At 54.8% G+C, this 113,656-nt stretch carries 106 protein-coding genes and 2 tRNA genes (2 of these 108 running past the window's edge); 69 read left to right on the top strand and 39 right to left on the bottom strand.

Annotation, left to right across the window (positions count from 1 at the left end):
• The 4 genes from PUV47_RS11210 to PUV47_RS11225 all read left to right on the top strand — a co-directional run.
• Window positions 1-2,999: the 3' portion of an indolepyruvate ferredoxin oxidoreductase family protein gene (locus PUV47_RS11210; RefSeq protein WP_274218651.1), read on the top strand. It extends 487 nt beyond the left edge of the window; the window shows 2,999 of its 3,486 coding nt (coding positions 488-3,486); the start codon falls outside the window, past its left edge; its stop codon occupies window positions 2,997-2,999.
• 252 nt (window positions 3,000-3,251) lie between these two features.
• Window positions 3,252-3,791: a TetR/AcrR family transcriptional regulator gene (locus tag PUV47_RS11215; protein WP_274218652.1), complete on the top strand. Its 540-nt coding sequence runs from the start codon at window positions 3,252-3,254 to the stop codon at window positions 3,789-3,791.
• Window positions 3,792-3,826: 35 nt separating this feature from the next.
• Window positions 3,827-4,921, top strand: a complete 1,095-nt coding sequence (locus PUV47_RS11220; RefSeq protein WP_274218653.1) for an efflux RND transporter periplasmic adaptor subunit — start codon at window positions 3,827-3,829, stop codon at window positions 4,919-4,921.
• A 15-nt stretch (window positions 4,922-4,936) separates the two neighbouring features.
• A complete protein-coding gene (locus PUV47_RS11225; RefSeq protein WP_274218654.1) occupies window positions 4,937-8,086 on the top strand; it encodes an efflux RND transporter permease subunit in 3,150 nt (1,049 codons plus the stop codon).
• A 143-nt stretch (window positions 8,087-8,229) separates the two neighbouring features.
• Here PUV47_RS11225 and PUV47_RS11230 read toward each other — a convergent pair whose 3' ends face one another.
• Window positions 8,230-9,264 (bottom strand): P1 family peptidase, encoded by a 1,035-nt coding sequence (locus tag PUV47_RS11230; RefSeq protein ID WP_274218655.1) that lies wholly within the window; start codon window positions 9,262-9,264, stop codon window positions 8,230-8,232.
• A gap of 61 nt (window positions 9,265-9,325) precedes the next feature.
• Complete coding sequence (locus PUV47_RS11235; protein WP_274218656.1) at window positions 9,326-9,823, bottom strand: flavin reductase; 498 nt, start codon at window positions 9,821-9,823, stop codon at window positions 9,326-9,328.
• Between the two features lie 537 nt (window positions 9,824-10,360).
• Here PUV47_RS11235 and PUV47_RS11240 point away from each other — a divergent pair.
• From PUV47_RS11240 to PUV47_RS11275, 8 genes are all read left to right on the top strand, one after another.
• On the top strand, window positions 10,361-11,296 hold the full coding sequence (locus PUV47_RS11240; protein WP_274218657.1) for an ABC transporter permease subunit: 936 nt from the start codon (window positions 10,361-10,363) through the stop codon (window positions 11,294-11,296).
• Between the two features lie 2 nt (window positions 11,297-11,298).
• Entirely contained in the window at window positions 11,299-12,633 is a 1,335-nt protein-coding gene (gene livM / locus PUV47_RS11245; RefSeq protein WP_274218658.1) for a high-affinity branched-chain amino acid ABC transporter permease LivM, read from the top strand.
• On the top strand, window positions 12,630-13,475 hold the full coding sequence (locus tag PUV47_RS11250; RefSeq protein ID WP_274218659.1) for an ABC transporter ATP-binding protein: 846 nt from the start codon (window positions 12,630-12,632) through the stop codon (window positions 13,473-13,475). The genes livM and PUV47_RS11250 overlap by 4 nt, the downstream gene beginning before the upstream one ends.
• Complete coding sequence (locus PUV47_RS11255) at window positions 13,472-14,203, top strand: ABC transporter ATP-binding protein (protein WP_274218660.1); 732 nt, start codon at window positions 13,472-13,474, stop codon at window positions 14,201-14,203. Before PUV47_RS11250 ends, PUV47_RS11255 begins: the two co-directional genes overlap by 4 nt.
• Before the next feature lie 14 nt (window positions 14,204-14,217).
• Window positions 14,218-14,577: a DUF6867 family protein gene (locus PUV47_RS11260; RefSeq protein ID WP_274218661.1), complete on the top strand. Its 360-nt coding sequence runs from the start codon at window positions 14,218-14,220 to the stop codon at window positions 14,575-14,577.
• 201 nt (window positions 14,578-14,778) lie between these two features.
• On the top strand, window positions 14,779-15,879 hold the full coding sequence (locus PUV47_RS11265; protein ID WP_274218662.1) for a branched-chain amino acid ABC transporter substrate-binding protein: 1,101 nt from the start codon (window positions 14,779-14,781) through the stop codon (window positions 15,877-15,879).
• Between the two features lie 209 nt (window positions 15,880-16,088).
• A complete protein-coding gene (locus tag PUV47_RS11270) occupies window positions 16,089-16,547 on the top strand; it encodes a lysozyme inhibitor LprI family protein (RefSeq protein ID WP_274218663.1) in 459 nt (152 codons plus the stop codon).
• Complete coding sequence (locus PUV47_RS11275) at window positions 16,544-17,023, top strand: hypothetical protein (RefSeq protein WP_274218664.1); 480 nt, start codon at window positions 16,544-16,546, stop codon at window positions 17,021-17,023. Before PUV47_RS11270 ends, PUV47_RS11275 begins: the two co-directional genes overlap by 4 nt.
• Here PUV47_RS11275 and PUV47_RS11280 read toward each other — a convergent pair.
• On the bottom strand, window positions 17,020-18,255 hold the full coding sequence (locus PUV47_RS11280; RefSeq protein WP_274218665.1) for a vWA domain-containing protein: 1,236 nt from the start codon (window positions 18,253-18,255) through the stop codon (window positions 17,020-17,022). The two genes, PUV47_RS11275 and PUV47_RS11280, sit on opposite strands and share 4 nt — an antisense overlap.
• Entirely contained in the window at window positions 18,252-19,193 is a 942-nt protein-coding gene (locus PUV47_RS11285) for an AAA family ATPase (RefSeq protein ID WP_274218666.1), read from the bottom strand. The genes PUV47_RS11280 and PUV47_RS11285 overlap by 4 nt, the downstream gene beginning before the upstream one ends.
• Window positions 19,194-19,404: 211 nt before the next feature.
• Here PUV47_RS11285 and PUV47_RS11290 point away from each other — a divergent pair, with 211 nt between their 5' ends.
• Window positions 19,405-20,604 carry a DUF898 family protein gene (locus PUV47_RS11290; protein ID WP_274218667.1) on the top strand — a complete coding sequence of 400 codons (1,200 nt, stop codon included), beginning with the start codon at window positions 19,405-19,407 and terminating at the stop codon, window positions 20,602-20,604.
• Window positions 20,601-21,671 (top strand): M48 family metallopeptidase, encoded by a 1,071-nt coding sequence (locus PUV47_RS11295; protein ID WP_274218668.1) that lies wholly within the window; start codon window positions 20,601-20,603, stop codon window positions 21,669-21,671. Before PUV47_RS11290 ends, PUV47_RS11295 begins: the two co-directional genes overlap by 4 nt.
• Here the strand turns inward: PUV47_RS11295 and PUV47_RS11300 are convergent.
• Both PUV47_RS11300 and PUV47_RS11305 read right to left on the bottom strand, forming a co-directional pair.
• Window positions 21,668-22,495 (bottom strand): tRNA1(Val) (adenine(37)-N6)-methyltransferase, encoded by an 828-nt coding sequence (locus PUV47_RS11300; RefSeq protein WP_274218669.1) that lies wholly within the window; start codon window positions 22,493-22,495, stop codon window positions 21,668-21,670. The two genes, PUV47_RS11295 and PUV47_RS11300, sit on opposite strands and share 4 nt — an antisense overlap.
• Window positions 22,496-22,505: 10 nt before the next feature.
• A complete protein-coding gene (locus PUV47_RS11305; protein WP_274218670.1) occupies window positions 22,506-22,727 on the bottom strand; it encodes a DUF2007 domain-containing protein in 222 nt (73 codons plus the stop codon).
• Between the two features lie 161 nt (window positions 22,728-22,888).
• Between PUV47_RS11305 and PUV47_RS11310 the strand changes: the two genes are divergently transcribed.
• Window positions 22,889-23,902, top strand: coding sequence for a polyprenyl synthetase family protein (locus tag PUV47_RS11310; protein WP_425313757.1), 1,014 nt, complete (start codon window positions 22,889-22,891; stop codon window positions 23,900-23,902).
• Between the two features lie 49 nt (window positions 23,903-23,951).
• On the opposite strand, the gene PUV47_RS11315 is transcribed toward PUV47_RS11310, so the two are convergent.
• Window positions 23,952-24,860 carry a 4-(cytidine 5'-diphospho)-2-C-methyl-D-erythritol kinase gene (locus PUV47_RS11315; protein ID WP_274218671.1) on the bottom strand — a complete coding sequence of 303 codons (909 nt, stop codon included), beginning with the start codon at window positions 24,858-24,860 and terminating at the stop codon, window positions 23,952-23,954.
• Window positions 24,847-26,628 (bottom strand): tetratricopeptide repeat protein, encoded by a 1,782-nt coding sequence (locus PUV47_RS11320; protein WP_274218672.1) that lies wholly within the window; start codon window positions 26,626-26,628, stop codon window positions 24,847-24,849. The genes PUV47_RS11315 and PUV47_RS11320 overlap by 14 nt, the downstream gene beginning before the upstream one ends.
• Window positions 26,629-26,932: 304 nt before the next feature.
• On the opposite strand from PUV47_RS11320, the gene ppdK reads away from it, so the two are divergent.
• Entirely contained in the window at window positions 26,933-29,599 is a 2,667-nt protein-coding gene (ppdK, locus tag PUV47_RS11325; RefSeq protein WP_274218673.1) for a pyruvate, phosphate dikinase, read from the top strand.
• Window positions 29,600-29,679: 80 nt separating this feature from the next.
• Here ppdK and PUV47_RS11330 read toward each other — a convergent pair whose 3' ends face one another.
• From PUV47_RS11330 to map, 3 genes are all read right to left on the bottom strand, one after another.
• The gene (locus PUV47_RS11330; protein ID WP_274218674.1) at window positions 29,680-31,992 is read right to left on the bottom strand and encodes a putative bifunctional diguanylate cyclase/phosphodiesterase; all 2,313 of its coding nucleotides are present in this window, start codon (window positions 31,990-31,992) and stop codon (window positions 29,680-29,682) included.
• A 122-nt stretch (window positions 31,993-32,114) separates the two neighbouring features.
• The gene (gene radC / locus PUV47_RS11335; protein ID WP_274218675.1) at window positions 32,115-32,876 is read right to left on the bottom strand and encodes a RadC family protein; all 762 of its coding nucleotides are present in this window, start codon (window positions 32,874-32,876) and stop codon (window positions 32,115-32,117) included.
• Window positions 32,877-32,907: 31 nt separating this feature from the next.
• The gene (gene map / locus PUV47_RS11340; RefSeq protein ID WP_274218676.1) at window positions 32,908-33,741 is read right to left on the bottom strand and encodes a type I methionyl aminopeptidase; all 834 of its coding nucleotides are present in this window, start codon (window positions 33,739-33,741) and stop codon (window positions 32,908-32,910) included.
• Window positions 33,742-34,144: 403 nt separating this feature from the next.
• On the opposite strand from map, the gene PUV47_RS11345 reads away from it, so the two are divergent.
• From PUV47_RS11345 to PUV47_RS11355, 3 genes are all read left to right on the top strand, one after another.
• Window positions 34,145-34,229 (top strand) — tRNA-Leu (locus PUV47_RS11345).
• A gap of 118 nt (window positions 34,230-34,347) precedes the next feature.
• Window positions 34,348-35,874: a YjjI family glycine radical enzyme gene (locus PUV47_RS11350; RefSeq protein ID WP_274218677.1), complete on the top strand. Its 1,527-nt coding sequence runs from the start codon at window positions 34,348-34,350 to the stop codon at window positions 35,872-35,874.
• Entirely contained in the window at window positions 35,855-36,721 is an 867-nt protein-coding gene (locus PUV47_RS11355; RefSeq protein WP_274218678.1) for a YjjW family glycine radical enzyme activase, read from the top strand. Before PUV47_RS11350 ends, PUV47_RS11355 begins: the two co-directional genes overlap by 20 nt.
• Here PUV47_RS11355 and PUV47_RS11360 read toward each other — a convergent pair.
• Together PUV47_RS11360 and PUV47_RS11365 are read right to left on the bottom strand one after the other, a co-directional pair.
• Window positions 36,712-39,411: a cation-translocating P-type ATPase gene (locus PUV47_RS11360; RefSeq protein WP_274218679.1), complete on the bottom strand. Its 2,700-nt coding sequence runs from the start codon at window positions 39,409-39,411 to the stop codon at window positions 36,712-36,714. The two genes, PUV47_RS11355 and PUV47_RS11360, sit on opposite strands and share 10 nt — an antisense overlap.
• Window positions 39,412-39,571: 160 nt before the next feature.
• Window positions 39,572-41,092, bottom strand: coding sequence for a DUF3360 family protein (locus PUV47_RS11365; RefSeq protein ID WP_274218680.1), 1,521 nt, complete (start codon window positions 41,090-41,092; stop codon window positions 39,572-39,574).
• Between the two features lie 851 nt (window positions 41,093-41,943).
• Here PUV47_RS11365 and PUV47_RS11370 point away from each other — a divergent pair.
• The 4 genes from PUV47_RS11370 to PUV47_RS11385 all read left to right on the top strand — a co-directional run bounded on the left by PUV47_RS11370 (window position 41,944) and on the right by PUV47_RS11385 (window position 46,421).
• Complete coding sequence (locus tag PUV47_RS11370) at window positions 41,944-43,386, top strand: TrkH family potassium uptake protein (protein WP_337994501.1); 1,443 nt, start codon at window positions 41,944-41,946, stop codon at window positions 43,384-43,386.
• A gap of 180 nt (window positions 43,387-43,566) precedes the next feature.
• On the top strand, window positions 43,567-45,012 hold the full coding sequence (locus PUV47_RS11375) for a TrkH family potassium uptake protein (protein WP_274218681.1): 1,446 nt from the start codon (window positions 43,567-43,569) through the stop codon (window positions 45,010-45,012).
• Window positions 45,013-45,037: 25 nt separating this feature from the next.
• Window positions 45,038-45,739: a DNA/RNA nuclease SfsA gene (sfsA, locus tag PUV47_RS11380; protein WP_274218682.1), complete on the top strand. Its 702-nt coding sequence runs from the start codon at window positions 45,038-45,040 to the stop codon at window positions 45,737-45,739.
• Window positions 45,740-45,869: 130 nt separating this feature from the next.
• The gene (locus tag PUV47_RS11385) at window positions 45,870-46,421 is read left to right on the top strand and encodes an RICIN domain-containing protein (protein WP_274218683.1); all 552 of its coding nucleotides are present in this window, start codon (window positions 45,870-45,872) and stop codon (window positions 46,419-46,421) included.
• Between the two features lie 78 nt (window positions 46,422-46,499).
• Here the strand turns inward: PUV47_RS11385 and gpt are convergent, their stop codons facing one another.
• Genes gpt through PUV47_RS11405 form a run of 4 tightly spaced genes read right to left on the bottom strand, consistent with a single transcriptional unit; the run spans window position 46,500 to window position 49,283 of the window.
• A complete protein-coding gene (gene gpt, locus PUV47_RS11390; RefSeq protein ID WP_274218684.1) occupies window positions 46,500-46,997 on the bottom strand; it encodes a xanthine phosphoribosyltransferase in 498 nt (165 codons plus the stop codon).
• A 10-nt stretch (window positions 46,998-47,007) separates the two neighbouring features.
• Window positions 47,008-47,757, bottom strand: a complete 750-nt coding sequence (locus tag PUV47_RS11395; protein WP_274218685.1) for a competence/damage-inducible protein A — start codon at window positions 47,755-47,757, stop codon at window positions 47,008-47,010.
• 47 nt (window positions 47,758-47,804) lie between these two features.
• Window positions 47,805-48,998: an FAD-dependent oxidoreductase gene (locus tag PUV47_RS11400; protein WP_274218686.1), complete on the bottom strand. Its 1,194-nt coding sequence runs from the start codon at window positions 48,996-48,998 to the stop codon at window positions 47,805-47,807.
• A 39-nt stretch (window positions 48,999-49,037) separates the two neighbouring features.
• Window positions 49,038-49,283, bottom strand: a complete 246-nt coding sequence (locus PUV47_RS11405; protein ID WP_274218687.1) for a zinc-finger domain-containing protein — start codon at window positions 49,281-49,283, stop codon at window positions 49,038-49,040.
• 270 nt (window positions 49,284-49,553) lie between these two features.
• On the opposite strand from PUV47_RS11405, the gene PUV47_RS11410 reads away from it, so the two are divergent.
• The 6 genes from PUV47_RS11410 to PUV47_RS11435 all read left to right on the top strand — a co-directional run bounded on the left by PUV47_RS11410 (window position 49,554) and on the right by PUV47_RS11435 (window position 53,593).
• The gene (locus tag PUV47_RS11410) at window positions 49,554-50,306 is read left to right on the top strand and encodes an alpha/beta fold hydrolase (protein ID WP_274218688.1); all 753 of its coding nucleotides are present in this window, start codon (window positions 49,554-49,556) and stop codon (window positions 50,304-50,306) included.
• The gene (locus PUV47_RS11415; RefSeq protein ID WP_274218689.1) at window positions 50,303-51,178 is read left to right on the top strand and encodes an alpha/beta fold hydrolase; all 876 of its coding nucleotides are present in this window, start codon (window positions 50,303-50,305) and stop codon (window positions 51,176-51,178) included. Before PUV47_RS11410 ends, PUV47_RS11415 begins: the two co-directional genes overlap by 4 nt.
• A 146-nt stretch (window positions 51,179-51,324) precedes the next feature.
• Window positions 51,325-52,173 carry a serine O-acetyltransferase gene (gene cysE, locus PUV47_RS11420; protein WP_274218690.1) on the top strand — a complete coding sequence of 283 codons (849 nt, stop codon included), beginning with the start codon at window positions 51,325-51,327 and terminating at the stop codon, window positions 52,171-52,173.
• A gap of 83 nt (window positions 52,174-52,256) precedes the next feature.
• Complete coding sequence (locus tag PUV47_RS11425) at window positions 52,257-52,472, top strand: DUF3126 family protein (protein ID WP_274218691.1); 216 nt, start codon at window positions 52,257-52,259, stop codon at window positions 52,470-52,472.
• 220 nt (window positions 52,473-52,692) lie between these two features.
• Window positions 52,693-53,007 (top strand): DUF6949 family protein, encoded by a 315-nt coding sequence (locus PUV47_RS11430; protein WP_274218692.1) that lies wholly within the window; start codon window positions 52,693-52,695, stop codon window positions 53,005-53,007.
• A 52-nt stretch (window positions 53,008-53,059) separates the two neighbouring features.
• Entirely contained in the window at window positions 53,060-53,593 is a 534-nt protein-coding gene (locus tag PUV47_RS11435) for a gamma carbonic anhydrase family protein (protein WP_274218693.1), read from the top strand.
• Between the two features lie 75 nt (window positions 53,594-53,668).
• Here PUV47_RS11435 and PUV47_RS11440 read toward each other — a convergent pair whose 3' ends face one another.
• From PUV47_RS11440 to PUV47_RS11450, 3 genes are all read right to left on the bottom strand, one after another.
• Window positions 53,669-54,292, bottom strand: coding sequence for a transglutaminase-like cysteine peptidase (locus PUV47_RS11440; RefSeq protein ID WP_274218694.1), 624 nt, complete (start codon window positions 54,290-54,292; stop codon window positions 53,669-53,671).
• 400 nt (window positions 54,293-54,692) lie between these two features.
• Entirely contained in the window at window positions 54,693-55,322 is a 630-nt protein-coding gene (locus PUV47_RS11445; protein WP_274218695.1) for a PilZ domain-containing protein, read from the bottom strand.
• Between the two features lie 93 nt (window positions 55,323-55,415).
• Window positions 55,416-56,111 (bottom strand): PAS domain-containing protein, encoded by a 696-nt coding sequence (locus PUV47_RS11450; protein ID WP_274218696.1) that lies wholly within the window; start codon window positions 56,109-56,111, stop codon window positions 55,416-55,418.
• Between the two features lie 473 nt (window positions 56,112-56,584).
• On the opposite strand from PUV47_RS11450, the gene PUV47_RS11455 reads away from it, so the two are divergent.
• Entirely contained in the window at window positions 56,585-57,352 is a 768-nt protein-coding gene (locus PUV47_RS11455; RefSeq protein WP_274218697.1) for a rhomboid family intramembrane serine protease, read from the top strand.
• Window positions 57,353-57,482: 130 nt separating this feature from the next.
• Window positions 57,483-57,914 (top strand): CBS domain-containing protein, encoded by a 432-nt coding sequence (locus PUV47_RS11460; RefSeq protein WP_274218698.1) that lies wholly within the window; start codon window positions 57,483-57,485, stop codon window positions 57,912-57,914.
• Between the two features lie 56 nt (window positions 57,915-57,970).
• Here PUV47_RS11460 and PUV47_RS11465 read toward each other — a convergent pair whose 3' ends face one another.
• From PUV47_RS11465 to folE, 3 genes are all read right to left on the bottom strand, one after another.
• On the bottom strand, window positions 57,971-59,041 hold the full coding sequence (locus tag PUV47_RS11465) for a patatin-like phospholipase family protein (RefSeq protein WP_274218699.1): 1,071 nt from the start codon (window positions 59,039-59,041) through the stop codon (window positions 57,971-57,973).
• Window positions 59,042-59,124: 83 nt separating this feature from the next.
• Complete coding sequence (gene hisI, locus PUV47_RS11470; protein ID WP_413697822.1) at window positions 59,125-59,598, bottom strand: phosphoribosyl-AMP cyclohydrolase; 474 nt, start codon at window positions 59,596-59,598, stop codon at window positions 59,125-59,127.
• Window positions 59,599-59,638: 40 nt separating this feature from the next.
• Window positions 59,639-60,268, bottom strand: a complete 630-nt coding sequence (gene folE, locus PUV47_RS11475; protein ID WP_274218700.1) for a GTP cyclohydrolase I FolE — start codon at window positions 60,266-60,268, stop codon at window positions 59,639-59,641.
• A gap of 269 nt (window positions 60,269-60,537) precedes the next feature.
• On the opposite strand from folE, the gene PUV47_RS11480 reads away from it, so the two are divergent.
• On the top strand, window positions 60,538-60,981 hold the full coding sequence (locus PUV47_RS11480) for an iron-sulfur cluster assembly scaffold protein (protein ID WP_274218701.1): 444 nt from the start codon (window positions 60,538-60,540) through the stop codon (window positions 60,979-60,981).
• A 66-nt stretch (window positions 60,982-61,047) separates the two neighbouring features.
• Window positions 61,048-61,371: a membrane protein insertion efficiency factor YidD gene (gene yidD, locus PUV47_RS11485; RefSeq protein ID WP_274218702.1), complete on the top strand. Its 324-nt coding sequence runs from the start codon at window positions 61,048-61,050 to the stop codon at window positions 61,369-61,371.
• A gap of 7 nt (window positions 61,372-61,378) precedes the next feature.
• Here yidD and PUV47_RS11490 read toward each other — a convergent pair whose 3' ends face one another.
• Window positions 61,379-61,825, bottom strand: a complete 447-nt coding sequence (locus PUV47_RS11490) for a hypothetical protein (protein WP_274218703.1) — start codon at window positions 61,823-61,825, stop codon at window positions 61,379-61,381.
• A 336-nt stretch (window positions 61,826-62,161) separates the two neighbouring features.
• Here PUV47_RS11490 and PUV47_RS11495 point away from each other — a divergent pair.
• Window positions 62,162-62,246 (top strand) — tRNA-Tyr (locus PUV47_RS11495).
• Window positions 62,247-62,286: 40 nt separating this feature from the next.
• On the top strand, window positions 62,287-62,709 hold the full coding sequence (locus PUV47_RS11500; protein WP_274218704.1) for an ASCH domain-containing protein: 423 nt from the start codon (window positions 62,287-62,289) through the stop codon (window positions 62,707-62,709).
• A 14-nt stretch (window positions 62,710-62,723) separates the two neighbouring features.
• Here the strand turns inward: PUV47_RS11500 and PUV47_RS11505 are convergent, their stop codons facing one another.
• A complete protein-coding gene (locus PUV47_RS11505) occupies window positions 62,724-64,061 on the bottom strand; it encodes a glycosyltransferase family 4 protein (protein WP_274218705.1) in 1,338 nt (445 codons plus the stop codon).
• Window positions 64,062-64,257: 196 nt separating this feature from the next.
• Here PUV47_RS11505 and thrS point away from each other — a divergent pair, with 196 nt between their 5' ends.
• Both thrS and PUV47_RS11515 read left to right on the top strand, forming a co-directional pair.
• Window positions 64,258-66,201 carry a threonine--tRNA ligase gene (gene thrS, locus PUV47_RS11510; RefSeq protein ID WP_274218706.1) on the top strand — a complete coding sequence of 648 codons (1,944 nt, stop codon included), beginning with the start codon at window positions 64,258-64,260 and terminating at the stop codon, window positions 66,199-66,201.
• 156 nt (window positions 66,202-66,357) lie between these two features.
• Window positions 66,358-67,191 carry a lysophospholipid acyltransferase family protein gene (locus tag PUV47_RS11515; RefSeq protein ID WP_274218707.1) on the top strand — a complete coding sequence of 278 codons (834 nt, stop codon included), beginning with the start codon at window positions 66,358-66,360 and terminating at the stop codon, window positions 67,189-67,191.
• Window positions 67,192-67,236: 45 nt separating this feature from the next.
• Here PUV47_RS11515 and PUV47_RS11520 read toward each other — a convergent pair whose 3' ends face one another.
• Window positions 67,237-68,289 carry a hypothetical protein gene (locus PUV47_RS11520; protein WP_274218708.1) on the bottom strand — a complete coding sequence of 351 codons (1,053 nt, stop codon included), beginning with the start codon at window positions 68,287-68,289 and terminating at the stop codon, window positions 67,237-67,239.
• Window positions 68,290-68,608: 319 nt separating this feature from the next.
• Here PUV47_RS11520 and PUV47_RS11525 point away from each other — a divergent pair, with 319 nt between their 5' ends.
• Together PUV47_RS11525 and PUV47_RS11530 are read left to right on the top strand one after the other, a co-directional pair.
• Window positions 68,609-69,199 (top strand): nitroreductase family protein, encoded by a 591-nt coding sequence (locus PUV47_RS11525; protein WP_274218709.1) that lies wholly within the window; start codon window positions 68,609-68,611, stop codon window positions 69,197-69,199.
• An 8-nt stretch (window positions 69,200-69,207) separates the two neighbouring features.
• Window positions 69,208-69,804, top strand: coding sequence for a flavin reductase family protein (locus PUV47_RS11530; RefSeq protein WP_274218710.1), 597 nt, complete (start codon window positions 69,208-69,210; stop codon window positions 69,802-69,804).
• Between the two features lie 545 nt (window positions 69,805-70,349).
• On the opposite strand, the gene PUV47_RS11535 is transcribed toward PUV47_RS11530, so the two are convergent.
• Window positions 70,350-71,027 carry a hypothetical protein gene (locus PUV47_RS11535; protein WP_274218711.1) on the bottom strand — a complete coding sequence of 226 codons (678 nt, stop codon included), beginning with the start codon at window positions 71,025-71,027 and terminating at the stop codon, window positions 70,350-70,352.
• 138 nt (window positions 71,028-71,165) lie between these two features.
• Here PUV47_RS11535 and PUV47_RS11540 point away from each other — a divergent pair, with 138 nt between their 5' ends.
• Entirely contained in the window at window positions 71,166-72,146 is a 981-nt protein-coding gene (locus PUV47_RS11540; RefSeq protein ID WP_274218712.1) for a lytic transglycosylase domain-containing protein, read from the top strand.
• A gap of 172 nt (window positions 72,147-72,318) precedes the next feature.
• Window positions 72,319-73,392, top strand: a complete 1,074-nt coding sequence (locus PUV47_RS11545) for a DUF2336 domain-containing protein (protein WP_274218713.1) — start codon at window positions 72,319-72,321, stop codon at window positions 73,390-73,392.
• A gap of 60 nt (window positions 73,393-73,452) precedes the next feature.
• On the opposite strand, the gene PUV47_RS11550 is transcribed toward PUV47_RS11545, so the two are convergent.
• The 3 genes from PUV47_RS11550 to PUV47_RS11560 all read right to left on the bottom strand — a co-directional run bounded on the left by PUV47_RS11550 (window position 73,453) and on the right by PUV47_RS11560 (window position 77,061).
• Entirely contained in the window at window positions 73,453-73,998 is a 546-nt protein-coding gene (locus PUV47_RS11550; RefSeq protein ID WP_274218714.1) for an Hpt domain-containing protein, read from the bottom strand.
• A gap of 143 nt (window positions 73,999-74,141) precedes the next feature.
• On the bottom strand, window positions 74,142-74,918 hold the full coding sequence (locus PUV47_RS11555; RefSeq protein WP_274218715.1) for an NAD kinase: 777 nt from the start codon (window positions 74,916-74,918) through the stop codon (window positions 74,142-74,144).
• Between the two features lie 1,006 nt (window positions 74,919-75,924).
• Window positions 75,925-77,061, bottom strand: coding sequence for an anhydro-N-acetylmuramic acid kinase (locus PUV47_RS11560; RefSeq protein WP_274218716.1), 1,137 nt, complete (start codon window positions 77,059-77,061; stop codon window positions 75,925-75,927).
• Window positions 77,062-77,283: 222 nt separating this feature from the next.
• Here PUV47_RS11560 and PUV47_RS11565 point away from each other — a divergent pair, with 222 nt between their 5' ends.
• The 8 genes from PUV47_RS11565 (at window position 77,284) to PUV47_RS11600 (ending at window position 84,736) form a co-directional block, all read left to right on the top strand.
• Window positions 77,284-78,534: an MFS transporter gene (locus PUV47_RS11565; protein ID WP_274218717.1), complete on the top strand. Its 1,251-nt coding sequence runs from the start codon at window positions 77,284-77,286 to the stop codon at window positions 78,532-78,534.
• A 148-nt stretch (window positions 78,535-78,682) separates the two neighbouring features.
• A complete protein-coding gene (locus PUV47_RS11570) occupies window positions 78,683-79,189 on the top strand; it encodes a winged helix-turn-helix transcriptional regulator (RefSeq protein ID WP_274218718.1) in 507 nt (168 codons plus the stop codon).
• 31 nt (window positions 79,190-79,220) lie between these two features.
• Window positions 79,221-80,372 (top strand): iron-containing alcohol dehydrogenase, encoded by a 1,152-nt coding sequence (locus tag PUV47_RS11575; RefSeq protein ID WP_274218719.1) that lies wholly within the window; start codon window positions 79,221-79,223, stop codon window positions 80,370-80,372.
• Window positions 80,369-80,824, top strand: a complete 456-nt coding sequence (locus PUV47_RS11580; protein ID WP_274218720.1) for an acyl-CoA thioesterase — start codon at window positions 80,369-80,371, stop codon at window positions 80,822-80,824. Before PUV47_RS11575 ends, PUV47_RS11580 begins: the two co-directional genes overlap by 4 nt.
• 33 nt (window positions 80,825-80,857) lie before the next feature.
• Complete coding sequence (locus PUV47_RS11585) at window positions 80,858-81,739, top strand: haloalkane dehalogenase (RefSeq protein ID WP_274218721.1); 882 nt, start codon at window positions 80,858-80,860, stop codon at window positions 81,737-81,739.
• 13 nt (window positions 81,740-81,752) lie between these two features.
• Window positions 81,753-82,727: an NAD(P)H-dependent flavin oxidoreductase gene (locus PUV47_RS11590; RefSeq protein WP_274218722.1), complete on the top strand. Its 975-nt coding sequence runs from the start codon at window positions 81,753-81,755 to the stop codon at window positions 82,725-82,727.
• A 309-nt stretch (window positions 82,728-83,036) separates the two neighbouring features.
• On the top strand, window positions 83,037-83,567 hold the full coding sequence (locus PUV47_RS11595) for a sodium-dependent transporter (protein ID WP_274218723.1): 531 nt from the start codon (window positions 83,037-83,039) through the stop codon (window positions 83,565-83,567).
• 5 nt (window positions 83,568-83,572) lie between these two features.
• Entirely contained in the window at window positions 83,573-84,736 is a 1,164-nt protein-coding gene (locus tag PUV47_RS11600; protein ID WP_274218724.1) for a sodium-dependent transporter, read from the top strand.
• Window positions 84,737-84,826: 90 nt separating this feature from the next.
• Here the strand turns inward: PUV47_RS11600 and PUV47_RS11605 are convergent, their stop codons facing one another.
• The gene (locus tag PUV47_RS11605; protein WP_274218725.1) at window positions 84,827-85,282 is read right to left on the bottom strand and encodes an RrF2 family transcriptional regulator; all 456 of its coding nucleotides are present in this window, start codon (window positions 85,280-85,282) and stop codon (window positions 84,827-84,829) included.
• A gap of 330 nt (window positions 85,283-85,612) precedes the next feature.
• Between PUV47_RS11605 and PUV47_RS11610 the strand changes: the two genes are divergently transcribed.
• Window positions 85,613-86,968: a globin-coupled sensor protein gene (locus tag PUV47_RS11610; RefSeq protein WP_274218726.1), complete on the top strand. Its 1,356-nt coding sequence runs from the start codon at window positions 85,613-85,615 to the stop codon at window positions 86,966-86,968.
• Between the two features lie 50 nt (window positions 86,969-87,018).
• Here the strand turns inward: PUV47_RS11610 and PUV47_RS11615 are convergent, their stop codons facing one another.
• Complete coding sequence (locus PUV47_RS11615) at window positions 87,019-87,981, bottom strand: sugar-binding transcriptional regulator (protein WP_274218727.1); 963 nt, start codon at window positions 87,979-87,981, stop codon at window positions 87,019-87,021.
• Window positions 87,982-88,133: 152 nt separating this feature from the next.
• Between PUV47_RS11615 and PUV47_RS11620 the strand changes: the two genes are divergently transcribed.
• The 11 genes from PUV47_RS11620 to PUV47_RS11670 all read left to right on the top strand — a co-directional run bounded on the left by PUV47_RS11620 (window position 88,134) and on the right by PUV47_RS11670 (window position 99,394).
• Window positions 88,134-88,568 carry an RbsD/FucU family protein gene (locus tag PUV47_RS11620; RefSeq protein WP_274218728.1) on the top strand — a complete coding sequence of 145 codons (435 nt, stop codon included), beginning with the start codon at window positions 88,134-88,136 and terminating at the stop codon, window positions 88,566-88,568.
• The gene (gene rhaD, locus PUV47_RS11625) at window positions 88,561-89,385 is read left to right on the top strand and encodes a rhamnulose-1-phosphate aldolase (RefSeq protein WP_274218729.1); all 825 of its coding nucleotides are present in this window, start codon (window positions 88,561-88,563) and stop codon (window positions 89,383-89,385) included. The genes PUV47_RS11620 and rhaD overlap by 8 nt, the downstream gene beginning before the upstream one ends.
• Before the next feature lie 211 nt (window positions 89,386-89,596).
• On the top strand, window positions 89,597-91,150 hold the full coding sequence (locus tag PUV47_RS11630) for a sugar ABC transporter ATP-binding protein (RefSeq protein WP_274218730.1): 1,554 nt from the start codon (window positions 89,597-89,599) through the stop codon (window positions 91,148-91,150).
• Between the two features lie 13 nt (window positions 91,151-91,163).
• Entirely contained in the window at window positions 91,164-92,147 is a 984-nt protein-coding gene (locus tag PUV47_RS11635) for an ABC transporter permease (RefSeq protein ID WP_274218731.1), read from the top strand.
• 26 nt (window positions 92,148-92,173) lie between these two features.
• A complete protein-coding gene (locus tag PUV47_RS11640) occupies window positions 92,174-93,208 on the top strand; it encodes a substrate-binding domain-containing protein (protein ID WP_413697821.1) in 1,035 nt (344 codons plus the stop codon).
• An 84-nt stretch (window positions 93,209-93,292) separates the two neighbouring features.
• Window positions 93,293-94,558, top strand: coding sequence for an S-methyl-5-thioribose kinase (gene mtnK / locus PUV47_RS11645; protein WP_274218732.1), 1,266 nt, complete (start codon window positions 93,293-93,295; stop codon window positions 94,556-94,558).
• Between the two features lie 12 nt (window positions 94,559-94,570).
• The gene (gene mtnA / locus PUV47_RS11650; protein ID WP_274218733.1) at window positions 94,571-95,677 is read left to right on the top strand and encodes an S-methyl-5-thioribose-1-phosphate isomerase; all 1,107 of its coding nucleotides are present in this window, start codon (window positions 94,571-94,573) and stop codon (window positions 95,675-95,677) included.
• Window positions 95,678-95,694: 17 nt separating this feature from the next.
• Window positions 95,695-96,615 carry a transketolase gene (locus PUV47_RS11655; protein WP_274218734.1) on the top strand — a complete coding sequence of 307 codons (921 nt, stop codon included), beginning with the start codon at window positions 95,695-95,697 and terminating at the stop codon, window positions 96,613-96,615.
• Between the two features lie 12 nt (window positions 96,616-96,627).
• Complete coding sequence (locus PUV47_RS11660; protein ID WP_274218735.1) at window positions 96,628-97,629, top strand: transketolase family protein; 1,002 nt, start codon at window positions 96,628-96,630, stop codon at window positions 97,627-97,629.
• Window position 97,630: 1 nt separating this feature from the next.
• Window positions 97,631-98,740 (top strand): RuBisCO large subunit C-terminal-like domain-containing protein, encoded by a 1,110-nt coding sequence (locus PUV47_RS11665; RefSeq protein ID WP_274218736.1) that lies wholly within the window; start codon window positions 97,631-97,633, stop codon window positions 98,738-98,740.
• Window positions 98,741-99,094: 354 nt separating this feature from the next.
• Window positions 99,095-99,394: a hypothetical protein gene (locus PUV47_RS11670; RefSeq protein WP_274218737.1), complete on the top strand. Its 300-nt coding sequence runs from the start codon at window positions 99,095-99,097 to the stop codon at window positions 99,392-99,394.
• A gap of 256 nt (window positions 99,395-99,650) precedes the next feature.
• Here PUV47_RS11670 and PUV47_RS11675 read toward each other — a convergent pair whose 3' ends face one another.
• The 5 genes from PUV47_RS11675 to PUV47_RS11695 all read right to left on the bottom strand — a co-directional run bounded on the left by PUV47_RS11675 (window position 99,651) and on the right by PUV47_RS11695 (window position 104,302).
• Complete coding sequence (locus PUV47_RS11675) at window positions 99,651-100,478, bottom strand: hypothetical protein (RefSeq protein WP_274218738.1); 828 nt, start codon at window positions 100,476-100,478, stop codon at window positions 99,651-99,653.
• Window positions 100,479-100,810: 332 nt separating this feature from the next.
• A complete protein-coding gene (locus PUV47_RS11680; RefSeq protein ID WP_274218739.1) occupies window positions 100,811-101,248 on the bottom strand; it encodes a hypothetical protein in 438 nt (145 codons plus the stop codon).
• A gap of 631 nt (window positions 101,249-101,879) precedes the next feature.
• Window positions 101,880-102,425 carry a histidine phosphatase family protein gene (locus tag PUV47_RS11685; RefSeq protein WP_274218740.1) on the bottom strand — a complete coding sequence of 182 codons (546 nt, stop codon included), beginning with the start codon at window positions 102,423-102,425 and terminating at the stop codon, window positions 101,880-101,882.
• Window positions 102,422-103,459 carry an MBL fold metallo-hydrolase gene (locus PUV47_RS11690; RefSeq protein ID WP_274218741.1) on the bottom strand — a complete coding sequence of 346 codons (1,038 nt, stop codon included), beginning with the start codon at window positions 103,457-103,459 and terminating at the stop codon, window positions 102,422-102,424. Before PUV47_RS11690 ends, PUV47_RS11685 begins: the two co-directional genes overlap by 4 nt.
• 3 nt (window positions 103,460-103,462) lie before the next feature.
• A complete protein-coding gene (locus PUV47_RS11695) occupies window positions 103,463-104,302 on the bottom strand; it encodes a MurR/RpiR family transcriptional regulator (RefSeq protein ID WP_274218742.1) in 840 nt (279 codons plus the stop codon).
• Window positions 104,303-104,450: 148 nt separating this feature from the next.
• Between PUV47_RS11695 and PUV47_RS11700 the strand changes: the two genes are divergently transcribed.
• From PUV47_RS11700 to PUV47_RS11735, 8 genes are all read left to right on the top strand, one after another.
• Window positions 104,451-105,434, top strand: coding sequence for an ABC transporter substrate-binding protein (locus tag PUV47_RS11700; protein WP_274218743.1), 984 nt, complete (start codon window positions 104,451-104,453; stop codon window positions 105,432-105,434).
• 2 nt (window positions 105,435-105,436) lie between these two features.
• On the top strand, window positions 105,437-107,158 hold the full coding sequence (locus PUV47_RS11705; RefSeq protein WP_274218744.1) for an ABC transporter permease: 1,722 nt from the start codon (window positions 105,437-105,439) through the stop codon (window positions 107,156-107,158).
• Window positions 107,146-108,237 (top strand): ABC transporter ATP-binding protein, encoded by a 1,092-nt coding sequence (locus PUV47_RS11710; protein WP_274218745.1) that lies wholly within the window; start codon window positions 107,146-107,148, stop codon window positions 108,235-108,237. Before PUV47_RS11705 ends, PUV47_RS11710 begins: the two co-directional genes overlap by 13 nt.
• Window positions 108,238-108,791: 554 nt before the next feature.
• A complete protein-coding gene (locus tag PUV47_RS11715) occupies window positions 108,792-110,000 on the top strand; it encodes a tyrosine-type recombinase/integrase (RefSeq protein ID WP_274218746.1) in 1,209 nt (402 codons plus the stop codon).
• Window positions 110,001-110,010: 10 nt separating this feature from the next.
• On the top strand, window positions 110,011-110,763 hold the full coding sequence (locus tag PUV47_RS11720) for a hypothetical protein (RefSeq protein ID WP_274218747.1): 753 nt from the start codon (window positions 110,011-110,013) through the stop codon (window positions 110,761-110,763).
• Window positions 110,764-110,857: 94 nt separating this feature from the next.
• Entirely contained in the window at window positions 110,858-111,049 is a 192-nt protein-coding gene (locus PUV47_RS11725; RefSeq protein WP_274218748.1) for a helix-turn-helix transcriptional regulator, read from the top strand.
• A gap of 142 nt (window positions 111,050-111,191) precedes the next feature.
• On the top strand, window positions 111,192-111,515 hold the full coding sequence (locus PUV47_RS11730) for a hypothetical protein (protein WP_274218749.1): 324 nt from the start codon (window positions 111,192-111,194) through the stop codon (window positions 111,513-111,515).
• Complete coding sequence (locus PUV47_RS11735; protein ID WP_274218750.1) at window positions 111,508-111,969, top strand: helix-turn-helix domain-containing protein; 462 nt, start codon at window positions 111,508-111,510, stop codon at window positions 111,967-111,969. The genes PUV47_RS11730 and PUV47_RS11735 overlap by 8 nt, the downstream gene beginning before the upstream one ends.
• 524 nt (window positions 111,970-112,493) lie before the next feature.
• Here the strand turns inward: PUV47_RS11735 and PUV47_RS11740 are convergent.
• On the bottom strand, window positions 112,494-112,748 hold the full coding sequence (locus tag PUV47_RS11740; RefSeq protein ID WP_274218751.1) for a hypothetical protein: 255 nt from the start codon (window positions 112,746-112,748) through the stop codon (window positions 112,494-112,496).
• Between the two features lie 716 nt (window positions 112,749-113,464).
• Window positions 113,465-113,656, bottom strand: the 3' portion of a protein-coding gene (locus PUV47_RS11745) for an HNH endonuclease (RefSeq protein ID WP_274218752.1). 579 nt of this gene lie beyond the right edge of the window; 192 of the gene's 771 nt are visible here — the last part of the coding sequence; the start codon falls outside the window, past its right edge; its stop codon occupies window positions 113,465-113,467.

Genomic DNA, 113,656 nt, shown 5'->3' on the forward strand with positions numbered 1-113,656 from the left:
AGTTTTTCTTCCAGCACGCAGAAATGCCGGTACTGAACCCTGCCGATGTGCAGGAGGTTCTGGATTTCGGTCTGCATGGCTTTGAGCTCTCGCGCTTTGCAGGCCTTTGGAGTGCGATGATCTGTCTGGCCGATACGATGGACGGCTCGGCGACCATTTCCGTTGACCCGGAGCGTCTGTCGTTCATCTGGCCTGAAGACAAGGACCCGCACAAGAGCGCTGAATTGAACCGCGTGCTGCTTCTTGGCAACCGCCTTGAAACGGAACGCTTGCTGCGTGATATCCGCTTGCCGGCAGCGCAGGCTTATGCCCGCGCAAATCGTTTGGACTATGTAGGCTATGGTGCGCGCAAGCCACGCCTTGGTCTTGTCGCAACCGGCAAGGCCTACCGGGACCTTTGCCAGGCGCTTCAACTCTGCGGCATTACCGATGAGCGTGCGAAGGAGATCGGCCTTGCAGTTTACAAGGTCGGCATGCCTTACCCGCTGGATCCGGCAGGCTTTGGAGAGTTCGCCCGTGGTGTTGAGCGCATCATGGTGGTGGAACACAAGCGGGCCTTCCTCGAGCCGCAGATCAAAGAGCTGGCCTACGGCTGGTCAGAGCAGCAGCGTCCAGAGGTGTGGGGCAAGAAGACGCCGCAGGGCGATCCTCTGCTCTCCGATGTGCTTGAACTTTCCATGGATGAACTGGTGCGGGCGGTGATGACGTTCCTGCCACGGGATTACGTCACAGACGAAATGAAGTCGGTTGCGGACCGCATGATGCGCCAGCAGATGTGGGCTCAAGGGCACGGCGAAAAGGCTTCCAGAGTTCCGTATTTTTGCTCCGGTTGCCCTCATTCTTCTTCTACCGTTGTCCCGGAAGGGGCCCGCGCCATGCCGGGTATTGGCTGCCACGCCATGACCGAGGTGGCGGGGCGCACCACGGACGGCCAGATCGCCATGGGCGGCGAGGGCGTTTTGTGGGTTGGTCAGGCTCACTTTGCCAAGGACAAACACGTTTTTGCAAACATGGGCGACGGCACCTACTTCCATTCCGGCATCCTGGCGATCCGTCAGGCGGTCGCGGCGAAGGTGCCCATCACCTATAAAATCCTCTTCAACGATGCGGTGGCCATGACAGGTGGCCAAGAGCATGATGGTGAGTTGACGGTTCCTGAGCTTTTGAGCCAGTTGCAGGCTGAAGGTGTTGGCAAAATCGCGCTGCTGTCAGAGCGTCCCGAAATATATGAGGGTCGCCGGGATCTCGCGATTTCCATGCCGGTTCAGCACCGAGATCATCTGATGGAGGTGCAGAAGGAACTGCAACAGTTTGAGGGCGTTTCGGCGATCGTTTACGATCAGACCTGTGCTGCGGAAAAGCGCCGCCGGCGCAAGAAAGGGCTCTATCCCGATCCGGACAAGCGTCTTTTCATCAACGACCGTGTGTGCGAAGGCTGCGGCGATTGTTCCGTCCAGTCCAACTGCCTGTCTGTTGAACCGCTTGAAACGCATTTTGGCGAAAAACGCCGGATCAACCAGTCGTCATGCAACAAGGACTTTACCTGCGTAAAGGGCTTTTGCCCGTCCTTCGTGTTTGTAGAAGGCGCGACGCTGCGCAAGGCCAAGAGCGTTGAGCTTGATTTGGATGGTCTCATTGAGACACTTCCAGAGGTGGTGCCTGCCAACTTGGATGAAACACGGAACATGCTTATTGCCGGTATTGGCGGGATGGGTGTTACCACCATCGCTGCAGTTTTGGCCATGGCGGCGCATGTGGATGGCATTCAAGCCTCAACATTGGACATGACCGGCTTGGCGCAAAAGGGCGGCCCAGTAACTTCGCATATTCGGTTTGCGGCGGCTGACAAGACAATTGAAGGGCCTCGGGTGCCGCCAGCACGGCTTGATATCTTGTTGGCCAGCGATATGCTCGTCGCCACGAAAGCCGAGCAGCTTACGCTTGCCCACCGCACACGAACAAAGACCTTTGCCAATACGCGAGTTGCGCCGACGGCAGAGTTCGCGATGAAGCAGACGCTCTCTTATGCTGACGCCAAGATGGTAAAGACGCTCGAAGAGGCTTCGCTGGAACTTTCTCAGCACAATTTGGCAACGATTGCGGAGAAGCTGTTTGGCGATGCGATCTTTACCAACATGATGCTGGTCGGGCTGGCCTACCAGTCCGGTAGCCTGCCACTGTCTGCGGAGTCTATTGAACAGGCGATTACCCTGAACGGCGCAGCGGTGAAGCCAAACATCAAGGCTTTCCGCGCTGGGCGAGTGCTTTATGCCAATGCAGAGGCGATCTTTAAGGCCATGCCGCGTGAAGATGCGCTGAAAGCGATGAGCCTAGACGAAAAGATTGCGTTTTATGCCAAGGAGCTCACGGCCTACCAGAATACCGGTTACGCAAGCGCATTTACGTCGCAGATTGCGGCGCTGCGCAAACAGGATGAGGTGCATGGACCCGGTACCATGGAGCTGACGTCGACAGCGGCAGACATGCTCTACAAGGTTATGGCCTACAAGGATGAGTATGAGGTGGCGCGTCTTTACTCTGATCCGGAGTTCAAGCAGAAGCTCGCAGCCCAGTTTGAAAACCCTCGAAAGCTGAAGGTCATGTTGGCACCGCCATTGATGTCCCGTGAGCTGGATGCGCGCACGGGCCGTCCGAAGAAAAAGGAGTTCGGTCCTTGGATCTTCAAGGCGTTTGCGGTTCTCTCTCGTCTGAAAGGGCTGCGTGGCACCAAGTTCGACCCCTTCGGATATACCGAGGAGCGCCGAGAAGAACGGGCTCTGATCAAGCAGTATGAAGCGGATATCAATCGCGCCATCGGTTTGCTTGGCACATCCAGTTACGGTCTCCTTCTTGAGTTCATCAAGCTACCAGATCTCATCCGAGGCTATGGACCGGTAAAAAAGGCGTCACTTGAGAAAGCGAAGATTCGCCGTGATGAGCTCATTGCTCACCTTGATGACGATCCAAGCACGGTTCAGTTCAAGGCAGCGGCCGAGTAAATCTCTCAATTATTGTGATCAAAATCACAAGAAGGTTGAAAGTCGGGGGCTTTGCTCCCGGCTTTTTCTTTTCTCGCCTAACAACTGCACTATGATTTGTGGCCGAGAGCAGGGTTTTCGCTTCAATTCTAACCATTCACTTCTTCATTGATCACGCAGTTGACAAAAAAACCGACTAGACGGTATAGAAACCGTCTAGTCGGTACAGAAGGGCGAAGTGCGCCCTTTTATTGGTGGCGTGAGGGAAATCAAGTGGCCAGCGAAACGCGAGAAGTCATCCTGAAGGCAGTGAAAGACATCGTATTGGAAGTCGGCGTGACCGGTCTGACAATCGATGCCGTTGCACAGCGTGCAGGGATGTCCAAGGGCGGAGTGCTTTACAACTACCGTTCCAAGGATGCGCTCATCGCAGGCTTGATTGAGTTGCAGTGCACTTGCTGGCAAGCTGAGATTGAAAGATTGTCTGGGACCTATCGCGAAGAGGGCCTGAGCAATCCAACATTGAGAGCATTGCTCACAGTAGACCAAGGGGTCTCTGAAGATGTTTTGGCAGTGTGTCTGATTTCCCTTAGTGACCGCCGTTCCGAGCTGTTGGAACCATTCCGCGAAATGACGCAGAACTTGACAAACTCCGTCAACAAAGAAGCGAAGAACTTAAGAGCTGCTGCACTTGCCTCCGTATTCGTTGATGGGCTTTACGCCCGTGAGGCGTTTGGACTGGAGGCGAGAAGCCCGGAACTCGTCGAAGGAGCCAAAGAACTGCTTCTTGAGCTCCTAGATCAATCCAGATGATTAAACAAAAACCGAGTACCAGCCTGGGAAGAGCTATGAATACTAAAGGTACTAAGACCAAATTGACTTGGTGGGGTGGTCCACTTGTGCTTGTCGCAATGGGCCTCATGCTCGCTGGCTGTCAGGAAGAAGCTGCAGATGCTTCCGCTCAGGTAGAGGCAAAGCCGCGTCCGGCACCCGTCATGGCCGTATCTGAGGAAGAAGGACTGGTCACCCGGAACTTCACGGGCCGCGTCGAAGCGGTTCAGACGGTCGATCTGGCATTTCGTGTTGGTGGGCAGATTGTAGAACTGCCAATTCGTGAAAGCCAGAGTGTGAAAAAAGGGGACCTGATCGCTGCACTGGATCCTGCCGACTATGAGGCAGCGGTACGCGAAGCAGAGGTCAACATTCAGCAGCGCAAGCTGGACCTTGATCGCTATGAGACCTTGAAGGACAAGGAAGTGATTTCGCAAGGGGCTTATGACAGCGCCAAGACTGCGTTCGACCTTGCCTCCGTTCAGCTGGAAAATGCGCGGCGTAATCTTGGCTATACAAAGATCTATGCGCCCTACGATGCGGTGATTTCCTCTCGTCTGGTCGATAACTTCACGATTATCAGTCCTGGCACCTCTGTTGTGCGTGTTCAGGATGTCCACGAAGTCCAGATCGACATCAATGTTCCTGAGCGGTTGTTTGCGCAGGCGCGGGCACAGAATGTTCTTTCCATGACCGCCGAGTTTCCGGCCCATCCGGGCAAGGAGTACCAGCTGGAGTATCGCGAGCATTCCACCGAGGCAGATCCGATCACACAGACCTATCGCATTACCCTTGCAATGCCACACCCAGAGGACATCAACGTGTTTCCGGGCATGACGGCAAGCGTCAAGATCCGCTCCAAGCAGTATGGCCTTGCGGGGACCCCGGGGTTCCTCGTCCCTGCCTCTGCCGTGACGGGTGATGCACAGCGCGAGCCATTCGTGTGGGTTCTCAACTCAGAGACCAATGCGGTGAACAAGCGCAACGTGAAAATAGGCACTTTGTTCGGTCCGTTCGTGCCGGTGGTGGAAGGGCTTGACGAAGGTGAGTTGATCGTGACTGCAGGCGTTGGCCATCTTCAAGAGGGTCAAGTCGTTCGGCCTGTAAAGTAGGACCAGGAGATCCCAATGGATATTGCACGCTACTCGATTGAGAAGCCGGTCAATGTCTGGATGGTTGTTTTGATCGCCTTGCTTGGCGGTATTTGGGCACTCTCCAGTATTGGTCGCTTAGAAGACCCGGAATTCACGATTAAGACTGCGCAGGTCATTACGGCCTATCCGGGTGCCAGCGCGTCAGAAGTTGAGGAAGAAGTCACTGAAAAGCTGGAGACAGCCATTCAGCAGCTTTCTCAGCTTGACGAGTTGACCTCCAATTCTGAGCCGGGTCTTTCCCGTATTCAGGTCGAAATCAAGGACACCTACGACAAGAACGAGTTGCCGCAGGTTTGGGACGAACTACGCCGCAAGGTGAACGATGTTCGCAATGACCTTCCGGCGGGTGTTCGGGATCCAATCGTCTTTGACAGCTTTGGCGATGTCTACGGTTTGTACTATGCCTTTACCGCGGATGGGTACAGCAATCGCCAGTTCCGGAACATGACGCAGGAACTGCGCCGTGAGCTGCTGACGGTGGAAGGCGTGGCCAAGGTCGATGTGCTTGGCGAACCACAGGACGAGATCCGCATCAACGTATCTCAGGACCGCTTGGCACAGCTTGGCATCACCTTGAGTGATGTTATGGCCGTTCTGGGCGTAGAAAATGCCGTTCAGGAAAATGGCACCACCCTTGCCGGTGATGCACGCCTGCGTATCGTGACGGACTCTGCTTTCCATAGCTATACCAGCATCGCTGATCTGGTTATCGGGCGCCCTGGGTCTACGGCAATGGTTCGCCTTTCCGACGTTGCGACGCTGGATGTGAGCGAGCCGGACAATCCAAGCGAGATTGTTCGTCACAACGGCTCCCGTGCCGTGACGCTTGGCATCTCCGCCATCGGCGGCACGAACATTGTGGATGTCGGGCAGCACGTTGAAGCGCACATCAATGAGCTTCAGGAGACCCTGCCGCTGGGTATGGAGATCACCCCGATTTACGAACAGCATGTGGTTGTTGATACGGCGGTGAGTGACTTCGTTCTCAACCTTGCCATGTCTGTTGCAATCGTGATCATAGTCCTTGGCATCTTCATGGGCTGGCGTGCTGCGCTTGTGGTGGGAACGTCCTTGTTCCTCACCGTGATGGCGACTGTGTTCTGGATGGAGATTCTGGGCCTTCAGCTGGAGCGTATTTCGCTTGGCGCGCTTGTCATTGCCATGGGCATGCTCGTGGACAACGCGATCGTGGTCGCAGAAGGCATGATGATCAACATGCAGCGCGGCATGAAACCACTTCCCGCGTCTTCGCTCGTTGTGCGACAGACCAAATGGCCATTGCTGGGCGCTACCATCATCGGGATCATGGCGTTCTCGGGCATTGGGCTTTCGCCAGATGCAACAGGTGAATTCCTGTTCTCGCTGTTTGCGGTTGTGGCGATTTCACTTCTGATGTCCTGGGTGTTTGCGATCTTGCTGACGCCGCTATTCGGCAAGTACTTCTTCATCACCAGCCTGTCTGGCGAAGATCAGGACCCGTATCGGGGCATGATCTATGTAGCCTACAAAAATCTTCTGGTGCTGGCTCTGCGTCTGCGTCCGGTCACCATCATCTTGTTGGTGGCAACGACAGCCGTGTGCATGTACAGCTTCAAGTATGTGGGCATTGCATTCTTTCCCGACTCTTCGACACCGCTGTTCTATGTGAACTACTGGGCGCCTCAGGGGGCGGATGTGCGCAGCACAGATCGTGATCTGCAGATCCTTGATGAGTACATCCATTCACTCGACAGCGTGACGGATACCTCCTCATTTGCGGGGCGTGGCGCGGCGCGTTTCATGCTGACCTACAGCCCAGAGGATGCAACTCCGAACTATGGTCAGATCATCGTTCGCACGTCCACGACGGAAACGATCGATGCGCTGGCCGTGAAAATTCGCGAGTTCAGTGCGCAGACCTTCCCGAATGCACGCGTGTTTACAGAGCGTCTCGTCTATGGACCGCCGTCAGGCGCCTCGATTCAGGCGCGTTTCTCGGGTCCGGATGCCAATGTGCTGCGCGAACTTGCAGGCAAGGCGGAAGTGATCTTCAAGGATCCTAAGTATCGCTTGTACGATGTTCGAACCGATTGGCGCGAACGTGAGCTGGTGTTGCAGCCGGTGTTTGATGAAGACCGTGCTCGCATCGCTGGCATTACACGTCAGGACCTTGCGAATGCTGTGCTGTTCTCATCGGATGGTATGCGCGCTGGCAGCTATCGTGATGAGGATGAGAACATTCCGATCATGGTACGCCGTGAGCGGGCAGAGGGCACGACGGCCTCCGAGATCCTCATGGATACGTTGGTATGGAGCTCTCAGCAAAGTGCCTACGTGCCGATCGATCAGGTAACCGACGGCGTGAAGACCGTGACCGAGGATACCCTTATCCGGCGTCGCGACCGCGTGAAGACGCTGACTGTGATGGGGGCGAACGCGGATGATGAGCTGGCGTCCGTTGCGCATGCCCGCATTCGCGGTGAGATTGAGGCTATTCCTCTCCCGTACGGCTACTCCTTGGAGTGGGGCGGTGAGTATGAAAGCTCCAATGAGGCGAATGCATCGTTGGGCAACGCATTGCCTCTTGGCTTCCTGGCCATGATCATCATCTCGATCCTTCTGTTTGCGAAGGTGAGGGAGCCGCTGATCATCTGGTTGATGGTTCCCATGTCCATCAACGGTGTGACTATCGCCTTGCTGGGAACGGGCTTGCCGCTCGACTTCATGGCAATCCTGGGCGTGCTGTCGCTCTCCGGTATGTTGATCAAGAACGCGATCGTTCTCATTGATGAGATTACGGTTCAGATCTTTGAAGGCAAGGAGCGCTTCCAGGCGGTGGTTGAGGCCAGCGTGTCTCGTCTGCGACCGGTTTGCATGGCCGCGTTCACGACGATTCTGGGTATGGCCCCGCTGGTCGTGGATCCGATGTTCCGCAGTATGTCAGTGGCAATTATGGGTGGTTTGGCGTTTGCGACCATTTTGACCCTGATTGCTGTGCCTGCGCTTTACTGTGCGTTCTACCGGATCTCATACCACCCGCTGGACAAGTCGGGCTCTGGTCCGCACAAGCCATCCGCTGCTCAGCTTGAAAACGAAGCTGACAAGCAAACGGCAGGTGTATCTAAAGAACTCGCCCCTGCATAAGCAGGGGTGAAACAGAAAGGGCAAGACAGGTGCCCCGACCCGTCTTGCCCTGAAAAGCGTCGCTCATCTTCCCAACACCACGAGCGGCGCTTTTCTTTATGCGCTGTAAGGTGAGAAAGAACAAGCCTGTGGCTTGAAGGGGTTTACCTGCCGCCGTAGAGAGATTTCCAGGTCGGCACCGCATCAGACCGATCCGGTGTGGCCATATAAACGGCGCGTGCGATGGCACGTGCGAGGGTTGAGGCGGCATAGGCGCCAAGCAACTGCATCTCCGCCACCGGATCCGTCATGGCACGTCTGCCGGTGGACATCACGAAAATCAGATCTCCATCTAGTGGTGTGTGCGCGGGCCACAGGGCATGGGCGTAGCCGTCATGCGCCGCAATGGCGATACGCTTTGCCTCAGCCTTGGTCAGGATCAGATCCGTTGCGATGACGCTGATTGTTGTGTTCGCCGTTGGCTGCGCAGCGCTCTCGACATTCGACAGCTTGGACAATATGCCTTCGGCGGGAGGAGGCAGGTCTGCAGGTAGTCCCAGTCCCCCGAACTCCTCACCAATTTCGAAAGATGCGGCTCGAAAGTTCGGCAGACCATCAAACGTGGTTGTGCCAAGAGCGTTGACGGCGGTGAGTGCGCCCACTACGCCACCCGTTGGCAACAGCGTTGAGGCGGAGCCAAGACCGCCCTTCAGGTTAGCTGTCGTTGCCCCATAGCCCGCACCTTCAGTGCCAAGGGCAAACATTTCTCCTGCATTTTGCGCAGCTTGTAATCCAAGGTGACGGTAGGGTGTTTCATCAAGCCCCCATGTCTTGTCTCCTCCGTTGAGAAGATCAAAGAGAATGGCACCAGGTACGATAGGTACGCGAACAGAGCCAATGGCAAACCCCTTGCCCCGCTTTGCCAGCAGTGCTTGCGCCCCAGCCACAGCATCCAGGCCGAACGCAGAGCCACCTGAAAGCACAAGTGCGTCAATCTGCGCCACGGTTTGTTCCGGCTCCAGAAGCGCAACGTCACGGGTGCCGGGCGCACCGCCATGGATGGCAACCGACGCTACAGAAGGGTTTTCGGGTACGACCACAGTCGCGCCACTTTTAAGAGCAGGGTCGTGTGCGTTCCCGACGGCTATGCCGGGAACATCTGAAATGAGATTGAGTGCACCAGTTTTTAGTTTTGCCATTGGACGCTCGTCTGGTTCTTTTTAAAGACCAGTTCAGCATACCTAGGGTTCTGCTTGGTGGCTATAGAGCGTGGTAGTTGCGATCGAGATAAATGAGGGCTTTACTCTTCTCGCCGCAGCTCGCTGCGACAACGCGTCCGAACAGCACGGAGTGCGTTCCGACCTCTGAGATTTCGCTCACTTCGCAATCGAATGCAACGCGGGCACTCTTCAGCACTGGAGAGCCCGTTTGCAGCGTTTGCCAGTCTGCCAACGCGAACCGCTCATCCATTTCCAGATTATCGCGGCCAGCAAAAGCGTCCGAAAGATCCGTGTGATCATGAATCAGCGTGTTCACTGAAAACACGCCGTTGCGCTTTATGATGTCGTTAACGAATGTATTCCGATTCAGGCAAACCAAAACCGTAGGTGGGCTGTCGGTTACGGAACAAACGGCGGAGACGGTAGCGCCGACCCGTCCAGCACCTCCATTGGACGCCAGAATATTCACAGAGGCACCAAGACGGCTCATGGCCTCTCGGAAGTCATCTGCCTCTATCGTTTTCTTTTGGTCAGTCATCGGCGTCTTCGCTGCAGTTGCTGTCATTTGTATCGAGGCCTTGCGTGCGTATCGGGAGGTCTGTCCTGAGCACTAGCTAGGGGCTTACACTTAAATTTTCCAGTTAGTTTTTCGTCGGTGGGGGCATTTGCCCCCGCATTCCTGCCGCAAGCAGAGGGGGTTAGGCCCTTTTGCAGACTGCATTCTTGCCGAAATCACTCTCTGACGATTGCATTGGTACTGATATATTACACGTGCTATTGATTGATTCCGCTGATACGATGAATGCCTGAATGAAAGAGCGGTTCAACGGGAAAATCTTAGCGACATAAACCTAACTCTTGGTCAATACGTGATTGGCAGGGGACGCGGGGTTAGAGAATGAAAAATTCGTTTTTGCCGCATTTTCCGATAGAAAATTATCAATTTAGGTGATTACCTGTATAGGTAATTTACTTGGAGAGGGAGGCTTATTAAAAAGTTAAGCGGGGCCAGACGTGGAGACGTCTGGGTAGAACGGTAAAAAACCGCTGATCCAATCGGGGAACAATATAAAATATGGATTACTTTCTCCAACAGCTAATAAATGGCGTAACGTTGGGATCGATTTACGGTCTCATCGCCATTGGTTATACGATGGTCTATGGCATCATCGGGATGATCAACTTCGCACATGGTGACATTTTCATGATCGGCTCGTTTATTGCGCTTATCATGATAGTGGCACTGGGAATTACAGCAGCGACGCCGCTGCTTCTTCTGATCGCAGCCCTTGTGCTGGTTTTGGTGATCGCAATGGCATTGACCGCCTTTTGGGGATGGACGGTCGAACGCATTGCTTATCGGCCACTTCGCGGATCATTCAGACTGGCGCCGCTGATCACCGCAATTGGTGCCTCAATTGCACTTCAGAACTTTGTCCAGATTTCGCAGGGAGCGCGCAACAAGCCGCTTCAGCCCCTTGTTCAGGGGGGCTTTCAGTTGACCGATGGGGGCGCTGACGGCTCCGGATTTGTTGTTCAGCTGTCTTACATGCAGATCTTGATCATTGTCTCCACCGTCGTGTTGATGCTTGGCTTCACCTTCTTGATCAATCACACCTCTTTAGGTCGGTCTCAGAGAGCTTGTGAGCAGGACCGAAAGATGGCTGCGCTTGTCGGCGTGAATGTGGACCGCACCATTTCCCTGACCTTTGTCATGGGAGCCGCGCTTGCTGCCGTCGCTGGCCTCATGTTCCTCATGTACTACGGCGTGGTGGACTTCTTCATTGGCTTTGTAGCTGGCGTCAAGGCCTTTACCGCAGCAGTGCTTGGCGGCATCGGCTCGTTGCCGGGTGCCATGCTTGGTGGTTTGCTGATTGGCCTGATTGAAACTTTTTGGTCTGGCTATTTCTCGGTCGAATACAAGGATGTTGCCGCCTTCTCAATCCTCGCGATTGTGCTGATCTTCATGCCTGAAGGTCTGCTCGGCAAGCCGGAAGTGGAGAAGGTCTGATCATGCAAGCTGTTAAAAAACCAAGTCTGCTTGAAAGCAGTCTGAAGGATGCAGCCGGGGGGGCGCTCGTCACCCTCGCACTCGCTGCGGTGATGATCGGCATGAAGGTAGACGTGGCCTCTGGCCGCGGAGCCGAACTGTTTATCGAATACCGATGGTTCGCCGTCGCGATGGCTGTGGTCGTGGTGTTTGCGGGCCGCCTTGTTATGAACCTTTTCTTTTGGCGAACCGACAATTCTGTGGCAGCGGCCGTTTCCGGCCTCATGCCGAAGTCAAAAGCTGGTTCCGGCCTGGGCGCGGCCTTGAAACCCTTGCTGCTGATTGTTGCAATTGCGCTGCCGTTTGCACTGATGTTTTGGCTGGGTGCACGGGGCTCGCGCCAATATATCGACCTTGCCATTCTGGTCACCACCTATGTGATGCTCGGCTGGGGCTTGAACATCGTGGTGGGTTTGGCCGGTCTTCTCGACCTTGGCTACGTGGCCTTTTATGCGGTAGGGGCATACTCCTACGCGTTGTTGGCTCAGTACTTTGGCTTCTCGTTTTGGATTTGCTTGCCTTTGGCGGGTATTCTGGCCGCATTCTGGGGCATCATTCTTGGCTTCCCGGTTCTGCGGCTTCGCGGGGACTACTTGGCTATCGTGACGCTGGCATTCGGTGAGATCATCCGAGTTGTCTTGCTGAACTGGTACGAGTTTACCGGTGGTCCCGATGGGATTTCCGGGATCCCGCGTCCAACCTTCTTCGGTTTGGAGTTCACGCGCGGAGAGGGCGGGTTTGCCGACTTCTTCGGGCTCGACTATTCCTCAATTCACCGCATCATCTTCCTGTACTACCTCATCCTGATCATGGCGCTGATGACGAACTTCGTGACAATGCGCTTGCGCCGGATGCCAATTGGTCGGGCCTGGGAGGCGCTGCGTGAAGATGAGATTGCATGCCGGTCGTTGGGCATCAACACAACCAACACCAAGCTCACGGCATTCGCGCTGGGAGCCATGTTCGGTGGGTTTGCTGGCTCCTTTTTCGCAACCCGTCAGGGCTTCATCTCGCCAGAAAGCTTCACGTTCATCGAGTCCGCTGTGATCTTGGCGATCGTGGTGCTCGGCGGGCTTGGCTCTCAGATCGGTGTTGTGATCGCGTCCATCTTCATGATCGGCGGCTTTGAATTCTTCCGTGAATTCGAAGAATACCGTATGCTGGTCTTCGGTCTTTTGATGGTGGTCATCATGGTATGGAAACCGAGAGGTCTAGTTTCAACCCGTGCGCCGTCTGTGTCCTTGTCCAAGAGCGCTAAGGGCATCTCTGCCGATTTGGTACAGGAGGGCCACGGATGACACAGTGGAACGACAACCCGGTATTGACCGTAGAGCATCTGACCATGCGGTTTGGCGGTCTGACGGCGATTGATAACCTTTCGTTCAATGTTGGTCGCGGTGATATCACGGCGCTAATCGGCCCGAACGGTGCTGGTAAAACGACGGTGTTCAACTGCACCACCGGCTTTTACAAGCCAACGGAAGGGCGCCTTGTGATGCGCCGAACCAATGGCGAGAAGTACCTTCTCGAGCGCATGCCCGACTTCAAGATTTCCGCGCATGCAAAGGTCGCTCGTACCTTCCAGAACATCCGCCTGTTTGGTGGCATGACCATTTTGGAAAACCTGATGGTGGCTCAGCATAACCCGCTGATGGTGGCTTCGAACTGGACCATTGGTGGTTTGTTGGGGCTGGGCGGATATCGCCATGCCAATGTGGACGCCATTGAAAAGGCGAAGTACTGGCTGGACAAGACCGGTCTGATTGACCGGGCAGACCTACCAGCTGCTGAACTGCCTTACGGGGACCAGCGTCGCCTCGAGATCGCACGTGCCATGTGCACAGGTCCCGAGCTTCTTTGTCTCGACGAGCCTGCTGCGGGTTTGAACCCAAAGGAGAGCTTGGAACTCAACGAACTGCTCATGTACATCCGCAAGGAGCATGACACCTCCGTTCTCTTGATCGAGCACGACATGTCCGTGGTGATGGAGATTTCCGACCACGTGGTGGTCCTCGACTACGGGGTGAAAATCTCCGATGGAACGCCCGAGGAGGTGAAGAACGATCCGCATGTGATCGCCGCTTACCTGGGTGTGGATGATGATGAAGTGGATCAGATTGAGGAGGAAGTGGGACTATGAGTGCAACTGAGCCACTTCTGAAAGTCCGCGGCGTTGAGACCTATTACGGCAAGATTATTGCCCTGAAGGGCGTCGATCTTGATGTGTTCGAGGGCGAGATTGTTACCCTGATCGGTGCTAACGGTGCGGGTAAGTCCACGTTGATGATGACCGTCTGTGGCACGCCTCAGGCGCGCAACGGCTCCATCGTTTATGCGGGCGAGGATATCACCCTGAAGCCAACCTATGAGATCATGCGAACCGGAATTGCGCAATCGCCTGAAGGGCGTCGCATATTCCCGCGCATGTCGGTTCTTGAGAACCTGATGATGGGCGGCATGGTTGCCGGGAACGATCACTTCGAGGACGATTTGAAGAAGGCGTTCGATCTGTTTCCGCGCCTGCGTGAGCGTAAAAATCAGCGCGGCGGCACACTGTCGGGCGGGGAGCAGCAGATGCTGGCAATTGCTCGGGCGCTGATGAGCCGTCCGCGGCTCTTGCTTCTTGATGAACCGTCTCTTGGTCTTGCACCTATTATTGTGAAGCAGATTTTCGAGGCCATCAACGAGCTGAACAAGAATGACGGTCTTACCGTGTTTTTGGTGGAGCAGAATGCGTATCACGCATTGAAGCTTGCGCACCGCGGTTACGTCATGGTGAACGGTGTCATCACCATGACCGGAACCGGTAAGGAACTCCTGTCTCGAGAGGAGGTCAAGGCGGCCTATCTCGAAGGCGGCAGGCACTGAGCGAGGAGCAGATCATGGGTATTCTCTACGGCAGTTCCTTGCCTGTCTTTATCATCTTCGTTTGCGGCATTGGAGGCCTCGCAGCATATGCGACGGGCCGAGCAATTGCAGTGACATGGCGGCCTTTGTGGCTGCTGTTCTGGTTCCTGTTCTTGTTGACCCTTGCGGTTAGGTTCCTGTCTTTCGCACTGTTTGAAGAGCCGCTGCTTTCACTGCAGTATCTCATCGTTGATTATCTGGTGCTGACAGGTATTGCGCTGCTCGGGTGGCGCAAGACGCGGACCACGCAAATGGTGACCCAGTATCGTTGGCTTTATACTCGTACGAGCCCTTTCAGCTGGACGCTGAAAGAGGGCAAAGACGATGCCTATTGAAATTAGTATTAACTCATAGTTTTGGGTTGCAAAAGTTTCTGGGGGTTGTTCAACTACCCCTAGAAAGATCTTCGGATTCTGCGGTGTGGAGAGACGCTGCTTATTCAAAGATTTGAGGAAGATGGAAACATTCACCTCTTCACATGCCTTTAGGGGCTGACAAAGTGAGATTTAAATCACCTTAAGATCAGGGGAGTAACAATGAAAAACTCTATTTTGGCGAGTGTTGCAGGTATTACGGCAATTGCCCTATCCAGCACAGCAATGGCAGACATCGTCATCGGTACTGCAGGCCCAATGACTGGCCAGTACGCCTCCTTTGGCGCGCAGATGAAGGCAGGTGCTGAACAGGCTGTAGCCGACATCAACGCTGCTGGCGGTGTGAACGGCGAAATGCTAGTTCTGGAAGTTGGCGATGATGCCTGTGACCCGAAGCAGGCCGTTGCCGTTGCCAACCAGATGGTTGGTAAAGGTGCCGTGTTCATGGCTGGTCACTTCTGCTCCGGTTCTTCTATCCCGGCCTCTCAAGTATATGCTGAAGAGGGCATCATCCAGATTACACCAGCTTCCACGAACCCCAAGTTCACGGATGAACGTCCAGGTCCAGGTGTCTACCGCGTATGTGGCCGTGATGACCAACAGGGTCAGGTTGCCGGTAACACACTTGCGACCGAGTTTGGCGACAAGAACATTGCCATCATTCATGACAAGACTGCATATGGTAAGGGTCTTGCTGATGCGACCAAGGCTGTGATGAACGCCGCTGGCAAAGATGAAGCTGTCTACGAAGCTTACACCGCCGGTGAAAAGGACTACACCGCGCTGGTTTCCAAGCTTAAATCGGAAAACATCGACGTGCTTTACGTTGGTGGTTACCACACTGAAGCTGGTCTCATGAAGCGTCAGATGGCTGATCAGGGCATGAACACCATCCTGATCTCCGGTGACGCACTTGTGACCGACGAATACTGGTCCATCACAGGTCCTGCAGGTGAAGGTACGCTGATGACCTTCTCTCCAGACCCACGCAAGAACGCAGAAGCTGCACCTGTCGTTGAGGCGCTCGAAGCTGCTGGCAAGACTGCAGAAGGCTATGCACTTTATACCTACGCAGCAATTCAAGCGTGGGCTGATGCTGTAGAAGCTGCAGGTTCCACCGACTATGACGCTGTTGTAGAAGCACTGGATTCCGGTGAGTTCGAAACAGTGCTTGGCAACCTCTCCTTTGACGAAAAGGGTGATGTAACACTGCCAGGTTACGTATGGTACGAGTGGAAAGACGGTAACTACGACTATCGCTAAGCGTTAGAACTCGGCATTCGTGCCGATTGGTTCAGGTAGAGGCCCTGCGGGAAACTGCGGGGCCTTTTCGTTTGGCTTTGAGAGTTCATAAAGGCTAAGCGCGATTTTCTGGATGGGAGCAAGGGCGTGTCATTTTGGTGTTTACGATTTTTCCGATAAGTTACTGGGAAAATTGGAGGACGACCTTGCGCCAATTCCTAGCGATTTCAATGATCGGATGCATTTTTACCGGTGCCGCTGTGGCCAGCAGCAATTTGAACACTCCCACCCCGGAAGACAGAAACATCATGCAGGCGTGCCTTGCTGAAGCAGGAACTTCCTTTGCGGCGTCCGTCGGCTGTATCGGCCGAGTGTTCACCGTCTGTCAGGAAAGCCCAGAACTGCAAACGTCCCTTGGCATGCGTGTTTGCGCCTCGCGCGAAACAGAGCTTTGGGATGAGAAACTCAATGCGGCCTATCAACAGGTGATGGAGTCCAAGCCCGAACCAGTGCAAGAGCAACTGCGTGCCGCACAACGCCTTTGGATCAAATTTCGCGACGCAGACTGCGAAGTGCCCATGAAGATTTATGAGGGTGGTTCATTGGGGCCGGTCGTGGCAGTACAATGCGGACTGCAAGCCACAGCGCTGCGTGCGCTGCAAATGGAAGACTATGCGAGGTTTCCGTGATCAAACCCATTGGCGCGGCGTTGATGCTGCTGGTTTCCGCTGCCCCCTCCAAGGCGCTGGAGCTGCCGTTTTGTTCCCCTGACGATGATTTGGTACCCATACCACGCTGGGAGGTTGATGTTGACACACAGTTTTTGCTTTCCAAGGTGCCGCCCCTCCAGGAAGGGCTGATTATCCACCTGTTGCTTTCCATGAAGGAACAGGATGAGGCCGCCTGTGAAAAGCTGACTGGTGCCAAGCACTTCGTGTTCGACTATGCAAAGGAGGACCCTCAAGGCGAGGAGCTTGTGATCACGGTATCTGAAGACCCGGCTTTTGATGCCCGTGGATGCATTTGGGACGGGCTTTATGCCTTTGGCGAGATTTCCGAGCCTGAGGAAGATGGATCCTCCATCTACCGTGTTTCGTTACACCGGCAGCCGGACTGGACCATTTTGGATAGCGGTCGCTTTTGCAAAATGGTGCAGGAGGGTTAGGCCGAGCGCTCAAGCCAAAGGCGCGGATCAGACTGCTTGGCAAACCCGGTTGAACCATCAAGTGCTTTGCAAAGATCGGACACAGCGTCCAGCGAATGAACCGCCCTGAAGTCATCTACGTGCGGCAGTAAAGCTCTTATGCCGCGCGCTTTGGCTTCAAATCCCTCAAAGCGAAGCAAAGGATTAAGCCAGACAACACGGCGGCATGAACGGTGCAGCCGATCCATTTCCGTTGAGAGTTGGCCATCCTCCTGCCGCTCCAAACCGTCAGAAATGAATAGGACAATCGGGCCGCCGGAAAGGACACGTCTGGACCATTTGCGATTGAACTCATGGAGCGACTGGGCAATGCGGGTGCCGCCGGACCAGTCCTCAACGCCAGAGGTGCAGGCCATCAAGGCCTCATCTGGATCTTTCATTTCCAGTGCCCGGGTGATGTTTGTCAGCCTTGTACCAAACAAGAAGGTATGTACTCGTCTCTTTTCAGTCAGTGCGTGCAGAAAGTGGAGCAGAAGGCGCGTGTATTGGCTCATGGACCCGGAGATGTCGCAGAGCGCAACGATTGGTGGATGAACTTGCGCCCTGCGGCGGTGCCTTAGTTCAATGATGTCGCCTCCTGAACGGAGTGAAGCCCGCAGGGACCGTCGCGGATCAACGCGCCCGCGACTTGCTGCTACCAGCCGCCTTGTTGGCACCTTGTCCAAAGGCAGCGTCATCATGCGCAGCGCATGTCTGGCCTTAGCAATCTCTTCTGCAGTCATCTGCGCAAAGTCTTTCTTCTGCAAGACCTCGCGCTCTGAGACGGTGAAGCGGGCGTCCACCTCAAGTTGGGGAGCGGCTTGTGTTGCTGTGCGCTGTTTGTTGGCTTCAAAGGCCTGTGACAGGCGAGTTTGCCCCGCCTTTGGAGGCTCGGGTTCGCGGGGCCCGCTTGGCGCAACGGGCGAGAGGATCGCCAACATCTTTTCGACCAATCCGTGGGTCTTCCAGTAGATGCGAAACGCTTCATCAAAGAGAGGCTTGTGTTCACGCTTGCGCACGAAGACGGCATGGAAGGTCCAGTAGAGATCATCTCGGCTGCTCAGGCCCGAGATTTCAACGGCTTCCACGGCATCGACCACGCTTGCCGGGCCGATGGGCATCCCAGCCTTGCGCAGGATTCGCGCAAAGTGGACGAGGTTTTCGGTGATCTTGCCGCGCTTGTCTGACGGGGAGGCTGCTTCGTGTTCTGTCATGGCTCATTTTTCAGGCCCGGCTGGCCATAAAGGTCTCTTCGCAGCTCCTCGACAATTTCATGTGCTTTTGAGCCCTTTATGCGGTCAATGTCCTCCTGATACTTGAGCAGTGTACCGAGGGTGTCTGTTACCATTTCTGGATCTAGTGCGACCTCATTGAGTTCCGTCAATGCAGTGGCCCAGTCCAGTGTTTCTGCAACTCCGGGCTGCTTGAAAAGATCTTCCTTGGCACGCAGGCGCTGCACGAAAGCAACCACCTCTCTGGCGAGGCGCTCGGAGGCGCCGGGCACCTTCCGGTTTACAATTTCAAGCTCCCGTTCCCCATCTGGATAGTCAAGCCAATGGTAGAGACAGCGCCGCTTCAGGGCGTCGTGAATCTCGCGGGTTCGGTTGGTTGTAATGATCGTGATCGGTGGTTCATCTGCCTTGATGGTTCCAAGTTCTGGGATCGTGACCTGATTGTCTGCCAGCACTTCAAGCAGAAAGGCTTCAAATGCTTCATCAGAGCGGTCCAACTCGTCGATGAGGAAAATCGGAGCGCCTTCCGGCGTCTTTTCGAGAGCCTGCAAAACCGGCCGTTTGATCAGGAAGCGCGGGGAGAAGACACTTTGCGACAGAGCCGCGCGGGAAACGTTGCCTTCGGCTTCCGCAAGGCGGATCTCGACCATTTGAGCTGCATAGTTCCATTCGTAAACGGCAGTGGAGACGTCCAGCCCCTCATAGCATTGCAGCCGAATGAGGGGGCGGTTCAAAGCCGCAGAAAGCACCTTGGCAATCTCTGTCTTTCCGACGCCTGCTTCGCCTTCTAGAAACAAGGGGCGACCCATACGCAAAGACAGATGCAGCACTGTTGCCAGCGCTCGATCCGACACATATCCGCCGTGCTGCAGCAGGCGCTCGGTCTCCTCAATTGAGTTGGGTAGTTGGCTCTTCCCCATGAGTTCGTCCCCCCATATGCGCGGTGATTCAACCGCTTGTTTCCAAGTATCATAGGGGGATCTGCGTATTTTTCTAGCAGGTACGCGCTGTGGCCCCTGCCAAACGGCGGTGATACAAAGGAGTAGGTGCGCCCCTCTCTTTTCCCAATTCAAGGACGCTGATAGATCCTGTAACAATGAACAGTATTGATTTCAAAATGAGTTGCTTTTCATGAATGAATTTTGCCCGCCAACTCAACCAAATGGCGCAAACCAAACGTTCAAGGTTGAGTTTGATGAAGACCATCCGGTAGTTCCTTCGTTGCTGAAGTGGACGGGTCTTACGCTCTTGACGCTTGGTATCTACCGGTTTTGGGCAATAACAAAGCTGCGTCGTTTCTTGTGGTCGAACACTCAATTTTTAGGTGACCGGTTGAGGTATCATGGGACAGTCAAGGAGCTGTTCATTGGCTTTCTTCTCGCCCTTGCCATCTTGCTGCCAGCCTATCTGGCCGCTACTTTTTTACCCCTCTTTGGGCAGTTCGTTGGGTCTATTGGCAGCTTCGGCTTTTTCTCAGTGATCCTGATCTTGATGCCTTATGTGAGTTTCAGGCGACAACGCTACCTACTCACCAGAACAAGCTGGCGAGGTCTGCGGTTTGGGATGGAGAGCAAAGCGCGGGGGTATGTCTGGCGCTGGCTACTGTGGTCATTTGGATCGATCGTCACCTTGGGGATATTGACCCCATGGCGGCTGGCTGCACTGGACCGGTATCGATACGAGGCATGCGCATTTGGCGATGTTAGATGCATTTACGTTGCGCGGGCAACGGACTATTGGTCTGCTTTGCGTCTTCCACTGCTCGTTACCGGAGGATTGGTTGTTCTTGCCGTATTCCTCTCGGTTGCGATGGTCGGTGTGACTCTGGTTCCGCTCGCCTTGATGGCCGTTTTGTTCGGTTGTTTCTTTCTGTTTTACCCGTGGGTGCAGGCCTTGTTGTTTCGCTTGCGGATGAGCTCCATGTACTTCGGTGCCATCAAACTCAAATCTGACTTCTCAACGCGGCACCAATATGCGGCGACCTTCGGCGCGCTATTGACGGTTGCGGTTGGTATGGGGTGTGTCATGGCAATCGTGAATACCTATGGAACGCCAATGCCATCTCCTGAGCAGGTCGAGGAGACAGGCGGTCTTCTTTCCCTATTTATGCTGAGCTTGCAGAACGTTCTGCCCATTGTTGTTGTTTTCTACGCGGTGGGTATGTTTGCGGACATGTACTTCATGCAGGTCTACTTGCTGGGCAAGAGGTTCAATAGCATTCATGTGAGCGACGTTGATTTTCTTGTCAATGTGCGCTCGGTCCAGAGACAAGAGGGCGTCGCTGGGGTTGGTCTTGCAGATGCGCTTGATAGTGGGTTTGATGCGATATGAGTGGCCATTTCATAGGTGAAGCCTTTTACTATGACGGCGAGAGCCCGGTGCGGCGGGATGTTCTGCTTTATCAGCTTGGTCAACTGCTTCTGGTTACGGATCGCGCAACACACTCCGAACTGTTTCGCGCCACCTCAGATTGTTTTCAGCTGAAAAATGATGGTCATGGCGGTGTTCATGTTTCTTTTTCAGAGCACCTGAAAAGGGGCGAGATCTCTGTTGTTGCAGAAAGTACCCGCCAGAGCTTGGAGAGGGGGTTTGGCAAACAAGTCCAGTCGTTGGAGGGGAATACAAACTGGAGCTACGTCGGATTGGGCTTTGGTGCAGTCGCATTTACTGCCGCTGTCCTCATTTTCGTGCTGCCGCTGCTGGCAGGAAAACTTGTGGGAATGCTGCCGTTGTGGGTGGAAGAGGAGGTGGCTCAACACGTTGAGGAGACCTTCAAAGGCACGAGCGTTCACTGCACGTCTCCGCTTGGAGATGCTGGCTTGAACCGATTGGTGGCGCGTTTGTCACATGACGAGGACCTGCCTTTTCCTCTCAAAGTGCAGGTGCTGAAAAGCCCGATTGCCAATGCCTATGCGCTTCCCGGAGGACGCATTTTCATCCTCTCCGGTATCTTCGAAGAGGTGAAAAATCCAGAGGCCCTTGCTGGTGTCCTTGCCCATGAAATGGGGCACATCAAGAACCGCGATTCTATGAAGTCCATCGTGAATGCAGCTGGCGTTGGTATTGTTGTCTCCGTTTTCCTCGGAGACCTCACAGGAGGTAGCCTGGCGGCTGTTGTGAGTCAGAACTTGCTGAACCAGAAGTATTCTCGCGATATTGAGCGTGAGGCCGATCAGTACGCCATCAACCTCTTGAACAGGAAGAAAATTCCGGCTGATGGATTGTTGGCGTTCCTAAGTTCCATGGAGGAGGATACCGAATTTGAGTTGCTCTCCTCGCATCCAGTAACGCAGGAGCGATTGGCCCTTTTGCAAGATCAAGGAATTATTGGCACCAAGAGCAACCGACGGTTGATTGCGCGGGCTCAGTGGGGAGCGCTTCGTACGATCTGTGATTAGCGCCGGAACACAAGATCAAGGCCGTTTCCGTGGCGCAGGATCTTTTGGGCCTGTTCGGTAAACGCGTCCCCTGTTTCGTCATGCAGGGTGAAGCCCGGAAGCAGTTGAAGCGGCGCTTTGCTTTGGCTGACGGCTCTGACAATGACGCGGGTTGCCGCAGAGGTTGCGGTGGGGCGTATGGGGACGATATCTACCGCGCCAAACCGGCCTTGCATCGCGTCCAGGAGTTCTTGCAGGCCATCTGCCCGAAAGATCACGGAGAGTGTCCCGCCTTTTTTCAGCAAATCGCTCGCGGTGCGCAGCCAAGGTTCAACACCACGCTCATCCAGTGCATGTGCGGCGGCCCGTTCCTTCTGTGGTGTTACGCGAAAACGGCTGCTGTCATAGTAGGGCGGATTCATGATGACATGATCGGCTTGCGATGGATGCAGACCGGTTGCATGGCGGATGCTTCCCTTGGCGGTGAGGTCTGCTTCCACGATTGTAACGCGTTCGGCGAAGCGTTGGTTCTCGGGAAGCGCCAGACCGCGGCGGGCAAGGCTTGCCGCCACCGCATCTACTTCAACACCAGTGACTGTGATCTTTGGCAGGCGCCATGCGGCACAAAAGGCGGCAGAGCCGACACCTGTTCCCAGATCCATCACATGCCCCGTGGTGGCATCAGGCAGACTGGCAGCGAGATAGACTGCATCCAGCCCGGCGCGATGGCGCCCCTTGGCGGGTTGCTCAATCATGACGCGGCCATCAAGGAACTTGTCGAGTGTTGTCTGTGGCAGCTCAACCAAGTTGGTGTCTATTGGGAGTGTGTCGGGCGTTTCTGCCATTTTCTTTGTGTCAGCGCTTCAGCTCATATTCGAGGCCGGCCTCCACGAGAAGCTGTCTGGCGCGGTCAATCTCGTCGGCATGTACCAGAATTCGGCGTGGGAGAAAACCCAGAGAGCCATCCAAAATGCTCATGTTGGTGTCTGCGACGAAGAAGATGATGCCTGCTTCGCCGAGCAGTGCTTCGACAAAAGAAATCGTCACGGCGTTGTTCGTGCGCAGCAGTTCTTCCATCAATTCCCTCCCTGATCTGATCATTAGGCACGTTATTGTGTTCAGATCGACCTGAAAATGCGTTTTAGCCAAGGAACATCTGCGATCAATTTGCGTTCCGATCTTGCCCTAGTGGCTTTCGGGACCTATTGTCCCGGAAAAGTCAATGGAGAGGGCAACACGTGGGCGTCGTTCAGTTGCAAAAAGACCTTAAACAACCAGCCAGTATTCAGAGTCTGGTTGATCTCGTCTCGGATGACATGGGGCGCGTTAACGAGCTGATCCTTTCTAAAGCCGGCTCTAATGTGGAACTTATTCCGGAGATCTCAAGACACTTGATCGATTCCGGTGGCAAGCGTCTGCGCCCGATGCTGACGCTCGCGTTCGCGAAGATGTTTGGCTACGAAGGCGACGGTCATGTCATTCTAGCTGCCGCCGTCGAGTTCATGCACACAGCCACACTGCTTCATGACGATGTGGTGGATGAGAGTGACATGCGCCGTGGCAAGCTCGCAGCTCGCAAGCTCTGGGGGAATCAGGCAAGCGTTCTGGTGGGCGACTATCTTCTTGGCCAGGCTTTCAAGATGATGGTGGACGTGGGTTCTCTGGAAGCGCTGCGCATTCTGTCAGAAGCTTCTGCAATTATTGCGGAAGGTGAGGTGCTGCAACTGGGCGCGGCGCAGGACCTGAACACCGATGAACCGATGTACATGCAGGTGGTGGAAGCAAAGACCGCCGCACTGTTTGCTGCTGCATCCGAGGTGAGCCCGGAAATCGCCGATAAGGGTGCCGAGATTCGCGCGGCTGCGCGTAAGTTTGGTATGGACCTTGGCCTTGCTTTCCAGTTGGTGGATGATGCCCTTGATTATGGTGGGTCTGCCAAGGACCTTGGAAAAGACGTAGGTGATGACTTCCACGAAGGCAAAATCACCCTGCCAATCATTTATGCGGTTCAACGCGGCTCTGATGAGGACCGTGCCTTCTGGAAGCGGACACTCGAAGACGGCATTATTGAAGATGGCGACCTCGAGCATGCAATCCAGCTGCTCCGCACCACCGGGGCTTTGGAGGATACCATCAAGCGAGCGCGGGAGTTTGGCGCTTCTGCCATTGAAGCCTTGGCAACCTTGCCTGATGGCGCTGCAAAGGATGCGCTGGTTGAAAGCGTTGAGTTTTGCATCCAGCGCGTCAGTTAAACGCAAAAAAGGTTTGATTTAAAAATGGGGCCAACGGCCCCGTTTTTTGTTAGTACGCTGCGGATTGAACCCACCAATCGGGGCGGTTTTCCTTGATGCGCTTAGCCACGGCCTGTGCTTCGCCAAGTGTTGCGCAGAGCGCAAAGCAGGTTGGGCCGGAGCCTGACATGCGTGAGAGAAGCGTTTCAGTCTGTGCGTCCAGGAGCGACAGCACATCGCCGATTTGTGGCACCAAGGACGTTGCCGGTGCTTGAAGGTCATTTCGGCAGGCACGCAGCCAGCTGGCAAATTCCTGCGGGCCAGACCATTTATCCGGCAAGGTTTGCAATGGGCTGTTTTGTTTGTTCTCCAAGGCTTGGAAAACGGAGGGTGTTGACAGCTCGATACCCGGATTGACGAGCACCAGTGCACCTTTGGGAGCGGCGGAGAGCTTTTCGATCTGCTCGCCAATGCCGCGAACCCGGCTTGGATTTTCACCAAAGCACATCGGTACATCCGCACCAAGACGCAAGGCAAGCTTCTCAAGATTGTGGCTTGATGGATGAACGTCCCAAAGACGGCCCAAGGCGCGTAAGGTAGCTGCTGCATCTGCCGAACCGCCACCAATGCCAGCGGCAACAGGCAAGCGCTTTGTCAGTTGGATGTGTGCAGAACGGGCGCCCGGTACACTTTCTGACATCAGCCACGCAGCCTTCATAACAAGGTTTGTGGACCTGTCTGTGTTCAGAGGCTCGGCGTAGGGCCCCGAAATGCTCAGGGTCATGTCATCGGCGGGGCGCAGTGTTATCTCATCACCATACGCGGGAAAAACCACAAGGCTATCTAGCGTGTGGTAGCCATCCTCGCGCTGGCCTGTGACATGAAGAGCCAGATTGACCTTGGCCCGTGCGGTTTCCACCACCTCAGTGGTTTCAAAAGGTGCTACTAACTCGCTTGCAGCAAGTCTATCTGCCGTCATTGGCGTTTTGTCCAATATTGGTTGTTTCTTCCAAAGGCATGCCGTGCTTGATCTTGTTCAGGATCTCGCTGAGGTGATCGGGTTCTGGCTCCAAGTCTCGGGCGTGGTTCCATTTGAACCGGGCCTCCAGCTTACGGCCGACCTTCCAGTAGGCATCCCCCAGGTGGTCGTTGATGATTGGGTCTTGCGGTCGAAGAGATACCGCACGTTCAAGTTGAGAGACAGCTTCCTCGTAGCGGCCAAGCCGATAGTAGACCCAGCCCAGACTATCGACAATGTAGCCATCAGTCGGGCGCAGGCGTACTGCCGTCTTGATCATCTCAAGGGCTTCGTCGAGCTTCAAGCCCCGGTCCACGAGAGAGTAACCGAGATAGTTCAGCACCATCGGTTGATCCGGATAAAGCTCCAGCACCTCACGAAAGTCTGCTTCAGCTTCTTCCCACTTGTTTTGGCGTTCGCGGGTAATGCCGCGGAAGTAGAGCAGCGGCCAGTTCTGGCGTTCAACGGTCTCCAGTGTGTTGATGCCTGCGGAGTAGGCCACTTCAGCCTCTTCAAACAGAGAATGAGACCGCAAGACATTGCCAAGCGCAGTTACGGCCTCAAGGTCGGTTGGGTCTTCCTCAACCAGTGCCTGCAGATGCTCGCGGGCTTCTTCAAGGTTTTCAAGCGCGTTGTAGTGAAGTCCAATCTGGATCTCAGCCTCGCGCTTCATGGGAGAGGCGCTGTCCACTTCACCAAGATACTCGATGGCTCGGTGGTTGTTTCCCAACTGTTCGAACAGGGTGCCAAGTGCAATGGAGGCTGCATCCAGATCTGGGTTCAAAAGGCGTGAGGTCTGGAGATAGACGGCGGAAAGCTCTTCCCCATCGCGGCTGATGGCAGAGCCCAGACCATAAAGAGCCTCCGCAACACCTTGCGCGGGAGTGGTAGCCAGCGGCTCCAGCATGTCGCCATCGGTGATTGCCTTGCGCGTGTCGACAAGAAGCGGGTGGTTCGGCACCAACTGGTCGTAGGCGTCGAGCACCTCAAGCGCATCTTTTTGGCGTCCATTGGCCGCCAGAGCGCGGGCATAGGCGTTGGAGATGCGCAGAGCCCCAGGGTCGGCCCCATAGGCCTCCTCGTAAAACTTCAGTGCCTCCGCTCCGTTTCCGGCGGATTCCATGATGAGGCCGGCATTGAAGCTGGTGAAAAGCTCGAACCAGTTTGGTCCTTCAACGGTTGTAAGAAACTCGATGCCTTTTTCAGGAGCCCCGCGGCCAGCCTCCGACCATGCGGACATGATTGCAAAAGTAAGCCGAGAGAGCGGATTGATATCGCCTCCGTTCAAGGCCTCAATCGCCGCATCAAAGTCGTCCTCAGCAATGGCCTTGGCGGACTTGTAGAAGTGCGCAAGGAAGTGATCCTCGTCGTTCTCAAGCAAGCGTTCGATGAGCGGGGCGGCCCTTTCGAAGTCGCCATCTGCCAGCGCCATCACAAAGGTGCGGTCTTGCAGGTAATAGTTGTCGGGATCCAGATGCAAAGCCTGCTCGAAATAGCGGGCGGCACTCTCAAGATCTTGCGCCTGCAAGGCGCTGCGGCCTGACAGGTAGCTGCCAGCCAGTGAGAAGTTTTGTGCAGATGGCGTTGTAATCTGCGCAGGGCTCAAATTGGCCGCGTGGGCCCACGTCAAGGTTGATACAGCGACCGTCGCTGCGAGAAGAGCTGCTTTCCTGCTTACCCGAATGAAGCGGGAAGGGCGGTCGTTGACGCAAAGTCTTGAATGGTCCATTGAATTCTCTCGTTGAGAGCCGCAGTCGACTCAATCCTCTATCGCATGGTCTGACCAAGAAGCATGGCGGTTTCAGGGCCACCATGATGAGTCAGAGGAGCTTGCCACATACTCTAACCTATTGAGTGGTCGAAAAAAGCTAAATATACCGTGAAGCAGCCATCCTCCGATTTTCTTGCCTCCTGTATCTTATAGTTTTTTTCAAGCGAGATAAGCATTACCCCTAAGGTCGCACCAAATGCATCTTGCTATACTCAGCTACTCTTTGCATTAAGATATTTCACTGCAGATAAAGGGGGGTGCTATGACCAAGTGGGTCTATGTTTTTGGTGAAGGCAGGACCGAGGGCGCCGCTGAAATGCGCAATCTTCTCGGTGGGAAGGGTGCCAACCTTGCTGAAATGTGCCGACTGGGGCTTCCTGTGCCTCCAGGGTTTACCGTAACCACAGAAGTCTGCACGCATTACTACCAGAACGAGCGCAGGTATCCTGAAGAGCTAAAAGAGCAGATCGCTCAGGCGCTGAAAGCTGTGGGAGAGCTGACAGGCAAGACATTCGGCGATACGAGCAACCCGTTGTTGTTGTCCGTTCGCTCTGGTGCGCGGGTCTCCATGCCAGGCATGATGGACACGGTTTTGAATCTCGGATTGAATGACGTTACCGTGCGTGCGCTGGCCGAACAGTCTGGCGACGAGCGGTTCGCTTATGACAGCTACCGCCGATTCATCCAGATGTACTCGGACGTCGTGCTCGGCGTTGATAATGATTACTTCGAAGAGATCATCGAAGATATCAAAGATGAAAAAGATTATACGCTCGATACGGACCTGACCGCAGAAGACTGGAAGGTTTGTGTTGACGCGTTCAAGGCCAAGGTGAAGGAAGAGCTGGGTCGCGATTTCCCAGATGACCCGCAAGAGCAGCTGTGGGGTGCTGTCAGCGCCGTCTTCCAATCATGGATGATCCCGCGTGCGCAAACTTACCGCAAGATCCACAGCATCCCTGAGGAGTGGGGGACTGCGGTCAACGTGCAGGCCATGGTCTACGGCAACATGGGAGAGGGCTCCGCGACAGGTGTGGCGTTTACCCGCAACCCGGCCACTGGTGAAAACGCGCTTTATGGCGAATTCCTCGTGAATGCGCAGGGCGAAGACGTTGTGGCTGGTATTCGGACGCCGCAGGACATTTCGGAAGCTGCGCGTATTGCATCTGGTTCTGAAAAGCCTTCCCTCGAAGCGATCATGCCTGAGGTGTTCCAGCAGTTTCAGGCGACTTGCAACAAGCTGGAAGTACACTACCGTGAAATGCAGGACCTTGAGTTTACTGTAGAGCGCGGCAAGCTCTGGATGCTGCAAACCCGCACAGGCAAACGGACGCTCAAGGCAGCGCTCAAAATCGCCGTTGAAATGGCGGATGAAGGCCTGATCAGCAAGGAAGAGGCAGTGCTTCGGATTGATCCGGGCTCACTTGATCAGCTTCTTCACCCAACGATTGACCCTGCTGCGGAACGGGATGAGCTGACCACAGGTCTGCCCGCCTCTCCGGGTGCGGCCAGCGGCGCGATTGTGTTCAATCCGGACGAGGCGGAAGCAGAAAAGGCGGATGGCAAGGCTGTCATTCTGGTTCGCACAGAAACCAGTCCGGAAGACATTCACGGTATGCATGCCTCAGAGGGTATTCTGACCTCTCGCGGCGGCATGACCAGTCACGCGGCTGTAGTGGCGCGCGGCATGGGCAAGCCTTGTGTGTCTGGGGCCGGCGGCATTCGTGTGGACATGCAGCGGCAGGTCATGCTGGTAGATGGCAGAACCTTCAAGAAGGGCGACATCATTACCATTGATGGCAGTTCGGGTCAGGTCCTTGCTGGTCGTGCAAAGATGCTTCAGCCAGAGCTTTCTGGCGACTTCCAGAAGCTCATGGAGTGGGCCGATGGTCTGCGTCGCATGCGCGTGCGCGCCAATGCCGAGACACCAACGGATGTAAAAACGGCATTGTCTTTTGGTGCCGAAGGGATTGGTCTGTGCCGAACCGAGCATATGTTCTTCGATGGAGATCGGATTCTCGCCGTTCGTGAGATGATCCTGTCTGACACCGAGGAAGAGCGCCGTGAGGCACTGGCCAAGCTTTTGCCCATGCAGCGGGATGACTTCACTCAGATTTTTGAGCTGATGGAAGACCGGCCGGTCACCATCCGCTTGCTGGATCCACCTCTTCATGAGTTCCTGCCAAAGACCGAGGATGAAATCGGTGAAGTGGCGCGGCAGATGAATGTAGATGCGGAAGATCTCAAGGAGCGGGCGCTTGAACTTGAAGAGTTCAACCCGATGCTCGGCAACCGTGGGTGCCGCCTTCTGATCTCATTCCCGGAAATTGCAGAGATGCAAGCTCGGGCGATCTTTGAAGCGGCTGCCGAAGTTTCCCGACGTCGCGGCGTCTCCGTGAAGCCGGAGGTGATGGTTCCACTGGTCGGCCTTCGCTCTGAACTTGATTTCGTGCGTGATCGCATTGAAGCGGTCGCAAAGGAAATCGAGACAGAGCAGTCCGTTAAACTGGACTACACCATTGGCACCATGATCGAACTGCCGCGTGCTGCGCTGCGGGCGGAAGAGATTGCCGGTTCTGCCGAGTTCTTCTCTTTCGGGACCAACGACCTCACGCAAACCACCTTCGGTATATCCCGAGATGATGCTGCATCATTTTTGGGGACCTACCAGGAGCGCAAGATCCTGGAGAAGGATCCGTTCGTCTCCCTTGATACCAACGGTGTGGGGGAACTGATTGAGATTGCGGCGGAACGCGGCCGCAAGCGGCGCGGCGATATCAAGCTTGGCATTTGTGGTGAGCATGGGGGCGATCCGGCTTCCATCGCTTTCTGCGAAACAATTGGCTTGAACTACGTCAGCTGTTCGCCGTTCCGTGTGCCGGTTGCACGCCTTGCTGCAGCGCAAGCCGCCTTGAAGGCCAAGGGCTAACCGATCCCTACTGTTCTGCGTAGAAACGAAAAAGGGCGGGTTCGACACCCGCCCTTTGCTTTTGGATTTTGTGAGTCTGGTTAGGTGGTCTCCTCAACCAACTCGATGTCATCAAGAGCGTTTTCCGCTTCCCCTTCACGCCAGAGGCGGAATTTTGTCAGCGGCATTGGACGGGCGAAGTAGAAACCTTGCAGGACCGGATTTCCGATCTCTGAAAGGAACTGGAACTGAGACTTGCGCTCGATGCCTTCAACGCAGATGTCCATCTTGATGGCTTCCGAAAGGTTGATAAGCGAGCGCATGATCTCCTGCGCGTCCACATCATGATCAAGATCCTCAACGAAGGAGCGGTCGATCTTGATCTTGTCGAAGTTGTAAAGGCGCAAATAGCTGAGGCTTGAGTACCCGGTGCCGAAGTCATCCAAAGCGACTTTGACACCAATGTTGTGAAGCTGCTTCAACGTCTCGCCGACGTTTTCAGCTTCGCTCATCAGCACTTCTTCCGTTACCTCAAGTTCAATCCGGCCTGGCTCCAACTCGTATTTTTGCAGCAGGCGTTCCACAAGCGGTGGGAAGTCTGGGTGGCGCAGCTGGTTTGGAGAAACATTGACGCACATCTGAATGCCCGGCATGTGGGTGGCATCCTTCATGGCTGTTTCCAGAACCCACTCACCGATTTTGTTAATGAGCTGAGATTCTTCCGCCACATGCAGGAATGTTCCCGGCGCGATCTGTCCGCGGGTTGGATGGTTCCAGCGGATGAGGGCCTCTGCGGCTACTGCGCGCTCACCCTTTGCATCCATGATCGGCTGGTAGAAGTTTTCGAACTCATTGCGTTTCAGCGCGCGTTCAATCTCTTCCTCAATGGTGCGGCGCATCTGGATCCGCTCTTCCATGTGCTGTTGGAAGACGACGTGACGGGCACGGCCCATTTCCTTGGCCTGATAGAGGGCGATATCAGCACGGCGCAACAGCTCGTTCATCTCATGGCCGTACTCGGGGCTCACGACCACACCCAGGCTTGCTGTGGTGAGAATGCGGTTTTTCTCAACCATGTAGGGCTTGGTGACCGCTTGCTCGATTTCAAAACAAGCCTCTTCGATTTCCGTTAGGTCTGCGCGGTTTGGCAGCAGGATGAGGAACTCATCCCCGCTGATGCGTGCAAGCAAATCATTGGGTCGAAGGACTTCTTGAAGACGTTCTGCCACCTGACAGATCACCTCATCACCGACCAAGTGGCCAAGGCTATCGTTGATCTGCTTGAAGTGGTCAAGGTCCATGTAGACCACACCAGCGACCTTGTTGTTCATGCGGGTCTTGCGCAGCATCGGGGTGAGCGCTTCGCTGAAGTAGGTGCGGTTTGGCAAACCCGTGAGGGCGTCATGGAGGGATGCAAAGCGGGCGCGGCCCTCGTTTTGAACGAGACGATCGGCCAAGCGCACGGATGAATACAACAGACCCAGCGCGACCACCAAAATGACGAGGGTGACGGCCAACATGTACGGCATCAACTCGTCGTAGAGAGCTTTCGATGCTGCTGAAGTGGTCCAGCTCAGGTAGGCCACCACATCTCCACGCACGTTTTCCAGCGGCACGGAAACGCTGTCCGGGTCTGCATCGTTCGGGGAGGACGTGAGGTAGATGTCCCGCATGCCGGTGATGGATTCGAAATTGTCCATGAGGTCGGCGTCGAGCTGGCGGATCCAGATAAGGTAGCCGGCATGGCGAAGGGCTTGCTGCCCCTCGCTGCCCGGGTGAGCAATCGCCGCAACTGTGGCAAGGCCAATGCCGCCATCAAAACGAATGATGTCGCGCATGCTCAAATCAATAGGCATTGCGCTGCGCAGAGGGGCTGGCAGGCTGCTCTGATCCACGTGTGTTCTGAGGTTGCGCTCCAGCATGTCGATGGTCGGCGCAATTTGTTCTTTCAGCGCGCCATCATAAATTCGGTTATGCCACGGAAGGTCCTGACGGTAGGCATATGCAGGCTGTTTCTCTGCATCCAGAATGAGAAATACATCCCTGTCGCCGCGGTTGTTTTTGGTGGGCGTGAGGTCCTGATCCAGAAACAGGTTGCGCTCACCCGACTTCACCGTGTTGTAAGCCTTTTCCGAAAGAGCGATGCGTTCCACCTCGTAAGCAAGGCTGTCGCGGTATACCTGAAGGTTACTGGAGATCAGTCGCTGTTCTTTTTCAGATTCATAGATGATCGCTTTTTCCGTGGTGTATTGGAAAGCTGTGTAGCCTGAAATAAGAGCGGCACAGATTACCAGAAGCAAGCCGAAGGCAATCAATCGCGCCAGTTTGTTGCGCTTGGGAAATTTGGACTCGGGAAGATGCACCAACTCGGCCCCATTGCCCCAATTCTTTGGCTTGTCAGAGACTTCGGACATGCTCAACACACTCCTTGCGTGGCATATGCAGGGATTTTTAGGATATTTTGGCTTGGATTATTCACGAGAAGTCTTGAGCGAGCCTGTAGTGCTGCCCGTTTTTGACGCGTTTGTTTTTCGGCTTAGAGCAGGTTCAGCCCACGAAAACTTGCATGTCCGTGTTGAGCGATGATGATGTGATCATGCAGCACAATATTGAGTGGTTTGAGCGCGTCATTGATGCGTGCGGTCATTTCAATGTCAGCGCGGGAAGGGGTAGGGTCGCCGGAGGGGTGATTGTGTACCAATATCAAAGCGCTGGCCCCATGCTCCAGTGCTCGTTTGATCACCTCGCGAGGATAAACCGGGGCATGGTCAACGGTGCCGCGTTGCTGGATCTCATCGGCAATCAGTTGGTTCTTCTTGTCAAGAAACAGGATACGGAACTCCTCGGTCTGGCTGTGTGCCATCGCGGCATGAATGTAGTTCATGACCGCAGACCAAGATGACAAGGGTGTTTGCGGGTCCACCTGATCTTTTGCAAACAGCACGGCGGCGGCCTGCAGCTCCTTGATGAACCGCGCGGTTTTCTCGCCGCAACCCTGGACTTCCATCAAGCGTTCGCGTGGTGCGGCCAGAACTTTGGCAAAGGAACCAAACCGTTCGATCAGCGCTTTGGCGAGCGGTTTGGTGTCGCCCTGCTTGATGCAGGAAAACAGGAGCATTTCAAGAAGTTCGTAGGATTGGAGTGCCTCCGCGCCTGCCTCATCAAAGCGTTGGCGCAGGCGTTCACGGTGGCCATGATAATGCTTCGGCTCTTTGCTCTTGGCGGTCTTACCTGCCTTAGAGCCGCGGTCACGCGGGGAGAGTGGGCTTTCCGATAGGCCAAAGAGGTCTTCCGACAACTCACTCTCCTTCTCATGGTTTGCCCGAGCCTTATTGGGTCTCCGGGTGCAGCGGGTTGAACAGCCCCTTTGGCGATGTGGTGAAAATATCGCAGCCATCGGGCGTGATCCCGATGGAGTGCTCGAACTGAGCCGTCAGGGATTTGTCACGGGTCACGGCGGTCCAACCGTCTTTCAGCACCTTCACGTGCGGTTTGCCCAGGTTCACCATTGGTTCGATGGTGAAGATCATACCCGGCTTAAGCTCAATGCCTTCGCCCGGTTGGCCGTAGTGCAGAATGTTCGGCATGTCGTGGAACAGCTTGCCGACGCCATGGCCGCAGAAGTCTCGAACCACGGAGCAGCGCTCTGCTTCAACGTAGGACTGAATGGCATAACCAATGTCACCGGTCGTGTTGCCCGGCTTGGCTGCCTCTATGCCGCGCATGAGTGACTCGTGCGTCACTTCAATAAGGCGCTCCGAGGCCCGTTTCAGCTTGCCAACACCATACATTCGGGAGGAGTCCCCGTGCCAGCCATCCAGTACGAAGGTGACGTCGATGTTGACGATGTCACCTTCTTTCAGTGGCTTTGGGCCCGGAATGCCATGACACACCACATGATTGATGGATGTGCAGCAAGACTTCATGAAGCCGCGGTAGTGAAGCGTCGCAGGAACTGCGCCATGCTTCTTGCCAAACTCATAGACGTAATCATCAATTTCCTGAGTGGTGACGCCCGGCTTTACCAAATCAGTCACACCATCAAGGCACGCAGCTGTGACTTGAGACGCGCGTCGCATGCCTTCAAAGTCGTCGGGGCCATAGAGGCGGATCTGACCCGTGTTCTTCAAGGGCGCGGTGGCGGCATCAATATAAGAGACCATGTATTCCAATTTCCTTTGTCGGGCCGCGCCACCAGATCTTGAAGCTTGAGCGGAGACTTCGATGCATCACTGTAGTCAGCGGCGACAACGCGATACAAGCCCCGGTTCTCCGTAGAAGAGCTCCCCGACAACTGATGGGTACTCGGCGATGCGGCTTATCTTTCCCATTCTATATAGCGCGGCTTGCTTCAGTTTTCTGCGAAAAATGAGGGGAACCTGTGCTTTTGTGGAGGAATGATTGGATGCGGGGATAGCATGCCCGCGCGCGTCTGTGAAGATCAGGTTCCCTTGAGGCTCTTGGCGCCTTGCGTGTACGTGCGCGGCCTTTGTTGAGCTTGCGCATTGGAAAAAGCATAGCGCCTCTTGCACTTCCAATGCCGCACAGCTATCCAGAGGATAACAAGCGGTCGTGGTGGAATTGGTATACACAGCAGACTTAAAATCTGCCGCCGTTAGGCTTGCGGGTTCGAGTCCCGCCGTCCGCACCAAATCCTTCCTTGAAATGTGATATTTTTCCTGTGCGTGAAGTGATCTTTTGCGCCAGTTCAATTTTTACATGCCGTTCCTCGGGTAAGTTGCTGGCAAAGACCATTGAGGAACTGCCACATGCAAGAGCTGCAAGCGCGCTTCAAGACAATCACTGAAGACCCATCCCTGTCATTCTCTCAAAAAGCCCGAGCCCTTTCGCTGGAGGCGGAAAACTCGTTGGCCTATCCCGAGCTGGATGAGGATACAGCCCGCGCGTTGGAGGAACGCGTGATCTGCGACATGTACGAGGGGCATGCGCCGTTCAAGCCGCGCTACGTGATGCCGGACTACTCGGTCGTCCTCAAGAAGGGCAGTGAGTTTCTTGAACTTGAGCCCGCGCAAACGCTTGATGAGGCCATCAACTCCTTGATGATTGCCTATCACCACGTGCCTTCTGTTACCAACATGCCGGTGTTCTTGGGGCATTTGGATGACTTGTTGCTGCCTTATTGCGACGGTGTGAGCGAAGAGGCGCTTTACAGCAAGATCAAACTGTTCTGGCGCTATCTGGACCGTGTGCTGCCAGATGCCTTCATGCACGCCAACATTGGGCCTTCTGACAACCAGGTGGCGCGTGCCATTTTGAAGGTGGATTCAGAACTCAAGCAAGTTGCGCCGAACCTGACTTTCATTTGGGATCCTGAAGTCAGCAGTGACGAGATCTTCCAGATGGCTTGCGACAGCATTATTGAGTGCTCGAAGCCGCACATTGCCAACCATCCGGTGCACCAACCGATCTTTGATTCCGCAGGCTATGGCATTGCCAGTTGCTACAACGCGCTGCCCTTGTGCGGCGGCGCGTCCACGCTGACGCGCATCAACCTTTATGAAGTAGCCAAGCGCTCTGTCAGCGTTGAAGATTTTTTCCAAAACGTGTTGCCGCGTTATGTGGATCTGAACTTTCGCCTCACTCAGGTCCGCGTCAATCATCTCTTTGAAAAATCCCGCTTCTTTGAAAGCTTCCTTGTCAAGGAAGGCTGGATAGCCAAAGACCGGTTTACTGCCATGTTTGGTATCTTTGCCATGGCAGAAGCGGTCAATGAGCTTCAGGAAAAGGCGGGCGTTGCCGGACGATATGGTCATGATGATGCTGCAAACTCCCTCGGGCATCGCATTTCGGCTGCATTGGCGGAAGCTGTCGCAAGCCGGGAGATGGAATATGTATGGCGCGGCCGTGCGATGCTGCACTCCCAAGCAGGCCTGAGTGATGATGGTGGATGTACACCGGGTGTACGCATTCCTTATGGTTCCGAGCCGGACCCTGTCACTCACATTCAGGCGCTAGCGGGCCACCATGGCTACTACACCTCTGGTGTCAGCGAAATTCTGACGTTGGATGAGACCATTCGCAACAATCGGGAGGCTTTGAGCCAGTTGGTGAAAGGCGCATTCTCGCTGGGGTTCCGCGAGTTCTCTGCCAACATCTCCAGCAATGATCTGGTGCGGGTGACAGGCTACATGGTGCGTTTGTCAGACATCCAGAAGTTCAAGGAAAGCGGCGGCTCTCGCATCAACACCACGGTTCTTGGCGCAGAGGCCTCTGTTACCGGTGCCATTCTGGACCGAGCCCCAAGGGTGATCGCCCATGAATTTACCAGAGGCTAAGGTCAGCAAGATCCTGAACTTCTCCTGCGTGGACGGGCCGGGGAACCGGCTTGTCCTGTTCCTGCAGGGCTGCAACTTCGCCTGCCTGAATTGTCACAACCCCCACACCATGGCCCTGTGCAACCATTGCGGTGACTGTGTTCCTGCCTGTCCAACCGGCGCCCTCAGCATGATCGGGGGCAGGGTTGTTCATGATCCGACCCGATGTGATGAGTGTGATCAGTGTTTGGAGGTCTGCCCAATCAACTCAAATCCCAAGGTCTTTCAAGTAACCATTGGTGAGGTTTTGGAGCTGGTCCAACGGAACAAACCATTCTTGAATGGCATCACGGTTTCAGGGGGGGAGGCAACCACACAGCTGAAGTTCATCACTGCGCTGTTTGGGGTGATGAAGCAAAGCGTCAGCCTTCGCGATCTGACCTGCTTCATTGATAGTAACGGATATTTGCCGGAGTTCGCGTGGCGGTCGGTGCTGCCATACACGGACGGGGTCATGTTGGATATCAAAAGCTTTGATTGTGACCTGCACTGTAAACTGACCGGACGCACCAACGAACGTGTCTTGGCCTCGGCCCGCTTCTTACATGCGGAAGGCAAACTGCACGAACTGCGCTATCTGCTCATTCCCGGAATGACAGACGTGCCTGCTGAGATTGATCGTTTGCTGGACTTTGTTTTGGACTTGTCTCCAGGCCTGAACCTGCGCCTCAATGCCTTTCAGCATCATGGGGTGCGAGGTGAAGCGCAGGACTGGCCCGCCGCAGAAAAAGACCGCGTTGAAGAAATCGCCAGCCAGTTGCGCCGGGGTGGTCTGTCCAACGTGACCACACCTGCTGTTTACATCTGATCAGCCTTTAACAAACGCCGCCGCAGGTGCTTTTCCGTCTCAACCAAAACAAACAGCGCAATGCCAATGCTAAGGACCAGCAGGCAGTCACCAAGTGACATGGCACGGGTGTCAAAAATGCCCTGCAGAGCGGGAACATAGGTAATGGCGATCTGAGCGGAGACGGTTATGGTCACGGTGATCCACACGATCGGCGTGGCAACTAGGGCGCTCAGATCAAGTGAAACACTGTAAAACCGCCTGATAAAAAACAGATGGAATATCTCCATGATCACAAGCGTGTTCATTGAGAGGGTGCGGGCAAGTTCAACCGGATAGCCGCTTGAAATGGCATAGGCATAGATGCCGAAGACGCCGGCAATGAACAGCATGGCGACGAAAACAATGTGCCAGATAAGCCCAGAGGTCAGAAGGGGCTCACTGCGCGGGCGCGGTGGCCGTTTCATCGTGTGCGTCTCTGTGGGCTCAAACGCCAGGGCCAGCCCTAAGGTGGCCGCTGTGATCATGTTGATCCAAAGGATTTGAACCGGTGTTACAGGAAGTGCTAGCCCCAAGAGAAGGGCCACGATGATGGTCATGGCTTCCCCCGCGTTGGTTGGCAGGGTCCAGCTTATGACTTTCTTGATGTTGTCGTATACCGTTCGGCCCTGGCGGACTGCGGCAACGATGGTCGCGAAGTTATCATCTGCAAGAACGATTTCGGCCGCCTCTTTGGCCGCTTCACTGCCCTTTTGGCCCATGGCCACACCGGCATCGGCCCGCTTCAAGGCTGGGGCATCGTTGACGCCATCACCAGTCATGGCCACCGTCATGCCAAGGGATTGCAGAGCCATGACCAAGCGGAGTTTATGCTCTGGGCTTGTGCGCGCAAAGACATCGCAGTCCTGCACGCGTGCTTTCAGATCGGCATCGTTGATCTTGTCGAGGTCAGCGCCGGTCAGCACCAAGTCGCTGCTGGTCAAACCTATTTGCCTGCCAATGGCTACGGCTGTCTTGGCGTGGTCGCCGGTGATCATCTTCAGGCGTATGCCGGCTGAGTGACACTCGGAGATGGCTTGGAGGGCTTCAGGACGCGGCGGGTCGATCAATCCGACAAGGCCAACAAACGTAAGTGTTCCGTTGAGTTCATTCTCGTCGAGAGGCTCGCCTTCCTTGTGTTCCTCCCTGATCGCAAAAGCGAGGACGCGCTGCCCTTTTGCTGCGATCCGCTCAACCTCATTGAGCCAGTAAGCGGTATTGAGCGGCTCCTCATGCCCCGCCTCTGAAAGCTGAGCAAAAGAGAGAGCGAGCAGCTTTTCGGGAGCGCCCTTCACAAAAATCCGCAGGCCTTCGGCCATGGAACGATTGAGAGAAGCCATGTATCGATGTTCCGCATCGAAGGGTATTACGCCGGTACGAGGCCATTCGTGCTGCTCATGTGATGGCCTTATTTCCAGTTTTTCTGCAAAAGTGAGCAGAGCTCCTTCCATGGGGTCGCCAACCACAGCCCAGCCAGCTCCATCGCGATGTAGGGAGGCGTCGTTGCAAAGAGCCACGGTTCTTGCTAGCGCCTGAAGACACAGGGACGGCGCAGGCAAAGCCATTCCATCTTCCTTGAGGACGGCCCCAACAGGGGTATAGCCATCACCTTCGACCATGTACGCTTGGTGACTTGTGACGGCGCTTGCCACCATCATCTCGTTGCGTGTCAGGGTTCCGGTCTTGTCGGTGCAGATGACTGAGACAGAACCAAGTGTCTCAATGGCAGGTAAGCGGCGGACAATCGCGTTTTTCTCTGCCATGGCTTTCACGCCAACGGCCAGAGTAATTGTGAGAACGGCTGGCAGTCCCTCAGGTATTGCGGCAACGGACAACCCTACCACCGCCATAAACACCTCTTTGAAGCCAAGTGAGGTGAAAAGCGCGCCATAGCCCAGAAGCAGAAGGGCTATGAGCAAGATCAGGAACGTGAGCCACTTTGCGAAAGCGGCCATATGCTGGAGCAAGGGCGTCGTCAGCTGTTCTACATTGGAGAGCAACCCGCTTATGCGGCCAATTTCTGTAGCTGCGCCGGTGGCAACCACGACGCCGGTGGCTTGCCCCTTTGTGATGAGGGTGCCAGAAAAAACGAGGGATGAGCGGTCACCCAGAGAGGCTTCCGCGTCCGCTGGGGCTGTGCTTTTCTCCGTTGGCAATGACTCTCCGGTCAGGATGGCTTCCTGCACCTGCAAGCGTGTGGCGGAGGTCAAGCGAAGGTCAGCGGGAACACGGTCGCCCGCCTCTAGCAAAACAATGTCGCCGGGCACCAATCGGTCGGCGGGAATGCTCTTTCGTTGTTCATCCCGGATCACATTTGCGCTTGGAGCCAGCATCTGGCGGATCGCATCCATGGCCCGTTCTGCATTGCCTTCCTGAATGAAGCCAATGATCGCATTGATGATCACAACGGCGAGGATCACGCTGGTATCAATGACGTGTCCCAACAGCGCCGTTATGCAAGCAGAGCCAAGCAGGACGTAAATGAGAACATTGTGAAATTGACCGAGGAATCGTTTCAGTGCGCTGGGGCCAGCGTTCTCCGGCAGCTTGTTCGGCCCATGTTCTTGCAGGCGCTTTTCCACCTGCAGTTGGGTGAGGCCTTTTTCAGTCGCACTCAGAGCCTGAAGAGTGTCACTAATCGATAGGGCGTGCCAGCGAGGTGCTTCGGTCATGTCAAAAAACCACCGCTTTTCCTTGTGGGCCTGAATGGCTACAACTCGCGGTCAGAATACGCCGCGGTAGAAAGGTGGCAAGAGGGCAAAAAGCAGCGTTTTTGCTCCAAAAAAAAGCCCCACCATTTGGCGGGGCTTTTCGATCGTTCTGTGAGTGACCTCAGAGCAGTGCAGGAATGCCTGGCAGCATGCCGACAGCAGCCATTGCCAGAGTACAGATGATTACAGCTGCACCTGGAATGATGATGCGGTCAGCAACGGTCAAGCGCGCTGCACGATCCTTGTCACCAATCAGGCCATTGTTGTCGAGCAACATGGTCAGCGCCCAAGCAAGCACTGGGTTGGTCACAAATGCTGCGAAGATACAAATACCCGCTGCGTTGGTGTCGTTGTTGTCGCGAACCATCTGAAGGCCAGCTTCAAGAAGTGGGAGGAACACGCCAACCAGCAGAGCACAAGACATCACAGGCTGCCATACAGCAACATCCATTGGGTAGCCCAGGGTTGCCACGATGATGCAGAGCGCGCCGAGCAGGATTGCGCCTGCAGGGATTGGACGCTTCGCAATTGCGGCCGGGATCATGTAGGTGCCCCAGGAAGAAGTGATGTTACCACCGCCGAAGAACGTACCTGTGAACTGGCGCAAAGAGCAGCAAGTCATGGTGTCGTCCACATCCATCAGGACGCGGTCGGTGTTCTTTGGATAGTTCAGCTCCTGGAAGATGCGGTGACCAAGGAAGTCAGGTGACCACATGGCAACAGCCAGGATTGCAAATGGAAGAGATGCAATGAAGTGGCTGAGGTTTGGAAGACCAAGCTGCCAGCCGGTCTCCGTAGAGCCCCACCAGTACCAAGGGTTCATGTTTGGCAGGCCCGGAGCCGTGGTGAACTGAAGGTCAACACCTGCGCCCAGTGCCAGCGCTACAGCAACAGCGGCGATTGAACACGCAGGAATGGCCAGCCAACGCTTACCAATCTTGGCGAGGAACGCATAAAGGATGATGTTCAGCGCAAGAATGGCCAGAGCAACATAGCCAAGGCTGTAGTCAAGGCCATGTGCAGCCTGAAGGCCGCTTGCCCAGGTGAACAGCGATGTGATCTGTCCCTTGGCGCCCATGAAGCCCAAGTAAACAAGCAAACCGCCCGCGACACCCTGACTTGTCAGGTTCACAAGGCGAGAACCGCCCTTGAAGTAACTCAGCAGCACACCGAACGCACAGAGCAAAATGGCCAACGCCAGTGGGTGAGCACCTGCAAGCGCGATCACGCCGATGAGCGGGATCATTGGGCCGTGGTTGCCCGCAAGGTTTGCCCGTGGGTTCAGAAAACCTGAACCAATGATACAAAACAGCAGAGCAGGGATCAGCATTTCGATGCGGACCACTTCAATGATCCACTCGGCACCAAGGTTCACGTGATCCCACCTCTCGGTGAGGCCCGTTGCCCAGGCAGTCATCACAGCCGAGTACATCACGGAGATGCCAATGGTGCCTGCGATTGCTGGTACAAAGTCTTCCAGCTCAAAGCGGAAGTCGCGGTATGGCAGGTTCAAAGCCCAGCGACGGGGCTTCATAATCTGCAGTTCATGATCCAAATATTCAGTCCGGGTGGCAAACTCGCTGGAAGGGCGATGTAGCTCACCATAAGACTTTTCTTGGTCTTCTTTTGTCTGCTGAAGCATATCAGCACAGTCTCCATTGTAGCCGAAATGTTTCAGGGCGCATGTGCGTGACCTGAAAGTCAATCTGAGGAGAGCTGGAAGTAATGGAAGGTACTCCGCTCAGACTATTAAATTTCGCCGCTTTTTTAGCTAGAGCTGAGACTTCGAGCAATAAGTATAAAATTTACAAAACTGCACGTATTTAGACGTATAACTTGCTTGGAGGAATATCAGATCACCTAGCGTTGGCCTTGAGCGACCGCAGGGCATTCGACTTTTGACCTAAATCCTAGACAGGCTAAGTGGCCCGTTTCTGCGGCTCCAATAATCGGTAATCAAGAATCCAGTGGTTTTAAGGTGGCTTAATGGTCGCAGATGCATCGTATTTTTGAACTGTTTTAAGTATAAAAATAACCTAGGAATACTCACTAGGGCACATATGCGTATAAACCCGGTGTGACACCATGCCGTAAGTCATTTGTCTAATATTTGTGCCGGGAAGCTGTCTTGGATAGCTGTGGTTATCTCATCAACAGGGTGGTGAAGCGCACGAGTCGGTTAGGTGACGTAGGTGACTCAAGGCGATCAGCGTGCGTTCCATACGCCGGAACTTTCAACGTATGCGCAATTACGTTGCGAGCAAGGCAGGCTTGCTCGCGGCACGTGCTTTCGCGGGTCCGCGTCCCATGCATGGCCCATGCTCAATAAAAGATCTGGTTTTGAGGGGGAGTATCTGGCATTGGTCACGGGAAAATGCTCTTCGATTGGAGCGGGGCGGGGCATTCGTATCCCGACGATCGCTGAGCGCTTCTAATTCCAACAGTATAATGCGCGCTGCTTTTTGCCGCGCCGCCTAGTGTTTGAGTGTTACCGTGATCCCACTTCGTCCGGTTTTGAACATACTCGGCTATCTCTATGTTGGTTTGGCATTGGTCATGCTGGTGCCGGCCATAGTAGACGTGGCCGCGCGAAACCCTGATTGGCAGGCCTTCGTCATGTCGAGCCTGATCGTCGGCATGATTGGTGTTTTGCTCGTTGCAGCGCTAGGCGGGTCATTGAATGACCGGCTTGATGTGCGGCAGGTGTTTTTGCTGACGACACTAGCCTGGGTCACCATTCCTGCATTTGGCGCTTTGCCGTTTCTTGGCCTCGGAATTGGCTACGTTGATGCTGCGTTTGAGACCATTTCCGGTTTCACCACGACAGGCTCTACGGTTCTGACTGGACTTGATACGCTTCCGCCTGGACTGCTGCTGTGGCGCTCATTGTCTCATTGGTTTGGCGGCGTTGGCATTATTGTCATGGCCATCGTGTTGATGCCGCTTCTGCGGATTGGAGGGATGCAGCTTTTTCGTGCTGAAAGCTCTGACAGAAGTGAAAAAGTAGTCAGTCGGGCCAGCGATTTGGTGCGTTGGATCGGCGGTGTGTATGTAGCGCTTACGCTGCTATGCGCGGTGCTTTATCGTATCTCTGGGATGTCGGCCTTTGATGCGATCAACCACGCCATGTCGACCCTGTCTTCTGGCGGCTTTTCCACCCACGATGAATCCTTCGCCTATTTTGACAATAACTCCACCCTTCTGGTCTGCATCATTTTCATGCTGGCATCCGGCCTGCCATTTGTAATGATGATCAAGAGTTTGCGGCAGGGATCGTGGGCGCTGTTCGAAGACCCGCAGGTGCGCGTTTTCCTTGGAACAGTCTTTCTATCCAGTGCCGGTATCTGCCTTTATCTTGGTATCGATAAGCATGTTGCGTTCACAGAGGCGTTTATCAGCTCGCTGTTTGTCGTGACTTCCATCATCACAACAACAGGCTTTGGCTTGGGGGACTATATTGCGTGGGGGCCTCCGATGGTGGGCCTGATCCTGACCTTCACCTTTTTTGGCGCGTGTACAGGGTCCACCTCCGGCGGTATCAAAATGCTGCGGTTCATCGTCTTCTTTGGTACCGTTCGTGCGTACATGAAAAAGCTAATTCGGCCGGATCGAGTTGTCGTGGTGCGCTATGGAGATACAAAAATCACGCCGGATCTGTCGTTCTCGGTTCTGGCGTTCCTGGTGGTCTATATGGCTACAGTCGGGGTGATCACGGTGATCCTTACGGCAATGGGGCTGGACTTGGTGACTTCCTTCAGCTCTGCGGCAACGGCGGTTAGCAATGTTGGTCCTGGACTTGGCGAAGTTGTTGGTCCTGTTGGCAATTTTGCATCTGTGCCGGACAACGCAAAGATCGTGCTCTCCGTTGCGATGCTGCTGGGGCGCCTCGAACTCTTTACGGTTCTCGTTCTTTTTGACCCCGAGTTCTGGCGGTAAGGCTCTTCGATCAGTGGCCTCAGCGTTCTGTTTTTGGGGCACCGGTTCCTGTGGAGATCAGAAGCTTCCTTAAGCACGAAGACCGTAAAGGCTTGCAGCTTAGCCGTTAGTCAGCCTATTTTGCCAAGTCCTAGGGGAATTCCATAGAAACAGCGCCGGTCGCTGATCAGAGTTTAGGCCGTGATTTCAATTCGACCTGTCTTAAGCGTTCTGGGCCATCTTTATGTTGGCCTTGCGTCCGCCATGCTGATCCCAGCGATCGTTGATGTTGCTGCGCGTAACGCTGACTGGCAAGCCTTTGTCATGTCCGCGCTTATTGTCGGCTTGGTCGGCTTGCTGCTCGTCGTGGCCATGGGCAATGCGTTGGAAGAAGGGCTCGACACGCGGCAGACTTTCATCCTCACCACCTTGGCTTGGGTTACCATTCCGGCATTCGGCGCGATCCCGTTTCTCTGGCTTGGCATTGCCTATGTGGATGCAGCTTTCGAGGCGGTTTCAGGCTTCACCACTACCGGTTCTACGGTGTTGTCGGGGCTGGATGGCTTGCCTCCCGGCCTTTTGGTCTGGCGGTCCTTGATGCAGTGGATGGGCGGCGTTGGTATCGTCGTTATGGCAATCGTGCTTCTGCCGTTCCTGCGCATTGGTGGTATGCAGCTGTTCCAGACCGAGAGCTCTGACCAAAGCGAGAAGATCGTTGGCCGTTCGGTGGAGTTGATCCGCTATATCGGCCTGACCTATTTGTTCCTCACCTGCTTGTGCATCATTCTTTACTGGGCTTCTGGTATGACCATGTTTGATGCGTTCAACCATTCGCTGACCACAGTCTCCACTGGCGGCTTTTCGACCCATGACGCCTCATTTGGTTATTTTGAGAACCCAATGACCGGATGGATCGCAGTGTTTTTCATGATTGTGGGCTCGCTTCCGTTCGTGTTGGTGATTCAGGCGTTTCGCGGCAAACCGATGCTGTTGTGGCGCGATCCTCAGGTGCGGGCCTTCCTTTATTTTCTTCTTTTCATCGCGCTGGCGCTTACCATTTATCTGGGGGTGAGCGGGACAGTTGCCTTCAGTGATGCGCTTCTTCAGGCAACCTTCAATGTGGTTTCCGTTGTCACGGGGACGGGGTATGCCATGGGTGATTACACCGCTTGGGGTGCGCCAGTCATAGGCCTTGCGTTGTTGCTGAAATTCGTTGGCGGTTGTACGGGGTCTACTACCGGCGGCATCAAGGTGTTCCGCTTCTTGGTCTTTTTTGGCACTGTGAAGGCACATATGCGCCGCATGGTGCGCCCAAACCGGGTCATTTCCGAAAGCTATGGCAACACCCGCCTGACACCGGAGCTCACTTTCTCGGTTTTGGCTTTCCTTGTCGTGTATCTTGGGACAGTCGGATTGCTGACCTTGATCCTCTCCACGTTCCATCTGGATCTTGTGACTGCCGTTTCTGCTGCGGCAACGAGCGTGGGTAACGTTGGGCCAGGGCTTGGTCCGGTCATTGGCCCTTCTGGGACGTTTGGCCCGCTTCCTGACGCTGTGAAGTGGATTCTGAGCGCAGCCATGCTGCTGGGGCGCCTTGAGCTGTTTACAGTTCTGATCCTTCTGGACCCGGATTTCTGGTCCAAGTAACAATCAATCGATTTGGAGCTCTTCCATGAAGTTCGAGGTTCCGCTCGTAACCGGGCGCCTGATCAAGCGCTACAAGCGTTTTCTCTCAGACATCCAGTTGGATGGCACTGGTGAGGTCGTGACGGCTCATTGCGCTAACTCGGGCTCCATGATGGGTTTGACCAGAGAAGGCATTCGGGTATGGCTGACACCTTCGGACAACCCGAAGCGAAAGCTGAAGTTCTCTTGGGAGCTTCTGGAAATCGATGGTGCCATGGTCGGTATCAATACTTCCCGGCCCAATGGTCTGGTTGAAGAAGCAATCAAAGCGGGCATCATCCCAGCGCTCTCCGGCTTTGACACCCTGCGCCGGGAAGTGAAATACGGCAAGAACTCCCGGATCGATATACTGCTCGAAGGTGAGGGGGGCAAGAAGACGTACGTTGAGGTAAAGAACGTGACCCTTTCTCGGGAAAAGGGACTTGCTGAGTTTCCAGACGCAGTTACCGCACGTGGCGCAAAACACCTCGATGAACTTTGTGAAATGGTGGCTGAAGGCCATCGCTCAGCCATGGTGTTCCTCATTCAGCGCGATGATTGTCGCCGGGTCTCGATTGCCTCTGACATCGATCCCAAGTACGCCGAAGTTTTCGAGCGTGCGCGTGCGGCAGGCGTAGAACTCTATGCGCTGACTTGTGCTCTGTCTGAGGATGAGATCAAGGTCACCGGTCTTGCTGAAGTCGTGTGAACACACCGTCTGCTTTCAAGTCACTTGTCTTTTGACGGGGCGCAGCTAATTGACGGGCATGTTGTGGTCAGCCTTTTGTTTCAAGAACAGCAAAAGGCGCTACCCCGTCAATCGCTAGGGAAGACGCCCCATGAAGAAGATTTTGAGCTTTTGCCTATTGTTTGCGAGCACACAGAGCTTCGCCGAAACACCCCAGTATCTCCAGCTGATTGACAAGCTTGATCGGCCAAACGATGGCTACTGCATTGATGTGGTTGGCAGTGGGGAGCACGTTCGCTTCGACATGCCGTTGACGGCTCACAACTGTAAAGGGCCTCAGGTCTATCACGATGAGGTTGTTGAGTTTCGGGAGGATGGGACGCTTTACTTTCCGACCTATGGTGGTTGCGTCACGGTGATGGGCAACAATGGCACGGCGCTTTCCGGCAATGCCTTGATGCTCAAGGTGTGCGACGCGCGCGAACCTTTTCTGATTGCCAAGCCGTTTCAGCATTTCGAGTTCAACGACCAGCAGCAAGTGCAGCTCAAGAATACAAACCTGTGCATGGTCGCAGGCGATGACTCCCACACCACATTTTCGCCTGACCACAAGTGGCGCAGCCTTTACATGGAGTTTTGCGATGTTGCGGATACATCCTTGTCACGCTGGCACATCATCGAGGCGGGTGGCATGAGGCCGTGACGTTTCCAGCCAGGGTTCATTGCAAAAGAAAAAAGGCGCCGCTATGGACGCCTTTTTGAAGACCCTTGTCGCAGGTTGTTAGCCTGCGGTGTCTTTTGAGATTGGCGGCTGGAACTGCCAACCCATATCCCATGGGAAGTAAACCCAAGTGTCCTGAGAGAGCTCTGTCACGATGGTATCTGCCATCTTTCGGCCTTCAGGCTTGGCGTAAACGGTAGCGAGGTGGGCCTTTGGCAGCATCTCGCGGACAACCCGTGCGGTTTTGCCGGTGTCAACCAGATCGTCAATGATCAGCACGCCTTCGCCATCGTTGCCGATGACCTTTGGATCGATTGCTTTGATTACCTTCAGATCGCCCTGATCGTCGTAATCGTGGTAGGAGGCGATGCAAACGGTCTCGATGGTCCGGACCCCCAGTTCACGCGCGATGATACCTGCTGGTACAAGGCCGCCACGGGTGATGCAGACGATTGCTTTGAAATCGCCTTTGTCAGCCAGGCGCCACGCCAGAGCACGACAATCGCGGTGAAACTGGTCCCACGATACAGGGAAGGCCTTAGGTTGAGTGCTGTCCATTTCTTATCTCTCAGATCGACTTGCCTAATGCTGCCGCGACCAGAGCCTCGACAGCTGATGTGGCATCACGAAGTACATCAAGACTGCGGGACCTGACAACAATTTGTGTGGTGAAAACGCCATCTTTTGCCTTCGGATAGGACCCAATTGAGGATTTCGGGTGGTTTTCCTGAACAATGGCGAGCTTTTCTGCAATTCTGCTCTCGGGCAAAGGCACATCAATTGATTGCGAGTGCATCTTATCCCCGCCTTCGAGAGTCGGTGCGATGGCGTCAAGCATGGTTTGCATGATGTAAGGCACGCCTGCCATAACGTGAACATTGCCCATACGGAAGCCGGGAGCGGCTGAGGCGCTGTTTTCAATCAGATCGGCCCCTTCTGGAATGCGTGCCATGCGCTGACGAGCTGGCGTGAACTCACCGGGAGGGTAGTGGGCTTCCAGGATCGCCATCGCCCGCGGATCCTTATCAATAGGCACCCCAAAGGCAGCTGCGATCGCATCGGCCGTGATGTCGTCGTGGGTTGGTCCAATGCCGCCTGAAGTGAACACATAGGTGTATCTGGCTCGAAGGGTGTTCACCGCTTCAACGATCATTTCCTGCTTGTCTGGAACGATGCGCACTTCGGACAAGTCAATGCCGATCTCTGTCAGAAAATCAGCCAGGTAGCCAATGTTCTTGTCCTTGGTTCGCCCCGAAAGGATTTCATCCCCCACAACGACAAAGCCGGCAGTGACCGGCTTCTTTTCTTGTTCGCTCATATGATCCGCCTAATGAAGGTTTGGGCTGGTGGCCCGAGATTCCCTAGTTAGTTTAGCGCATCATCTTCCGGCTTCCAGCCGTATATCCAGTCAAACTTTGCCAGCAAGCTTTCAGGAGAGCTGGTTTTCAGTACCATGTCGCGTGCAAAACAACCCGGCATAGGCAAGTGGTAGATGCGTTCGTTGTTTATTGCTTGTCGAACAACGCGCGCGACTCGCGGTTTGCGCGCTTTCTCATAGGCTGCAAACGCTTCGGAGGTCGTTCCAAGCTTTTCGATAGCCGACGAGAGTATGTAGGCATCCTCAATGCCCATTGCTGCCCCCTGAGCCATGAAAGGCAGCATGGCGTGGGCTGCATCGCCGATCAGAGCGATTTGGCCTTTGTGCCATGGGCCGTCAGGGCGCAGGCCGCACAATGCCCAACGTGTCCAGTTTTCGCTGAGCTCAAGGATTTGCCGCGGCTCGTCTTGCCAGTCTTCAAAGGCCTTGCGAAGCTCAAGCGTGGAGGCCGTGTAAGCCCAGTGCTCCTCGTGCCAGTCCTCACGGCGGATGGCAACGATGTTGAGCATACTGCCATTGTGGACAGGGTAGTGCACCAGATGGCTCTTGTTACCCATCCAGAGGCCCGTCGTGTTGCGCATATGCTCCGGAACGCCTTCGATCGGCACGGTGGTTCGGTATGCTACGCGACCACTGAACTCTGCGGATGGCAGGTTCAGGGCGTTTTTGCGGATCTTCGACCACACGCCGTCAGCTGCGATCAAACAGGCATATCTTGTCTCAAGATGCCTTCCGCAAAGGCCACCTTCCAGGGAAACGCCGTCTTCGTGTTGAACGGCATTCTGGATGCGACATCCCAAATGCAGAGTTATGTTCGGTTCTGCCCGAATGGCCTCTTTGAGAACATTTTGAAGATCAGCCCGATGAATTACCAGATAAGGCAGGCCGTACTTTTCCTCAGCATGCGTGCCCAGAGGAATTCTTGTCAGCTTGCTGCCAGCGCGCCCATTCGCCATCTCGATGCTGAGGGGTGCGGTGGCAACAGCCTTCAATGCTGGGAGCAAGCCCAGGGGCTCAAGGCAGCGCAATGCATTTGCGGAAAGCTGGAGGCCTGCGCCCACCTCAGAAAGTTCTGCAGCGGCCTCCAACAGATGGACTTCATGTCCCTTTTTTGCCAGATGCAGGGCTGTACTCATTCCTGCAACGCCAGCACCGCTTATTGCGATGGGCATGGTACTCATATGCTATCGTCCCGATTGTCGTATCTCTGAGATCACCGCTCAGGCGGCATCCGGTGTCCACATACAATCGGCAGGCTTTGCACCATCTGTGTCAAGTTCTGGATTGTGCTTATAGAGCGTTGAGCAATAAGGGCAGACAATCTCATTGTCGCTGCCCATATCCAGAAAAACGTGTGGGTGGTCGAAAGGAGGCTTGGCCCCGATGCACATGAACTCGCGCGCTCCGATTTCGATTGAATCGTGCCCTTCTGTGTTCTGGAAGTGGGGAACAAATTTATCGGCCATTGCTGGAAAGACTCCCGTAATTTCTCAGGTTGGCGCGAGAATAGTCGCGTAAAATCAAAAAGAACAGGCCCACTAAGCTTATCCCTAAGTGTTTTTATGTGTGAGCCTTTGAGGTGGGTGTAAGTGGGCAGCGACCTTGCTTGCCAAGCGCTGGCGGGTGCACTCTTGGTGAATTGGTCAAATGCCGACAATCTCAGCGCTTTTCTTTATGAAATAGTCCCTATATCTTGCCGTCAGATTAGAGCTCACTAATGTATACGTCGAGATAAAATGCCGCAGTTTTCAAGAAATGGTGCAAACTTCGCCTATCTGGATGAGGGCGAAGGAGATCCCATCCTTCTCATCCATGGATTCGCCTCAAACAAGAACGTGAACTGGGTTTATCCCGGCTGGGTTGATTTGCTGGTCAAGGATGGTCGCCGCGTTATTGCCATCGATAATCGAGGGCACGGTGAAAGCCACAAGTACCATGCGCCGGAGGATTACGGCGCGCCAATCATGGCAGATGATGCCCTTGCTCTGCTCGATCACCTGAAAATTGAGAAGGCAGATTTCATGGGTTACTCCATGGGAACACGCATCTCTGCCTTTTGTGCGCTTAAACAGCCCGAGCGTATCCGCTCACTCGTGTTTGGGGGGATGGGTTATGGCGTCATCACTGGCGTGGGCAACCCTGAGCCCATCGTCGAAGCGCTCCTTGCAGACAGGATTTCGGACGTAAGCGACCGCACAGGGCGGGCTTTCCGCGCCTTTGCCGAGCAAACCGGGTCTGATCGTGTCGCTCTTGCTGCCTGCATGAAATCGACCCGCAAACCGATCTTGGCGGAAGAAATCGCGACCATCACAGCTCCGACCCTGATTGCAGTTGGCACTAAAGACGAAGTTGCAGGAGACCCCCATGCCTTGGCAGCATTGATGCCTAAGGCCTCTGTGCTCGACATTCCGAACAGGGATCACATGGTTGCAGTGGGCGACAAGGTTTTCAAGCAGGGTGTCCTTGAATTTTTGGAGCAATTTTTATGATCAAGCAGGTGCGCGTGTTTATCGGTGCGGACGAAAACAAGCTGACGGCGGATGCCTATGGTTCCGAGGGGACCCCGGTCCTGCTGCTTCATGGGGGCGGGCAAACCCGCCACTCTTGGGGTGGAACAGCTGAGAAAATCGTCGAAGCCGGCATGCGCGCCTATTGTCTTGACATGCGTGGGCACAGCGACAGCGAATGGGTTGAGGACAAGTACAGCTTTCAAGACTTTGGCCGTGATGTTGTCAGTGTTGCCGAACAAATCAAAAAGGAAACGGGCATTTCCCCAATTGCCATTGGGGCTTCTCTTGGTGGGTTGGCCTCTATCATCGCGGAGGGGGCTCATGCGCCGGGCTCCCTGTCAGGCTTGATCCTTGTAGATGTGACACCGCGCCTAGATAAGGGCGGGGTGGATAAGGTCGTTTCGTTCATGGCGAAGAACGCCAGTGACGGCTTTGCCAGCGTGGAGGAGGCGGCGGCCGTGATCGCAGAGTATCTGCCTCACCGACCCAAGCCCAAATCCTTGAATGGACTTGCGAAGAATCTGCGTCTCAAATCTGACGGTCGGTTTTATTGGCATTGGGACCCGCGTTTCATTGAACAGAGCAATCGGGATGCCCGCCATGCAGAAGCCACGCAGAAGGCCTTGATTGATGCTGCAAAGCAGCTTCAGCTGCCAGTGCTTCTTGTCCGCGGCTCAACCTCCGAGCTGGTCAATCAGGACCACGTCGACGAGTTCATCGAAATGGTGCCTCACGCACAATTTACTGAGGTCAAGGCGGCGGGGCACATGGTCGCGGGTGACAAGAACGACATTTTTACCGCCTCGATCATGCCATTTTTGTCCAGCGTTCGCATGGAGTTGGATACTTAACTGCAAATTGAGCCGGCTCTCTGGAAATTTATCGGGACTTGAAATAGAGGTTGTTTCAGCACATCCCTATTGAGTGGCGTTGGTTTGGCAGCTTCTGTTTTCATGCTAAAACTTTCGCCGTGTATGTGGCGTGAAAGGACCGATTGATGTCGCAGGCATCCAAAAATCCTGAGCAATCGCTGGCCATCCATGATCCGGTTTGGGCAGCCGTTCGCAAGGAAGCGGAGGAAATGGCGGCGTCGGAGCCTGCACTGGCCTCCTTCGTTTACGAAACCATTTTGCATCACAGCACCCTTGAAGACGCAATTGTTCATCGTCTTGCGGACCGTCTGGGCCATGTTGTGGTTTCCTCCTCCCTAATTCGACAGACCTATCTGGAGGCGCTTGAGGACGAGCCCGTTCTCGCAGAGATCTTCAGGGTCGATATATCGGCGGTGTTTGATCGTGATCCAGCCTGCTGTCGATACCTTGAGCCGCTGTTGTACTTTAAAGGCTTTCACGCGCTGCAGACCCATCGTCTGGCTCACTGGTTGTGGCAAAAGGGGCGACGTGATTTTGCGTTCTATCTTCAAAGCCGCTGCTCGGAAGTGTTTCAGGTGGACATTCACCCGGCTGTGCCGATGGGGCGCGGTATCTTCCTTGATCATGGCACCGGGATTGTGATCGGCGGCACCGCTGTGGTGGATGATGATGTTTCCATCCTGCAAGGTGTTACACTTGGCGGAACAGGAAAAGAGAAGGGTGACCGGCATCCGAAGATCCGTCAGGGAGTTCTTCTTGGCGCAGGGGCGAAGGTCCTAGGCAACATCGAGATCGGCCATTGCTCGCGGGTTGCCTCCGGCTCCGTTGTGCTGAAACAAGTCGAACCGGGTACGACTGTTGCTGGCGTTCCGGCAAAAGTTGTGGGTGAGGCTGGATGCTCGCAGCCAAGCCGGCTGATGGATCAAATGCTTGGCGAAGGTCAAGAAAAACCTTCGAAAAACAAACAAGGATAATCGCTGTTTCGGGGGTTGGCACCAGCGCGGATTTGTATAGGTTCACCACGAGACACCAATAAGAAATCTACAGGAGTAGGCCCTTGAAGCCCGATGAAATCCGCAAAGTGGAAGCTTATCTGCGCAAGGCTTTCAAATCGCCAAGTCTTGCCGTCAAGGCGCGCCCGCGTAAGGACGACTCTGCTGAGGTCTATATGGAAGACGAGTTCCTCGGCATCATTTTCCGAGATGAGGAAGATGGCGAGCTGAGCTGGAACTTCCAGATGGCGATCTTGGAGATCGACGTCGAAGACATGTGATCTTCTCGCTGATTATGCGACGATTAGGGGGCCTTATGGCCCCTTTTTTGTTGCCTGTTCCCACTGTCCCGAAGTGGGATGAGGGTGCTGGTGAACTTCTGCCGTATCAAAATGGGACTGCGGGCAAGCCCATATATTTCAATGATATAGCGTCAAGATTGTAGCTGCTATGCTGGCACATCCCTTGCTTTACTTCTTGTTAAGCTTTGGAGGGAAGTCAGTGTTTGATAATTTGTTTGTTGCCGTTGTTATTGCTCTTTCAGGTTTTGTAACGGCCGGTATCGTTGGAAGTTTCTATCAGCTCGTTAGTGGCGAAGCGCCGAAGTTCATGATGACCATGGACAACGCGGTGAAAGCAGTGGGTTCGGTTCTTCTCATCTTGATGGCTGGCCCCTTTATCCTCATGCGCAATGGCCTGCGGCTCTACTGGATAGAGCGGCGCCCAGTCGGGTGGCTTATGGCTTCAGCTGTGCTCTCTTTCATGTGGAGTGTCCTGTCGGGATTGTTCGTGCTGACCATTGCCTTTGCGATTTGACTGCATCCCATTTCCCGTTGAAGATACACAAAGATTTACGGGAGGAGGGGGCATGCCACTTTACAGACTTGATGGAAAACAACCGGTGTTGCCAAGTTCTGGCGAGTATTGGGTTGCACCAGATGCTGCGGTCATTGGGAACGTCCAGTTGGACCATGAGGCAAGCGTCTGGTTCGGGGCGGTGCTGCGCGGCGACAATGAGCTGATCCGCGTTGGGCAGCGTTCAAATGTTCAGGATGGCGCCGTACTTCACACGGATCCGGGATACCATTTGACAATAGGTGAGAACTGCACGATCGGCCATAAGGCTATTTTGCATGGGTGTGCCATCGGCGACCGATCGCTGGTGGGAATGGGCGCTACTGTGCTGAATGGGGCGCAAATCGGCGAGAATTGCATCATCGGTGCTAACGCGTTGGTGCCAGAAGGTAAGGTCATTCCTGACAGATCTCTTGTCGTGGGTATGCCTGGAAAGGTAATCAAAGTCTTGAGCGAGGAGCAGGTGGCGGGTTTGCAACGCTCTGCCGACGTCTACGTTCAAAACTGGCGCCGGTTCCGGAACGGGTTGGAGTTGGCCGGTCAGTAGCCTTTTAGGACGACCTGCGTAAAAAACAAAGGGCCCCAAGCGGGGTCCTTTGCTGTTCTTATAGAGGTTGGGGACTTATTCGGAAATACTTGCCACAGTAGAGACGCGGCGGTCAGAAATTGCGGCCCATTTAGCCGGGTGACGGCTCGACTGGCGTTTCACAAAACGATAAGGCGTTGAGTACCAAGGCAGGATCGCCTGCATCTGGTTATCCAGAATGAGGTCGCCTTGATCCGTGCGCACGCTGAGCACTGCGTGGCCTTCATTCTTGGTGTCTTTCACAACGGTGATTAGCAGAGCGCTCTTTGGCCAACCGTTTTCCATCAAGATGCGGCGCTTTTCCAGCACATACTCTTCGCAGTCGCCCGCGCCATCGGTCGGATAGGTCCAGAACTCGGAGACACCAAACTGAGCTTGGTCTGTTGTGGGGCGTACGGCTTTGTTCACCTTCATGTTTATCTGGACAAGCTCTTCCCAGCGTTCACCGTCGAGTTTGACAACGACGGGCATGCCGTCAGGGCCGGAGCATTCACCGGGGCGCATGTCGCAAAATTCCATGTGTCCGGAAGGGGCATTGGTTTCACCCAGGATAGGCATGAACCGGCCGAGCGCAGGTGCAGCTTCAGCACTTGCTCCGCCCATCGCGATAGCCAACAGGCCTGCACCGCAAACGGATTTTATTTTCTTATGGAAAGCCATTGATATGTGCTCCGCTTTTCTCACGGAACACACTGGTCGAGGAGCTTTTATAGCCTTTAAAACGCTCTCGTCGAGATTGACTCAAATCAGAATAAATATCGATGTAATTTATATTTAAATCAGACTCAAATTTAATTCAAAAATAAATAAAATTGCTATTAAAATAACTATCTGATTTAATTGATATAATTATTTCGGAGTTTATGGTAAACGCCAAATCAAGCTTAATATAAGGCTAAGCTGCCATTGTTGACTGGTTAACCTTGCTGGTGACTTTACCAAATCAAAGAAATTGGTTTAACGCTCACCCGTGAATGTCTTAAAGTCTGGATTGTGTTGGGTCAGTTGGCCCTAACCTAGGATAGGGTGCGATTCCGGCCTGTCTTTGGCCCAAACTGACTCAATCTGGTGCGATGTGATGCTCCAGAAGTTTCTGATTCTGGATCGACGCGAATTCCACTGCAATACCATCTTCCAGATGTCGTACTACACGGGCTCTCATTTTCCCTAGAGCAATCTCCAAGCCGATAGCAGGGCGGACGTCAGTTTTCAAAGCGGCGCCTGAAAGGGAGACGTCGATAATTCGGCACTCATATGTCCGTTCATCCGCCAAAACGATTTTGGTAAGCTTGTTCTTGGGAATGAAGCGCTCGTGACGACGGTCTTCCGGCAGGTTGAGAGCATCACGATTGGCGAGCCAGGTGAGGACGTTCGCCAACTTGTCGCGTTTGCGCGGGGTGGCGTTGAATTCAATGGCAAAACCGCCATCAATGTGGCGGCTGATCTTGCCTTCAACCCGGCCGATATGGTCAAGGTAAGCGACGACCCGCTCACCTAGCGTTCCGGATACAGGAGCGATAATTGCAGCACCACCTGGAGACATGTTCTCCACCTGGCACGGGTATTCGCGGCGATCTTCAAGCATGAAGCGCCCGAGAATGTCGACATTAACACGAGCAAAACGCCGACGATCTGGGTTGTTCGCGGCGATTTTGCTCAAGATTTTAGATGCCGATCTATCTGACCCCATCAGAGCCTCTGCATTCCGATTTATGGTTAAGCAAATTAAACTTAATGGAAACCTAGGACCACACGGTTAACAGAATATAATTTCCCACCAATTTTATAGGGCATGCTTCCCGCCGTCGATAACACGCAGGTGTTTTACGCGTCGTGCGTGGCCAAAGGTGCCCGCGTAAGCAGCATCGGCAGCAGGGCGCTCAACTTGAGGCGTTGTGTCCATGGTAACACCAGGCCGTGAGCGATTGCGGCTGAAGGATTTGAAATGGTGCACTTCAACTGGCACGTCCCGAAGATCCAGATCATCGTCGGGCCAGATCAGGCGGAGCGATGTGACACTCTGATTTGTGATGGGCGTGGAGCCTAGCCAGATCGGGCGTTGCATGGGGACTGCACAGCCCAGAACACGGGTGCACCCTTCACCGCGCACATGCACTGGAAGCAGAAGCATTTCCATATCCAGCTTGTAGCCTTTAGCGGCTTCACACTGGATGCCGATCACTGCGGCTGCGCGATCCTTGATGATGGTGGACAGGACGGCAGCAATTGCTTCGCGGTCCTTGTTCGACCAGCCATTGAGAAAATCTCGGCCCTTGAGTTCCTTGCAGAATGCGGAGCACAGGCGGGTTCCGGCAAGGCGAAACTTGTAGGAAAGGGGTGATTTTACTTCCAAAATGAAGGTGTCACCAAGAACAGATTTTATTGCAGCAGGGTGGATGTCGCCGCGCTCTGGTGCTGGGCGATTGTCGCGGATCCCGTCCCAGTATTGATAGAGCGTCCGTGTCGCGCCATGTTTCATTTGTCTGCGTCCCCTCAAATGGCATTTTAACTACCGAATTAAGCAATCGCCGGATAGTGTCCTGTTTATAGACAAAATTAACTATCCGTCGGACTTCGCCACTTACTAAGCAGGGGGCGTGCCAACCTGATGATTTTCCGGGGTATTTTCATCCTGAAGGACAAAATTTCTAAGTCTTTTTGCCGCGTTCCGCTTTGGTTTTGTGTCAACTGGTTAGTATTTGGTGGTTAACAAATACAGGCTAAAACTGGCCTGACGCTTGCGGAATTCGCCTGTGTTCCTGTGATTTCTTACAGTGCGTTTCCGCTGTAAGGTTGAAGTCGTCCGCGCGAATACAGCCATGACGAGATTGTGCCGAGCTGACGGTGGGGGTGAGTTTTCTCCATTAGTTGCCAGCTGCATTACGGAAAATAAACTTGCGCTGCAAAGCGCACTACCATACCTCGAATGGCACGACATGACTGAGAGGCCCCATGGAAGATCCTGATGTGTCCCAAAATGAAACCGCTGCTCCATCCGAGCCTGTTTTCAATCTACCCGGTTTGATTGTTGGACTGGCGGCGCTGCTGATCGGCATTCATGCCCTGCGCATCTGGGTGCTAGACCCGCAGACTGATCTTCTCGGCCTTTTCATGTTTGCTTTCTGGCCGGTGCGCTATCTGCCCGAGGTTGCATCGTCAGCGCAGTGGCCTGGTGGTTTTTTCAGCGGTATCTATAGCTTTGTGACCTATGCGTTCCTGCATGGCAGCTGGACCCATGTCATTTTCAATGTGCTTTGGATGGCCATATTCGGCACGGCTCTTGCCAGACGGTTTGGTACGGGACGTTTTCTGCTGTTCTCGGTTCTCACCGCCATTGCCGGGGCTGGTGCGCACCTGATCACCCACTGGGGCGACCAGGTTCCCGTTATTGGCGCTTCAGCAGCGATTTCAGCCTATATGGCAGGGGCGATCCGTTTTGTGTTTGATTTCGGTGGCCCGCTTGGGGTGGTTCGTGCGCCAGACAGCATCGCCTATAGGTTGCCTGCACGGCCTCTTGCGGAAGCTCTGCGAAACCCGCAGGTTCTGGGGTTCACCATTGCTTGGTTCGGCATCAATCTGCTTTTCGGCCTGTGGTCTACGCCATTGGCAGGTGAGGGCTCTTCTATTGCTTGGGAGGCTCATGTCGGTGGTTTTGTGGCGGGTTTGTTGCTGTTTCCTGTGTTTGATCCCGTCCCTCGGCACTTCACCCCAAGCACTTGATGGTCATGGCTCCTCGACGTTGTAGGGGCTATGCAAGAGGAATTCTTTTTGCCTAAGATACCCTTGCGTTATCACAGTGCCATTTTAGGCAGTGAGCACAGCGCGATGAACGGGCAAGAGGAGGAATGCCATGACAGTTGCTGCTATACTCAATAGCAAGGGGCGCGAGGTTTTCACGGAAAGCGCAGACAAGACGCTTGCGGAAATCGCTGCAAGTTTGGGCGGTCGCCGTATCGGTGCGGTTGTCATTTGCAGAGAGCCCGGTGTAATCGCTGGCATTCTTTCCGAGCGTGATATCGTGTCGGCCATTGCCCTTCATGGTTCCGAGGCGTTGGAACGCCCGGTGACGGAGTACATGACCGAGACCGTTATCACGTGTTCGGAGAAAGATACCATCAACTCCGTGATGGGCAAGATGACCGCAGGCCGGTTCCGTCACGTTCCTGTTGTCGAGAACGGGAAGCTTTGCGGCCTGATCTCAATTGGTGATGTGGTCAAATACCGGATCGCCGAGATCGAGCGCGAGGCAGAAGAGCTTCGAAGCTACATCCATACAGCTTGAGCTGACCTTGGCGCGCCGCTTCATCGCTTGAGGCGCCGCGCCACTGGTGCTGGGCGCTAGACGTGAGTTCTTGGAATATGGTCCAGGCAGGACTGGGTTTCATCCAGCGCTTTCAGTCCAGCTTCATAGCCCACCTTGATGGCTTCATCAGCACGGTGAAAGTCAAACAATCCCAAATGGCCCAGTCGAAGGCTCATGACCACATCTGGCGGGTCGCCTGCCAATCGGGAGCGACCGATGCGATCCTGAATGATGTTGTAGCTGTCCATCATCACACCGGAAATGCCAGGGAGTCCGTTTGATCTGCCATTTAAGAAGTGGCGGCGCAAAATACGGCTGGCCGTTTTGCCCATGGTCTTGCCCATGGCGTCCTTCATCTGCTGCTCAACCTCGGGCAGCGCGTCAGGAGGGGCTGGGGGCAGGTCATGGATCACAGTTGAGCCGCGGCCAAAAGTGTCTGAGTTCAGGTTTACAGCCACAACGACCCGTGCACCAAGTGCCCGGCAGACAGAGACGGGAATCGGGTTCACCAAGGCTCCGTCCACCAACCAGCGCCCGCCCAGTGTCACAGGTTCGAAGACGCCGGGGAGCGCATAGGAACAGCGAAGGGCGTGGGCGAGGGAGCCTGACTTGATCCAGATTTCATGCCCCGTACCAAGCTCTGTCGCAACGGCCGCAAACGGGCGGCTCAGGTCCTCGACCAGCATGTCACCAACATGGGATTCAAGCCGAGCACGCAAGCGCTGACCGCCTATGAGCCCCGACCCGCCAATTGACAGATCCATGAGTCCGAAGACCCGCCGACGGCTCAATGAACGAGCGAATTCTTCCAGTTCATCCAGCTTGCCGGCGAGATAACAGCCGCCGACAACCGCGCCGATGGACGTGCCGCATATGAGGTCTGGTGAAATGCCATTCTCAACAAAGGCGCGGATCACGCCAATATGGGACCAGCCGCGAGCTGCACCGCCGCCAAGAGCAAAACCGAGTTTTGGTCGCTCTGGCTTGGTTTGCGGCGAACTGCTTTCCTGCTTGTCTTGCAACTCGATGTCGCCTTCGAGCAGGCCTTCTGTACGTTCTTCAGGGCCGTCCTTCTTGGAAGGCCAGCGGGGAAAGTTTGCTAACACTCAATCTCTCCGTTCTTGCTAGCTGGCGTTTGTTTCACAAGGCCAGGGCATAGATACACTTGAGTGAACTCAACTTTCGTCGACTATTTCTTACCGTAGACCTCATCAGGGTCATAAACACGGTCCGCTTCAGCAAAAAACAGACGTGGATTGCCATCTTCGTCTGTCTTGATGGTGCGATAGAAGCAAGAACGATAGCCGACGTGGCAGGTTGCGCCGTTCCCGGCGACTCGAACCCGAAGCCAGATAGCATCTTGGTCGCAATCGGTACGGATTTCGACCACTTCCTGCACTTGGCCGGAAGTTCCCCCCTTTTTCCAATATTCTTGGCGGGATCTGCTCCAGTACCAGGCATGCCCGGTTTCGATTGTGCGCTCCAGCGCTCCGGCATTCATATAGCCGACCATCAGCAGCTCACCCGTGTCGAAATGGGTTACAGCTGCAGGGATCAAGCCATCCTTATCGAACTTGGGCGCAAGAATGTGCCCATGTTCCATGGCTTCTTTCGAGAGGTCGCTGGAGGGCACAAAACCGCTCATGTCTTTGGTCTCAGACATTTGATTGGGACTTTCGGGGATTGGTGATTTTCCGTCGGAGTTAAGAGCCCGCGCGCAGCAGAGTCATAAATCGTACCTGCTCAGCTGGGTCTTCCTTGAAGATGCCTGTGAACTGGTTCGTGATTGTGCTCACGCCAGATTTCTGGATGCCGCGCATGGCCATGCACTGATGTTCAGCTTCAAGCATGACGGCGATACCGCGTGGTGCAAGATGCTGCTCAATGGCGCCGACAATTTCAGCGGTGAGGTTCTCCTGCGTCTGCAGGCGGCGGGCGTAGATCTCCACGACGCGCGCCAGCTTTGACAGGCCGATAACACGGTCGGAAGGGTAATAGGCAATGTGCGCCTTGCCCTTGAAGGGCAGGACGTGATGCTCGCAGAAAGAGTAGAAGTCGATGTCGCGGAGCAATACGATGTCGTTGTAGCCGCCAACCTCTTCAAAGGTGCGCTCCAGGTGCTCCTTTGGATCTTCGCGATAGCCTGCGAAAAGGTCATCAAACGCTTTGACCATGCGCTTGGGAGTTTCGATCAGGCCTTCGCGATCCGGATCGTCACCTGCCCATTCCAATAGTACGCGTGCTGCTTTTTCAGCTTCTTCGCGGGTTGGGCGGCGCTTTTTGTTTAGCTGCTCTTGGTCTTCGCTCTCAACCGTTCTCAGCACAGCATCCATATGTGTTCTCCAACTTTACCCGGCGAACGTTTATTGTCCGGAAGGTCCCTGTTACTCAAATCATCAGGCCACACCACGTATTCGTGCAACCCTCAATTCTTACGTCCCACGTTGCTGCTAGGATTAGTGCCACGTGTTTTGTATTTGCCAATTCACTCATCCGCCTAAGAAAAGCGGCTATGGTCAGGGCTCTAAAACTACTCGGCACAGGGGCCTATATAGGTTAGATATCTGATAGATGAAAGACGCAGTGCCAGCAAGAGGCCCAGATGCTTAACGACATATACAATCAGAAGATCCTTGAGTTCGCCGGCAATGTGCCCCATCTCGGCCGCCTTGAGCACCCTCAGGGATCTGCGAAGGCGCACTCGCGACTATGTGGGTCGACTGTATCAGTAGATGTTCGTATGGAAAAGGATCGGGTTGTCGCCTTTGCGCAGGACGTCAAGGCTTGCGCTCTTGGGCAGGCCTCTGCCTCAATATTGGGTCGTCATGTCATCGGAGCCTCCAAAGGTGAGTTGGTTCAGGCTCGCGATCAGTTGAGAGCCATGTTGAAAGAAAATGGTCCGCCGCCAACCAACCGGTTCTCGGAACTGGAGTTTCTGTCGCCGGTGAAGGATTACAAGGCCCGTCATGCCTCCACGATGCTTGCCTTCAATGCTGTTGTCGAGGCGATCGAAAACGCCGAAGCCGATGCGGGCGTGGACGATTGAACCATGTGCATGTCTTGCGGTCCTCAATCTCCGAAAACACAGGAAGACCAGAAAGATCACGCTAAAGTGACAGAGAGGAAAGGGCCGGGCGTCTTTATCGCCATCGGCTTGATCCGCTTCTATCAGTACACGTTCTCCATGATCTTGGGCCGTGGCTGCCGATATGCCCCTTCCTGTTCCAGCTACACTGAGACTGCCATCCGCCGTTTCGGTTTTTGGGCCGGGGGGTGGATGGGGCTGTCTCGGATTACCCGTTGCAATCCACTCGGTGGTAGCGGCTATGACCCCGTGCCAGATTTGCTGCCTTCTGCCGGGCGTTGGTATGCGCCGTGGCGCTATGGTCTTTGGACCAGCGATCATATCGACCCTGCAACGCGTCTGGACGGGTAACGGTTCCTTACTGGCACCCTTGACGTCCTTCGGTGGGCGTCACCCCACTGAGCACCTCGAAGGTTCCCTCAACTGTCACGTTTCGGTCCGCTTCGGCGTTGATGATCACGCCATAGACTTTTCCCTGACTGAAATCGAGCGTCCAGACATAGCCAAGCTGTTGGCTCTCAGGTGATCCCCTCCAGGTTAACTGGGCGATATCGGGTGAAATCTGCGTCATTGTATAACTGGCTACCCCGTGCGTCGGGGCAGAAATCTCAGTTACATCGTTCCAGACCAGTTTGTCTGTTTCGCAAAAGAACGTTTCAAAACGTTTTTCTATTGCCTCGCCATCAGCCTTGGCTTCCTGCCAGGCATGGGTCAGCGTCTTTCCGAGGAGGTCTTGAGCCTGTGATGCGGCGGTAAACGCGAGCAGTGCGGAGAGGCTAAGAACGAAATACGACGTGGCTGTCATTGTTATCTCTTGTTTGGCCGTGTCGGATGGGTTTGGCGCTCACCTAGCGGAAGCTTGCCTATTTCATTTATCGGGGGGCTGTAGGTCTAGCAATCAGTGGTTGTTTGATGTGCTTCAGTTAACCAGAAGCTACTTATGGTCATGGTCTGCAGGTCAGGGTTTAGCCGGATCGCATGTGAATAACCTGCTGTTTGCTAGGCATAAAAACGGTATGAGCCGAGTTTTCCAAGGCTATGACGGCTAATTAGTGGACAGTTTTCAAAAGTGGCGTTGACAATCAGCGCACGAATTCGCATAAGGCCACCCACACGACGCGGTCGACACCGACAACGCGACGGAGGAGTGCCCGAGTGGCTAAAGGGGGCGGACTGTAAATCCGCTGGCTATGCCTACGTTGGTTCGAATCCAACCTCCTCCACCACCTTCCCTCAAATCTGAGAGTAGCTAGAAAGGTGGACACGATGACATCCGTTCCCTCCGATCTTCCAAGCTTTTCTTTTGGCGATACACCAGAGCTTGCTGATGAACTTCTGAAGCTTGTTCTCATTGGTCAGAAAACGGCGACCTGTGGTGACTTGCAGTATTACGAGAGCGAAGGTCTGCCTATTCCAAAAGCTGGAGAGCAGTATCTGGTGCTAGATGGTGCAGGGCAACCGGGCTGCGTGATCGAGCTGATCGACGTGTCCATCCGCCGTTTTGATGAGATCGATGAGGTCTGGGCCGTACTTGAGGGCGAAGGCGACTTAAGCCTTGAGCATTGGCAAGTGGGGCACAAGCGCTATTTCGAGCGTCTTGGTGTCTACGCTCCGGACATGAAGTTGGTCTGTGAGTACTTCCGGCTCGTGAAAATCTTCAAGAAATCCGGCCAGGATACCGTCAACTAAGTTAGATTGGTTGTTCAGCCTGCAGCGTTGCTGGTTCGATGGGCGGCACTCGCTGCTTTCTTCGCCCGACCGGGCCATGTTCGTGTGAGGGTCTGGCAGAGATCCTCAGCCACCATGTGCCAGTTACGCAATGCCTCTCTTTTCGGGACTTTCTTCCGGAAGCTGCTTGGCGCTTCTATGAATTTCTTGAGGCAGGTTACCAAGGACTCCGTTCTGTAAGGGTCGAAGTAGGTAACGAACTTGCCGCCGACTTCGGGAATCGAAGTGGTGTTAGAGGCGAGCACTGGGGTGCCCATCCAAAGAGCTTCTCCAACTGGCATGCCAAATCCTTCAAACAGGCTGGGGTAGATCAGCGCCTCTGCTTTGCGATAGAGCTCTGCCAGTGTTTGCTGATCCGGGCTTGGTACCACAAAGATGTAGCGCGCCATGGTCTCCAGCTCGTGGTCGTCGATCATGCGCTCCAGTTCTTTCGGATCAATGTTTCCTGCCAAAACCAACATAGGCAACTCAATCGGCATACCTCTTCGTGCCAAGGTCTCGTAGGCCTTGAAAACGGTTAGGGCATTCTTGCGGTGTTTGATATCGCCAACGAGCAGGAAGTAGTGGTTCGGCAGCTCTCTGAGGCGCGGGGTCTCCAGTTGAGGAAAGCGCAGCTCGTGGGCGAGGGCCACTGTTTGCAGCAGTCGTGGAAACGGCAGTCCTTGCTCGATCAGGAACTGTGTGATGTCATCTCGGGTGAACTCTGAGTTGGTGAGAATGTGAGGCTTTCGGAGAAGGACTTGGGTCAGGTCTTGCTGCCATTTGCCTGATCCAGCTGTGACGTGCCCCATTTTGACCCGAACGGGGATGAGGTCATGGATGTAGCAATAGGTTAGGTCCAGAAGGTCGTGCGCCTCGGCAAAACGGCAAAGCCGAAGCTGGGTGTCAATCCCGCCCATGTTCAGTATGGGTGCCATGGTGCCGGTAACAGGTTCCAAAAGGGCCTCACCGTTCAGTTTTCCTGTCGCGCGGGCGATAAGCAGCTGAGTTGCATGCTTAGTGCTGTGAAACGCGCGGCGAAAAGGGCGAGACTGGTACTTTTCCAGCCATGGTTCTGGCAATGAAAGTCCCAGGCAATCGCTTGTCCAATAAGGGAAGGGCTCTTGATGGTCGAAGAACTTGAGAGGGTCCACATAATGGTAGGTCTGCGTTGCTTCGTGGAAGCAGATGAAATCAACTGGGGTGTGGCCTTGGAACAGAGCTTGTGCCACTTCGAGGACGGTGCGTTGAATGCCAGTTGGTTGAGGTGTTGATTTTCGAGTGCCCTTTAGTTCTGTCAGGTCGAACAGCAGTTCTCCGCTTCCCTGTGGCATACAAACACCCCTTTGAACCTACCCTTTACGCTAAGGTTAGTGTGGTGGTGTTTTTTTGCTTCGACAATCTCCTGAATTTGTTGAGCTTGACCCATGATTACTGGACCAGCTCCCAAAAATTCTGTAAGGAACCCGGGCAAAGTAACCCCCAAACCGCTTACCTGCCTTGTCTGCAGGAGTGAGCTGGAGAGACGATATGATTGAGCTGACCTTCCCTGACAACTCGGTGCGCGCGTACGAAGCTGGTACAACCGGCCTGGAAGTTGCTGGAAGCATTTCAAAGTCGTTGCAGAAGAAAGCCATGGCAATGGCGATTGACGGCAACCTGCGCGACCTTTCTGATCCTATTGATGACAATGCCCAAATCGAGATCATCACCCGTGATGACCCGCGTGCGCTTGAGCTGATCCGGCACGACTGTGCTCACGTTATGGCTGAAGCGGTACAGGAGCTGTGGCCAGGCACTCAGGTGACTATTGGTCCGGTGATCGAGAACGGCTTTTACTACGATTTCAAGCGCGACACGCCGTTTACGCCGGAAGATCTGCCGGTCATCGAAAAAAAGATGCGTCAGATCATTGAGCGCAACGCAAAGTTCACCAAGGAAATCTGGAGCCGTGAAGAAGCGAAAGAGTATTTTGCTGAGCAGGGTGAGGCCTACAAGGTCGAGCTCGTTGATGCGATTCCTGAAGGTGAAACCGTCAAGATCTACAAGCAGGGCGAATGGCTTGACCTTTGCCGCGGTCCGCACCTTGTAAGCACCAATCAAGTTGGGTCTGCCTTCAAGCTCATGAAGGTCGCTGGCGCTTATTGGCGTGGTGATTCCAACAACGAGATGCTTACCCGCATTTACGGTACTGCCTGGTCCAACGAGAAGGACCTCAAGGCTTACCTTCACATGCTTGAGGAAGCGGAAAAGCGCGATCACCGCAAGCTCGGCCGCGAGATGGACCTGTTCCACTTTCAGGAAGAGGGGCCGGGCGTTGTATTCTGGCACCACAAGGGCTGGCAGCTTTTCCGTAATCTGACCGATTACATGCGCCGACGTCTTGAAGATGACTATCAAGAGGTGAACGCTCCGCAGATTCTGGACAAGGGTCTCTGGGAAACCTCTGGGCACTGGGAATGGTACCGGGAGAACATGTTCTCCACCGAGACCGAAGACAATCGCGTCTTTGCCATCAAGCCAATGAACTGCCCGGGCCACGTGCAGATCTTCAAGCACGGCCTTAAGTCCTACCGCGATCTTCCTTTGCGTATGGCAGAATTCGGCGCTGTTTCGCGCTATGAACCATCCGGTGCGCTGCACGGTTTGATGCGTGTTCGCGCATTCACCCAGGATGATGCGCACGTATTCTGCACGGAAGACCAGCTTGCCGCGGAATGCCACAAGATCAACGACTTGATCCTGTCTGTTTACAAAGACTTTGGCTTTGAAGAGATTGTGGTGAAGCTTTCAACGCGTCCTGAAAAGCGTGTTGGTAGTGACGAGGTCTGGGATCACGCTGAAGCGGTCATGAGTGAAGTGCTCAAAGAGATTGAGGCAAACTCTGGTGGCCGCATCAAGACCGGCATTCTGGAAGGCGAGGGCGCGTTTTATGGCCCTAAGTTCGAGTACACCTTGAGAGATGCCATTGGCCGTGAATGGCAGTGTGGTACCACTCAGGTGGACTTCAACTTGCCAGAGCGCTTTGGCGCGTTCTACGTGGACAAGGATGGCGAAAAGAAGCAGCCCGTGATGGTGCACCGCGCTGTCTGTGGTTCTTTGGAGCGTTTCCTTGGCATCTTGATCGAGAACTATGCAGGTCACTTCCCGCTTTGGCTCGCGCCGCAGCAGTTTGTAGTGGCTGCTATCACCTCTGATGCGGATGAGTATGCGGCAGAAGTTCATGCAGCCATGAAGGCGGCTGGCCTTCGCGGTGAGCTTGATCTTCGCAACGAGAAGATTAACTACAAGGTGCGTGAACACTCCTTGGCGAAAGTTCCAGTGATCATTGCTGTTGGGAAGCGTGAGGCAGAAGAGAAGACGGTGAGCATCCGTCGTCTTGGCTCCCGCGACCAAAAAATGATGGGACTGGAAGAGGCGATCGAAAGCCTGAAGGATGAGGCGATTGCGCCGGATCTGAAGGCAGGCGCCTAAACTTTTTGCCGATGACACTCAGGGTTGGTGATAAAAAATGTTGCCAACCCTGTTCTTTTCGCTTGCTGTCGCCAGAGTTTCACGATTGTTTGCTTAGGTGGCGACCTATTTATTGTTCGTTACCTAGGCTATGCCCGTGTACTGGGGAGGTCACATTTGGAATACGCAGAATTCAGCTACGCTAACGCCGACCATCCAAGGCTGAAGCGCTGGATCATTCGAGGTGTTGAGGGGCTATCTGGACGGAAGAAGCTTCTGCGTCTCTATGAAATTTGGAGGGATCAGATTGTTGGTAGTACGCCTTATCAATGGGGCGGACTGCTTAATCTGATAAATGTGTCTCTTTCGGTAAGCGGCTCTACGTGGCCTCCGAAGCAAATGCCTGATGGTCCGTTGGTCGTTATTGCCAACCATCCGTTTGGCATTGGTGACGGGTTGGCTATGCTTGCGCTCTGCGAGCAGCTTGATCGCCCTTACCGCATTCTCATCAACAACGAGCTTTTGAAGGTTCCGGAGATCCGCCCTTATTCGCTTCCTGTTGATTTTGAGGAAACTGCCGAAGCGCTGCGCAATAACATGCGCACCCGTCAGGAGGCGCTACGTCTGCTGAAAGAGGGCGTCACAATCATCGTGTTCCCCGGAGGCGGGGTTGCGACAGCCAAGAAGCCATTTGGACGGGCCGAAGAGCTGCCTTGGAAGACCTTTACCGCAAAGCTTATCCGCTCTGCGCAAGCAACGGTTCTGCCGGTCTTCTTTGAGGGGCAAAACTCTCCACTGTTCCATATGGCAAGCCGCCTGTCTCTGACGCTGCGCCTTTCTTTGCTCATCCGCGAGTTTCGCCGGATTGTGGGCTCACGTATTTCCGTTCGAGTTGGGGAGGCAATTCCCTTTGAAGAGCTGAGTACGTTTGGCAATCAGAAGGAAGTGATCGACCATCTGCATGAGCGTGTTCATGCGCTTGCGCCGCCAGAGCTGCGCCGCTCTGCTTAGGCAGAGTTTGGTCTGATCTCGGATCTTAAAAGCAAAAAGCTCAGCCTAGCGCTGAGCTTTTTCTGTATCAATCTCGATTTCCACGTCCCTGAAACCACTCTTGACTTCAAAGGTGTCCCGGTAGGTCACCGCGCCATTTCGGGCAAGCACTTCATAGGTGCCTTCGGCGAGGGTGAGGTCGAGAAAGGCTCCGTTTCCTGAGGCCACGGTGTCACCGCCTGGTGTTAGAACGGTCCAAGCGGTGTTTGCCAGAGAGATCTTGTTCTTCCCGCTGACAAGCTTGAGCGTCACTTCTCCTGCGCGGTGGTGCAGTGTGGCTTCGGTCAGCTTCCCTGCCTGCACGTGCAAATCAGCGCGTACGACGGCGTTCAAGTCTCCATAGCGACTGACCACGTGGTAGGTGCCTGCGCCGATGGCCACCAGCTCTCCCGGCTTCACATCGCCAGCGATCAGGTTACGGTTGCCCAAGGCATCGTAGGTCATGTCGTAGATGTCGAAGCGCACGGTTTCATCGTTCAGTGGCTGGTCGCCCGACAGAGCCGCATCCAGACGGATACCGCCTGCGTTCAAAACGATTGTGCCGGTTGTAACGCCATTCGTCAGCTCATGCCGGGTCGTGGCTGTCACCTTGCCAAAGCTTGTGTGCACCAGATAGACACCTGGGTCCAAGCGAACCTCTGCGTCGCTATCCTTGATCACGGCTGCTTGCTCGTAGGTGCCATCTTCACGGGGATTGGCATTAAAGATACGCCAAACCAGACCCTTGGTAAGGTTGGGGGTGTCTTCCGTCAGTTTTGCAACGAGATAAAGGGTTGCTTGATCGACCTCAGCGCTGCTTTGCCCTTCAAAGGCAAAGCTCGGGGCATATGTGAGGTTTCCTGCTCCGAGCGTTGGTGCAAGAGACTGGCCCTGATAGCCGCTGAGGGGATCATAGCTGATGGGAGGTGCGCCCGTTGGTCCTGCCGCACCGCCGCGTGGGTTCATGTCGAGAACTTCTGGCGCGAACGGCAGATCCGGCTTGGCGGTCGGAACGACCGGCTGTGCCTGTGTCGCTGAAGAAACGCCCGCTTGAAGAAACGCAGCAGTGACACAAGCCACTGTGATGCGCGAAAGGGTTCTGCAAGCAGATGTTTTTATTCTAAGCACCACGTTTTGCGCTCTCTGATACACGTTATTTTGAGTGTTACCTCAACGCGACACCCGACAAAAAACATGCCGCGAGGGTGAACTCGAAACTAGCCTGTCACATTTAGATTTGAAAGCGATTTGTAAAGGTTTACTTGAAGTTTTTACAGAAATGCTCAAATACGGCAAAATTGTGCCCAATCTATGCCCGTTGCCCTTGGGATTGATGGGTACATGTTTCCAGACTATGAGTTTTGTCAAATTATAGATTTGTTCTGCAAAAGCGAGAATCATGACACGGTCATACGATCAATACTCTGCTGTCACGCAATTCATGCTGACACGACGTTCCCAGCTTGCTGCAACACTTGTTGAGCCCGGTCCTTCTCCCGAAGATCTTGATGTAATTCTTCAGATTGCGGCACGTGTACCTGATCATCGCAAGCAATGCCCTTGGCGATTTGTTGTTTATCAGGGGGAAGCACGTCGTGTTGTTGGAGAGCGGCTTGCCGCAATTGCGGAGGAGAAAGAGGGCCCGCTTGGGCCTAATCACAAAAAGATGGAGCTGGAGCGATTCACCCGTGCGCCTCTCGTGGTAGGCGTCATCGCTTCTTTCAAGCCTGAGAGTAAAGTGCCTAAGCTGGAGCAGACTTTGTCAGTCGGTGCATCCTGCATGAATCTGGTGATCGCCGCAAATAGCATGGGTTTTGCGGCTCAGTGGATTACTGAGTGGTACGCCTTTGATCCGGAAGCTGCTGCGATGCTGGGAGCGAATGAGGGCGAACAATTTGCAGGCTTCATTCATATCGGTACATCCAGTGTCGCGCCCAAGGAGCGTGATCGCCCGGATGTGGCGTCTCTTACCACCCATTGGAATGGCTAGGATCTTCCATGTTCTACAAAACTGATGCTCACCATGGTCTGCCGCACAATCCGTTCAAGGCACTGGTCGCACCGCGCCCGATTGGTTGGGTTTCCACCCGTTCCGCCTCCGGTGTATCCAATCTGGCGCCCTACAGTTTTTTCAATGCCATTGGGGATACGCCGCCGATGGTGATGATTTCGTCCTCCGGCTACAAGGATACCGTCCGGAACGTGGAGGAGACGGGCGAGTTTGTCTGCAATTTGGCGACCATGGATCTGGCGGAGCAGATGAACACATCTTCCAAGATGGTTGAGGCGGATGTGAATGAGTTTGAGCTCTCAGGGCTTTCTGAGGTGGCGAGTAATATTGTCTCTGCACCGCGTTTGGGAGAGGCGAAAGCGTCGCTTGAGTGCAAACGGCTGTCAGTTCAAAGACTCGTGGACCTTGAAGGCAAAGAAACCAACTCCTGGTTGATCCTTGGGCAGGTTGTTGGGGTGCATATTTCCGATGACGCTCTGGTAGATGGTCTGGTTGATATGGCGCGTCTTCGTCCGTTGGCGCGCTTGGGCTACATGGACTACGCTGTCATCAACGAAGTGTTCCAGATTGAGCGTCCGCGCTGATGGTCAGTCACTGGATATGAAAGCGGCGGAGATGGAAGGTTCATCTCCGCCGTATTAGCCCGACAGCAATGGTTGCCCATCGCTGGGGAATGTCGGGAATTTTTGAGCCGTAGACTACGTTGCTCATAGTTTTAGGATTTAGCACTTTTCCGCGCTCCGTTAAACGGTTTTGGACAGGCACAACGGCATGCCGGCATGTGTCCAATGTGACACACCGGTCTCTCAGGCCCTTATGCAGCGACGGTCAATCTTGTTTCAAATAAGGCAAATGCTAGGGTTTTTGTGTGTTGTGGATCACATTTTGGATGGTAATTCTGCAACACTAGCTTTTGGTCGCGACAAATTTGTAGATAGCCTCAGCTGTGAATAAGGCGCACTGGTGCCGAATCGGTTGGTAACCCTTAGCTGCCTCATGTCCGCAAGGTCGTTGTCCTGTTGTTTCAAAGCGAAACAGTGTCGAAATGCCGGGCTAAGGAAAAACCTCGCGTTTGGCTTCCGGCACGAAGTGCAGTGATGTCGGATCTGAGCTGTCTGGCTGAGTTTTGTTAGGCGAAAACCGTTGCTATGGTTTCCAGCTGAGCGTAGGAGGCGGCGGCTTTGCCGTCGAAACCCATTTCCTTTGCCGCTTGTGCATGCAACTGGAGGGCGTCTGCCGTTGCGTCTCGTTCTGGTGTGTCATAGCAAGGGACACCAAGTGCCTTTCCGCCCATCAGCGTCATTGTCTGAGTAGCGACAAGGGCGGGACTGTAGGTGCCTGCATCGGCGTGGCGGCCGATTGCCCCCAGAGCAGATGCTGCTTTGGCCGCGTCCCAAAGAACGCCTGCGAGGCGGGAGGTAAAGAGCCCAGCGTTGCAAAGACTGTATGCAGCCACGGGTACATCGCCGATTTCAATAAAAACTTTCAGCGATCCCTCTGGAAGAGAGTGGTCCGCCTCATGAACGGACAGGAGTGCATCCAGTGCCGTTAGTTCTTCAAGAGCACTGGTGAGTGGAAAGCAAACCCCAGAGAGTTCAAGGTCTTTGTGCGCTTGCAGTGTGCTGTGAACGAGTTCTTCGGTTATCGTTTCCAGCTTGAGGAAGTAGTCGAGCCCGACTTTTGGTGCCTCTTTTGGTATGATGGGTGTTGCAGTCTGAGCCTTAAGGATTACGGATGTTGGGATGTTTGCCTTGGATACTTCAAGGCTACTTAACTCCGAAAGTTCTGAGACTAGCAAAAGAGGCATGGTTCGGCTTTGAGTTACATGACGTATACGACCACATCCTAAAGTACTCGGGGATGAATACGCTAGGAAAATTAAAAATTAACTATTTATTAACCATTATTAAGCATTTCTTACTAACGGTTAAGAAGGGGTTTGGCCATGAAGGTCGCTGGGGATGCCTCCATATCAGCACGGATAGAGCGCGCCTTCGAAAGCGCGTCGCATGCAACTGGTACGCCATTTGGCTACCTGGTTCAAGCTGCTGCCAAAGAGTCATCCATGGACCCGCAGGCCAAGGCGCAAACGTCTTCAGCTACGGGGCTTTTCCAATTCATTGAAAGTACTTGGCTTGAAACGCTTAAAAAGAGCGGTGATGAGCTGGGTCTGGAGGACTACGCGCGCCACATCGAGGTCACCTCCGATGGCGACTACGTTGTTGAGAATCCCCATTTGCGTGAGCAGCTCCTTGATCTTCGCAAGGATCCCGAGGTCTCCGCGTTGGTTGCCGGTGCCTTTACTCAAGCAAACCGTGAGGTGTTGACCTCCAAGCTGAACCGGACGCCGTCAACTGGTGAGTTGTATGTGGCACACTTTTTAGGTGCCAGCGGTGGGGCGAGACTGATTTCGGCAGCCGAACAAACCCCGGAAGTTGACGCTTCGGCGTTGTTCCCGCAGCAAGCGCGGGCGAACAAGGCGATTTTCTATGAGCGCAATGGTGAGGCGCGCAGCGTCGCCCAAGTCTATGACCGTCTGGTCAACCAGTTTGCGCAAACGGAAATGACGATAGCAGCCAAACAGGTAATGCAGGTCGATGAAACTGCGGTTGGAGGTCTGCCTCCGGTGCCAAAGGAAAAGGCTGACCAGCAGGCAGAGCCTGATGTCATTCAAAGCAGAATTCTGACCGCTTGGGCAACAAGCGGCCGTCATCCTGGCGCGCCTTTCGAGGCGCTCTTTAGAGCTACAGATGAAACCAAGCAGGCTGAGGCGGTGTCGGCAAGCATCTCATCAGCTTTTGCAGCCCAAGAAGATAATGCGGCGGACCTGGGCGCGGCGGGCGTGCCGCGTCCTCGACCTGCGGGGACGCCCTTGGATCTTACTGGCTTCCTGAACTATGGGGCCATCAAGCCAAACAAGGCCTAAGCAAGTGCGCCTATGTCCCTGAACCACAATATGTTTATGGTGAACCAAACATTAATAAATATGCTTAATGCTATGTCGTTGAGTATTAGTGTTAGTGGTCTGGCGTTCCATGATTGTATCGAGTTTTCTTACCTGGGTTCAAACGGCTCCGGCTGGGAGTAGGGCGCAAGCAGTGTCCGCCTTGGCAAAGGCCTATCTGTTTTCTGAGATGGACGCTGAGGAGAGGGACTCTGCCGAGGCAGCGTTGACCTTTATGCTGGATGATCCTGACGTGAGTGTGAGGGTGGCTTTGGCTGAGGTTCTTGGGCCTGCGGAAGGGGCGCCGCCGCATATCATTTCAACACTGTTGTGCGATGAAGAAACGGTTGCCTTGCCTGTTCTTGAAGCCTCTTCATCAATCTCTGAGGGCGAGCTGGTCGATCTGGTCGCGACCTCCAGCGCGGCGCGTGTCTGCGCGATAGCGCGGCGGCAACCTGTTTCCATCGGTCTTGCAGCTGCCATCTGCGAGGTTGCGCCATTTGAGGCCATCTTGGAGCTTCTGGGCAACAAGCGCGCTGTGTTGCGTGACCGCATGTTCCAACGGATCATCGATCGGTTTGGCGGCGAGCGCAGCATTCAGGATGCATTGTTGGCGCGAGAGGACTTGTCTTTGCCGCTTCGGCACATGCTGATCCGCCGCTATACAGAAGAGCTTCGCGATCATCCGTTGGTGAGCAATGGTGTTCATTCCCAGTCTCCTCAACGGCTTGTGGCGGATGCGCAGGACCGTGCAACCGTTGCGCTTGCCTACGATGCAGCGCAGGAAGAGCAGTCAGCACTGATCGAGCATCTTATTTCCAGTCACCAAATGACGAGCCTGTTGCTGTTGCGTGCGGTATGCACAGGCGCACTTGTGTTCTTCGAGCGGGCAGTTGTGCGTTTGTCCGGTGTCAACGAGCGCCACGTCAGCAGTGTCCTGAAGTCTCCCAAGAGTTCCACAGTTTCCGCGCTTCTCGCAAAGTGTGGCTTGCCAAAGCGTACCCATCCGGTGTTCGTCGCAGCGTTGGAGGCTTGGGCCTTGGCGGATACGCTCAACATGGACCGTTGGGGCAAGGCGCGTCTGGTCGTTACCGAGCTTTTAGATGAGCAGGATTCATTGGAACTTGAAGAGCTGGGAGATCTGCAGGATCTTTTGGTGCGCTTGAGTTATGAGGCGTCGCGTGAGAGTGCGCGTGAGCGGGTCTCATCCATGCTTTCAGCGGCTTAAAGAATTCATAATTCAATAGGTTGGCGGCGTCACACAGGTGGCGCCGTTTGCATTTCGGGGTCAGGTGTTGAAGTCGTCTGGGGTGTCTGCGTTGTGATCGCGGCCCAGGATTTTGGCGGTGGCCTGTGCCAAACTCTCAACCAAAATGCGTGCGGTGATGTTGGAAGCGTCTCTTGCGTCTTCGCGCAGCATGGCTGCAATGGCGGCAATGTGCTGTGTGATAAGTTCTTCTGGAACCTGGATTTCACCGCTCTGCATTGCTGAGATCAGCTCAGTCAGCGATCCTGCTACTTCTCCGACCAGCGGAAAGCCCAATGTCTCGGCCTGTCCCTTGATGTCGTGCGCTGTGCGAAACAGTTCCTCATAGGCTTCCTTGGAGCGGTTGCCATTCGTGACTGTTGCCCACGCCGACCGCAGATCTCTTGCCTCGTTGTCCATCCAGCTGGAGAATTCTTCGGAGAGTTCGGCAACCGCGTCTTCTGCGGCCTTCACGGGATCGAACTGGGCTGCTTCAGCAGCTGTGAGCTTGCGCACCTTTTTTGACAAATCCAAAGGTGCGCGAAACACTTCCGCGTCCTTTTCGGCTGGTGAATTCTTGTCAATCATTGCGCGCCACCCTGTGTTTTGATCCAGAAGATCAAGCCGCCTGCATTATGGAGTGCCGATTCCATGCAGGCAATGCCTCCAGCCGTTAAATATGTGCAGAATGCGCAACAGTTGCGCAGCGTGTTGCGCTGCAATTTGAGAGGTCAGTACTTGAACATTTCGGCCAGAATGCGCTCGTCCCAGCCGTGGTCATGATCAAACATGATGACACATTGAGAGCTGGTGTCTTCGTAGACCAGTACCTTGATGACATTACGGAATTCGAGATGGTCAGCCGAGGTGCTTACCGGGCGCTTGTCGGCCTCCAGCACCTCAATCTCCACCCTGGCGTGGTTGGGCAGAAGAGCGCCGCGCCACCTGCGAGGGCGGAAAGGGCTGATGGGCGTCAGGGCCAGCAGAGAGGAGCCAATGGGCAGGATCGGGCCGTGTGCCGACAGGTTGTAGGCCGTGCTGCCTGCAGGGGTTGCCACCATGATGCCATCACAAATCAGCTCATCCATGCGCACTTTGCCGTCAATGGTGATGCGCAGCTTGGCAGCTTGATGGCGCTGACGCAGAAATGAAGCCTCATTCAGGGCGTGCGCCTTGAAGAACTCGCCGTTCTTGTCGGTAGCTTCAACGATCAAAGGATGGATGCGCGTGTCCTGGGCCGTATTCAGGCGTTCCAGCAGCCCGTGAGGGCGGTAGTCGTTCATCAAGAAGCCGACCGAACCGCAGTTCATGCCGTAAAGGGGGATGCCGGTGTTCATGTATTGATGCAGGCATTGAAGCATCATGCCGTCGCCGCCCAGCGCAACGATCACATCGGCTTGGTCAGCTGGTACAGCGCCATACATAGTCTCCAGCTCAGCCTTTGAAGCGTCTGCTTCCGGCGTGCCGCTTGAGACAAAATGCAGTCGCTGAATGGATGTTTGATTCAATGTCCCGTACCTCCGCCGGAATTGCCTAGCATGATGGAAGTAAAATTAAAATCCGGCGAAGGGTGTTATTTTCTATGTGGTTGCCTTGCGTGAAGTCTCGTCACGACTTACTGGCTCGCAAAGACCATCAAGATCAACGTGGTCCAAAGAGCGCCGCTCATGGCCAACCCAGTGAAGTAAGGTGCTAAAGACTGCTTTTGTGCTTTGCTGCTATAGGCCATGACTGCCTCCTTCCAATGTTTCGTGAGTTGAGTATGCCGTTTTGAAGAATTGGGTCTGTGACAAGCGACACAGAACTGTAACTTGTCTAAGCTGGCGTATTTGAGGCCAAGCCTTGGCATTTGCTTGTCTCGTTCCGTTCATGAACACCTATGGTGAAAAACTCTCTAGTGACGCAAAGGCAACACGGGCCCGCTTTTTGCTTTGGGGGGCTTTTCACGTTCGTCAAATCGATTATGATTAACACTGCAAAGGCGAATAGTATTCGCTAGGACGGCAGGAAATATATTCTATATATTTCTTCCTAATTCATTTTATTATACTGTTTTATTGCAGCTTGGGGGCAGGCTGTATATGGGGTGATCTGTGCGGCGGCAGGTCACCCTTTTTGCTTGTTAGGTAGGTGTGTGTTGATTGCTTGGTATTGGTGGGATTGGTCGGGAAGCTGGCTTGTTAAGACTTAAGGGTATGGATCCCGCTTTCGGGAATACTTGTCTGAATTCCGTTTCAAGATCGCAGAAGTGCCGGTATTACGCATGATAGGCCTTCAGCATTGTAAAGCTAATTCAATCATTGTTTGATGCTTTGGCTGAGGGGGATAAGTCGCGGATGTTGAGGCCTGGGACTTCCGGTAAACACTGCGTGCACCCAGCGTGAACAGTTCAGGTCCACACGAAGGATTTCCCTTCATGCCGGCGTCAAGCCGGTGCTTGAGCCTTGACGCGAACGGGCATAACTCGGTTCCGGCTGTGCGTCACCTTGGTGCGCGAGTGTGCCGAACTTCCGCTTAAAGTATTGTGGGAACGTAGAGTTCTCCGCCCGCGCAGGGGCGAGAGACGCCCGTTGTCTGTGGGAAGGAAAGGGGAAGACCCAGCGCGGAACGAATGGCGAGAAACGCAAAGCACTCCGCTTCAATGGCGTCGCCGCGCCAGCCAAAGGCTTCGACTGGCTTTGCGTCGATTTGCGTTCGTTTGAATAATTCGCGCATAAACGTCGGGTTTTTGCGTCCGCCGCCGCAAACAGCAAGTACCTTGGGGCGGTGAGGCAGGTGAGCGACGGCTTTGGCAACTGCCGATGCTGAAAACGCTGTCAGAAGCGCTGCGCCATCTTCCAAGGAGAGGCCACTGGCAAGATCTTTCGTAAAGCTGAAACGATCCAGTGACTTGGGTGGCTTCTGATCGAACCATGGATTGGCGAGTGCTGCTACAAGGCGGGCCTCATCAACCGTCCCCTTGGCGGCGAGCTGGCCGTCCTTGTCAAAAAAGTTATTCCCGTGCTGCTTTACCCAGTCATTAATGGGAGCGTTGGCAGGGCCTGTGTCAAACGCCATTAGGGTGTCTGACCCATCCCACCAAGTGAGGTTGCCAACGCCGCCGAGATTAAGGAGCACAACATCCTTGGGATCATAACGTCCGGCAAGCTGGCCGATAAGCGCCTTGTGGTAGGCCGGTGCAAGCGGGGCACCCTGGCCTCCAGCTGCAACATCTGCACTGCGCAGATCATAAACTACCGGGATGCCGAGCAGGTTTGCCATCAATGGGCCGTCGCCAAGTTGACGGGTGGCGCCAGCCATGCCTTGTGCGGCTGGTCGGTGCAGCACGGTTTGCCCGTGAAAGCCGATCACGCCGATCTGGCTACGGGGTATTTTGTGGTCGTGAAGAAAATTGGCGACCGCAACAGACTGGGCGCGGGTCAGCTCCCGTTCCGCTTTGGCAAAGATGGCGGGTTCTGGACCGTTAAACTGCCAGGTTCGTGCTGCCTCCATGGCGTCGGTGAGCAGTTCAAGCAGTCCGTCAGGGTACGGGGAGAGCGTATATGCACCAAACTGGGTAACGGCGGTGCCGTCACTCTCAATCATGGCAATGTCAATGTTGCCGTCCAGCACAGTGCCGGTCATCAGTCCAATAGCCCAAACGGGATTCATGAATGCAGCTTCGCCCCTGATTTCATCTCTGCAGTTCTCAATTAGTCTAATAAGTGTGAATGGCGACTTCTAGCAAGGAGAAACCCCAAGCTTTCTGGAAAAATGCAAGAGTTAATTCTGTCGCGTGCAATGGATTGATTTGAGAGGTGGGGCTCCGTTAAGGTCACCTTTGGTCCGATTGGGTCGGGCCGCGCCAGCCTTCGCATCTGGAGGAGACCATTCGTGTTCAGTATCGCTCGCCTTGCCTTGCTCATGGTTGTTTTCATTGATGTGATGGGGCAGGGGCTGATTTTCCCCATCCTGACGACTTTGCTTTTACGCGAGGACTCCGCTTTCCTTATGGAGGGGAATGACCTGCTGGGCCGCGAGGCCACTTTTGGTGTGGTTCTGGGTGTGTTTTATCTCTTCTGGTTCTTTGGTGCTGCCTACATTTCCAAGCTGTCAGACTACATCGGGCGGAAGAACGGGATCCTCATTTGTCTAACCGGTGCGTTGGTCGGCTATGTGTTGACGGTGCTGGCAATTTATCTGAACAGCCTCATCCTGTTGATCGTTGGGCGGGCGGTTGCTGGCTTTACGGCGGGCAATCAGCCCATCGCGCAAGCCTCCCTGATCGATCAGAGCCGTAGCCCGCAGGAAAAGAGCCTCAATCTCGGTTTGATCACCGCGTTCGTGGCACTTGGTCTGGTGGTGGGGCCGCTTCTTGCGGGCGGGTTGAGTGACAGTCAGCTGTTGGGGTCTTACGCCTCCTTGCAGCTACCGTTCATGGCGGCCATCGTCCTTGTGCTGATTAATATTTTCCTGATTTATCAGGGTTTTGAAGAAACCAACAAACGCCGAAAGAAGATTGACTTTGGCCCGAGCGAGGTGTTTCTCGTTCTGTGGCGGGTGCGCGGGCGGCCTACCATCGTCAAGCTTTGTCTGGTGTTCTTCTTCGTGGAGATGGGCCTCAACGCCTTTTACATTTACCTGAACAACTTTCAGGTGGAACGGTTTGGGTTCTCGACCCAGCAGACCAGCCTGACGCTGGTGGTCTTTGGTCTGGTCATGGCATTTTCCAGCATAGTGTTGGTCCGGACCATGACACAGTTTTACCAGCGTCTTCCCATCGTGAAGGTGTGTACCGGCATCATGGCGGTGTTCGTGTTGACCTATGCTGCCAACAGCTTGCCGCTGCTGTCCTACATACTGCTCGTTCCTGTGGTCGCTGCTTTTGGGTTGGCCTACCCAATCATGCTGTCGCTGTTTTCTGCCAGCGCGCGCGATGATGAGCAGGGCTGGGTCATGGGGGTGACCATGGCGCTGTTCACGCTTGGTGCTGGGATCATTTCACTTGGTGGCGGGTTCTTGATGGCGCTTGATGTGAAAAGCGTTTTCTTTGTTGGCGTGCTCAGCTTCATCATTGCGCTGGTGTTGCAGTTTGGTTTGTGGCGCGAGCCAGATGTTGAGGCGCTTGATCCTCCGATCGGGTGACGAAAAGGGAAGGTCTCGCTCAGGCTTGACGCTCAAGTTGGCGCTGAGAAATTAAGGCGTCAAAGCAATCGTTGCACCAAAGGTAGAGGTTGCGGGTGGCTCTGGATTGGATTTTACTTCGCTTAACGAAGTGAAATGAGGGGCCGACATGGCAGGCACACGCACCAGCTTTGCAGGTATGGACTGCGCAATCGCTCAGGCGATTGAGCTGATTGGCGATGCCTGGACTCTATTGATTTTACGAGCACTTTTCCAAGGACTGAAGCGCTTTGACGACTTTCAGGGTAACCTTGGCATTTCCACCAGCGTGTTGACGGATCGGCTGCACCGGCTGGTGGAGGCCGACATCATTCGAAAGGAAAAGGACCGAGAGGACGCCCGCTCTTCCGTGTATCTCCTGACCGACAAGGGTATGGATTTTTATCCCGTTTTGATTGCGCTAAACCAGTGGGGAGAGCGTTGGGAAGGCAAGCCAACAGGACTGCGGTTGGACCTGATCGAACGCGAAACGGGCAAGCCTGTGCGAGAGGTGCAGGTTCTGTCCCAGGACTACAAGGTTTTGACAGCGCGCGATGTTGAGGCGCGTCCGGGACCCGGCGTGGGGGCGGTCTTTGCGGATGCGCTGAACCGCGTGCGACGCCGCAAGGCGACTTGAGCCAAGTAGGCCTAGAGCACAGGAGGGTCTCATGGGATTTCAATTCGAAACGGTTCCGCTCATCGTGAATGAAAATGGTGCGGCTGGTCGCTTGTCCGAGCTGATCAAGACACGGTTCAGCTGCAAGCGCGTGGCAATCATCACTGATGCGGGGGTGGTAGAGACCGGCCTTGTGAAGTCCGTCGTGAGCGCGCTGACCAAAGGTGGCTTCAATCCTATTGTCTTTGATGGTGTTGAGCCTGACCCTTCTGAACAGATCGTGCTGGAAGCCGCCAGCTTTGCCAAAGCCAATGATGCAGACTGCATTGTTGGGCTCGGCGGTGGCAGTTCCATGGATACGGCCAAGATGGTGGCGGTGTTGTGCTGCAGCTTGCAGCCGCTTCATGCGCTTTATGGCATTGGCAAGGTGGAGGGAAAGCGCCTGCAACTCATTCAGGTGCCGACCACGGCGGGAACGGGGTCTGAAGTGACGCCGATTGCTATTTTGACCCGCGAGGACCACAGCAAGATGGGCATTGTATCGCCGCAGCTCTATGCGGATGTGGCGGTGCTGGACCCGGAGCTGACGACCAAATTGCCTGCGGAAGTGACTGCGGCTACGGGCATCGATGCCATGGTGCATGCCATAGAGGCCTATACGTCCTTGCATCAGAAGAACCCGATTTCCGATGCGTTGGCGCGTGAAGCGCTGCGGCAGCTTTGGACGCATATCCGTGCTGCATACATGGATGGCGGTGACATTCCGGCTCGCTCCGGCATGTTGCTGGGCGCGATGATGGCGGGCCAGGCGTTTGCCAACAGCCCGGTGGCGGCTGTGCATGCGCTCGCCTATCCCATTGGCGGGCAGTTCCATGTGCCGCATGGGCTCTCCAATGCGCTGATCCTGCCGCACGTGCTGCGGTTCAACCTGCCTGAGGCCAAGCATCATTATGCGGAGTTGGCGGAAGTCATTCTGCCGAACATCTCCGGTAGTGTGGATGAAAAGGCGGCGGGCTTCATCCGCGCCCTTGAGAACCTATGTTTTGAGCTGGGTATTCCGGATCATCTAGCCCAGGTGGGCATTGAAGCCAACGACCTGCCCAAGCTGGCGAAAGCCGCCATGGACCAGACCCGGCTTTTGGTGAACAACCCGCGCCGCGTGTCCTATGACGATGCGCTTTCCATTTACAGGGAGGCGCTATGACCCGGCCCCAGCCGTATACCCGGTCCGGCTTTCTGAGCTTTCACGATGTGCAGACGCGTTGGATGGACAACGATGTCTACGGGCATGTGAACAACGTCGTCTACTACGCTTATTTCGACAGCTGCGTGAACGGCTACCTGATCGAGAAGGGGCTGCTGGACTTTGAAAGAGGGGAAACAGTTGGGCTGGTGGTTCATTCCTCGTGTTCGTATTTCGCGCCGCTTTCTTTTCCGCAAAAAGCGGTAGCAGGGCTGCGGGTGCTGAAGATCGGGCGCAGCAGCGTTGAGTATGAGATCGCGATTTTCATTGAGGGCGAAGAGGGGGCCTGCGCGCAGGGGACATTCACGCATGTGTATGTGGACCGCATGACCCGCAGGCCGGTGCCGCTCTCGGAGAAGATGCGGGCGGCGCTCAGGCCGCTCGTAACGGAGGAGGGCGCGACACCCGCCTGAATGACCCGGCAGCGCCGGGGAGGAGGAACCAGAATGACAAGCTGGCAAGACCAGAAACGCCATGTAGAGGTGCTTGGCGAACGGATGAGCTATGTGGAACGGGGGGAAGGACGGCCCATCCTGTTTTTGCATGGCAATCCGACTTCATCCTACCTGTGGCGCACTGTGATGCCGCAATTGGAAGGGCGCGGCCGCTGCATCGCGCCGGATCTGATCGGTATGGGTGACAGCGCCAAGCTGCCAAACCCGGGGCCGGAGACCTATCGCTTCCATGTGCATGCCATGTATCTGGATGGCTTTATCGACGCGGTAATCGGCACACAGGAGAAGGTGGTGCTGGTGGCGCATGACTGGGGCACAGCGCTGGGCTTCGACTGGGCCCATCGCAACCCGGAGCGCGTGGAAGCCATTGCCTATATGGAAGGGTTCGCCCGGCCGGTGGCCAGCTGGGAGGAGTGGAACAAGGACGCAACGCCGGTGTTTCAGGGGTTCCGGTCGGAGGCGGGTGAAGGGATGGTTCTGGACAAGAACCTCTTCATCGAGCGGGTGTTGCCGGGCTCCATCGTCCGCACGCTGAGTGATCAGGAGATCGAGGAGTACCGCCGTCCGTTCAAGGAACGCGAAGACCGGTGGCCCACCTTGACGTGGCCGCGGGAGATCCCTGTGGCGGGAGAACCGGCGGACGTGCATGAGCGCTTGACGGCGGTGAGTAACTGGATGGCGGACAACGAGGTGCCCAAGCTGTTCGTCAACGCCGAGCCGGGCGCCATCATGATCGGGAAGCTCAGAGATTTTTGCCGAAGCTGGATCAACCAGCACGAAGTTACTGTGCCGGGCATTCATTTCATTCAAGAGGACTCCGGTCCGCAGATCGGACAGGCCATTGCCCAGTGGCTGCGTGATCTAGACAGTTAAGAGAGGATTTCCCATGGCATTGCCAAGCGTATTGAAAGACCGTCTGCGCCTGCCGCTGGTTGCAGCACCCATGTTTATCGTTTCCAATCCTGACCTCGTTATTGCTCAGTGCAAGGCCGGCATTGTGGGCTCTTTTCCGGCGCTCAATGCGCGCCCGAAAGAGGCGCTGGAAGAATGGCTGAAGCGGATCACGGAGGAACTGGCTGCATACGATGAAGCGAACCCGGATGCGCCTTCGGCTCCTTTTGCGGTGAACCAGATCGTCCACCGGTCCAATGACCGTCTGGAGCATGATCTTGAGGTCTGCGTGAAGTACAAGGTGCCCATCGTCATTACCTCTCTTGGGGCACGTGAAGATGTGATCGAAGCGGTACACAGCTACGGCGGCATTGTGCTGCACGATGTCATTCACAATGGTTTTGCCAAGAAAGCCATTTCCAAAGGGGCAGATGGCCTGATCGCTGTGGCGGCAGGCGCTGGTGGCCACGCTGGCAGCGTTTCGCCATTTGCGCTCATTCAGGAAATTCGCGAGTGGTTTGACGGCCCTCTGCTGCTTTCCGGTTCCATCAGCACGGGCAAGGGCATTTTGGCAGCCAAGGCCATGGGGGCTGACCTGGCGTATATGGGCTCTGCCTTCATTGCCACCAAGGAAGCCAATGCGGTTGATGGCTACAAGCACATGATCGTGGAGTCTTCTTCCGACGATATTGTGTATTCCAGCTACTTCACCGGCATTCCGGGGAACTATCTCAAGCCGTCCATTCGCGCGGCCGGCATGGACCCGGATGCGCTGGAGCACGGATCGCCAGAACAGATGAACTTTGCTGCCGCCTCCAAAAAGGAAGGCGTCTCGGCAAAGGCGTGGAAGGAAATCTGGGGCGCGGGCCAAGGTGTTGGCGGCGTAAAGAGCATTCAGTCTACAGGCGACTACGTTGCGCAGCTGCGCGAGGAATACGAAGCTGCCAAGCAGGCATTGCTTGCTGACTGAGCCCTGACAATTCCTCAGGAATAACATGAGTTGGGCCCCCGTTCGGGGCCCATTTCTTTTGTGCGGGGTGCTTTTTCATCGTTTCATGCGGTATTTTGCGTATAAAGTTGAGTTTATCTAAGGGGACTCTTTTGGAAAGTGCTGGGTCCGTGCATTTTCTTTTAGGCCTCAAAGACGCTATAAGCCTTCGGATTCATTTCGTCGTGTGGTGCCTTTTTAGGCAGAGATTGCCAAGTGTCGTAGCTTTGCGCAGTTTTATTGCAACAACCTCCGGCGTCCAATTTGGGCTCGTATAAACGGTAAAATAAGATGCAACGAGAGCATTGGGGAAGTCGGTTTGGCTTCATCATGGCGGCAGCAGGATCTGCCGTGGGACTGGGAAACATCTGGAAGTTTCCATACCTGGCCGGATCAGAGGGTGGGGGCGCCTTCCTGATCATTTATCTTGCAATGGTTGCTACCATTGGCCTTTCTGCCATGATCGCTGAAATCGCCATAGGCCGTTACGCTCAGTTGGACCCAATCGGGGCTTTCAAGAAGACTGGCGGCGGGCCCTGGGTGATTTTTGGAATACTGGCAATCCTGACGCCCTTCCTCATCCTGTCTTTCTATTCGGTTGTTGGTGGCTGGACCATCGCCTACATCGTGAAGAGCTTTGCCCTGATGTTTGGGGGCGGCTCCGGTGTTGGTCATGAGGACCAGTTCAATCAGCTGGTGTCCTCGCCTGTTGAACCGATCATCTACCATGCTCTGTTCATGGGGTTGAGCATGGTGATCGTGCTCAAGGGCGTGACGGATGGCATTGAAAAGGCCTCCAAGATCCTGATGCCATTGGTGTGAGCGTTATGATGGCGGAAATCGCCATTGGCCGTGCTGCCAAGCTGAACCCTGTCGGTGCTTTCCGCGTCGTGGCAGGTCGGAGCTGGATGCCGGTTGGTCTGCTCGGTGTGATCACAGCCTTTGCTATTCTCTCGTTCTATTCTGTGGTTGGTGGCTGGACCATCGCCTATCTTGTAAAGACGTTCACTGGCGAAATCAGCAGTGGTTCCGCAGCAATCCTTGGTGGCCAGTTCGAGGCGCTGGTGGGTTCTGTCGTTGAGCCGCTCGTTTATCACGGCATCTTCATGGTGATGACCGTTGTGATCGTGCTTTTGGGCGTCACATCAGGCATTGAGAAGTCCGTAAAGGCCTTGATGCCGCTCTTGTTCATCTTGCTGATTATTCTTGTGATCCGCAGTGTGACGCTGCCGGGCGGCATGGAAGGTATCATTTTCTTCCTGAAGCCTGATTTCTCGCAGATTAGCATGGACATGATCCAAGCCGCGCTCGGTCAGGCTTTCTTCTCTCTTTCATTGGGCATGGGTGCCATGATCACCTATGGCTCCTACTTGTCTCCTGAGACAAACATCCGCAGCTCGTCTGTTTGGGTTGTTTCTCTGGACTTTATGGTGGCCTTCCTTGCAGGTCTTCTGGTGTTGCCAGCAGTGTTTGCCTTCGGCATGGATCCTGGTGCGGGGCCCGGCCTGACCTTCATCACCTTGCCTGCGATCTTTGGCGAAATGCCATTTGGATTGCTGTTTCAGGCGGTGTTCTTTGCCATGCTGCTGATTGCGGCGCTGACCTCTTCAATCTCTCTTCTGGCAATTCCGGTTGCGTACTTCTCTGAGAGCTTTGGCATGGGCCGCAAGGCAGCTTCCACCGTGGTTGGCCTTGTCATCTTTGCCATCGGCATTCCATGTTCCCTTTCTCTGGGCGTGTGGGGCGACATTCTGTTCTTTGGCATGCCGTTCTTTGACTTCCTGTCGTTCCTGGTTGACAAGTTCTTCCTGCCAATCGGTGGCATTCTGACGGCAATCTGTGCGGGTTGGTTTGCGTATGGCAAGGTGTCTCGTGAACTGGAAAATCAGGGCGAACTGCCATTTTCCTATCTGCAGATCTGGAAGTGGATTGTTCGCATCGTGGCGCCAATCGCTATTGTCTGGGTCATGGTTATTGGCTTCATAGGCTAACAATCGGCGCAGCCGTGAAATGAAAAAGCCCCCGCAGGTCCGGCGATCTGCGGGGGCTTTTTGTGTTTGGTGGCAGAGCTGCGGTGCTTGCTAGGCGCTGAGAGCCAGCGGTCCGCCTGCCAACATTGGCGCGTAGGCTTCGCGGTCGCTTGCCACATCATTCAAGGTTACGCTGTCCAGTTCGCGCATGAAGGCCTTGAGCGCATAGGCAAGGGCCGACCGAACCCGGCAAACTGGCAGAAAGGGGCAGGTAGCTTTGTCAGAGCAGCCCATGCAGTCTGTCAAAGCGAAGTTGGGCTCGACAGCACGAATAAGCTCGCCAAGCGTGACGATGGCAGGATCGCAGGCAAGATGAAAGCCACCGATACGGCCTCGCCGGGACTTGATGAAGCCATGGGCGGAGAGCGCCTGCACGGTTTTTGTAATCTGCGGTTTTGGCGAGCTACAGACCTGCGAGAATCTCTCTATGGTCCAGTGATGGTCGGGGTTTGAAACCACTACTGCCATGATGCGGGTGGCGATGTCGGTCATGCCGGTCAATTTCATGAATTGTCCCCTCAGGTGCGTATCAGCGCCTGCTCATGCACGAAACTGCCCATCCGTAACAGCAGAAGCCAAGCTTGATTGTTCCCAGATTTAAGGTGAGGGGAAGAGCAGGCGTTGGCATTGATACACATCAAGGGATAAAACGTCGCGGGGTACAGGCGTTTTACTGTCATTGAAATGTAACAGTAAATAATTTCTCAGTGATAACCCCTAGGGAGCTGTGGGGTAAGAGCTTAGAACACTTAAAATGCGTAATATTACAACTTGAAGGATATGTCGGAATAGTGTTCGGAAGCATGAAGTGCATGAGGGTGGTGCATTTGAAAATAGATGATTGGGCGATCTATGCAGGCCGAAATTTCAAAACGACTTAAGTTTCACCGGATCACAGAGGATGATCTAAAGACGTTAGCTGAAGGGGAACCGTATATCCGGAAGGTTTTGCCGAAGGTTCTTGATCTTTTCTATGCGCATGTGCAAAATTTTCCTGAGACCGCACAATTTTTCAAATCGAAGGCGCATATCGACCATGCCAAGTCCAAACAGGCGGAGCACTGGTCGTTTCTGGCAAAGGCCAAGTTGACGGACGACTATGTTGCGTCCGTGAGGCGAATTGGCGAGGCCCACAATAAGCTGGGCATGTCGCCCCGCTATTACATTGGCGCTTACAATTATCTGTCCGGGGCGATCTGCTCTGAACTGGAAGCTGAGATTCGCGGCGGCGTGCTTGCCGCTCGGTCTGGCAGTTTCTTGCGTCGGTTGCAGCAGGCGGTGATCAAGGTCACGTTCCTTGATATGGATATCGCGCTGGAGGTCTATGAGGACGCCAAGACACGGGACCGGCAGAATTTCATTGAAGGCATTGCCTCTCGCTTTGAAGAGAGTGTTGGCACCGTTGCGGGCTCCTTGAGCGCTGCTGCCGGTGGGTTGAAGGCGACCTCTGACACCTTGCAGAAGGCTGCCAGCGAAACGGCTGAAATCAGTAGCACTGTGGAGGAGGCAGCTGGTTCCACGAGCGTGAACGTGGAGAGTGTTAGCCATTCCACGGGTGAGTTGGCGCAGGCGATTGCCGAGATCGCGCAGCAGGTCAACCGTGCGGCAACGACCGCGGATCAGGCGGTGACAGCCTCGGAGAAGGCCATTGCACGGGTTGGTGCGTTGACGGTGGCGGCGGATGAGATTGGCAACATCATTGAGCTGATCAATAAAATCTCATCTCAGACCCATTTGCTGGCGCTGAACGCGACCATTGAAGCCGCGCGGGCCGGGGAGGCGGGTAAAGGCTTTTCCGTTGTGGCCCATGAGGTCAAGTCGCTTGCCGAGCAGACAGCGAACGCGACGGTTCAAATCAGCTCTCAGATTGCGGAGATCCAAGAGGCAACGCGCCATTCTCGCGAAAGCATGGAGGAGATCTCCACGACGATTTCCGAGATGGACGCCATATCGGCGGCGATCTCAGGCGCGGTTGAGCAGCAGGGCGCGGCAACCTCTGTCATTTCCGAGAGCATATCGCTGGCGGCGGAGGGCACTTCACGGGTTTCCTCTGGGATCACCAGTGTGAGCGCAGCAGCAGGTGAGACCGGCACGACAGCTGGAAACGTGCTGGAATCGGCCAATCAGCTTTCTGAGTATGCTCGGGATCTGGAGGCCAGCATGGCGGATTTCCTCGGGCACCTGCGTGCCTGAGGCGGATGGAATGCTGCTTTGAATGTGCCTAGGGTGCTGGGAGCTGCGCCCTAGCCGTTCTCAAGCAGGAAGTCTGCGGTTTCATGGTCTGTGATCAAATCCGTCACATAGCCACCGCGCAGGCCTGCAAGGACCGCTTGATGGTTCTTCGGGCCCCCGCCGATCATGATGCGGCTTGGAATTTGTCGGAGCTGAGCGAGGTTGATGCCAAGGATCCGCTGGTCCAGTTCTGTGATAACCGGTTGTCCCTGTGCATCCAGAAACCGTCCGCAGATGACAGCGGTTGCGCCCAGCTGCTTGTAGGTCTCCATATCCTGTTCCGAGATGATGCCGGCCCGTACCGCCGAATTATTGGGTGAGCAGTGGCCAACCACAAAGACTGCGCGGCTGCACCGTTCCAGAACGGCAAAATGAGAGCGCACGATGGGCTCGGCCTGAAGTTCCGTGGCGAGGCGGGCGCTGGAGACGATCGCCGGGACATTGAGGTTCATGCCGGTGCCCTCAAACCTGTTGGCGATAAGTGAGGAGCCCTCGTCGGCGGCAAAACTGTATTGGGCATACATGGAGCCGATCATTTGCAGCACGCTGACATTCTTTAGCGGCTTGCGGGGCATGGCCTGACTCAGCTCGTGAATGGTGCGGCCCCAGGCGATTCCAATGGTGTCGTTATCCTTCGTAACATGGCTGAGATACATGGCGCCTGCACGGGCAAGCCGGATGCGAACATGGGTTTGGCCGTCACCTGCCGGGGCGACCAGTACATTATCCAGACCGAACTTGGTCTTGAGCTTTGATGAGATGGTCGCCTGAGTATAGCGGTCCTGATCCAGTGTGATCTGAACGTACCCAAGTTCGCGGGCTTGCTGCAGGTACTTGACGACGCTGGCGCGGGAAACGCCCAGAACCTCTGCGATATCGGTCTGGTTCAGGCCCTCCTGATAGTAGAGCCATGCTGAATGCAAGATGGGGTCCTTGTTGAACCAAATCGCACTGCTTTTTTCTTTTCTGGTCACGCCCGCTGCCTCGTAGCCCAATCGATCAAGTTGCCGCCCTTACCATAAGTTTCGCGTTAATTGCTACTCCCAATCATTCCGAGGAAACGGGAGACTTGCCAGAGACATATTACAAATGGTATTTAGTAATGACAAATGTAAAAGGTGGGCTCATGTTAAAATCGATAGATCCGCTGCTGTCTGCTGATCTGCTATATGCTCTGGCGTCCATGGGGCATGGCGATACGCTGGCGATTGTTGATGCAAATTTTGCAGCTGCATCACGGGCTAACGGCCATCTGATCACTATGCCGGGCACGACGGCCAGTGATGTTCTGGCGGCCATCCTCACGCTGTTTCCTGTCGACGGGTTCGATGATTGCCCCATCAAGCTGATGGCGCAAGCCGACGATGCGGAGCTGCCTGAAGCGGCGCAGGATTTCCTCAAGGTGTTGGATGCCAGTGAGGAGAAGGGCCACAAGTGGGAAGCGATCGATCGGTTCGCCTTTTACGACCTAGCAGAAAAAACAAGTCTTATTGTTGCGACCACGGATCTGCGCCCTTATGGCTGCCTGATCCTGCAGAAGGGAGTGGTGTTCGATGGTTAGTCATGATGCCTGGCTGCAGTCTGACCTGGTGAAGGAACTGAAGGTGCTTGCCTATGCGCTTTGGGACAAAGGGTGGGGCGAGCGCAATGCGGGCAACATAAGTGTCCGCTTGAACCCGCAGCAGATGGCCGAATGGGGTGTTGCCGAGATGGCGTCCACCCAGTGGTATGATCTTCCAAAGCCGGTGCCTGCTCTTGCCGGGCAGCACATGCTGATGACCGCCAGCGGCGCGTTCATGCGGCATGTGAAAGAAAATCCTGAGCAAGATCTGGGTCTTGTGCGCTTTAGTGAAGATGGTTCGCAGTTTACACCCATCGCTGGCTACGCTGGCGGGGGGCGGCCTTCAAGCGAAATGATCACCCACCTTCTGGTGCATGCAGAGCGCCAGGACAAGGGGCAATCGGTGATCGTTCACACCCATGCAGACTGGCTGCTATTGATGAGCCATCTTCACGATCAATCCAGTGAGGCGTTTACAAAGACGCTGTGGCGGATGTGCTCTGAAAGTCTGATGTTCTTTCCCGATGGCGTTGGTGTTGTGCCGTGGATGTTGCCGGGCTCTCTCGCCATTGGTGAGGCGTCAGGAGAATTGGCCCAGACGCACCGCTTGATCCTCTGGGCTTACCATGGGGTTCTGGCAGCGGGTGATTCACTTGATGATGCGTTCGGCTTGATCGAGACCGCCGAGAAGGCCGCGATGATTTACTGTCAGGGCAAGATGGCCGGAATGGACCTGCCGGGAATCAGTGATGCGCAGATTGTCTCTCTTGGAAAGCATCTGGGCGTGACGCCGATCTACGAGCTGAATGGGCAATAGAACACTGTTTGATCGGTCATATTTTTATATGACGGCTAAGGGGCAGGGAAACCTGCCCTTTTTGCATTCTGATGCGCCTATCGCGCGGTTTGCCGAGTGGCTCATGCGTTGCGCTATTATGTAATTTCCCTCATCAATTCGAGATATATTTTACACTTGTCATTTGTATAAAACATATGTAACTTGTCCCTACTGCTTTTGGGAGGAGGCGATGGGGATACAATCCGACAGCATAGAAATCTCCGGTATCAAGAAGAGCTTTGGTACCAACACCGTGCTGCACGACATCAGTCTGACCGTGAGTGGTGGCGAGGTTCTCGCTCTCATGGGGGCCAATGGTGCAGGCAAGTCGACGCTGGTTAAAATCCTTTCAGGTGTTTACCAGGCCGATGGGGGTTCCATCAGCGTCAATGGCCAGACCAGCATCATCGACACACCACAGCAAGCACGAGAAAGCGGCATCGTAACCGTTCACCAGATCATCAATGACGGTGTTGTTCAGGATCTTACGATTGCCGAAAACCTTATTCTTGATCAGCTTTGCGATGGTCGGTTCCCGGCCTTCGTGAACAAGGGAAAGCTCCATGAACGCGCTGCGGAAGTGGCCAAGACAATTGGTCTTGATCTGCCGCTGGACACCAAGGTTGCGGAGCTGAGCCAAGCGGACAAGCAGCTCGTGGCCATTGCCCGCGCGCTGAGTGTCAAGCCGCGGCTGCTCATTCTTGATGAGCCAACCTCCAGTCTTTCCGAACGAGAAGCTCTGCGCCTGTTTGATGCGGTGGAGCAAATGCGCGATCAAGGCGTGGCGATCATCTACATCTCACACAGAATGTCGGACATTCGCCGTTTGGCCGACCGCATTGCTGCGTTGAGAGAAGGGCGCATTGTGGGGCTGTTCGAGAAGCCTCTGGATTACGATGGCGCGGTTCACTCCATGCTGGGGCACGCCGTTGGTGAAGTCATGCACGACTACCAAAGCGGGGAGGCCTCGCGTGTTGTGTTCCGTCAGGTTCAGCTGGCTGAAGGGTCCAAGCCGTTTGATCTCGACCTGAAAACGGGTCAGATCGTGGCGCTGACCGGTCTTTTGTCTTCCGGTTGTGCCAGCGTGGTTGAAAGCCTGTTTGGGATGCACGAGTTCGCCAGCGGAACGGTGATGCTGGATGGTGCTGAGTGGCGGGCAGCGTCCCCCAATCAAGCCATCAAGGACGGCGTTTACATGGTTCAGGAAGATCGCGGCAATAACGCCATCATTCCGGACTTCTCGATTGAGAACAACACAAGCCTGCCTTTTCTTAAGAGCTTCTCCTGGCTGAGTTTCATCAACCGGGATCGGGAGAAGGCGCGGGTGAAAGAGGTGATTGACCTGACCAAGGTCAAATACACCGACCCCACCGCAGAGATGTCGACGCTATCCGGTGGCAACCAGCAGAAGGTCATGGTGGCCCGGTGGATGCTCGAGGAGTGCCGGGTGTTGCTGCTCAATGAGCCATTCCAGGGCGTAGACATTTCCTCGCGTCGACAGATCGGGAAGTTGCTGCGCGAAACCGCCAAGGACCGGGTGACCATCGCGGTTTGTACAGACGTTGAGGAAGCACTTGAAATCGCTGACCGGATCATCGTTTTCAACCACAACAATCTGGTTGGCGATCACCGTATCGATCAGATCGATATGCCCACCTTGATCAAGCAGATCGCAGCGGCACCAGATGCGGACTTTACTGCGCTCAGCTCTTCAAAAACTCAAGAAACTGACATTCACGCCTGATCGGGAGGATCAGATGACTAACTTTCGGGATCACGCCATCAAGTATGGCCTCCTCGTCCTTTTGGCGACGATGATTGTGTTCTTCTCGATCGCTCAGCCAGCGTTCCTGAGCATGATCAACGTGTTCATCATTTTGCAGTCCGTGTCGATCGTGGCCATTTTGGCTCTTGGGGTGACGGCGACGCTGGCGGTAAACGGGTTTGACCTTTCCATTGGCTCTACGGCGGCCTTTTCCATGATGATGGCGTCCTATGTGATGATCGTCTTTGATGGGGGCACCACGGCGGCCATTCTCACCGCGCTGGGTGTGGGCGTGCTTGTGGGGCTCGTGAACGGCTTCATGACGGTGCAAATGCGCGTTCCGGATCTTCTGGCAACGCTGGGCATGATGTTCCTTCTGCTTGGCTTGCAGCTCATTCCAACGCAGGGCCGTTCCATTGCAGCCGGCATGAGCCTTTCGGGCGGGGAAACCGCACCGGGCAAGTTCACCGAAGCCTTCCTGTTCCTTGGCCGCGCTCGCTTGTTTGACATTATTCCGGTGCCTGTTGTGATCATGCTGGTGCTGGCGGTCATTACCTATCTGTTCCTCGAGCGCACCCGCCATGGCCGGGTCATGTACGCCATCGGTTCCAACGAGCGTGCAGCGCATCTGGCAGGGGCTCGGGTCAAATTCTACCGGTACGTGGCCTATGTCATGTCTGGTGTCTACGCTTCCATCGGCGGCATTCTGCTTGCGGCTCGCATTGGTCGCGGCGACGTGAGTTCTGGCAACTCACTGCTGATGGATGGTGTTGCTGCAGCGCTTATTGGCTTTGCAGTTCTCGGGGCCGCACGCCCCAATGCGCAAGGTTCTGCCATCGGTGCGCTTCTGGTCGGTGTTCTTCTGAACGGTCTGACCATGATGAACACGCCTTACTACACGCAGGATTTCATCAAGGGTCTGGTGCTTGTTGCTGCCCTGATGTTCACCTTCGGCCTTTCCAAAAAGCGCGGGTAATTTCGTCATAACTGGGAGAAATAATGATGAAATCTACATTAAAAAAACTTGGCCTTGCAGTTGCCTCCATCGCTTTGATGGCAACGACGGGAGCACAAGCAGAGGAAGTGAAGTCCCCATTTGAAGGTAAGGGCATGAAGATTGCGCATGTTCGTTACCTGTCGCAGGGTGATTTCCCGGAGCTTTATCTGTCAGGTGTTCGGGCGCAGGCCGAAGCCCTTGGTCTTGAGCTGGATGTTTATGATGCCCGTCAGGATGCCGCCATCCAGCGCAGCCAGCTGGAACAGGCCATCATGAAGGGGTATGACGGCATCATCCTCCAGCATGGGTTTACCGACTCCTTGAAGGATCTGGCGGATATGGCCGTTCAGAACGGCATCAAGGTGGTGGCGTTCGATGTGAATGCGGACAACCCAGAAATTCCTCAGATCAATCAGGACGATCACCTGATCGCGCGCATGTCCCTGGAGCAGGCCATCAAAGACAACGGCAACGCCTGGAAGGCAGCCTACGTCTACGTGCCGGGCATTCCGCCACTTGATCGCCGTGATGAGGTGTTCACCGAGCTGAAGGAAAAGTTCCCAGGCATTGAAGAGGTGGCGCGTTTTGGCACCCTGAACAACCCGATCCCGAACCAGATTGCCGACCAGGCCGCTGCTGTTTTCCGCGCGAACCCAGACATCACGGTTGCATTTTCGCCGTATGATGAGTTTGCCAAGGGCATCAAGATTGCCGTGGATGAAGCGGGTCTTTCCAGCAGCGTGAAGATCTATTCTGCTGACATTTCCAACTCGGACATTCAGGCCATGCGTGAGCCGGGCAGTGCGTGGGTTGCAACCACTGCGACCAACCCAGCCATCATGGGGCAAGTGAGCGTTCGCGCGCTGGCGTACCTGATGAACGGTGAAAACCCGGGCAGCCAGGTGACCGTGCCACCTGTCCTGATCACTCAGGAAATGCTGAACGCGCTGGACATCAAAAACATGAATGATCTGGTCGCCAAAGTCGCCAGCTTCTCCACGTCCGATACGCTGACACCCGATTGGATGCCGCTCCCATAGGACGCAGGCGATGCTGCGCACGGGTGGAGGCGGTTTCTGCCTCCACCTCCTACCGATCACGCGACTGCTAGACATAGGTGCAAAATGAGCGTTGAAGCGCCACTAGGCTACAAGATCCAAACTGTTGAGACCCTTCCGCATTATCTGATTTCCAAGTTGCCGCCGGCCCTCAATTTGGGCGGGGCACCAGAAACCTGGGAGGTGAAGGAAGTTGGCGATGGCAACCTCAATCTGGTTTTCATCGTGTCCGGTTCCATGAAAACAATCGTGGTCAAGCAGGCTGTGCCATATGTGCGCGCCGCTGGCGAAAGCTGGCCACTGCCGCTGACCCGCGCGTTTTTTGAGTTCAATGGCCTCGTTGAGGAGCGCCGCTATGCGGGCGACACGGTGCCAGAGGCGTACTTCTATGATGAACAGATGGCGCTGTTCGCCATGGAATACATCACGCCACACGTGATCCTGCGCAAGGAGCTGATCGCTGGCAAGAAGTTCCCGAAACTCGCCAAGCATATCGGTGAGTTCCTGGCTCAGACGCTGTTTAACACCTCTGATCTGGGCCTTGAATCGGCGCAGAAGAAAGAGCTCGTGCAGCGCTTTTGCGTGAACACCGACCTTTGCCGGATTACAGAAGATCTGATCTTTACCGAGCCGTTCTTTGATGCACCACGCAACAACTGGACAAGTCCTCAGTTGGATGATGCGATCAAGGCCCTTTGGTCTGATCAAGAGGTCATTCAGGTGGCCATGAAGTACAAGCTCAAGTTCATGAGTGAGGCGCAAGCGCTGCTTCATGGTGACCTGCATTCCGGCTCCATCATGGTGACGGAAGACGAGACCAAGGTCATTGACCCTGAGTTCGGTTTCTATGGTCCAATGGCCTTTGATATTGGCAACTACATTGGCAACCTGTTCTTTGCCTTTTATGCGCAGCCGGGCCACCGCGCGAGCGCTGGCGAGGTGGAAGACTACCAGAGCTGGTTGCTTGAGCAGATTGTCGAGACTTGGGGCGTGTTTGAGCAAACGTTCCGCACGCTGTGGACCAACAAGCAGAAGGGTGAAGCTTACCCGCGCAGCATCTATCAGGATGGCATCAATGGAGATGCATTCCTGAAAGCGGCGCAGGATGACTTTTTCCGTACGCTCTTTATCGATACGCTGGTGAATGCGGGTCTGGAAATGCACCGCCGCATCATTGGTTTCGCCGGGGTTGCCGACTTCAAGGAGATTGAAGACGCTGACCTGCGTGCTTCACTTGAAACACGGGCGCTGAAACTGGCGCGCCAGCTTATGGTTGCTCCTGAGAGTTTCTCAGGGTTTGCAGATGTTAATGCCTACGCAAAGCAGTGCTGAGGGAGAAACGAGATGAAAATTGGCGATAAACACTACCGCTCGGTCTGGGTTGCAGAAGATGGGCGCACGGTTCAAATCCTGGATCAGACCAAGCTTCCATTCGAGCTGGAAATCATTGACCTGCACACGGTGACGGATGCAGCAACCTCGATCCGTGACATGTGGGTGCGCGGTGCGCCGCTGATTGGTGCGGTGGCTGCCTACGGCGTGGCGCTGGCCATGAAGAAGGACACCAGCGATGAAAACCTGCAGGCTGCCTATGACGAGCTGATCGTTACCCGTCCGACAGCGATCAACCTGAAGTGGGCGCTGGATCGCATTTGTCCGGCCTTGAAGGAAGTGAACCCGGCTGAACGGTTGACTGCGGCCTACGCCCTTGCTGGCGAAATTGCTGATGAAGACGTCCAGATCAACAACCAGATCGGCGAAAACGGGTTGAAGATCATTCGCGAAATTGCAGCGAAGAAGAAGCCGGGTGAGACGATAAACATCCTGACCCACTGTAATGCGGGCTGGCTGGCAACTGTTGACTGGGGCACGGCGCTCTCTCCGATCTACAAGGCCCATGATGAAGGCATCAAGGTGCATGTTTGGGTGGATGAGACCCGCCCGCGTAACCAGGGTGGCCTGACCTCGTTTGAGCTGGGCAGCCACGGCGTGTCCCACACATTGATTGCGGATAATGCCGGTGGGCACTTGATGCAGCACGGCGAAGTGGACCTTTGCATTGTGGGCACGGACCGTACCACGGCGCGCGGCGATGTGTGCAACAAGATCGGCACCTACCTGAAGGCATTGGCTGCCAAGGCGAACGGCGTTCCGTTCTATGTGGCGCTGCCATCGCCAACCATCGACTGGACGGTTTGGGATGGGGTGAAGGAAATCCCCATCGAGCAGCGCGATGGCACGGAACAGTCCCACGTTTACGGCATTGGGCCGGATGGGACCCGCACATGGGTGGACACGGCGCCTAATGGAACAACTTGCGGCAACTACGCTTTTGACGTGACGCCTGCGGAGTATGTGACCGGACTGATTACCGAGCGCGGCGTGTGTGAAGCTTCTCCTGAAGGGCTGAAGGCGCTGTTTCAGGAAAAAGACACGGTCGCCGCTGGCTAAACACTAGGAACGAAACGATGAAAAACCAGGAATCCGAAGTCGTTGCACTCGGAATAAGGCGGCGTGTGTTTGAACACACGATCCGGAACAACGGCGGTTATCTCTCGCAGGCGTGTTCGGCAGCTGACACTTTGGCTGTGCTTTACGAAGACGTTTTGAACCTTGGCCCGAGCATTGCTCCGGCCATTCCCGCCCCGTTTGGCGGTGTGCCTTCTCCAGACAACCCGAACTCCTTTACCGGGGCGGGGTATCACGGGGAATTTGCACCGCACTATGACCGCTTCATCATCAGCCCGGCGCATTACGCGCTGGTGTTTTACGCCGCACTCATTGAAGTGGGCCGGATGGCACCTGAAGGGCTGAAGATGTTCAACAAGGATGGCTCCTCTGTTGAGATGATCGGCGCTGAGCACTCTCCGGGGATGGAAGTGACCAACGGTTCGCTCGCTCAGGGCCTGTCCATGGCATCCGGCATTGCGTTTGCCCGCAAGCGCCGCGGCGATGAGGGCCGGGTGTTCGTCTACATGTCTGATGGCGAGTTTGAAGAAGGCCAGACCTGGGAATGCTTTGCCAACATGGCGCACCACAAGATCAACAACGTGACCTGTGTGGTGGACTTCAACGCCCAGCAGTGTGACGGTGCCATGAGCGCTGTAACCGAGATCGGTGATCTTGTGGCCAAGCTGAAGGCGTTTGGCGCGGATGCCGTGATGGTGGACGGGCACGACCATGAAGCTCTGCGTGAGGCCATGAACCGGCGCAGCGAAGACGGCCCGGTGGTTGTGATTGCCAAGACCTCTCCTTACGAGGGGATGGACTACCTGCAAAAGCGGTTCCCGCGGCTCCACTACGTGCGCTTTACCTCCGAGGACGAAAAGATCGAGCTCCGCGATGCCATTGCCGAGCAGCTTGGCGTCAATGTTGCCGAGATCGAATAGGGACCGATAGAGATGGAAATTGCAATCAAGCCCTATGTGAAGTCCTTTATCGACTTTGCCAGCCAGCGCCCTGAAGTGCTGTGCCTTTCTGCTGACCTGACCAGCTCGTGCGAGGTGGACAAGTTCCGCGACCAATACCCGGATCAGTTCGTTTCCTGCGGCATGGCCGAGCAGAACATGCTGTCCTTTGCGGGCGGCCTTGCCATGGAAGGTTACCGGCCATTCCTGCACACGTTCGCCGTGTTCCTGTATCGCCGGCCGCTGGACCAGCTGATCAACTCGGTTGCCTATTCCAACCGCAAGGTGCGGTTGATGGGCTTCCTGCCGGGCATCACCACGCCGGGGGGCATTACCCACCAGGCGATTGAAGATGTGGCGATCCTGCGGGCGATCCCCAACATGACCATTCTGGAAACCGGTGATGCCACGGAAGTGGAAACCGTGCTGCCGGTGGCCGATGCGGTGGACGGCCCGGTTTATGTGCGCGTGTTGCGCGGGCAGGTGCCGCGCCTGTTCTCAACCCCGTTTGAGTTCAACAAGCTGCGCTGCCTTTCTGAAGGCAAGGACCTGCTCGTTGTGACCTCCGGCATCTGCACCGAGGAAGCCCTGCGCGCGACCGCTGTGCTCAAGGAAAAAGGCGTTGGCATTCGCCATCTGCATGCAAGCACCTTGAAGCCGTTCAACAAGGAAGCGCTGCTGGAGCACATAAGCGAAGTGGATGGCGGGGTGATCACCCTTGAAAACCACAGCATCGTCGGCGGCCTTGGCAGCATTGTTTCCGAGATCATGGCGGAAGAGGGCGTTGGCAAGAAGCTGATCCGTCTGGGCCTGAAAGACACCTTTGCCCATGGGGCCTCCAAGGGGTACCTGATGGAAAAGTATGGTCTTGATGCCAAGGCGCTGGTGGCGGCGGTTGAAACCCTGAGCGGGCAGAAGACCGGCATCACGGCCGACGATCTGGCTGAGGCGCGGATTGATGACGTGCATTCGGCAGCAAAGGCGGAGGCGCTCTGATATGGATCGTTTTGTTGTTACCTACCACGTGACAGCACAGGCGGACGAGATTGCCAAGCGCGCGCTTGGCATCGCCCTTGAGCAGACCATCGAGCTGCCAGCAAACCTTGCAACGCCGGGCTTTGTTGCCGATGAGGTGGTGGGGCAGATCCTTTCCACCGAGGCTTTGGGCGGGGACGTGTGGGAGGTGAAAATCTCCTATCACCCGGATGCCGCGGGCGGCGAGCTGACCCAGCTTTTGAACGTGATCTTCGGCAACTCCTCCATCCAGAGCGGCATTCGTCTGGCCTCCTTTGAGTTGCCAGAGGCCATGATGGCGCAGTTCAAGGGGCCACGGTTTGGCGTTGCTGGCCTGCGGGAGCTGGTGGGCGTGCCCGAAAAGCCGCTGATCCAGACCGCGTTGAAGCCCATGGGCACGGATGCCAAGGGCCTTGCAGAGCTGGCCTACAAGTTCGCTCTGGGCGGTGTGGACGTGATCAAGGATGACCACGGTCTTGCCAACCAGGTGTGGGCGCCGTTTGAAGAGCGGGTGGAAGCGTGTGTTGCTGCCGTCAACAAGGCCAATGCGGAGACGGGCGGCAAAACCGTTTACGCGCCGAATGTTTCCGGCGACTTCACGGCCGTGATGCAGCGGGCAAAGTTTGCCAAGCAGGCCGGGGCAGGGGCGCTTTTGCTGTGTCCGGGGCTTACTGGGTTTGATGCCATGCGCACCATTGCCGATGATGACAGCATCGCGCTGCCCATCATTGCGCATCCCTCTCTGCTGGGCGGCAATGTGACCTCCCAAGCGTCAGGGTTCAGCCACCGGGTGCTGTTTGGTCAGATCGCCCGCCTGTGCGGGGCAGATTCCTCCGTCTACCCAAACTACGGCGGGCGATTTGGCTTTTCCAAGCAGGAGTGTCTTTCCATCGTGGATGGGTGCTTGAGCGCGTGGGGCCACCTGAAGACCGTGTTCCCAACGCCGGGTGGGGGCATGACGCTGGAGCGGGTGGAAGACATGCAGGCCACCTATGGCAATGAGGTCATGTATCTCATTGGCGGCGGCCTTTATGGACTGACGGATGATCTGGTGAAGTCTACCCGCATCTTCCGGGAGGCGCTTGGCCGCTAAAGCCTAATTGCTGCAAAGACCAAAGGCCCGGTTCGCCCCTGCGCACCGGGCCTTTTTCGTGTTTGCACTTGGCGGGCTGGGGAGGACTGGTCAGGCCCATGCATCGTCTGCGCGATCGCGCTCTTAATGCGCGAAAAGCCTCGGGAATGGCGGTTGCCAATCCTCGCAGTCAGAGTGCTATTCCAGTCGAGTTCTCTATTCCAAGCAAGAGTATTGTGCGGAGTGTCTTGCCGACCTGCTTAATGAGCTGATCGCTCGGCGCTATAACCGGGTACCCAAGAACATGGCGTGGGCAGGTCCCATGGCTCAGTGCGACGCGGACAAGGAAGGGGCCAGCTTGCTTCGATTGAGACTATGACCCTTGCTGTGGGGGCGGCGGGTGTGTCTGCCAACGGTAGCAACGAACTGCGCTTAAGGCTCAATGCCGTGCGCCCGGAGTTGACGCGGCTGATTGATGGTCACCGGCCGTGCCTCTTGATTAGCCCGAACTGCACAACGCTGATCCGTGGGTTTGCCAGCGGCTACAAGTACAATAAACGCGCAAATGACAATGGCCCGGCTTATGATCCGGAGCCCTGTAGGAACGATTATTCCCACCCATTTGATGGGCTGCAGTATGTGGTTTTGGGCCATAGAGGCGGCCAACTGTTGTGACGGGGTAGCGAGGCCAATCTGGGGCAGGGAGGATCCGCGCAGCGGTAAAAGCGGCACAAGCGCAAAGCGGTGTTTGATCCACACCGGTTTTGAAAGTTGGGTTAAAGCGCGCAGGAGCTAAGTACGCCTAGTTGGCGGAAACTGCTATTGGGAAACAAAAACAGGCGCGCTAGGAATGGGCGCAATCCAGAATGCTCTTGGTTGAGTTCATGTTAAATTTCTTGAAGGCGATTGAAACCTTGGCCATTCAGCCAAGCTAGTCACCAATGTCAATTATTTGATGTAGGGTGGTAACAGAATACGCGACTGGCCTACCTCCATTAGCGACCTTAACGCAAATATCCACCATGAAACCTTTGTGATAGACATTGTCATCTGATTCACGGATCTCATGTTTGATTTGATCTTCCGCCAATTCCGATCCATAGACTAGGGGCATCGGTTTTTCAGATAGTTCTTCAATCTTTACAAGTTCGCCAGAACGCTTTCCTGTTTTTGAGTTGTTAACATCTGAGCGCGTAAACACCATCAAAACGCGTTTGTATGCCTTCGTTTCCGGCCTGTTCAACAGTTTTTTGCGATCTTCAATGTGTTGAAGCGCAGTGCGTGCATCAGGGGCAGAGAACTTGAAAGAAGCTCGGACTCTTTTCTTGCCATCTACGAAGTCAGCGGCTTCAAGTCTATGTCCTGCAACGGGATCGCTGGCAATGGATTTTGCCGCATCCGCCCAATCTTTCAGTTCCCTCATCGTTTCGAGTTCGCCTACAGGAACAGTACCTTTTGAAAGAAAGGTGAACCGCTGGCCCCATCGCTTGACAAAATCTTCAAGGATTAGAATTTGATCCATGTGTTGCACGGCGGCGCCGGCCAAAGCCGCCAAACCGGTAAACAAATCAGCTTCAATACACCCGCTTCGCACTTCGCGGACATACATTTGCGGCTCTGATTTGATATCGTCGTATGAAGTTTGCACAAAGCGCTCAAATTCGTTGGCGAGCGACGTAAATGCGCCAACGAAATCCCGCAGCTCAACGGGTTCATCGGTATCAATTTTTAAGGTCAATAAAGCAGATTGTTCTCCCATAGGTTGAGTGTACTTTTTTTGTAATCACTTGTCACCTCACCTTTCTGATCGGTGAAGCGGCTTCCTATAGTTCTATCACTATGTAAACCTGGAAAATTTCAACGTGCATTTATTTACTGGGTCGAATGATTTTACCTTTGTTGCAGTATCGTGTTTCGAGTACGAACCTTGGCCGTTAGGAGTTTTGTGATCTGGTTATGATGTTACATGAAAGCCGATGCAGCTCACAATGAAAATAGATAATGTTGGATTTCTAGGTGACTTAAGTTTATATTAAAATAAAATATATTATTAAAGGTTATGTATTTATTTTGTAAATTTTTTTTAATCTTTTATTTGGTTAATATTTCGCAATTTCTTTTGATGTATTCTTGGGTTGCTTTTTTCTGCTGCAGAGATTTCCAAGAATCGAAAGTGTGTATATTCCAGTCGGGCTTCGGAAGAGTTTCTTGAATTGATTTATTGGTACTCGCCCAAATTGCACCCACTATGATGTCTATGGTCAGTCCAAGTTCATAAATTTCAAAAATTCTTATGAACTCGCCTTTTTCTTTTTCTGATAATTCATCACTAACAGCAGCTGATAGGCCAGTTCTAAGGTTCGAAACTCCATTCAGAAGAAATTGGGTATAATTATCCTTTTCAAGAACAGAGGATAGAGCCGAGCACTCTAATTGTGCAAGCCCCCGCTTTACTTGCAATAGAGGACTGGAATGGGATTCTACGGTAGAGAATACAAGCAAAAGAATGAAAAAGTATCTTGAAGTCATTATTGCCTACATATCGCGCCAAGTTGATTTTGGGCAATTATGACGTTTTCAGTTGTGAGTGTGTTGTCCTGAATTTTGATTGAACATTAATTCCTTTGTTCATAGTGGTATACTAGTGAATCTTGGTATTGTGCGGTCAAAATAGCTTGGATCATGACAGTAAGCAAAATCTCATTAAGGAGATATCGTCTAAATGCGCGTTGACGAATATGTTTATGGCGGTAATGAAATTTGCGTGTATTAGCTAGTGAATAGCAATCTAAGATGGATGGAGCTTTTGTGAGGGGGCAGATACACAAAAAGCCGCAGAGTTGCGGCTATTAAGTCATTTGCTTCAAACAGATTATGAGTGGTTCCAGCAGCAGGGATAGAACTCCTGCGCCGACCCTTAATACGCATGGGGAAGGGGGACTTGAATGTTGTCCCGCCACCTCAACCCAATTGTTTCCGATTATCTTCGTCTCTGCCGTGTCTGGCCTGTTTAACCAACCGCGCGTTGGAATGACGTTGCCCTGTCCGTAGCTCCGGGCTCACAGGAAAGAGCTTTGTTTCACGTCAACGGCTGAAGCGATGAAGAGGGAGGGGCCATGCTGTTTGCGCCTACAGCAGCCCCTGCATGGTGCGCGCGATGTCAGGCGCACATTTGGAACTGGCCCGGTTCTATTTGCAGCGGCAATGCGTTTGGCACAGACTCTTTTTGCGTTTCCAATCCATAAATCTGGCAGAGAGCGCGGAAAACGCCGGAGTGTGAGACCACCAGCGGCCTGTCAGTGTCGCCAATCAGCGAAATCGAGGCGCGAACGCGCTCCACAAAGGCGTCAAAAGGTTCTGCTGAGGGAGGGCTGTCGTAAAAGCTCGGTCTGAGCACAGCGCTTTTGCCCTGATAGACCCCCCAGTTGCGCTCCGCCAAGCCCGGCAGTACGGATACAGGGAGGCGGGAAAGGCCAGGGACGGCCAGCTGCATCGTTTGCTGGCAGCGCTTGAGCGGGCTGCGCCAGACTGACGTGACATTGTAGCGTTCGATTTGTTCCCGGACCGCAAATGCTTGTTGTTTGCCAGTCCGGTTCAGCGCGACATTTGCTTGCCCCATGGTTAAACCGAGGGCATTCCAATCGGTTTCTCCGTGCCGCAGGAAGAATAGTTGGGTGGGAATATTTCTTGTCATTTTTGGTTTCAACTTTGGGCCAGAATGGAAAGCAGTTCACCCTGCAACAGCGTTGCCGTGTCCTCATCGCAGAAGGCGGGCAAACAGTGCTCGGCTTGCGTCTCTTTGAGCAGGCTCTTGGTTTGTGAAATAGAGGGATGGACGGGCCAGACAGAACGCTTCCCGCGCCCAGACCGCAGCAGGCCATGGGCGAAACTTCCCTCTGTAAGATGCCCTGTAAAAAAGACGGTGCCGTTTTGTTCGAGTGTCTTGAGCGCGAGGGTCTGCGCGTCGGAGCCTGTGAGCATGGCGTCGTCCAACAGGTGTATCGAGGCGTCCTGACTGTCTTGCTCCAGCAGGGCTTGGAGGCGGCTGTAAGCTTCGGGCCAGAGGACTTGCCGGTCCGACAGCATTTGCTGGAAGGCCTCCCGCGTTCTTGGGCAAAGGGTGGCGCGCATGCCCGCTTGATGCAGCGCCAATGCGATTTCAACGCTTCGCCCTTGTGCTGGTGCGGGAAGCAAGACCGGGGCCGTTTGGTGTCTTAGGGCGTCAATCACAGCGCGCCGGGCGTTCTGCGGCCTCGCTTCCAGTCCATAAGACGCATCCAGTATGACGGACTTGGCCGCTGGTGGCTGCTGGTAGCGGAAAACCTCGCTATCAGGCAGGATGTCGCCGCAATAAAGCAGGCTTTCTTCGCCCGCAGAAAGGTGAATCCACACCCCGCCGGGGGCATGGCCATTGGCGCCGGTCTGGATGTGCAAACCACCAACGCTGATCTCTCCCGCCAGTGGTAGCTCCATGGCCTTTATGCCAAGTGTCGAGGCCACAAACCGGGTTGCGTAAACATCAGGATCGCCCAGTGCGGACCTCATGGAGAGTGCGCCTACATGATCGCCATGCTGATGCGATATTAAAATCGCATCAACGTTTCCGATCGCCGCGAGATCAGGTTGCGAGGTGCGCGTGCGTCCGCAATCAAGCAACACGCGCCTGCCTTGGTGTTCGATCACGAAGGCGGCTGCCTCCTTGTACCCAAAGCCAGAGCTGAGGGAGTGCACGACATGCATTCTTCAGGACCCTTTGATCAAGTGACGCAGTTCGCCATAGCGCTTTACGGCTTCCAGAGCCTCGTTTCCGAGAGACTTGGTTGCCGCAAGGACCAGCGCTGATATCAGCGCGGTGGGCACAACCAGCGTCTGTGCTTCAATGGCCGCGCTTCGCGGAACAGTCAGCGTAACGTTGGGTATGGTTTCATCAAAAGGAACGCTGGTGTCCGTGATCAGCAGCACCTGGAAGCCAGCGTTGCGGGCGACGGCCATGGCACGCACCAAGACCTCTGGCATTCGTGTAACGGCCACTGCGACAAAGGCGTCCCCGCTGTTTGCACTCGCAAGATGCTTGGCAATTTCTCGTGGATTGAGCGGGATGCTTTCTGCAACCATACCCACGCGCCCGAGCCGATCGGTCAGCACATCTGCGAGAAACCCGCTGCTCCCTTCACCGCAGGCGAGGGTTCTTTGAGCTCCGTTGAGTATATGTGCTGCCGCTTCAAGATCCGCTTCGCTGATCATTGTTTGCAGTTCAGCAAGGGCATTGGTTTCGCGCTTCACCAAGTCCGATAGCACTTGGCCGACTGGCAAGTTGCCAAGACGTTCGCGCAGGCGTTCTTCTGGTTCATTTGCCCGAAAGACCTCCGAGTGAATTTGGGCGCGGAGTTCGGGGTATCCGTCAAATCCCAGTTTGTGGGCCAATCTCACAAGGCTGGAACGATGCACGCCAACCTCCTTTGCCAAGGCGGCCACTGACAGCATGGCGGCCTTCATGGGCTCAGCTTCAACTGCTGCCACAATTTTCTGCTCTGTGGCGGTGAGACTGCCGGAGGTCGGCGTAAGGGTTCGAATAATGCTCATGTGGGCCTGATATCAGCTTTGCTCAGTTCTTGCAACAGTTGTTGCGGGATTATGAATTTTTTGCAACACATGTTGCAAGAGGGCGGCAGCTCTGACATATGAGGAAGCGCCCGGCTGCCGGGTGAGTCCACACCAAGGAGATACTCCTATGATTCAGAAGTTGTTTAGCAAGACCTGTGCGGCGGCGCTTGTTGTCGCCAGCGTCACCACCGCCGAGGCGGCAGATCTCGTGCTCTATACCTCGCAGCCTACTGCGCAGATGGAATCCGTTCTGGAACTGTTCAACGAACAGCACCCGGACATCTCGGTCGACGTGTATCGCTCTGGCACCACAGAGGTTCTGAACAAGCTTCAGGCGGAAATTGCTGGCGGCAACCCGCAGCCCGACGTTCTGTTGATCGCTGATAGTGTGGCGATGGAGCAGCTCAAAGCGCAGGACGTGTTGCAGCCCTATCCTGAAGCGGATGTTTCTGCCCTGCCTGCCGGCCAGTATGATCCGGAAGGGTACTGGTTCGGGACCAAGATGATTACAACTGGAATTATCTACAACACGCGGATGGATGTTCCCAAGCCGACGTCCTGGCAAGACCTTCTGGCGCCAGCGGCCGAGAACCAGGTCATCATGCCATCTCCACTTTATTCCGGCGCGGCCTTGGCGCACGTAGGAACGGTTACACAGCAACAGGGTATGGGCTGGGACTACTACGAAGCGCTGGCAGCGAACGGCGCAATCGCAGGCAAGGGGAACGGCTCCGTTCGCGATGCGGTCAGCCGAGGTGAAAAAGCCTACGGTATCATCATCGACTACATGGCTTTCGGTCAGAAGTTGAAGGGTTCGCCAGTGGATTTCGTCTTCCCTGAGGAAGGTGTGAGCGTGATCAATCAGCCTGTTGCCATCCTTGCCTCTGCGAAGAATGTCGAGGCGGCCAAAGCCTTTGTCGATTTTCAGCTGAGCCAGCAGGCATCAGAACACGCCGTAACACAGAACTACTTCCCGATCCGTGCGGGCATTTCTGCTCCTGAAGGATACCCAGACCCTGCGTCTTTGAAAATCATGCCGCTTGACGCCTCTGAGCTGATGCAGTCCACAGATGATCTGAAACGCACCTTTGCCGAATTGTTCGGGGGATAACCGTGGTGCAGTCCAGCAACACACAATGGGCGCGCGTTCCACGCGCGCTCACCAACGGCGCAATGGGCAGTAAGGTTTTACTGGCAGGCCTATCCCTCTATGTTGTGGGCCTGTGCGTAGTACCGTTGTTACTCCTGTTTGCCGAAATCGGTACAACCGGGCTGCCGACTGTTGCGGAAGTAATGGCTGCGCCAAGTACCCGTCTGGCCGCCTATCGAACGGTCGAAGCGAGCCTGGGAGCCACTGCGGTTTCGCTCGTTCTTGGAGGATATCTGGCGCTTGTGCTTGGCGCAGCGCGGCCCGCTGGGCGCGCTTGTTTGACGTTCCTGGTGCTGGTCCCCATGCTTGTTCCGGCCCAGATTGCCGCCCTCGCGTGGCTCGAGCTGACCGGTCCGTCCTCCGTTATTCTTGGAGCGATTGGCCTTGCGCCTGAGCCGGGCACACGCAACCCGCTTTATTCGCGGGAAGGCATTATACTGCTCATGGGTATTGAGCACATGCCGATCGTTTTCTTGGCCGTACGCGCGGGCCTTCGGTCGATACCCAACGATCTTCTGGAAGCTGGCAACCTTGCGGGCGCTGGCAGTATGCGCTCCCTTTGGCGGATCGTGTTCCCTCTGCTGCGGCCGAGTTTTCTCGCAGGCGGCGCCTTGGCCTTTGCTGCGGCGGTGGGGAATTTCGGCATTCCTGCTTTGCTGGGCATTCCGGGGCGGTACACGATGCTGACGGCTCTGATCTATCAACGGCTGTCCGGGTTCGGCCCTTCTGTTCTTGGTGAGGTGGCCGTGTTGTCCCTCTTGCTGGCATTGATTGCGGTGATTGCTCTTACCGCTCAGGGCTTTGCACAGGCTCGCGCGCGCGTCGTTTTGTCCGGGCAGGGCATGCCGGTGCAGTTCAAGGTGTCGCAGCGGACAAGGATTGCGCTTACGGTCAGTGTGCTGCTTCTTTTGATCCCTGCATCTGTGCTGCCTGTGTTTGCACTGATGGGTACATCCGTTGTAAAGGCCCTTGGTCTGCCTTTGACCTTGGAGACAATGACGATTTCGCATTACGCAGATGTGCTGTCAAATTCAACGGCCCGGCGCGCCTTTGTCAATTCGGCATGGCTTTCTGCAGCATCCGCGGTCCTGAGCATGTTGATCGCTGTTCCGTTGGCTTGGATGATGCTCAACCGCCGCAACCGGCTGGCCCGGGTGCTCAATCGGTGCGCCGACTTGCCATATGCACTGCCGGGTGTTGTGATCTCGATTGCCTTCATTCTGGCGTTTCTGCGGCCCATCCCCGTGCTGGGCATTGGTCTCTACGGGACTGGTTGGCTGATCCTTCTTGCCTATCTTGCGCGCTTTCTGGCGCTGAGTCTTCGTCCAGTCACGGCGGCGTTCGAAGCCATGGATCCTGCATTGGACGAGGCTGCGCGCATCGCTGGCGCGGGACCTGTGGTGCGCATGCGGCGCATCCTCTTGCCTTCGGTTGCACCTGCCGCCGGTGCCGGGGTGCTCCTTGTTGTGTTGTCCGCCTATAACGAACTGACCGTCTCAGCCCTGTTGTGGAGCCGCGGAAATGAGACCGTCGGGGTGCTTGTGTTCAACCTGTATGATGAGGGCAACGCGACAGGCGCCGCCGCCGCATCAGTCTTGGCCGTTGCCGTAACATTCGCTGCCGCCGCACTTGCGACTGCGATCGCGCGCTGGCTACCCAAAGGAGTTCTGCCATGGCAGGCCTGAAAATTTCCAATGTTCGCAAATCCTTCGGTGAAAAGCTCGTTTTGAACAATGTGTCCATGCACGTGGAGCCCGGAGAGTTTGTGGCCCTGCTTGGCCCATCAGGTTGCGGCAAGTCCACATTGCTCCGGCTGATTGCTGGCTTTGAGGGGCTCGACGGCGGTGAAATTCACCTGAACGGGGCAGCGGTTTCTACCGCACGGACCCATGTGCCAACCGAGCGGCGTGGGCTGGGCATGGTGTTTCAATCCTATGCGTTGTGGCCACATATGTCGGTCTGGGACAATGTCGCATTTGCACTCGACGTGGACCGTGTCCCCGCCGCGGAGAAACGAAAACGTGTCGATCAGGCACTGGAGTCCGTTGGCTTGCAGGACTACACGCAGCGCCAGCCTGCGGAGCTTTCGGGTGGACAGCGCCAGCGGGTTGCCTTGGCGCGGACCCTGGCGGCCCGCAATTCGGTTATTCTGCTTGATGAGCCGCTTGCCAACCTTGATGCCAATCTTCGCGAAACCATGCAGGACGAGTTCCGCAGAATTCATCGGGAGACCGGCGCTACAATGATCTTCGTAACCCACGATCAGTCGGAGGCGCTGGCTCTGGCAGACAGGGTCGCCGTGATGATGGACGGGGATCTTCGGCAAATTGACACACCGCGACATCTCTACAACAGGCCGATTGACGTTGATGTTGCTCGGTTCATCGGTCGCGGCTCCGTCTTGCCGGTGGTTTGCTTGGAAGCTGGCACAGGGACCGCCCAGGTCGCCTTCGGGGGCGGAAATTTCACTGTTCATGCACCGCAAGGTTCTGCCTCCGGTCCGGCTGAGGTCTGCCTGAGGCCGGAGAACTGCCTGATTGCCGAAGAGACCGGATCATCGATAAAAGCGCGGGTTGTATCGGCCCGGTATACCGGCCCAAATACCTTGGTTTCGGTCGAGCTCTGTGATGGTGAACCGTGCAATCTGTTGGCGACCTGTCCTGCAGAAGTCCCAGTAAGCCCAGGCGACGAGGTGTTTGTGCAGATTAAAGAAGGTTGGATGCTGCCCATGCAAGAACGCTCAGCTGTAACGGCGAGTATATAAGAGTATTGGCGACCTTAGAACAGGCATCGGTCCAGGCACATCCCTGATAGTGGATCGCAGTTTCAAAGCTGCGCTCCATCACGGGGCCATCGAACCTGATTTTGCTGCCTCGTATCCTTTGACAGTGCCTAGCGAATTAAACGCAAAGGCTGCGCAAGGCAACCCGGCCTGAGAGTGACTGAAAAGTCGCTGGAAAGGGCAGCAGGACACGCCAGCCGACGCAGCGTTCGCCCCGTTACGGCCGGGCGCTTTCTTGAGGGAGGCTAGATACACAAAAAGCCGCAGGGTTGCGGCCTTTAAGTCATTGACTTTAATGAAGTAAAGCGTGGTGCCGGCAGCAGGGATCGAACCCGCGACCCCCTGATTACAAGTCTGAAAACAAAGGGTTTTTTCTGTTTCCTCTCTTTTCCTTGAGTTTCTGTTTCCCTAATAATTAAGGGGTGTTAGCGCGACCAGTTGATACCTACGTTCCTGAAGCTTCCTGCAAGCGTGCTTACTGGGTGATTACTGGGTGCTTACTGGAGCAGCGCTAAAAACCAACAAGAAGAAGCTCAATGCGCATATCAAAGTCGGTTGCAGATGGTGTCCGGCCTGAGAAGAAAGACACCTATTTATGGGACAGTCACCTAAGGGGCTTTGGCCTTAAAACGACGCCAACAGGCCACAAGACATACCTCATACAGTACAGGCTGGGTGGGCGGAACGGCAGAACGCGCCGTTTCACCATTGGCACCCACGGGAAGATAACCGCAGACCAGGCGCGCAAGGAAGCCAAGAGGCTGCTGGGGGAGGTTTCCGCAGGCCGTGATCCTATGAGTGCGCGCGATGAACAAAGGCGCTGCAAACCCCTCTACGAGGTTCTGGATGAGTTCCTTACGCAGCATGTGGCGATCAATTTGAAGCCTAGGTCACAAGAGCATTACAGCCGCAGCATCAGGCTTCATATCAAACCAACCCTTAGAAACGTTCCGATTACAGAAGTTGATCGCGCTCAAATAGCCCATGTGCACCATCAGTTGAACAAAACGCCCTATGAGGCCAATCGAACACTTGCTGTTCTGTCCAAGTTCTTCAACTGGTGCGAGGCGGTTGGTTATCGAAATGACGGAAGCAACCCGTGCAAGCACATCTCAAAATATAAGGAACATCGCAGAGAGCGTTTTCTTTCCGCTGCCGAACTGGCGCGCTTGGGCGAGGCGATTTCAAAAGCCGAGACGCAGGGGCTGGCGAATGAGAAGGGCTGGGTATGGCACCCAAGCCCGCACGTGATAGCTGCCGTTCGGCTGCTCATCATGACGGGCGCACGCCTTTCTGAGGTGCTGACTTTGAAATGGGAGTTCGTTGACTTCGAGAAGATGCAGGCCCGCTTGCCCGACTCCAAGACTGGAGCCAAAACCCTCTACCTTAATGCCCCTGCCATGTCGGTTCTGGCGGAGGTGCCAAGGCTCCACGGCAACCCCTATGTCATCTGTGGAGACGGGGGAACGGGCCGCCTGATCAACCTGCAAAAGCCTTGGCGGAAAATACGCGGTGAGGCAGGGCTTGAAGATGTCCGCATCCATGACCTGCGCCATACCTTCGCGTCTTTTGCCGTGGCTCAAGGGATGTCCTTGCCGATGATTGGGAAGTTGCTGGGCCACTCTCAACCGGCAACAACCGCCCGGTACGCTCATCTTTCAAATGACCCGGCGCAACAAGCGAGTGAGGAAACATCAAGAGCCTTGACACTTCATTTCTATCCCGAAAAACAAAGAAACGAGTGAGGTAAAGACCATGCCAAGGGAGCATAACCCGATAGAAGGACTTCTTGGTGGGGCGTTGGAGGGATACCGGGAGTTTAAGTCGTCAACCGATTTCAGGTCTGAACTCAGCAAAATCATGCAGGTTCCGCTGAATGACTGCTCTTACAACGCTGTTGTTGAGAGAATTGATAGTTTCTGTTTCGACTGCGCAATTCACGAAAACTCCTCGAGCCTAGCGGAAATAGGAAAAAGGCTGAAACGAATAGAGAAGGCGACTGACAACTTTCGAAAAGTGTTGAGAGAGGAACTGACAGGGTGCTCTGCCGCGGATGGCGACAATGAATCTCAATGCGTTGTCTATGGGCAGCGCCTAGCATTTGATATGTTGATTAGTACCTATTTGGATACGGGGACAGAAAAAAATCTCTGTCTGAATCAATTGTATAAAGATGTGTCAAGATTATCGCGGGCGGTTAGACGTAGCCAATCTGAATTAAATAATCCGGCTTACGAGCACAACGTCCAAAATGCCTTTGATGGTTTGATTTATGAGCTTGTTTCTGTATCCGAACGTGAAGGTTTCCCGGTAAGCAGCCGCAAGGATGATGGCTCAAGTGGCAAAGCTTCCCCGTTTGTAGAGCTTGTGTGGTGTTGTCTGCATGCTGCCAAAGAGGGCCGTGGTGTTGCAAGGTTCCTGCATTCAAAAGGTGGTTTGGCAAATCGGGTTTCCACCTCACTGAAAAGGCTTCGCGAGAAGAAGGCGGGCCTAAAAAATCAGATTTGATGAAATTTTAAAACCCGGGACTCTCCAAGTACCATCAAGTACTCAGTTTCCCTGCAAGGCGTTTAGAACTGTAGACGAATACTTGGAGATCAAGATGTACAATGGAAGCTCTAAGCTTTTGAATGTCGAGCAGGCGGCAAAATACCTTAGCCTATCGACATCCACACTGGCGAAAATGCGCTTGTCGGGTGAAAGCCCGAAGTTTGTAAAAATGGGCAGGCGGGTAGCCTACAGGCAAGAAGACTTGGATGCCTGGATCGAACAACGGTTGAAGCAAACAACCTGATATTTTTGACTTGAGCCCCAGCGCGGGCGTGGGGCTCAAGACCTTCACTCTACTCATCGTTGTTTAATGGACGCGAAAGACCGCTTTCGTGAACGGCGGAGCTATGCCGTTTTTCCAAGAAGAGCGCGGAAGGAAGAACAGAATGAGACGTAGCGAGCAGCTGCTTGTCAGCTTCACAGATGTTCATGGTGCTTACCGTGAGCACGAACTTTCTGGCGATGCCGCAGGTCTGCTGTACAGGCTTGCCGAGGCTGGGCAAAAGGGGGTTGGGGAGGAGCACTTTCCCAAAGGTCGATTGGGAGAACTGGTTGGTTTGCTGAGCAGCAAATACCTGATCGACATCGAGCAAGTGCCTCAGGGGTTTGGGGGCGTGTTTGCTGACGCTTCACCCCGATACATCGTCAGAACAGATATCAACCTGATTAGCAGGATTACAATCGAACGAGAGGAGCGAGCCGATGCCTAGGAGGAAATTGCTCAATGGACGCAACAAGGACGAAGGACAGTATATGCTGCTGCCCTACGCCTTGGTTCAACACCCAAATTGGAGGCGGCTGCGACCTGCCTCTGTCAAACTGCTCATTGAACTGAGAAGCCGATACAACGGCTTCAACAATGGACGGCTGCATATTAGCCTAGAGGAAGGGGCCAAGCTACTGGGAATGTCCAAGTCCACGGTTCAACGGGCCTTCCAACAGCTCGAGCGCCACGGTCTAATTACCATGACGAAGCGTGGGCATTGGTATTCGCGAAGTGCTACCGAATGGGCGGTGACCTTTGAGCGAACCGAAGACAAACTTGCCAGCCGCCTCTACCAAAAGCCGGGGTTCAAACTGGAGTTAAAAACAGAACGCGGTACCGAGGTGAACTTACAGGCCGGGTCCAAGGGACCGAATGAGAACCATTCGACCCTCGATTGATCCAAATGGATACCCGTCAGGCCATCAATAGTGTGTGGTCTTCGGTTCTCAGATGGGTCTCTGTTATCAGCCAGATCGAAGGCGCTAGCCGAGAGCATGGCTGATAACTCTGCTTAACAAAACAGAACACCCCATTCCTCTTTCTGCAGCATTAAGCCCGTTAAGCGATTGGGGTTCATGATGGCGCGCACAGAAACGGAAATGGGTTTTACAAACACCAGAAAACACTCAAATAGTGCGCTGCGCCGTGCCCGCCGACAGACCTTGCTGGAAAGAACCTATAGGGCAGGGGCTTCGGCCCGACTGGGCATCGGTATGGAGATATGAGCGATTTGGTTGATGCTACTGGGAAGTTTACATACCCTTGGTAGTCTAATCCTGTGGAGCCAAGCTAAGTGTGATTTCTGAGAAGCTTGTTCTCTTGGTTTTTAAGAGTTGAGTTTCAGAAACGGTGAGCTTCCCCGCCACGAGTTTTATTTGAAATCGTTGCTTTTTATGCTGCCATTCGGCTGCTGCAAATTGGATCACGGTTTGGTATCCCAAACATGCTTGGATGACTTCGGGAGGTGTGGTGGCTTTCCCTCGGCAAGTCGATCCTGCAGGAACTTCTCTGCCTCTTCCCTAGGGCATTTCCAAGCTTCGAGTTCGGCTTTGAGGCGGTAGAAGATAGGGGCGTAGACATCGCCATACTCCAAAACCACCCAGGCCATGAAGGTGACCGCATTCTCTAATCTTTCGCGGGTGACGGGACCTTTAGGTGTGCGCTGTTTCTTTTTCATTGCTACTCCACTGCATTGAAATGAAAAGTAGTAAGCCATTTTGAAACACCCGGGCTCTAGCTCGTAGGTTGCGTAGGGCGAGTACTTGTTCGTCGTTTTGTATTTCTGTCGCGAATACTGTCGAATATTTTTCTTGAATCGGTTTCAGTCCAATTTTTCAATTTTAGAAATTATTAAAGGAGGAACTGAGAGCTTGCCATCCCCTAGAAGCCCTTAAGATGTCTCCCAGCCCCTTCCGTTCCTGAGAGGCGATATGAACCTCGGTGGCTTCATAGTGAGCTTTGCAGGAGTTGGGTTATTGCACCACCCGTCCTCAGAGGAAATCTGTGTGAAGGGCCGGCAGGTAGTACGGTTTCGGAGGATGGAATTGCTTGTGCGCTCTCGCTTGGGCTTCGGTGCGTCAGGGAGATGTAGTTGTTCCAGCGCATGTCGGGGCATGCCACCTTCAACGGTATGAAGCAAAACGCCATCGGAAATCAGCGGATAAGGGGCACTTCTTATCCGCTGACTTTTTCGTCCAGCCCTTTGTTTGAGCTACAACTTGCGATCTTCACGAAGCCATGCTGTTTCAGACAGTTCGGGCAACATCTCAGGAGCGGGAGTAAGGGCGTGCTAAAGGTCTTGTGGGTCGCTGACGGCCATTTTGCAAAGCCTATCGATGAGTTGGCGTGTGCGTTATCGCTTACTGCCCAGAAACTAGATTTGCATGTCAAATGCTATTCATTGGGGGCTTTATTCTCGAAAACCTTCGACCTGTGCCATTCAAGAAAGAACCTATGCTGATCGGTTAGTAGCAGCGGTTTATTGAAACGAAGACTTTCTTTCGCGGCAGTATCTAGTTGCTTTGAAAATGTTGGATACCCGTCATTGCTGAACGTTACGAGACCACTATCAAATGCCGCATCCCA

Source organism: Pseudovibrio exalbescens (genome assembly GCF_028737195.1).
GTDB lineage: Bacteria > Pseudomonadota > Alphaproteobacteria > Rhizobiales > Stappiaceae > Pseudovibrio > Pseudovibrio zosterae.

What these genes read in the sequence shown, in the direction of transcription:
- PUV47_RS11410 (WP_274218688.1), top strand. Translation starts at nt 49,554, where the DNA reads ATGCCGCAGTTTTCAAGAAATGGTGCAAACTTCGCCTATCTGGATGAG.
- PUV47_RS11570 (WP_274218718.1), top strand. Translation starts at nt 78,683, where the DNA reads ATGGCAGGCACACGCACCAGCTTTGCAGGTATGGACTGCGCAATCGCT.
- PUV47_RS11300 (WP_274218669.1), bottom strand. Translation starts at nt 22,495, where the DNA reads ATGGCAGAAACGCCCGACACACTCCCAATAGACACCAACTTGGTTGAG.
- PUV47_RS11395 (WP_274218685.1), bottom strand. Translation starts at nt 47,757, where the DNA reads ATGAGCGAACAAGAAAAGAAGCCGGTCACTGCCGGCTTTGTCGTTGTG.
- folE (WP_274218700.1), bottom strand. Translation starts at nt 60,268, where the DNA reads ATGGATGCTGTGCTGAGAACGGTTGAGAGCGAAGACCAAGAGCAGCTA.
- PUV47_RS11445 (WP_274218695.1), bottom strand. Translation starts at nt 55,322, where the DNA reads ATGGGGTCAGATAGATCGGCATCTAAAATCTTGAGCAAAATCGCCGCG.
- PUV47_RS11550 (WP_274218714.1), bottom strand. Translation starts at nt 73,998, where the DNA reads ATGATTGACAAGAATTCACCAGCCGAAAAGGACGCGGAAGTGTTTCGC.
- PUV47_RS11330 (WP_274218674.1), bottom strand. Translation starts at nt 31,992, where the DNA reads ATGTCCGAAGTCTCTGACAAGCCAAAGAATTGGGGCAATGGGGCCGAG.
- cysE (WP_274218690.1), top strand. Translation starts at nt 51,325, where the DNA reads ATGTCGCAGGCATCCAAAAATCCTGAGCAATCGCTGGCCATCCATGAT.
- livM (WP_274218658.1), top strand. Translation starts at nt 11,299, where the DNA reads ATGCAAGCTGTTAAAAAACCAAGTCTGCTTGAAAGCAGTCTGAAGGAT.
- PUV47_RS11725 (WP_274218748.1), top strand. Translation starts at nt 110,858, where the DNA reads ATGTACAATGGAAGCTCTAAGCTTTTGAATGTCGAGCAGGCGGCAAAA.
- PUV47_RS11680 (WP_274218739.1), bottom strand. Translation starts at nt 101,248, where the DNA reads ATGACTTCAAGATACTTTTTCATTCTTTTGCTTGTATTCTCTACCGTA.
- PUV47_RS11480 (WP_274218701.1), top strand. Translation starts at nt 60,538, where the DNA reads ATGCTTAACGACATATACAATCAGAAGATCCTTGAGTTCGCCGGCAAT.
- PUV47_RS11220 (WP_274218653.1), top strand. Translation starts at nt 3,827, where the DNA reads ATGAATACTAAAGGTACTAAGACCAAATTGACTTGGTGGGGTGGTCCA.
- PUV47_RS11505 (WP_274218705.1), bottom strand. Translation starts at nt 64,061, where the DNA reads ATGCCACAGGGAAGCGGAGAACTGCTGTTCGACCTGACAGAACTAAAG.
- map (WP_274218676.1), bottom strand. Translation starts at nt 33,741, where the DNA reads ATGGTCTCTTATATTGATGCCGCCACCGCGCCCTTGAAGAACACGGGT.
- PUV47_RS11720 (WP_274218747.1), top strand. Translation starts at nt 110,011, where the DNA reads ATGCCAAGGGAGCATAACCCGATAGAAGGACTTCTTGGTGGGGCGTTG.
- ppdK (WP_274218673.1), top strand. Translation starts at nt 26,933, where the DNA reads ATGACCAAGTGGGTCTATGTTTTTGGTGAAGGCAGGACCGAGGGCGCC.
- PUV47_RS11440 (WP_274218694.1), bottom strand. Translation starts at nt 54,292, where the DNA reads ATGGCTTTCCATAAGAAAATAAAATCCGTTTGCGGTGCAGGCCTGTTG.
- PUV47_RS11665 (WP_274218736.1), top strand. Translation starts at nt 97,631, where the DNA reads ATGGATCGTTTTGTTGTTACCTACCACGTGACAGCACAGGCGGACGAG.
- PUV47_RS11575 (WP_274218719.1), top strand. Translation starts at nt 79,221, where the DNA reads ATGGGATTTCAATTCGAAACGGTTCCGCTCATCGTGAATGAAAATGGT.
- thrS (WP_274218706.1), top strand. Translation starts at nt 64,258, where the DNA reads ATGATTGAGCTGACCTTCCCTGACAACTCGGTGCGCGCGTACGAAGCT.
- PUV47_RS11530 (WP_274218710.1), top strand. Translation starts at nt 69,208, where the DNA reads ATGTTCTACAAAACTGATGCTCACCATGGTCTGCCGCACAATCCGTTC.
- rhaD (WP_274218729.1), top strand. Translation starts at nt 88,561, where the DNA reads ATGGTTAGTCATGATGCCTGGCTGCAGTCTGACCTGGTGAAGGAACTG.
- PUV47_RS11590 (WP_274218722.1), top strand. Translation starts at nt 81,753, where the DNA reads ATGGCATTGCCAAGCGTATTGAAAGACCGTCTGCGCCTGCCGCTGGTT.
- PUV47_RS11690 (WP_274218741.1), bottom strand. Translation starts at nt 103,459, where the DNA reads ATGCATGTCGTGCACTCCCTCAGCTCTGGCTTTGGGTACAAGGAGGCA.
- PUV47_RS11635 (WP_274218731.1), top strand. Translation starts at nt 91,164, where the DNA reads ATGACTAACTTTCGGGATCACGCCATCAAGTATGGCCTCCTCGTCCTT.
- PUV47_RS11710 (WP_274218745.1), top strand. Translation starts at nt 107,146, where the DNA reads ATGGCAGGCCTGAAAATTTCCAATGTTCGCAAATCCTTCGGTGAAAAG.
- PUV47_RS11230 (WP_274218655.1), bottom strand. Translation starts at nt 9,264, where the DNA reads ATGGCAAAACTAAAAACTGGTGCACTCAATCTCATTTCAGATGTTCCC.
- PUV47_RS11255 (WP_274218660.1), top strand. Translation starts at nt 13,472, where the DNA reads ATGAGTGCAACTGAGCCACTTCTGAAAGTCCGCGGCGTTGAGACCTAT.
- PUV47_RS11730 (WP_274218749.1), top strand. Translation starts at nt 111,192, where the DNA reads ATGAGACGTAGCGAGCAGCTGCTTGTCAGCTTCACAGATGTTCATGGT.
- PUV47_RS11620 (WP_274218728.1), top strand. Translation starts at nt 88,134, where the DNA reads ATGTTAAAATCGATAGATCCGCTGCTGTCTGCTGATCTGCTATATGCT.
- PUV47_RS11460 (WP_274218698.1), top strand. Translation starts at nt 57,483, where the DNA reads ATGACAGTTGCTGCTATACTCAATAGCAAGGGGCGCGAGGTTTTCACG.
- PUV47_RS11560 (WP_274218716.1), bottom strand. Translation starts at nt 77,061, where the DNA reads ATGAATCCCGTTTGGGCTATTGGACTGATGACCGGCACTGTGCTGGAC.
- PUV47_RS11585 (WP_274218721.1), top strand. Translation starts at nt 80,858, where the DNA reads ATGACAAGCTGGCAAGACCAGAAACGCCATGTAGAGGTGCTTGGCGAA.
- PUV47_RS11405 (WP_274218687.1), bottom strand. Translation starts at nt 49,283, where the DNA reads ATGGCCGATAAATTTGTTCCCCACTTCCAGAACACAGAAGGGCACGAT.
- PUV47_RS11700 (WP_274218743.1), top strand. Translation starts at nt 104,451, where the DNA reads ATGATTCAGAAGTTGTTTAGCAAGACCTGTGCGGCGGCGCTTGTTGTC.
- PUV47_RS11265 (WP_274218662.1), top strand. Translation starts at nt 14,779, where the DNA reads ATGAAAAACTCTATTTTGGCGAGTGTTGCAGGTATTACGGCAATTGCC.
- PUV47_RS11660 (WP_274218735.1), top strand. Translation starts at nt 96,628, where the DNA reads ATGGAAATTGCAATCAAGCCCTATGTGAAGTCCTTTATCGACTTTGCC.
- PUV47_RS11435 (WP_274218693.1), top strand. Translation starts at nt 53,060, where the DNA reads ATGCCACTTTACAGACTTGATGGAAAACAACCGGTGTTGCCAAGTTCT.
- PUV47_RS11715 (WP_274218746.1), top strand. Translation starts at nt 108,792, where the DNA reads ATGCGCATATCAAAGTCGGTTGCAGATGGTGTCCGGCCTGAGAAGAAA.
- PUV47_RS11735 (WP_274218750.1), top strand. Translation starts at nt 111,508, where the DNA reads ATGCCTAGGAGGAAATTGCTCAATGGACGCAACAAGGACGAAGGACAG.
- PUV47_RS11365 (WP_274218680.1), bottom strand. Translation starts at nt 41,092, where the DNA reads ATGCTTCAGCAGACAAAAGAAGACCAAGAAAAGTCTTATGGTGAGCTA.
- PUV47_RS11675 (WP_274218738.1), bottom strand. Translation starts at nt 100,478, where the DNA reads ATGGGAGAACAATCTGCTTTATTGACCTTAAAAATTGATACCGATGAA.
- PUV47_RS11450 (WP_274218696.1), bottom strand. Translation starts at nt 56,111, where the DNA reads ATGAAACATGGCGCGACACGGACGCTCTATCAATACTGGGACGGGATC.
- PUV47_RS11320 (WP_274218672.1), bottom strand. Translation starts at nt 26,628, where the DNA reads ATGGACCATTCAAGACTTTGCGTCAACGACCGCCCTTCCCGCTTCATT.
- PUV47_RS11280 (WP_274218665.1), bottom strand. Translation starts at nt 18,255, where the DNA reads ATGACAGAACACGAAGCAGCCTCCCCGTCAGACAAGCGCGGCAAGATC.
- PUV47_RS11235 (WP_274218656.1), bottom strand. Translation starts at nt 9,823, where the DNA reads ATGACTGACCAAAAGAAAACGATAGAGGCAGATGACTTCCGAGAGGCC.
- PUV47_RS11655 (WP_274218734.1), top strand. Translation starts at nt 95,695, where the DNA reads ATGAAAAACCAGGAATCCGAAGTCGTTGCACTCGGAATAAGGCGGCGT.
- PUV47_RS11525 (WP_274218709.1), top strand. Translation starts at nt 68,609, where the DNA reads ATGACACGGTCATACGATCAATACTCTGCTGTCACGCAATTCATGCTG.
- mtnK (WP_274218732.1), top strand. Translation starts at nt 93,293, where the DNA reads ATGAGCGTTGAAGCGCCACTAGGCTACAAGATCCAAACTGTTGAGACC.
- PUV47_RS11540 (WP_274218712.1), top strand. Translation starts at nt 71,166, where the DNA reads ATGAAGGTCGCTGGGGATGCCTCCATATCAGCACGGATAGAGCGCGCC.
- PUV47_RS11385 (WP_274218683.1), top strand. Translation starts at nt 45,870, where the DNA reads ATGAAGAAGATTTTGAGCTTTTGCCTATTGTTTGCGAGCACACAGAGC.
- PUV47_RS11285 (WP_274218666.1), bottom strand. Translation starts at nt 19,193, where the DNA reads ATGGGGAAGAGCCAACTACCCAACTCAATTGAGGAGACCGAGCGCCTG.
- PUV47_RS11415 (WP_274218689.1), top strand. Translation starts at nt 50,303, where the DNA reads ATGATCAAGCAGGTGCGCGTGTTTATCGGTGCGGACGAAAACAAGCTG.
- PUV47_RS11315 (WP_274218671.1), bottom strand. Translation starts at nt 24,860, where the DNA reads ATGACGGCAGATAGACTTGCTGCAAGCGAGTTAGTAGCACCTTTTGAA.
- PUV47_RS11455 (WP_274218697.1), top strand. Translation starts at nt 56,585, where the DNA reads ATGGAAGATCCTGATGTGTCCCAAAATGAAACCGCTGCTCCATCCGAG.
- PUV47_RS11740 (WP_274218751.1), bottom strand. Translation starts at nt 112,748, where the DNA reads ATGAAAAAGAAACAGCGCACACCTAAAGGTCCCGTCACCCGCGAAAGA.
- PUV47_RS11580 (WP_274218720.1), top strand. Translation starts at nt 80,369, where the DNA reads ATGACCCGGCCCCAGCCGTATACCCGGTCCGGCTTTCTGAGCTTTCAC.
- PUV47_RS11630 (WP_274218730.1), top strand. Translation starts at nt 89,597, where the DNA reads ATGGGGATACAATCCGACAGCATAGAAATCTCCGGTATCAAGAAGAGC.
- PUV47_RS11355 (WP_274218678.1), top strand. Translation starts at nt 35,855, where the DNA reads ATGAATTTACCAGAGGCTAAGGTCAGCAAGATCCTGAACTTCTCCTGC.
- PUV47_RS11305 (WP_274218670.1), bottom strand. Translation starts at nt 22,727, where the DNA reads ATGGAAGAACTGCTGCGCACGAACAACGCCGTGACGATTTCTTTTGTC.
- sfsA (WP_274218682.1), top strand. Translation starts at nt 45,038, where the DNA reads ATGAAGTTCGAGGTTCCGCTCGTAACCGGGCGCCTGATCAAGCGCTAC.
- PUV47_RS11295 (WP_274218668.1), top strand. Translation starts at nt 20,601, where the DNA reads ATGAGTGGCCATTTCATAGGTGAAGCCTTTTACTATGACGGCGAGAGC.
- PUV47_RS11270 (WP_274218663.1), top strand. Translation starts at nt 16,089, where the DNA reads ATGATCGGATGCATTTTTACCGGTGCCGCTGTGGCCAGCAGCAATTTG.
- mtnA (WP_274218733.1), top strand. Translation starts at nt 94,571, where the DNA reads ATGAAAATTGGCGATAAACACTACCGCTCGGTCTGGGTTGCAGAAGAT.
- PUV47_RS11250 (WP_274218659.1), top strand. Translation starts at nt 12,630, where the DNA reads ATGACACAGTGGAACGACAACCCGGTATTGACCGTAGAGCATCTGACC.
- PUV47_RS11535 (WP_274218711.1), bottom strand. Translation starts at nt 71,027, where the DNA reads ATGCCTCTTTTGCTAGTCTCAGAACTTTCGGAGTTAAGTAGCCTTGAA.
- PUV47_RS11225 (WP_274218654.1), top strand. Translation starts at nt 4,937, where the DNA reads ATGGATATTGCACGCTACTCGATTGAGAAGCCGGTCAATGTCTGGATG.
- PUV47_RS11360 (WP_274218679.1), bottom strand. Translation starts at nt 39,411, where the DNA reads ATGACCGAAGCACCTCGCTGGCACGCCCTATCGATTAGTGACACTCTT.
- PUV47_RS11290 (WP_274218667.1), top strand. Translation starts at nt 19,405, where the DNA reads ATGAATGAATTTTGCCCGCCAACTCAACCAAATGGCGCAAACCAAACG.
- PUV47_RS11670 (WP_274218737.1), top strand. Translation starts at nt 99,095, where the DNA reads ATGACCCTTGCTGTGGGGGCGGCGGGTGTGTCTGCCAACGGTAGCAAC.
- PUV47_RS11695 (WP_274218742.1), bottom strand. Translation starts at nt 104,302, where the DNA reads ATGAGCATTATTCGAACCCTTACGCCGACCTCCGGCAGTCTCACCGCC.
- PUV47_RS11595 (WP_274218723.1), top strand. Translation starts at nt 83,037, where the DNA reads ATGCAACGAGAGCATTGGGGAAGTCGGTTTGGCTTCATCATGGCGGCA.
- PUV47_RS11610 (WP_274218726.1), top strand. Translation starts at nt 85,613, where the DNA reads ATGATTGGGCGATCTATGCAGGCCGAAATTTCAAAACGACTTAAGTTT.
- PUV47_RS11400 (WP_274218686.1), bottom strand. Translation starts at nt 48,998, where the DNA reads ATGAGTACCATGCCCATCGCAATAAGCGGTGCTGGCGTTGCAGGAATG.
- PUV47_RS11605 (WP_274218725.1), bottom strand. Translation starts at nt 85,282, where the DNA reads ATGAAATTGACCGGCATGACCGACATCGCCACCCGCATCATGGCAGTA.
- PUV47_RS11500 (WP_274218704.1), top strand. Translation starts at nt 62,287, where the DNA reads ATGACATCCGTTCCCTCCGATCTTCCAAGCTTTTCTTTTGGCGATACA.
- PUV47_RS11260 (WP_274218661.1), top strand. Translation starts at nt 14,218, where the DNA reads ATGGGTATTCTCTACGGCAGTTCCTTGCCTGTCTTTATCATCTTCGTT.
- PUV47_RS11640 (WP_413697821.1), top strand. Translation starts at nt 92,174, where the DNA reads ATGAAATCTACATTAAAAAAACTTGGCCTTGCAGTTGCCTCCATCGCT.
- PUV47_RS11600 (WP_274218724.1), top strand. Translation starts at nt 83,573, where the DNA reads ATGATGGCGGAAATCGCCATTGGCCGTGCTGCCAAGCTGAACCCTGTC.
- PUV47_RS11240 (WP_274218657.1), top strand. Translation starts at nt 10,361, where the DNA reads ATGGATTACTTTCTCCAACAGCTAATAAATGGCGTAACGTTGGGATCG.
- hisI (WP_413697822.1), bottom strand. Translation starts at nt 59,598, where the DNA reads ATGTCTGAGACCAAAGACATGAGCGGTTTTGTGCCCTCCAGCGACCTC.
- gpt (WP_274218684.1), bottom strand. Translation starts at nt 46,997, where the DNA reads ATGGACAGCACTCAACCTAAGGCCTTCCCTGTATCGTGGGACCAGTTT.
- PUV47_RS11350 (WP_274218677.1), top strand. Translation starts at nt 34,348, where the DNA reads ATGCAAGAGCTGCAAGCGCGCTTCAAGACAATCACTGAAGACCCATCC.
- PUV47_RS11490 (WP_274218703.1), bottom strand. Translation starts at nt 61,825, where the DNA reads ATGACAGCCACGTCGTATTTCGTTCTTAGCCTCTCCGCACTGCTCGCG.